At 70.5% G+C, this 112,851-nt stretch carries 102 protein-coding genes, 2 tRNA genes, 2 pseudogenes and 1 riboswitch (1 of these 107 only partly in view); of the genes and pseudogenes, 64 read left to right on the top strand and 42 right to left on the bottom strand.

Annotated features, from left to right (window positions below; translation table 11 throughout):
- The 8 genes from ACIBAF_RS17660 to ACIBAF_RS17625 form a co-directional block, all read right to left on the bottom strand.
- Positions 1–260: the 5' portion of an LPXTG cell wall anchor domain-containing protein gene (locus ACIBAF_RS17660; protein ID WP_399464130.1), read on the bottom strand. The gene continues 451 nt to the left of window position 1, outside the view; only the first 260 of its 711 coding nucleotides appear in the window; the start codon lies at positions 258–260; its stop codon lies off the left edge, out of view.
- A 135-nt stretch (positions 261–395) separates the two neighbouring features.
- The gene (locus ACIBAF_RS17655) at positions 396–818 is read right to left on the bottom strand and encodes a hypothetical protein (RefSeq protein WP_399464233.1); all 423 of its coding nucleotides are present in this window, start codon (positions 816–818) and stop codon (positions 396–398) included.
- A gap of 273 nt (positions 819–1,091) precedes the next feature.
- Positions 1,092–1,694, bottom strand: a complete 603-nt coding sequence (pth, locus tag ACIBAF_RS17650; protein ID WP_361705866.1) for an aminoacyl-tRNA hydrolase — start codon at positions 1,692–1,694, stop codon at positions 1,092–1,094.
- A 72-nt stretch (positions 1,695–1,766) separates the two neighbouring features.
- Complete coding sequence (locus tag ACIBAF_RS17645; RefSeq protein WP_399464129.1) at positions 1,767–2,360, bottom strand: 50S ribosomal protein L25/general stress protein Ctc; 594 nt, start codon at positions 2,358–2,360, stop codon at positions 1,767–1,769.
- Positions 2,361–2,605: 245 nt separating this feature from the next.
- Complete coding sequence (locus ACIBAF_RS17640) at positions 2,606–3,580, bottom strand: ribose-phosphate diphosphokinase (protein WP_399464128.1); 975 nt, start codon at positions 3,578–3,580, stop codon at positions 2,606–2,608.
- Positions 3,581–3,714: 134 nt separating this feature from the next.
- Positions 3,715–5,163 (bottom strand): bifunctional UDP-N-acetylglucosamine diphosphorylase/glucosamine-1-phosphate N-acetyltransferase GlmU, encoded by a 1,449-nt coding sequence (gene glmU / locus ACIBAF_RS17635; protein ID WP_399464127.1) that lies wholly within the window; start codon positions 5,161–5,163, stop codon positions 3,715–3,717.
- Positions 5,164–5,275: 112 nt separating this feature from the next.
- Positions 5,276–5,347, bottom strand: a tRNA-Gln gene (locus tag ACIBAF_RS17630).
- A 14-nt stretch (positions 5,348–5,361) separates the two neighbouring features.
- Complete coding sequence (locus ACIBAF_RS17625) at positions 5,362–6,222, bottom strand: hypothetical protein (RefSeq protein WP_399464126.1); 861 nt, start codon at positions 6,220–6,222, stop codon at positions 5,362–5,364.
- Positions 6,223–6,388: 166 nt separating this feature from the next.
- Between ACIBAF_RS17625 and ACIBAF_RS17620 the strand changes: the two genes are divergently transcribed.
- Positions 6,389–7,681, top strand: a complete 1,293-nt coding sequence (locus tag ACIBAF_RS17620) for a sensor histidine kinase (RefSeq protein WP_399464125.1) — start codon at positions 6,389–6,391, stop codon at positions 7,679–7,681.
- A gap of 80 nt (positions 7,682–7,761) precedes the next feature.
- Here ACIBAF_RS17620 and ACIBAF_RS17615 read toward each other — a convergent pair whose 3' ends face one another.
- Both ACIBAF_RS17615 and ACIBAF_RS17610 read right to left on the bottom strand, forming a co-directional pair.
- Positions 7,762–8,256 (bottom strand): SUKH-3 domain-containing protein, encoded by a 495-nt coding sequence (locus ACIBAF_RS17615; RefSeq protein WP_399464124.1) that lies wholly within the window; start codon positions 8,254–8,256, stop codon positions 7,762–7,764.
- Between the two features lie 157 nt (positions 8,257–8,413).
- Positions 8,414–9,016 carry a YwqJ-related putative deaminase gene (locus ACIBAF_RS17610; protein ID WP_399464123.1) on the bottom strand — a complete coding sequence of 201 codons (603 nt, stop codon included), beginning with the start codon at positions 9,014–9,016 and terminating at the stop codon, positions 8,414–8,416.
- Positions 9,017–9,315: 299 nt separating this feature from the next.
- Between ACIBAF_RS17610 and ACIBAF_RS17605 the strand changes: the two genes are divergently transcribed.
- The 4 genes from ACIBAF_RS17605 to ACIBAF_RS17590 all read left to right on the top strand — a co-directional run bounded on the left by ACIBAF_RS17605 (position 9,316) and on the right by ACIBAF_RS17590 (position 15,055).
- Entirely contained in the window at positions 9,316–10,368 is a 1,053-nt protein-coding gene (locus ACIBAF_RS17605) for an SMI1/KNR4 family protein (protein ID WP_399464232.1), read from the top strand.
- Between the two features lie 8 nt (positions 10,369–10,376).
- Positions 10,377–13,214, top strand: coding sequence for an SUKH-4 family immunity protein (locus tag ACIBAF_RS17600; protein WP_399464122.1), 2,838 nt, complete (start codon positions 10,377–10,379; stop codon positions 13,212–13,214).
- 115 nt (positions 13,215–13,329) lie between these two features.
- Positions 13,330–13,944 carry a dihydrofolate reductase family protein gene (locus tag ACIBAF_RS17595; RefSeq protein WP_399464121.1) on the top strand — a complete coding sequence of 205 codons (615 nt, stop codon included), beginning with the start codon at positions 13,330–13,332 and terminating at the stop codon, positions 13,942–13,944.
- 226 nt (positions 13,945–14,170) lie between these two features.
- On the top strand, positions 14,171–15,055 hold the full coding sequence (locus tag ACIBAF_RS17590) for a cellulose-binding protein (RefSeq protein WP_399464120.1): 885 nt from the start codon (positions 14,171–14,173) through the stop codon (positions 15,053–15,055).
- 43 nt (positions 15,056–15,098) lie between these two features.
- On the opposite strand, the gene ACIBAF_RS17585 is transcribed toward ACIBAF_RS17590, so the two are convergent.
- From ACIBAF_RS17585 to ACIBAF_RS17575, 3 genes are all read right to left on the bottom strand, one after another.
- Complete coding sequence (locus ACIBAF_RS17585; protein ID WP_399464119.1) at positions 15,099–16,724, bottom strand: cation acetate symporter; 1,626 nt, start codon at positions 16,722–16,724, stop codon at positions 15,099–15,101.
- Positions 16,721–17,125, bottom strand: coding sequence for a DUF485 domain-containing protein (locus ACIBAF_RS17580; RefSeq protein WP_399464118.1), 405 nt, complete (start codon positions 17,123–17,125; stop codon positions 16,721–16,723). Before ACIBAF_RS17580 ends, ACIBAF_RS17585 begins: the two co-directional genes overlap by 4 nt.
- Before the next feature lie 220 nt (positions 17,126–17,345).
- Positions 17,346–18,860, bottom strand: coding sequence for an MFS transporter (locus tag ACIBAF_RS17575; protein WP_399464117.1), 1,515 nt, complete (start codon positions 18,858–18,860; stop codon positions 17,346–17,348).
- 461 nt (positions 18,861–19,321) lie between these two features.
- On the opposite strand from ACIBAF_RS17575, the gene ACIBAF_RS17570 reads away from it, so the two are divergent.
- The 3 genes from ACIBAF_RS17570 to mfd all read left to right on the top strand — a co-directional run bounded on the left by ACIBAF_RS17570 (position 19,322) and on the right by mfd (position 26,614).
- Positions 19,322–20,110: an ABC transporter ATP-binding protein gene (locus ACIBAF_RS17570; RefSeq protein WP_079661784.1), complete on the top strand. Its 789-nt coding sequence runs from the start codon at positions 19,322–19,324 to the stop codon at positions 20,108–20,110.
- Positions 20,107–22,686 carry an ABC transporter permease gene (locus ACIBAF_RS17565; protein ID WP_399464116.1) on the top strand — a complete coding sequence of 860 codons (2,580 nt, stop codon included), beginning with the start codon at positions 20,107–20,109 and terminating at the stop codon, positions 22,684–22,686. The genes ACIBAF_RS17570 and ACIBAF_RS17565 overlap by 4 nt, the downstream gene beginning before the upstream one ends.
- Before the next feature lie 394 nt (positions 22,687–23,080).
- Entirely contained in the window at positions 23,081–26,614 is a 3,534-nt protein-coding gene (gene mfd / locus ACIBAF_RS17560) for a transcription-repair coupling factor (RefSeq protein WP_399464115.1), read from the top strand.
- Positions 26,615–26,653: 39 nt separating this feature from the next.
- On the opposite strand, the pseudogene ACIBAF_RS17555 reads toward mfd, so the two are convergent.
- Together ACIBAF_RS17555 and ACIBAF_RS17550 are read right to left on the bottom strand one after the other, a co-directional pair.
- Positions 26,654–26,860: pseudogene (locus ACIBAF_RS17555) on the bottom strand (MerR family transcriptional regulator); the annotation flags it as partial.
- A gap of 169 nt (positions 26,861–27,029) precedes the next feature.
- Positions 27,030–27,215, bottom strand: a complete 186-nt coding sequence (locus ACIBAF_RS17550; RefSeq protein ID WP_399464114.1) for an Rv0909 family putative TA system antitoxin — start codon at positions 27,213–27,215, stop codon at positions 27,030–27,032.
- Between the two features lie 185 nt (positions 27,216–27,400).
- Between ACIBAF_RS17550 and ACIBAF_RS17545 the strand changes: the two genes are divergently transcribed.
- Both ACIBAF_RS17545 and ACIBAF_RS17540 read left to right on the top strand, forming a co-directional pair.
- Positions 27,401–28,147 (top strand): HNH endonuclease family protein, encoded by a 747-nt coding sequence (locus ACIBAF_RS17545; RefSeq protein ID WP_399464112.1) that lies wholly within the window; start codon positions 27,401–27,403, stop codon positions 28,145–28,147.
- Positions 28,148–28,325: 178 nt separating this feature from the next.
- On the top strand, positions 28,326–29,069 hold the full coding sequence (locus tag ACIBAF_RS17540) for an N-acetyltransferase (protein WP_399464111.1): 744 nt from the start codon (positions 28,326–28,328) through the stop codon (positions 29,067–29,069).
- Between the two features lie 21 nt (positions 29,070–29,090).
- On the opposite strand, the gene ACIBAF_RS17535 is transcribed toward ACIBAF_RS17540, so the two are convergent.
- Complete coding sequence (locus ACIBAF_RS17535) at positions 29,091–29,525, bottom strand: hypothetical protein (protein ID WP_399464110.1); 435 nt, start codon at positions 29,523–29,525, stop codon at positions 29,091–29,093.
- Between the two features lie 272 nt (positions 29,526–29,797).
- Between ACIBAF_RS17535 and ACIBAF_RS17530 the strand changes: the two genes are divergently transcribed.
- From ACIBAF_RS17530 to ACIBAF_RS17415, 24 genes and pseudogenes are all read left to right on the top strand, one after another.
- Positions 29,798–30,628: a glycoside hydrolase domain-containing protein gene (locus ACIBAF_RS17530; protein ID WP_399464109.1), complete on the top strand. Its 831-nt coding sequence runs from the start codon at positions 29,798–29,800 to the stop codon at positions 30,626–30,628.
- A gap of 230 nt (positions 30,629–30,858) precedes the next feature.
- Positions 30,859–31,503: a SurA N-terminal domain-containing protein gene (locus ACIBAF_RS17525; protein ID WP_399464108.1), complete on the top strand. Its 645-nt coding sequence runs from the start codon at positions 30,859–30,861 to the stop codon at positions 31,501–31,503.
- A 294-nt stretch (positions 31,504–31,797) separates the two neighbouring features.
- Positions 31,798–32,994 carry a nucleoside triphosphate pyrophosphohydrolase gene (locus tag ACIBAF_RS17520; RefSeq protein ID WP_399464106.1) on the top strand — a complete coding sequence of 399 codons (1,197 nt, stop codon included), beginning with the start codon at positions 31,798–31,800 and terminating at the stop codon, positions 32,992–32,994.
- A 43-nt stretch (positions 32,995–33,037) separates the two neighbouring features.
- Positions 33,038–35,371, top strand: coding sequence for a tetratricopeptide repeat protein (locus tag ACIBAF_RS17515; protein WP_399464105.1), 2,334 nt, complete (start codon positions 33,038–33,040; stop codon positions 35,369–35,371).
- Positions 35,368–35,634 (top strand): annotated as a pseudogene (locus tag ACIBAF_RS17510) (cytochrome P450); the annotation flags it as partial. The gene ACIBAF_RS17515 and the pseudogene ACIBAF_RS17510, both read left to right, overlap by 4 nt.
- A gap of 16 nt (positions 35,635–35,650) precedes the next feature.
- On the top strand, positions 35,651–37,270 hold the full coding sequence (locus ACIBAF_RS17505) for a recombinase family protein (RefSeq protein ID WP_399464104.1): 1,620 nt from the start codon (positions 35,651–35,653) through the stop codon (positions 37,268–37,270).
- Between the two features lie 116 nt (positions 37,271–37,386).
- Positions 37,387–38,091, top strand: a complete 705-nt coding sequence (locus ACIBAF_RS17500; RefSeq protein WP_399464103.1) for a hypothetical protein — start codon at positions 37,387–37,389, stop codon at positions 38,089–38,091.
- Entirely contained in the window at positions 38,088–38,309 is a 222-nt protein-coding gene (locus ACIBAF_RS17495) for a hypothetical protein (RefSeq protein ID WP_399464102.1), read from the top strand. Before ACIBAF_RS17500 ends, ACIBAF_RS17495 begins: the two co-directional genes overlap by 4 nt.
- A 1,220-nt stretch (positions 38,310–39,529) precedes the next feature.
- A complete protein-coding gene (locus tag ACIBAF_RS17490; RefSeq protein WP_399464101.1) occupies positions 39,530–40,480 on the top strand; it encodes a hypothetical protein in 951 nt (316 codons plus the stop codon).
- An 11-nt stretch (positions 40,481–40,491) separates the two neighbouring features.
- Complete coding sequence (locus ACIBAF_RS17485) at positions 40,492–40,848, top strand: hypothetical protein (protein ID WP_399464100.1); 357 nt, start codon at positions 40,492–40,494, stop codon at positions 40,846–40,848.
- Between the two features lie 2,016 nt (positions 40,849–42,864).
- The gene (locus ACIBAF_RS17480) at positions 42,865–47,076 is read left to right on the top strand and encodes a peptidoglycan DD-metalloendopeptidase family protein (RefSeq protein WP_399464099.1); all 4,212 of its coding nucleotides are present in this window, start codon (positions 42,865–42,867) and stop codon (positions 47,074–47,076) included.
- Positions 47,077–47,189: 113 nt separating this feature from the next.
- On the top strand, positions 47,190–47,354 hold the full coding sequence (locus tag ACIBAF_RS17475) for a hypothetical protein (RefSeq protein WP_399464098.1): 165 nt from the start codon (positions 47,190–47,192) through the stop codon (positions 47,352–47,354).
- Between the two features lie 77 nt (positions 47,355–47,431).
- Complete coding sequence (locus ACIBAF_RS17470) at positions 47,432–47,674, top strand: hypothetical protein (protein ID WP_399464231.1); 243 nt, start codon at positions 47,432–47,434, stop codon at positions 47,672–47,674.
- Positions 47,646–48,170 (top strand): DUF6879 family protein, encoded by a 525-nt coding sequence (locus tag ACIBAF_RS17465; protein ID WP_399464097.1) that lies wholly within the window; start codon positions 47,646–47,648, stop codon positions 48,168–48,170. The genes ACIBAF_RS17470 and ACIBAF_RS17465 overlap by 29 nt, the downstream gene beginning before the upstream one ends.
- A gap of 13 nt (positions 48,171–48,183) precedes the next feature.
- Positions 48,184–49,038: a helix-turn-helix domain-containing protein gene (locus ACIBAF_RS17460; protein WP_399464096.1), complete on the top strand. Its 855-nt coding sequence runs from the start codon at positions 48,184–48,186 to the stop codon at positions 49,036–49,038.
- Between the two features lie 299 nt (positions 49,039–49,337).
- Complete coding sequence (locus ACIBAF_RS17455) at positions 49,338–49,529, top strand: hypothetical protein (RefSeq protein WP_399464095.1); 192 nt, start codon at positions 49,338–49,340, stop codon at positions 49,527–49,529.
- A 110-nt stretch (positions 49,530–49,639) separates the two neighbouring features.
- Positions 49,640–49,795 (top strand): hypothetical protein, encoded by a 156-nt coding sequence (locus ACIBAF_RS17450; protein ID WP_399464094.1) that lies wholly within the window; start codon positions 49,640–49,642, stop codon positions 49,793–49,795.
- Between the two features lie 358 nt (positions 49,796–50,153).
- Entirely contained in the window at positions 50,154–51,467 is a 1,314-nt protein-coding gene (locus ACIBAF_RS17445) for a cytochrome P450 (RefSeq protein WP_399464093.1), read from the top strand.
- 176 nt (positions 51,468–51,643) lie between these two features.
- Positions 51,644–52,696: a transglycosylase family protein gene (locus tag ACIBAF_RS17440; RefSeq protein ID WP_399464092.1), complete on the top strand. Its 1,053-nt coding sequence runs from the start codon at positions 51,644–51,646 to the stop codon at positions 52,694–52,696.
- A gap of 204 nt (positions 52,697–52,900) precedes the next feature.
- Positions 52,901–53,071, top strand: a riboswitch (cyclic di-AMP (ydaO/yuaA leader).
- A gap of 3 nt (positions 53,072–53,074) precedes the next feature.
- On the top strand, positions 53,075–53,776 hold the full coding sequence (locus ACIBAF_RS17435) for a transglycosylase family protein (RefSeq protein ID WP_399464091.1): 702 nt from the start codon (positions 53,075–53,077) through the stop codon (positions 53,774–53,776).
- 374 nt (positions 53,777–54,150) lie between these two features.
- The gene (eno, locus tag ACIBAF_RS17430; protein ID WP_399464090.1) at positions 54,151–55,446 is read left to right on the top strand and encodes a phosphopyruvate hydratase; all 1,296 of its coding nucleotides are present in this window, start codon (positions 54,151–54,153) and stop codon (positions 55,444–55,446) included.
- Between the two features lie 119 nt (positions 55,447–55,565).
- A complete protein-coding gene (locus ACIBAF_RS17425; RefSeq protein ID WP_399464089.1) occupies positions 55,566–56,042 on the top strand; it encodes a septum formation initiator family protein in 477 nt (158 codons plus the stop codon).
- 26 nt (positions 56,043–56,068) lie between these two features.
- Positions 56,069–56,614, top strand: a complete 546-nt coding sequence (locus ACIBAF_RS17420; RefSeq protein ID WP_399464088.1) for a DUF501 domain-containing protein — start codon at positions 56,069–56,071, stop codon at positions 56,612–56,614.
- On the top strand, positions 56,611–57,570 hold the full coding sequence (locus ACIBAF_RS17415; RefSeq protein ID WP_399464087.1) for an exopolyphosphatase: 960 nt from the start codon (positions 56,611–56,613) through the stop codon (positions 57,568–57,570). Before ACIBAF_RS17420 ends, ACIBAF_RS17415 begins: the two co-directional genes overlap by 4 nt.
- Before the next feature lie 15 nt (positions 57,571–57,585).
- Here ACIBAF_RS17415 and ACIBAF_RS17410 read toward each other — a convergent pair whose 3' ends face one another.
- Positions 57,586–58,248, bottom strand: coding sequence for a hypothetical protein (locus tag ACIBAF_RS17410; RefSeq protein ID WP_399464086.1), 663 nt, complete (start codon positions 58,246–58,248; stop codon positions 57,586–57,588).
- A gap of 532 nt (positions 58,249–58,780) precedes the next feature.
- Here ACIBAF_RS17410 and ACIBAF_RS17405 point away from each other — a divergent pair.
- Entirely contained in the window at positions 58,781–60,187 is a 1,407-nt protein-coding gene (locus ACIBAF_RS17405) for an NAD(P)/FAD-dependent oxidoreductase (protein WP_399464085.1), read from the top strand.
- A gap of 252 nt (positions 60,188–60,439) precedes the next feature.
- Entirely contained in the window at positions 60,440–61,741 is a 1,302-nt protein-coding gene (locus tag ACIBAF_RS17400) for a class I SAM-dependent methyltransferase (RefSeq protein WP_399464084.1), read from the top strand.
- Positions 61,742–61,816: 75 nt separating this feature from the next.
- On the opposite strand, the gene ACIBAF_RS17395 is transcribed toward ACIBAF_RS17400, so the two are convergent.
- On the bottom strand, positions 61,817–64,345 hold the full coding sequence (locus ACIBAF_RS17395; RefSeq protein ID WP_399464083.1) for an ABC transporter permease: 2,529 nt from the start codon (positions 64,343–64,345) through the stop codon (positions 61,817–61,819).
- Positions 64,346–64,399: 54 nt separating this feature from the next.
- Entirely contained in the window at positions 64,400–65,200 is an 801-nt protein-coding gene (locus tag ACIBAF_RS17390) for an ABC transporter ATP-binding protein (RefSeq protein WP_399464230.1), read from the bottom strand.
- 429 nt (positions 65,201–65,629) lie between these two features.
- Between ACIBAF_RS17390 and ACIBAF_RS17385 the strand changes: the two genes are divergently transcribed.
- From ACIBAF_RS17385 to ACIBAF_RS17375, 3 genes are all read left to right on the top strand, one after another.
- A tRNA-Leu gene (locus ACIBAF_RS17385) sits at positions 65,630–65,713 on the top strand.
- A 161-nt stretch (positions 65,714–65,874) separates the two neighbouring features.
- Entirely contained in the window at positions 65,875–67,068 is a 1,194-nt protein-coding gene (locus tag ACIBAF_RS17380; RefSeq protein ID WP_399464082.1) for a 4-hydroxybenzoate 3-monooxygenase, read from the top strand.
- A gap of 211 nt (positions 67,069–67,279) precedes the next feature.
- The gene (locus ACIBAF_RS17375; RefSeq protein ID WP_399464081.1) at positions 67,280–68,182 is read left to right on the top strand and encodes a Bax inhibitor-1/YccA family protein; all 903 of its coding nucleotides are present in this window, start codon (positions 67,280–67,282) and stop codon (positions 68,180–68,182) included.
- Positions 68,183–68,278: 96 nt separating this feature from the next.
- On the opposite strand, the gene ACIBAF_RS17370 is transcribed toward ACIBAF_RS17375, so the two are convergent.
- Complete coding sequence (locus ACIBAF_RS17370) at positions 68,279–68,506, bottom strand: DUF4287 domain-containing protein (RefSeq protein ID WP_069768564.1); 228 nt, start codon at positions 68,504–68,506, stop codon at positions 68,279–68,281.
- 104 nt (positions 68,507–68,610) lie between these two features.
- Between ACIBAF_RS17370 and ACIBAF_RS17365 the strand changes: the two genes are divergently transcribed.
- Entirely contained in the window at positions 68,611–68,922 is a 312-nt protein-coding gene (locus tag ACIBAF_RS17365) for a hypothetical protein (protein WP_399464080.1), read from the top strand.
- A gap of 54 nt (positions 68,923–68,976) precedes the next feature.
- Here the strand turns inward: ACIBAF_RS17365 and ACIBAF_RS17360 are convergent, their stop codons facing one another.
- The 3 genes from ACIBAF_RS17360 to ACIBAF_RS17350 form a co-directional block, all read right to left on the bottom strand.
- Positions 68,977–69,768 carry a hypothetical protein gene (locus ACIBAF_RS17360; protein WP_399464079.1) on the bottom strand — a complete coding sequence of 264 codons (792 nt, stop codon included), beginning with the start codon at positions 69,766–69,768 and terminating at the stop codon, positions 68,977–68,979.
- 270 nt (positions 69,769–70,038) lie between these two features.
- Positions 70,039–71,259 (bottom strand): acetyl-CoA C-acetyltransferase, encoded by a 1,221-nt coding sequence (locus tag ACIBAF_RS17355; RefSeq protein WP_399464078.1) that lies wholly within the window; start codon positions 71,257–71,259, stop codon positions 70,039–70,041.
- Positions 71,260–71,476: 217 nt separating this feature from the next.
- On the bottom strand, positions 71,477–72,505 hold the full coding sequence (locus tag ACIBAF_RS17350) for an SGNH/GDSL hydrolase family protein (RefSeq protein ID WP_399464077.1): 1,029 nt from the start codon (positions 72,503–72,505) through the stop codon (positions 71,477–71,479).
- Positions 72,506–72,666: 161 nt separating this feature from the next.
- Between ACIBAF_RS17350 and ACIBAF_RS17345 the strand changes: the two genes are divergently transcribed.
- Positions 72,667–74,055 carry a cystathionine beta-synthase gene (locus ACIBAF_RS17345; protein WP_079661810.1) on the top strand — a complete coding sequence of 463 codons (1,389 nt, stop codon included), beginning with the start codon at positions 72,667–72,669 and terminating at the stop codon, positions 74,053–74,055.
- Positions 74,056–74,527: 472 nt separating this feature from the next.
- On the opposite strand, the gene ACIBAF_RS17340 is transcribed toward ACIBAF_RS17345, so the two are convergent.
- Complete coding sequence (locus tag ACIBAF_RS17340) at positions 74,528–75,373, bottom strand: helix-turn-helix transcriptional regulator (RefSeq protein ID WP_399464076.1); 846 nt, start codon at positions 75,371–75,373, stop codon at positions 74,528–74,530.
- A 146-nt stretch (positions 75,374–75,519) separates the two neighbouring features.
- Between ACIBAF_RS17340 and ACIBAF_RS17335 the strand changes: the two genes are divergently transcribed.
- Positions 75,520–76,329 carry an SDR family oxidoreductase gene (locus ACIBAF_RS17335; RefSeq protein ID WP_399464075.1) on the top strand — a complete coding sequence of 270 codons (810 nt, stop codon included), beginning with the start codon at positions 75,520–75,522 and terminating at the stop codon, positions 76,327–76,329.
- Positions 76,330–76,345: 16 nt separating this feature from the next.
- On the opposite strand, the gene ACIBAF_RS17330 is transcribed toward ACIBAF_RS17335, so the two are convergent.
- From ACIBAF_RS17330 to ACIBAF_RS17310, 5 genes are all read right to left on the bottom strand, one after another.
- Positions 76,346–76,777 carry a hypothetical protein gene (locus ACIBAF_RS17330; RefSeq protein ID WP_399464229.1) on the bottom strand — a complete coding sequence of 144 codons (432 nt, stop codon included), beginning with the start codon at positions 76,775–76,777 and terminating at the stop codon, positions 76,346–76,348.
- Positions 76,778–76,887: 110 nt separating this feature from the next.
- The gene (locus ACIBAF_RS17325; RefSeq protein WP_399464074.1) at positions 76,888–77,820 is read right to left on the bottom strand and encodes an ABC transporter substrate-binding protein; all 933 of its coding nucleotides are present in this window, start codon (positions 77,818–77,820) and stop codon (positions 76,888–76,890) included.
- A 12-nt stretch (positions 77,821–77,832) separates the two neighbouring features.
- Positions 77,833–78,504 carry an ABC transporter permease gene (locus ACIBAF_RS17320; protein WP_399464073.1) on the bottom strand — a complete coding sequence of 224 codons (672 nt, stop codon included), beginning with the start codon at positions 78,502–78,504 and terminating at the stop codon, positions 77,833–77,835.
- Complete coding sequence (locus tag ACIBAF_RS17315) at positions 78,504–79,145, bottom strand: ABC transporter permease (RefSeq protein ID WP_399464072.1); 642 nt, start codon at positions 79,143–79,145, stop codon at positions 78,504–78,506. The genes ACIBAF_RS17320 and ACIBAF_RS17315 overlap by 1 nt, the downstream gene beginning before the upstream one ends.
- A complete protein-coding gene (locus tag ACIBAF_RS17310) occupies positions 79,142–80,209 on the bottom strand; it encodes an ABC transporter ATP-binding protein (RefSeq protein WP_399464071.1) in 1,068 nt (355 codons plus the stop codon). Before ACIBAF_RS17310 ends, ACIBAF_RS17315 begins: the two co-directional genes overlap by 4 nt.
- A 142-nt stretch (positions 80,210–80,351) precedes the next feature.
- On the opposite strand from ACIBAF_RS17310, the gene ACIBAF_RS17305 reads away from it, so the two are divergent.
- Positions 80,352–81,920: an aromatic amino acid ammonia-lyase gene (locus tag ACIBAF_RS17305; protein ID WP_399464070.1), complete on the top strand. Its 1,569-nt coding sequence runs from the start codon at positions 80,352–80,354 to the stop codon at positions 81,918–81,920.
- Here ACIBAF_RS17305 and ACIBAF_RS17300 read toward each other — a convergent pair.
- Positions 81,889–82,314, bottom strand: a complete 426-nt coding sequence (locus ACIBAF_RS17300) for a hypothetical protein (RefSeq protein ID WP_399464069.1) — start codon at positions 82,312–82,314, stop codon at positions 81,889–81,891. The genes ACIBAF_RS17305 and ACIBAF_RS17300 overlap by 32 nt on opposite strands.
- A gap of 70 nt (positions 82,315–82,384) precedes the next feature.
- Between ACIBAF_RS17300 and ACIBAF_RS17295 the strand changes: the two genes are divergently transcribed.
- Together ACIBAF_RS17295 and ACIBAF_RS17290 are read left to right on the top strand one after the other, a co-directional pair.
- On the top strand, positions 82,385–83,263 hold the full coding sequence (locus tag ACIBAF_RS17295; protein WP_399464068.1) for a MurR/RpiR family transcriptional regulator: 879 nt from the start codon (positions 82,385–82,387) through the stop codon (positions 83,261–83,263).
- A 137-nt stretch (positions 83,264–83,400) separates the two neighbouring features.
- Positions 83,401–83,985, top strand: a complete 585-nt coding sequence (locus tag ACIBAF_RS17290; RefSeq protein WP_399464067.1) for a hypothetical protein — start codon at positions 83,401–83,403, stop codon at positions 83,983–83,985.
- A 19-nt stretch (positions 83,986–84,004) separates the two neighbouring features.
- Here the strand turns inward: ACIBAF_RS17290 and ACIBAF_RS17285 are convergent, their stop codons facing one another.
- From ACIBAF_RS17285 to ACIBAF_RS17270, 4 genes are read right to left on the bottom strand one after another with little or no spacing between them, the layout of a single operon-like run.
- Complete coding sequence (locus tag ACIBAF_RS17285) at positions 84,005–84,379, bottom strand: hypothetical protein (RefSeq protein ID WP_079661820.1); 375 nt, start codon at positions 84,377–84,379, stop codon at positions 84,005–84,007.
- A 21-nt stretch (positions 84,380–84,400) separates the two neighbouring features.
- Positions 84,401–84,928, bottom strand: a complete 528-nt coding sequence (locus ACIBAF_RS17280; protein ID WP_399464066.1) for a roadblock/LC7 domain-containing protein — start codon at positions 84,926–84,928, stop codon at positions 84,401–84,403.
- 34 nt (positions 84,929–84,962) lie between these two features.
- Positions 84,963–86,114 (bottom strand): transcriptional regulator, encoded by a 1,152-nt coding sequence (locus tag ACIBAF_RS17275; protein WP_399464065.1) that lies wholly within the window; start codon positions 86,112–86,114, stop codon positions 84,963–84,965.
- Positions 86,111–86,563 carry a hypothetical protein gene (locus ACIBAF_RS17270; RefSeq protein WP_399464064.1) on the bottom strand — a complete coding sequence of 151 codons (453 nt, stop codon included), beginning with the start codon at positions 86,561–86,563 and terminating at the stop codon, positions 86,111–86,113. Before ACIBAF_RS17270 ends, ACIBAF_RS17275 begins: the two co-directional genes overlap by 4 nt.
- Before the next feature lie 357 nt (positions 86,564–86,920).
- Between ACIBAF_RS17270 and hutU the strand changes: the two genes are divergently transcribed.
- Genes hutU through hutI form a run of 4 tightly spaced genes read left to right on the top strand, consistent with a single transcriptional unit; the run spans position 86,921 to position 92,428 of the window.
- Positions 86,921–88,585 (top strand): urocanate hydratase, encoded by a 1,665-nt coding sequence (gene hutU / locus ACIBAF_RS17265; protein ID WP_399464063.1) that lies wholly within the window; start codon positions 86,921–86,923, stop codon positions 88,583–88,585.
- 29 nt (positions 88,586–88,614) lie between these two features.
- Positions 88,615–89,823 (top strand): allantoate amidohydrolase, encoded by a 1,209-nt coding sequence (locus ACIBAF_RS17260; protein ID WP_399464228.1) that lies wholly within the window; start codon positions 88,615–88,617, stop codon positions 89,821–89,823.
- Positions 89,820–91,193, top strand: a complete 1,374-nt coding sequence (locus ACIBAF_RS17255; protein ID WP_399464062.1) for a formimidoylglutamate deiminase — start codon at positions 89,820–89,822, stop codon at positions 91,191–91,193. Before ACIBAF_RS17260 ends, ACIBAF_RS17255 begins: the two co-directional genes overlap by 4 nt.
- A gap of 47 nt (positions 91,194–91,240) precedes the next feature.
- Positions 91,241–92,428: an imidazolonepropionase gene (gene hutI, locus ACIBAF_RS17250; protein WP_399464061.1), complete on the top strand. Its 1,188-nt coding sequence runs from the start codon at positions 91,241–91,243 to the stop codon at positions 92,426–92,428.
- On the opposite strand, the gene ACIBAF_RS17245 is transcribed toward hutI, so the two are convergent.
- The 3 genes from ACIBAF_RS17245 to ACIBAF_RS17235 form a co-directional block, all read right to left on the bottom strand.
- Complete coding sequence (locus ACIBAF_RS17245; RefSeq protein ID WP_399464060.1) at positions 92,368–93,357, bottom strand: DMT family transporter; 990 nt, start codon at positions 93,355–93,357, stop codon at positions 92,368–92,370. The two genes, hutI and ACIBAF_RS17245, sit on opposite strands and share 61 nt — an antisense overlap.
- A 102-nt stretch (positions 93,358–93,459) precedes the next feature.
- Positions 93,460–93,666 (bottom strand): DUF397 domain-containing protein, encoded by a 207-nt coding sequence (locus ACIBAF_RS17240; protein ID WP_399464059.1) that lies wholly within the window; start codon positions 93,664–93,666, stop codon positions 93,460–93,462.
- 9 nt (positions 93,667–93,675) lie between these two features.
- Positions 93,676–94,506: a helix-turn-helix transcriptional regulator gene (locus ACIBAF_RS17235; RefSeq protein WP_399464058.1), complete on the bottom strand. Its 831-nt coding sequence runs from the start codon at positions 94,504–94,506 to the stop codon at positions 93,676–93,678.
- 211 nt (positions 94,507–94,717) lie between these two features.
- Between ACIBAF_RS17235 and ACIBAF_RS17230 the strand changes: the two genes are divergently transcribed.
- Both ACIBAF_RS17230 and ACIBAF_RS17225 read left to right on the top strand, forming a co-directional pair.
- Positions 94,718–95,137 carry an ATP-binding protein gene (locus ACIBAF_RS17230; protein WP_399464057.1) on the top strand — a complete coding sequence of 140 codons (420 nt, stop codon included), beginning with the start codon at positions 94,718–94,720 and terminating at the stop codon, positions 95,135–95,137.
- Between the two features lie 41 nt (positions 95,138–95,178).
- Positions 95,179–95,430: a hypothetical protein gene (locus ACIBAF_RS17225; protein ID WP_399464056.1), complete on the top strand. Its 252-nt coding sequence runs from the start codon at positions 95,179–95,181 to the stop codon at positions 95,428–95,430.
- A gap of 44 nt (positions 95,431–95,474) precedes the next feature.
- Here the strand turns inward: ACIBAF_RS17225 and ACIBAF_RS17220 are convergent, their stop codons facing one another.
- On the bottom strand, positions 95,475–96,410 hold the full coding sequence (locus ACIBAF_RS17220) for an RNA polymerase sigma factor SigF (RefSeq protein WP_399464055.1): 936 nt from the start codon (positions 96,408–96,410) through the stop codon (positions 95,475–95,477).
- Positions 96,411–96,649: 239 nt separating this feature from the next.
- Between ACIBAF_RS17220 and ACIBAF_RS17215 the strand changes: the two genes are divergently transcribed.
- The 6 genes from ACIBAF_RS17215 (at position 96,650) to ACIBAF_RS17190 (ending at position 102,214) form a co-directional block, all read left to right on the top strand.
- On the top strand, positions 96,650–97,024 hold the full coding sequence (locus ACIBAF_RS17215; protein WP_399464054.1) for an STAS domain-containing protein: 375 nt from the start codon (positions 96,650–96,652) through the stop codon (positions 97,022–97,024).
- Between the two features lie 225 nt (positions 97,025–97,249).
- On the top strand, positions 97,250–97,858 hold the full coding sequence (locus ACIBAF_RS17210; protein ID WP_399464053.1) for an ATP-binding protein: 609 nt from the start codon (positions 97,250–97,252) through the stop codon (positions 97,856–97,858).
- Between the two features lie 273 nt (positions 97,859–98,131).
- Positions 98,132–98,818 (top strand): LPXTG cell wall anchor domain-containing protein, encoded by a 687-nt coding sequence (locus tag ACIBAF_RS17205; protein WP_399464052.1) that lies wholly within the window; start codon positions 98,132–98,134, stop codon positions 98,816–98,818.
- A 30-nt stretch (positions 98,819–98,848) separates the two neighbouring features.
- A complete protein-coding gene (locus tag ACIBAF_RS17200) occupies positions 98,849–99,697 on the top strand; it encodes a hypothetical protein (protein WP_399464051.1) in 849 nt (282 codons plus the stop codon).
- 37 nt (positions 99,698–99,734) lie between these two features.
- The gene (locus tag ACIBAF_RS17195; protein WP_399464050.1) at positions 99,735–100,868 is read left to right on the top strand and encodes a hypothetical protein; all 1,134 of its coding nucleotides are present in this window, start codon (positions 99,735–99,737) and stop codon (positions 100,866–100,868) included.
- A gap of 83 nt (positions 100,869–100,951) precedes the next feature.
- On the top strand, positions 100,952–102,214 hold the full coding sequence (locus ACIBAF_RS17190) for a hypothetical protein (RefSeq protein WP_399464227.1): 1,263 nt from the start codon (positions 100,952–100,954) through the stop codon (positions 102,212–102,214).
- A gap of 74 nt (positions 102,215–102,288) precedes the next feature.
- Here the strand turns inward: ACIBAF_RS17190 and ACIBAF_RS17185 are convergent, their stop codons facing one another.
- Positions 102,289–103,785 (bottom strand): oligopeptide:H+ symporter, encoded by a 1,497-nt coding sequence (locus ACIBAF_RS17185; protein ID WP_399464049.1) that lies wholly within the window; start codon positions 103,783–103,785, stop codon positions 102,289–102,291.
- Positions 103,786–104,309: 524 nt separating this feature from the next.
- On the opposite strand from ACIBAF_RS17185, the gene ACIBAF_RS17180 reads away from it, so the two are divergent.
- Together ACIBAF_RS17180 and ACIBAF_RS17175 are read left to right on the top strand one after the other, a co-directional pair.
- On the top strand, positions 104,310–104,987 hold the full coding sequence (locus ACIBAF_RS17180) for a response regulator transcription factor (protein WP_069768534.1): 678 nt from the start codon (positions 104,310–104,312) through the stop codon (positions 104,985–104,987).
- Between the two features lie 116 nt (positions 104,988–105,103).
- Positions 105,104–106,378 carry an ATP-binding protein gene (locus ACIBAF_RS17175; RefSeq protein WP_399464048.1) on the top strand — a complete coding sequence of 425 codons (1,275 nt, stop codon included), beginning with the start codon at positions 105,104–105,106 and terminating at the stop codon, positions 106,376–106,378.
- A gap of 38 nt (positions 106,379–106,416) precedes the next feature.
- Here ACIBAF_RS17175 and ACIBAF_RS17170 read toward each other — a convergent pair whose 3' ends face one another.
- Positions 106,417–106,944: a GtrA family protein gene (locus ACIBAF_RS17170; RefSeq protein ID WP_399464047.1), complete on the bottom strand. Its 528-nt coding sequence runs from the start codon at positions 106,942–106,944 to the stop codon at positions 106,417–106,419.
- Positions 106,945–107,142: 198 nt separating this feature from the next.
- Between ACIBAF_RS17170 and ACIBAF_RS17165 the strand changes: the two genes are divergently transcribed.
- From ACIBAF_RS17165 to ACIBAF_RS17150, 4 genes are all read left to right on the top strand, one after another.
- Complete coding sequence (locus tag ACIBAF_RS17165; RefSeq protein WP_399464046.1) at positions 107,143–108,282, top strand: 5-(carboxyamino)imidazole ribonucleotide synthase; 1,140 nt, start codon at positions 107,143–107,145, stop codon at positions 108,280–108,282.
- The gene (gene purE / locus ACIBAF_RS17160; RefSeq protein WP_319674983.1) at positions 108,279–108,800 is read left to right on the top strand and encodes a 5-(carboxyamino)imidazole ribonucleotide mutase; all 522 of its coding nucleotides are present in this window, start codon (positions 108,279–108,281) and stop codon (positions 108,798–108,800) included. Before ACIBAF_RS17165 ends, purE begins: the two co-directional genes overlap by 4 nt.
- Before the next feature lie 11 nt (positions 108,801–108,811).
- Positions 108,812–109,990: a dipeptidase gene (locus ACIBAF_RS17155; RefSeq protein WP_399464045.1), complete on the top strand. Its 1,179-nt coding sequence runs from the start codon at positions 108,812–108,814 to the stop codon at positions 109,988–109,990.
- 152 nt (positions 109,991–110,142) lie between these two features.
- Positions 110,143–111,288 carry a dipeptidase gene (locus tag ACIBAF_RS17150; RefSeq protein WP_399464044.1) on the top strand — a complete coding sequence of 382 codons (1,146 nt, stop codon included), beginning with the start codon at positions 110,143–110,145 and terminating at the stop codon, positions 111,286–111,288.
- A 30-nt stretch (positions 111,289–111,318) separates the two neighbouring features.
- On the opposite strand, the gene ACIBAF_RS17145 is transcribed toward ACIBAF_RS17150, so the two are convergent.
- A complete protein-coding gene (locus ACIBAF_RS17145) occupies positions 111,319–111,717 on the bottom strand; it encodes a VOC family protein (RefSeq protein ID WP_399464043.1) in 399 nt (132 codons plus the stop codon).
- A gap of 14 nt (positions 111,718–111,731) precedes the next feature.
- On the bottom strand, positions 111,732–112,091 hold the full coding sequence (locus ACIBAF_RS17140; protein WP_399464042.1) for a VOC family protein: 360 nt from the start codon (positions 112,089–112,091) through the stop codon (positions 111,732–111,734).
- Positions 112,092–112,204: 113 nt separating this feature from the next.
- Here ACIBAF_RS17140 and ACIBAF_RS17135 point away from each other — a divergent pair, with 113 nt between their 5' ends.
- Positions 112,205–112,711, top strand: coding sequence for a CGNR zinc finger domain-containing protein (locus ACIBAF_RS17135; RefSeq protein ID WP_399464041.1), 507 nt, complete (start codon positions 112,205–112,207; stop codon positions 112,709–112,711).
- Positions 112,712–112,851 lie beyond the last annotated feature (140 nt).

The following is a 112,851-nucleotide window of genomic DNA, read 5'->3' as shown; positions in this document are numbered from 1 at the left end:
GTCTCGCCCTTGGAGTCGGCGTCCGGCGCCCAGGCCTCGATGTGCCAGTCCACCTTCGCCAGACCGTCGAAGTGGAAGGCGTCCAGATAGAACGAGCAGACATGCGGCTCGTTCCGCTCGTCGAACTCGTTCGTCGTCGACTTGTGGATCTTCACATCGCCGTTGTCCCCCGGCGGGGCGGCATGGGCGGCGATGGGCGCGGCGAACACCGCGACAGCAGCGACGGCGGCCAGGGCGCCGACGCGGGAGGAGGTACGCATGAGGCAGTCCATCTTCGAGTGATGAAACGGAAGATGTGGAGGGGGCGGCTCAGCTTCCTGCCAACACTGACCCTCGGTCAATCACAAACGGGCAACAGGTGGTCGCCCTACAGCAAAACAGAACGCCGAACACGATCAAATCGTCATGAAAGCCGCCGTCAACAACGCCACCCCCGACCCCGCAAGCACCCACCCGGCCCGGGCCCGCCCCAGACCGCCGGCCACCACCACCGACGCCAGCAGCAGCGCCCCGCCCAACGGCACCCACGCGAACAAGATCCCCGCGGGCCCCGAACGCACCGCCTCATCACTGTCCGGCTTGAGCACCACCGTGTACGTCCGCCCCTTGCGTACGGCCACCGACTTCTCCAGCACCACGCGCGCGCGTGCCGTCGATCCCGCCGACAACGGCGTGTACGGCCCCACACACGTGTCCTCGCCGCACCGCGTCACCTCGACCGTGCCCTGCTCCCGGCCCTTCGTCAGCATCACGTGCTGAGCGGACCCCCAGGAACCCCACACCCCCGCGACCAGGATCAGCACCGCGACCGTGCCCATCGCCGCAAGCCGCCCGAACCGCCCGAACCGCGACGCGGCCACCGAAGCCGAGCTGGAACCGGAGTTCGAACCCGAACCCGAACCCGAACCCGAACCGGAGCCCGCGCCAGGGCCCGAGACGCTGCCTCGCACCGAGCCCCCGGCCGAGACGGACCCCTTGACCGAGTGCTTACGGGACGAACCCCGACGGCGGTGGGACGAGGCTGCTGTGGCAGGCATGGCCGGGATCATTGGCCATGCCCGAAGCAACCGTCAACCTCGGTGGGCGACAAGTCAGGAGTTGTACGTGCTTTGCGCCCGCTCCAACCCCTCCAGCACCAAAGCCTCCACCGCGTCCGCCGCCCGGTCCACGAAGTAGTCCAGCTCCTTGCGCTCCGCGGACGAGAAGTCCTTCAGCACGAAGTCCGCCACCTGCATCCGCCCCGGCGGCCGCCCGATCCCGAACCGCACCCGGTGGTACTCCGCGCCCATCGCCTTCGTCATCGACTTCAACCCGTTGTGCCCGTTGTCCCCGCCGCCCAGCTTCAGCCGCAGCACCCCGTAGTCGATGTCCAGCTCGTCATGCACCGCCACGATGTTCGCCACCGGCACCTTGTAGAAGTCCCGCAGCGCGTTCACCGGACCACCCGACAGGTTCATGAACGACATCGGCTTCGCCAGCACCACCCGCCGGCTCCCCGTCCCCGGCGGACCGATCCGGCCCTCGACGACCTGCGCCTGCGCCTTGCCCGCCCGCTTGAACCTCCCCCCGATCCGCTCGGCCAGCAGATCGGCCACCATGAACCCGACGTTGTGCCGGTTCATGGCGTACTCCGGACCAGGATTGCCGAGGCCCACGATCAACCAGGGGGCATTGGCGTCGGTCGTCACGTCCATGTCTCCTCGATACGCGCCAGCCGCCGTTCCCCGAAGAGAACGGCGGCTGACAGAACGACTGAAGCCCTAGGCTCAGGCCTCGGCGGACTCTTCGCCCTCGGACTCGCCCTCCGGGGCCTCCTCCGCCTGAGCCGCCAGGACCTGCAGGACGACCGTCTCGCCGTCGACGGCCAGCTTGGTGCCCTTCGGCAGGGTGATGTCCTTGGCGAGAACCGACGCGCCGGCCTCCAGACCCTCCACCGACACGGTGACGGCCTCGGGGATGTGCGTGGCCTCGGCCTCGACCGGAAGCGCGTTCAGGACGTGCTCCAGCAGGTTGCCACCCGCCGCCAGCTCACCCTCGGCGTGCACCGGGATCTCGACCGTGACCGTCTCGCCGCGCTTGACCAGCTGCAGGTCGACGTGCTCCAGGAAACCCTTGATCGGGTCACGCTGCACGGACTTCGGGATCGCCAGCTCGTTGGTCTTGCCGTCGATGTCCAGCGAGATCAGGACGTTCGGCGTACGCAGCGCGAGCAGCAGCTCGTGGCCCGGAAGCGTGAGGTGCAGCGGGTCGGAACCGTGACCGTAGAGAACACCGGGAACCTTGCTGTCACGGCGGATACGACGCGCCGCACCCTTGCCGAACTCGCTGCGGGTCTCGGCGGAGATCTTGACCTCGGACATGATCACTCCTCGTAGAACTAGAACGATGGGGGTCCCCCCGCCCGAGCGGAGTCGAGAGTGGGGAGGTCACCCGGCCAACGAACGGCCTGCTACGAAGAGCGCGTCGATAACGGACAGCCGCATCCCCGAACCCCGAACCTTCCGGAACGGAAACGGAGACGGCCTCCCTCGCCGAGCAACTGCAGCAGTGTACTCGGCCAGGGAGGCCACAGAAAAATCGATCAGCCTCAGCGGCCGACCGACCCCTACTGCTCGTCGAACAGACTCGTCACCGAACCGTCCTCGAACACCTCACGCACCGCACTCGCGATCGTCGGCGCGATCGACAACACCGTGATCTTGTCCAGCTCCAGCTCACCCGGAGTCGGCAGCGTGTTCGTGAAGATGAACTCACTCACCTTCGAGTTCTTCAGCCGATCCGCCGCCGGACCCGACAACACACCATGCGTCGCCGTCACGATGACGTCCTCCGCACCGTGCGCGAACAGCGCGTCGGCCGCCGCACAGATCGTGCCACCCGTGTCGATCATGTCGTCGACCAGGACACACACCCGACCCTTGACCTCACCCACCACCTCGTGGACGGTCACCTGGTTCGCCACGTCCTTGTCACGCCGCTTGTGCACGATCGCCAGCGGCGCGCCCAGCCGGTCGCACCAACGGTCCGCCACCCGCACACGACCCGCGTCCGGCGACACCACGGTCAGCTTCGCACGGTCCACCTTGCTGCCCACGTAGTCCGCGAGCAGGGGCAGCGCGAAGAGGTGGTCCACCGGGCCGTCGAAGAAACCCTGGATCTGGTCCGTGTGCAGATCCACCGTCAGGATCCGGTCCGCACCCGCCGTCTTCATCATGTCCGCGATCAGACGAGCCGAGATCGGCTCACGACCACGGTGCTTCTTGTCCTGACGCGCATAGCCGTAGAACGGCACGATCACCGTGATCGAACGCGCCGAAGCCCGCTTCAACGCATCGATCATGATCAACTGCTCCATGATCCACTTGTTGATCGGAGCCGTGTGGCTCTGGATCAGGAAACAGTCCGCACCACGCGCCGACTCCTGATAACGAACATAGATCTCACCATTGGCGAAATCGAAGGCCTTCGTCGGGACGACCCCGACACCCAGCTGGTGGGCGACCTCCTCGGCAAGCTCGGGGTGGGCGCGGCCGGAGAAGAACATCATCTTCTTCTCGCCGGTCGTCTTGATCCCGGTCACAGCACTGTCTCCTCAGAGGTGTCTCAGCTGGGTGTCGAGAGACCACGCCACTGGGCGCGACGCGGACGTCTCAGCTGGTGGGGTGCGGATGTGCACTTATCACGGTACGCCGTGTTCGACGCACCCGTTTCCGGTCAGCTCTCGCTTTCCTCCTGGCGAGAGGCCGCCTCCGCAGCCTTCGCCGCCGCGCTGCCCGGACGCTTACGAGCCACCCAACCCTCGATATTCCGCTGCTGACCACGGGCCACAGCCAGCGAACCGGGCGGCACATCCTTCGTGATCACGGACCCGGCGGCGGTGTACGCGCCGTCCCCGACCGTGACAGGCGCCACAAACATGTTGTCCGAACCCGTCTTACAGTGCGAGCCGACGGTGGTGTGATGCTTGCTCTCCCCGTCGTAGTTCACGAACACGCTCGCCGCACCGATGTTGCTGTACTCGCCGATCGTCGCGTCACCGACATAGGACAGATGCGGAATCTTCGTCCCCTCGCCGATGGAGGCGTTCTTCGTCTCCACGAACGTGCCGATCTTGCCCTTCGCCGCGAGACGGGTACCGGGACGCAGGTAGGCAAACGGCCCGACGCTCGCGTTCGGCCCGACGCGCGCACTGTCCGAAACGGTGTTGTCGACCCGGGCTCCCGCCCCGACGACCGTGTTCTTCAACCGGCTGTTGGGACCGACCTCCGCACCCTCGCCGATGTGCGTGGACCCGTGCAGCTGCGTACCCGGGTGGACGACGGCGTCCTGCTCGAACGTCACGGTCACATCGACCCAGGTCGTGGCCGGGTCGACCACGGTGACACCGGACAGCATGGCGGCGGTCAGCAGCCGGTCGTTCAGAATCCGACGGGCCTCGCTCAACTGCACCCGGTTGTTGATGCCGGCGATCTCACGGTGATCGGCGGCGACGGACGCACCGACGCGGTGACCGGCCTCGCGGAGTATCCCGAGGACATCGGTCAGATACTCCTCACCCTGACTGTTGTCCGTCCGCACCTTCTTCAACGCGTCGGCTAGGAGCGCCCCGTCGAACGCGAACACCCCGGAGTTGATCTCACGGATCGCCAGCACGGCCGCGGACGCGTCCTTGTGCTCGACGATCGCGGTGACGGCGCCCGAGGCGTCGTCCCGCACGATCCGCCCGTACCCGGTCGCGTCCGGCACCTCCGCCGTCAGCACGGTGACCGCGTTGCCGTCCGCGTGATGCGTCGCGGCGAGCTGCGCGAGGGTCGCGCCGGTCAGGAGCGGGGTGTCGCCGCAGACGACCACGACCGTCCCGTCCACGCTCCCACCGAGCTGCTCAAGACCCATCCGGACGGCGTGCCCGGTGCCGTTCTGCTCCTCCTGCACGGCGGTGCGCACGGCGGCGTCGACCTCGGCGAGGTGCGCGGTGACCTTCTCGCGGGCGTGCCCCACGACGACGACCAGGTTCTCGGGGTCCAGTTCGCGGGCGGCGGCCAGCACATGGCCCACGAGGCTGCGGCCGCAGATCTCGTGGAGAACCTTCGGTATGGCCGACTTCATACGGGTGCCCTCACCCGCTGCGAGTACGACGACGGCTGCCGGGCGAATGGCGCTCACGGAAGTTGCCCTTCGGCTGTGGAGTGAGGTGGGACATCCGAAGGATACCGGGGCGTTTCTGGGGGGACATGAGAGCGGGTCCTGACCTTGCTAGGTCAGGACCCGAACCAGGCTCCCCCGCCAGGACTCGAACCTGAAATACATCATCCAAAGTGACGTGTGTTGCCGATTACACCACGGGGGATTACTGAGGGCAGCCTACGCGGTTCGCCGCTTGGCCTCCACCACCATGCCAGACCACCACCCCTCGATGCGACGGTACAAATCGGCTCCCTTGAGGACTCTGATGACCAGGCAACCCCTATAGGAGTCGCCGACGTTCTTGCGGACCGTCTTGGGGTTGTGCTTCTTGAGGGTCGTCTTGTAGAAGGCCGAACGATCGGCCCCGGCGAGGTCTGCCCAGTACTGCTCGGCACCGGTGACATCGGCGGTCTCGTGAATCATCACTGTGAATCGAAGGCGCTCACGAGCTACGCCGAGCAGGTCCAGCCAGGCGAGGTAGAGCTCGATGACTCCGGGATCGCTGTTGACGAAGATGACGCTCTCGCGCCGGTCGTAGGGCTTGTCCTTAGAGCCTTCGGCCCAGTACAGAGCCACGCCTGCCATGAACAACTCGCGGTCGGTCATGACACCGATCTCGCGTGCCGCAGCCGCCTTCGTTTCCGTACGCTCGGCGTCGCGGATCGCACCCTCATGCTCCCAGCGCTTCCGTGCCGCCAGCTTTGCCTGCTCAGCCGCGTCACGCCGCTCCGGCTTCGGCAGATCCCGTACCCACAGCGAGATCGAGCTCTTCGAGCAGCCCAGTTCCACCTGGATCTGGTCGTACGTCCAGCCCTGGAGCCGCAGCTCCCGTGCCTTGTCCCGGAGGTCGTCCTTCGCGTTCGGGCGCTTCGTCCAGTCCGGAGGGGGCTCGCCCTCCAGAAGCCGGTTGAGGATGTCGTTGTTGTCGACGTGGAGGCGGTCGCGGATCTGTCGTCGGCTGAGTCCCTCGTGACGCAGCGCTACCGCCTGCTCCCGCAACCCCTCGAAGTCCGCGTACTTGCCAGCTGCATGTGTCATACGCATACCGTCCGGGCGGAATGGCTGATTCCGGGGTCGAACGGGCCTGGTTCAGCAGTTCGAGGGATACCGGTGGGTTTCGATGCCGTTCGGTCACGGCGTGTGGTGTAGGCCAGTCGGGGAAAGTCGCCGGAAAAGCCGGGGGGCTCGAACGTAGGCTGGGGGCATGACCACGACGGGGGATGAGGACACGGCGGCCCGGGGAGGGCCGTGGTGGTGGACCAGATGGCGTAGTGCGGCGTTCGACTGGAGCCTGGGGCTCGTGTCCGCCGTGGAGTGTGTGGCGGAGGGGGTGCCGTTCGCGCGGGACGCGGGGATCCCGGTGGCGGTGGGGGTCGTTTTCGGGTTGCTCGCCGGGTCGGTGTTGGTGGTGCGGCGGAAGTGGCCCATCGCTGTGGTGTTGGTGGCGATCGCGATCACGCCGGCCCAGATGGGTTTCCTGATGGGGATCGTGGGGCTGTACACGCTCGCCGCGTCCGAGCTGCCTCGGCGGATCATCGCCTCGTTGGCGGGGATGCAGTTGGTGGGCACGTTGATCGTGACGTTCGTGCAGGTGCGGCAGAGCATGGACCGGGGGTCTTTGACGCTGGGGGACTGGTTCGTTCCGTTCGCCGCCATCACGACGTCGCTGGGGCTCACCGCGCCGCCTCTGCTGCTGGGGCTGTACGTGGGTGCTCGGCGGCGGCTCATGGAGAGTCTGCGGGAGCGGGCGGACAGCCTGGAGCGGGAGTTGCAGTTGCTCGCGGAGCGGGCGGAGGAGCGGGCGGAGTGGGCGCGCGGCGAGGAGCGGACGCGGATCGCGCGGGAGATGCACGACGTGGTCGCGCATCGGGTGAGCCTGATGGTGGTGCATGCCGCGGCGTTGCAGGCTGTTGCGCGGAAGGATCCTGAGAAGGCGGTGCGGAATGCGGCCCTGGTGGGTGACATGGGGCGGCAGGCGTTGACGGAGTTGCGGGAGATGCTCGGGGTGTTGCGCAGCGGTGGCTCGGGGGAGCGGTCGGCGTCGGCGTCCGTGCCGTTGGTGGCGGTGGAGGTTGCCGGGGCTGTGGTGGAGGAGGGGGAGGGGCCTTGTCTGGAGGAGTTGGAGGAGTTGGTGGGGCAGTCGGCGGCTGCGGGGATGGTCGTGGAGCTGTCGGTGGAGGGGGAGGTGCGGTCGTATGCGCCGGAGGTGGAGCAGACGGCGTATCGGGTGGTGCAGGAGGCGTTGACGAACGTTCACAAGCATGCGGCGGGTGCGAAGACGCATGTGCGGTTGGCGCATCGGGTGGCGGAGATCGCGATGCAGGTGGAGAACGGTCCGCCGGCGGAGGCGGGGTCGGCGTCGGCGGCGCGGTTGCCGTCGGGGGGTAATGGGCTGGTGGGGATGAAGGAGCGGGTGGTGGCGTTGGGCGGGGTGTTTGTGTCGGGGCCGACGGAGGCGGGGGGTTTCCGGGTGTCGGCGGTGATTCCGGCCGGGTAGCCCGGGTCGGGGTGGTCCTGGCCGTGGTGGTCCTGGCCGTGGCGGTGTCGGCCGTGGTGGTGCCGGCGGGGGGTGTGGGGTCAGCCGGCGGTGAGGCGTACGGGTTCGATGCCGGCGGTGAGGGCTCCGAGGGCCTGGTCGATGTCGGGGCCGAGGTACCAGTCGCCGGTGTGGTCGAGGGCGTAGACGCGGCCTGCGGCGTCGATGGCGAGGAGGGAGTGGGCGTCGGTCTCGGTGCCGAGGGGGGCTACGTCGGTGTCGAGGGCGCGGCCGAGGTCGGCGAGGGTGCGGGCGAGGTGGAGGCCGTGGAGGGGGTCGAGGTGGACGGTGGTGGGGGCGACCTGGCGGCCGGGTCCGGTGGGGGCGATGGTGAGCCCGCCGAATTCGGCCCAGGCTTCTACGGCGGCGGGGAAGACCGCGTGGCGGTGGCCGGCGGGTGAGATGTGGTCGCGGAGGGTGTCGGCCCAGATCTCGGCTTGTTTGATGTCCCAGCGTCCGGGTTGCCAGCCGGCGGCGCGCAGGGCGGCGTCGACGGGGACGGGGAAGCGGGTGGTGGAGGTGCGGTCGGGGTGCATCTGCCCTTCGTTCGTCGTGCTGGTGGTGCGCGGCCCGGGGTGAGGCCGTGGAGCGGAGCGTGGGGGTGTTGGGGTACTTGGGGGCTGAGGGTTCTGGGGTGCAGGGGTGCAGGGGTGCAGGGGTGCAGGGGTGCTGGGCTGCCTTGTTCGGTCGGTTCTAGTCGTCGGTGGCGGGGTCGACGATGCGGACGCCGAAGTGGGCGCTGAGGGCGGTGCAGGCGCGGCAGGGGGTGGCGAAGCTGCCGTGGAGGGGGTCGCCGTCCTCGCGGATGCGGCGGGTGGTGAGTTTGGCTTGTTTGAGGGTCTTGCGGGCTTCGCCGTTGGTCATGGGTCTGCGGGCGGCGCGTCTGCTGCGGGCGGCGTCGGCGGCGGCGATGTGGCGGGAGATGAGGAGCGCTTCGGCGCAGCGGCCGGTGAAGCGGTCGCGTTGGGCGCTGGTGAGGGTGTCGAGGAAGTCCTGGACGAGGGGGTGCAGGGGTGGGGGCTGGTCGCCGCGGGCGGCGGTGCCGGTGAGGGTGGCGGCGCCGCGGACGGAGAGGGCGGCGGCGATGGTGGGGAGTATGCCGTCGCGGCGGTGGCGCAGGGCGGGGGCGTGGGGGGCTTCGGTGGCGGACCAGCCGATGCGGGGGTCGCCGCCGGGGCCGGGGTGCGGTCCGGTGTGGCCTGGGTGGCCGGTGTGCGGGTCGCCGGTGTTGCCGTGGTGCAGGTTGTCGGTCCTGCCGGTGTGCGGCCCCGTCTGTGTCGTGTTCATGATCGTCATCCCCTCCCGTGCATCCCCCGGACGTCACAGAGTGCCAAATGGCGTGGCGGGTGCGGAAGCTGGGGCGGTGCGACACGCCCGGGTTTGGGCTGGCTGTCACGGCGGGGTGACGGCTGGTCACGGAAGCGGAGGCCCGGTGACCGCTGTCGTCGTACCGCATAGGCTGTCGGCACCGCGATGCGCGCGGTTGACGCGCGTTGGAGATTGTTGGAGACAGTCGATACGGGGTGTGGTGGTTCGGGACCGGAAGCGGAACCGGCCGCTGCGGTCCGTACAGAGTGCCGCAGGGGGCAACCGCCATGACGACAGGTCGGCTCGGGCAGCAAGCCGCGCCGCCGAACGCGGCCTATGCCGGGCAGGTCGTGCATTTCCCGGATCCGGTCCGGGCGGCACGGCACCCGAGGGGCGTGCGGGTGGACGAGCGGGGCTACCCGGATTTCTCGCCGTACGCGCGGGCGGTCGCGGAGATCGCGGATCCGCCGGAGGGTTTCGGCGTGGACGAGCTGCGGTTGACGGACTATGTGTCGGCGAACGCGGCGCTGGCGGCGTCGGGGCACGAGCTGTGGGACACGGTGTCGGCGGTGGCGACGCCGCATGGCTGGACGTGGCATCACGTGGTGGGTTCGCGGCGGCTGGAGCTGGTTCCGGTCGAGGTGAAGGCCTTGCTGCGGCATCACGGTGGCGTGTCGACGGCGGCGGTGGACCAGTCGAAGCGGGGGACGCGGCCGTTGCAGGAGACGCGCCCGGCGCATTTCGGACTGCCGAAGTCGGGTGTGGCGGTGACGGAGCAGCAGGTGCAGGGGGTCGAGGAGGACCTGGGGTATCGGCTGCCGGGGGCGTACCGGTCGTTCGTGAAGGCGGCGGGCGGTTGTGCGCCGGTGGGCGCGGCGTTGGACGCGGAGCTGGGGTTGCTGGTGGACCAGCCGTTCTTCACGGTGCGGGACGAGGCGGCCGTCAACGACCTGGTGTATGTGAACAAGTGTCTGCGTGATCATCTGACGAAGGACTATCTGGGCGTCGGTTTCGTGCAGGGCGGCCTGCTGGCCGTGAAGGTGCGGGGCGAGCGGGCCGGTTCGGTGTGGTTCTGCGCGTACGACGATGTACGGGACGTGGATCCGGGGTGGTCGCCGGCGGAGCGGATGGAGCGGTTGTTGCTGCCGTGCGGTGAGGACTTCGACGTCTTCCTGTCGCGTTTGGCCGGTAATCCGCCGGAGTTGGAGACGGTGGCGAATCTGATGGTGGACGGCGGTTTCGCGCGGGCGGTGCCGGCGGCCGCGGCGTCTTCCGGGGCTTCTGCGGCTTCTGCGGCTTCTGCGGCTTCTGCGGCTTCTGCGTCTTCGGTGGGGGAGTGAGCTGAGCGATGGTGACGTTCGCGCAGGCGCAGGAGCGCGCCGAAGAGTGGATCAACGGGGATGTGCCGGCGTACCAGCACCGTGAGGTGCGGGTGCGGGAGTTCGAACTCGGGTTCGTGGTGTGGGCCGAGGACCGTGCGGAGGGCCCGCGTTCGGACGGGGGTGCGCAGCGGCTGGTGATCGCCCGGGACAGCGGGGAGGCCACGTTGTGGCCCGCGGTCGCGGTGGGTGAGGTGATCCGCCGGTACGAGGAGGAGTACGGCCGCTCGCCGGAGCCCGCCGACGCGGTGCCGGCGCCTGCGGCGCGGGTGGACCTGAATCAGACGTCGTTCTTGTTGTCGCCGCCGGAGTGGTTGCAGGAGGCGGCGGACAAGCTGGGGATCGCGGACCAGCGGCAGGCCGGTTCCGGGGCTGCTTCGGGTGCTGCTTCGGGTGCCGGTTCCCAAGGTGGGTCTGCGGGTGCGGCCGGTGGTGTGCCTGGCGGTGTGCCTGGCGGTGTGCCTGGTGCTGTGCCCGCAGGCGGTGATCCCTCGCTTCGTCAGACGCAGGCGGGTACGCCGGCTCCTGCGCCGACGGCGCCCGCCGCTCCCGCCGGGGCGACGCCGTGGGCGGGGACGGACACCAACGGCGACGCCGGTGACGACCGTTCCGTACCGCTGCCCGCGACCGTGTTCGCGCCGCCGTTGAGCGGTTCCGACGAGGAGCCGGCGCCGCCGACGGCCGCGCCGGACGCCAAGACGGCCCTGATGTCGGGCGGCAGCCAGCTGCCGCCCACGGCGGTCGCACCGGCGCTCGACGACCCGGCCGCGCCCGGCTCGCAGGGTGCACAGGGGTCGCGTGGGCTACACGGTGCACAGGGGTCGCAGGGGACACAGGGTGCGCCGCCGTCGCAGCCTCCGTCGCCTGGTGCGTCGTCATACGGCTATCCGCAGGGCGCCGGCGCCCCGGCGCCTCAGGGCGGTCCGGCTGCGCCTGCTCGGCCGCTCGCGCCGAACGCCGGTGACATCGCCGACGCCGCGACCAGCAAGGCGGCGCCGCCTCCGCGTCGTAACCGTGGGACAGGAGCGGCGCCGCCGCCTCCTCCGGGTGCGCCGGGAACGCCGGGCGCGCGGCCGGGCAACACGCCGCCGCCTCCCCCGTCCGGGCCGGGTGCGCCCGGCGCCCCGGCGGGCGGGTACGTGCCCACGCAGCTGGTGTCGGCCCTGGGCCCCGAGGGCCCGGCGGGACCGGCCGGACCGGCAGGGCCGGCGGGGCCTGGTGCAGGGGGTGCGGGGAACGCGCCGCAGCCTCCCGGCGCGCCGAACCCGCCCGCCGCCGGGCCGAATCCGCCCGGCGGTACGCCGCCCGGCGGCGTTCACCACGCCGCGACGATGCTTGCCGATCCCGGTCGGATGGGCCCGCCCGGGGCGCAGGGCGCGCCCCAGCCGCCTGGCCCTCCGGGTGCTCCCGGCGCTCCTGGTGTTCCGGGCGCCCCGGGTATGCCGGGTGCCCCGGGCGCGCCGGCTGCTCCGGGCGTCCCCGGTGCGCAGCAGGTCCCGGGTGCCCCTGGCGCCCCTGGTGCTCCGGGCACGCCGGGTGTGCCCGGCATGGCTCCCGGCGCTCACGGCTCCGCGGGGGGCGCGCAGGGTGCCGTTCACCACGCGCAGACCATGCTGGCCGGTCCCCCGCAGGGCGGCCCCGGCGCACCGGGCGGCCCTGGTGCCCCCGGCGCTCCTGGCGCACCCGGATTCCCGGGCGCCCCCGGCATGGCTCCCGGCGCTCAGCCCCCCATGCCTCCGCCGGGCGTGATGCCTCCGCCGGGTGGGCCCGTGCCAGGTGGTGGGCCGTTGCCGGGGCAGGCGCCTGGCTACGGGTATCCGCAGCAGCAGGGATTGCCCACGGTCGGTCCCGGTTATCAGGCCGTGCTGCGTTATCGCGCGCACGACGGGTCGGAGCAGCAGCTGATCCGGCGTTCGGCGCCGGGGACGCCGCACCCGGAGTGGCAGATCTTCCACGAGCTGCGGGCGATGAACGTGCCGCCGGACCAGGTGCTGGAGCTGCACACGGAGTTGGAGTCGTGCGAGCTGCCGGGTGCGTACTGTGCGCGGATGATCCGGGAGCAGTGGCCGCAGGCGCGGATCACGAGCATCGCGCCGTACGGCACGGATCATGCGAGCCGGCAGCAGGGGATGCAGCAACTGCTGGTGCACCAGGGCGAGTTGCATCAGGTGGCGGACGGGCCTGCCCGCCCGGCGCCCGTTCGTGCGCCGTTGCCCGCGGTTGCGCCGGCGCCGCCGGTTCCGCCGGAGGCGATCGGGCAGGAGCTGGCGGCGGTGTTCGGGCCGTCGGTGTTCCGGTTCGAGCAGGCCGCGGTGTCCCGGCAGGGCGTGCCGCCGGTCGTGGCGCACACGCTGGTGGTGGCGGGTCTGCCGGGCGACATGGGGCCGTTCTTCTGGGCGCAGGCCCAGCCGGGCCGGCCGGTGCCGACGCTGGCGGAGCTGGCGGCGGAGCGGGGGGTGCAGCCGGCCTCGGACGCGGGCTCGTACCTCGTCATGGGCAGCGACTTCGGCAAGGCGATCTGTGTGCAGTACGGGACGGCGAACATCGTCGCGGTGCCGGTGGAGGCGGGGCCGGGCGGTGTGCCCGTGCCGCCGCAGTTCGTGAACACCGGGCTGCCGGAGTTCGCGCGCTGCCTGGCGCTGCTGGGGCGGATGTGGCGGCTGCGGTTCGGTCTGAACCAGGAGCAGGCGGGCCGCTGGACCGTCGACTTCCAGGCCCAGCTGGCCTCGCTGGACCCGGCGGCGCTCGGTTCGCCGGAAAGCTGGTGGTCGGTGCTGCTGGAGCAGATGTGGGACGGCCTGCTGTAAGGCGCGCGCTCCGCTGACAGATATGAGGAAGGGCGTCTACGAGGAAGGGCGCCCAACCGGGGGCCCGGTCGAACGTGAGCGATGACTTCGGGCGGTGGATGGGGTCTGCCTTGGTATGACTCGCATCATCGCTGACATCTCGGTTTCCCTCGACGGCTTCGTCACCGGGCCCGACCCCGGGCCGGACAACGGTCTGGGCGCCGGTGGCGAGGCCCTGCACACCTGGGCGTTCTCCGACGACCCCGACGACCGCCGGTATCTGCGCGAGGGGACCGCCCGCTCGGGCGCCGTCGTCCTCGGCCGTCGGCTCTTCGACGTGGTCGACGGGCCGCACGGCTGGGACGACACGACCGGCTACGGCGCCGGCGAGGTCGGCAAGCCCGCGTTCGTCGTCGTGACGAGCTCGCCGCCCAAGGCGGTGCGGCTGACCGGTCTCGACTGGACGTTCGTCACCACCGGTCTGGCCGACGCCGTCGCCGCCGCGCGTGAGCGTGCCGAGGCGGCGTCGTCGGCCGTCGGCAAGGACCTGGACGTCGTCCTCATGGGCGGCGGCGCGACGATCCGCTCGGCGTTCGACGCCGGTCTGGTCGACGCGCTGACGCTGCACCTCGCGCCCGTGGTGCTGGGCGCCGGGACGCCACTGTTCACGGGCGGGGTGCCGCGCACGCTGGTGCAGCGGAGCGTGACCGCGACCTCGACCGCGACGCATCTGACCTACGACGTCCTCTGACGCCCCAGTCACCGTCCGTGTGCACGACCGCTTCTGTTTCACGACCCCTTTGCGGTCGCCCCCTTTGCGGTCGCCCCACTTTGCGGTCGCCCCCTTTGTGTTCACTGCTGACCGTGACATGTGCGCGGAGTGTCGCGTTATGAACACTTACGCCCGATACATCAAGATATGCGCGACATCATCGTCTTCATCACGTCGTGTCCGTCGGGTGGCGAGGGGTTCCAGGATGAGCAGCGCATCGGGGTCGGCGCCGGGGTTCGTGACCGTTCGCGGGCGCGGTTACCGGCCCGAACAGGTCGAGGCGTTCACCGTCGCGCTCTGCGCCGACCGGGACGCCGCGTGGGAGCGGGCCGCCCGGCTCACGGTGCTCGCCCGGGAGATGGAGGAGGAGGCCGAGTGGTTGCGCGAGGTCGTGACCCGGCTCGCGCCGCAGACGTACGACTCCCTCGGGGAGCGCGCACAGCGCATTCTCCAGCTCGCGCTGGAGGAGGCCGCGGACGTTCGCGACAACGCGCGGCGTGAAGCAGCCGAGAAGGTAGCGGACGCCGAGGCGCGCGCCCTCGATGTGCGCCGGGCGGCGCAGGAGGAGGCGGACGCGCTCCGCGCGGAGGCCGAGGACCGCGCCCGGCAGCGGCTGCTAGCGGCGCGCGCCGAGGCCGACGAGGTCCGGATCGGCGCCCGGCGTGAGGTGAAGGAGTGCCGCGGCGAGGCGCTGGGCGCGCTGCGCGAGGTGCGGCAGCGCACCGCCGGCATGCTCGCCGAGCAGGACAAGGAGCACGCGGAGACGTGGACGGCGGCGGAGCGCGAGGCGGCCGAGCGGGCCGCGGCCCTCGACGCGCAGCACGCCCGGGCGGTGACCGGCGCCGAGGCGGTGCTGTCCGATGCGAAGCAGGCGTTCGCCGAGGCCGAGGAGTCGGTCCGGCGGCTTCAGGAGGAGGCACACGCGCGTGCCGCCGAGATCCTCGCCGAGGCGCGTGCCCAGGAGGAACGCACCGCGCGGGACACCGAGCGGGTGCTGCGCGAGCACAGCGAGCGCTGGGACGACGTCCAGGCCCACATGGACCACGTCCGCAACAGCCTCACCGCCCTCACCGGGCGCGCGGTGGACTAGGGCGTGTCCCCCGGCGCGGCTCAAGCGGGTCGTCTGGCGCTGTTCAGTCGCCTCTCCGTACCGCGCCCGCCAGGATCCAGCCCTCCACCGCCTCGTACTGGCGGCGCTGTTCCTCCGCCTTGCGGCGGCCCGAGGCGACCGTTCCCAGCCAGCCGAGGGCGAAGCCGAGGGGGATGGTGACGAGGCCCGTGGTGGTGAACGGGAACCAGTTGAAGTCGGCCTCGGGGAAGGCGGAGACGGGGGAGCCGGAGACCAGGTTGGTGCCCGGCATCAGCAGCAGGACGGACAGGGTGCCGCCGATGAGGGTGCACAGGAGTCCTGCCCGGGTGTAGCGGCGCCAGAAGAGGCTGTAGACGAGGGCGGGGGCCAGGGCCGAGGCGCCGAGGCAGAAGGAGAGGGTGACCAGGGGCTGGAGGCTGCGATGCTGGACCTGGACGGCGAGCAGGATCGTCGGGACGCCGACGGCCAGCGCGGACAGCCGGGCCAGGAGCATCTCGCGGCGCGGGGACATCTCCGGGTCGCGTGCGGCGAAGACGTCGTGGGCGAGGGAGTTGGCGCAGGCGAGGATCATGCCGGCGACCGAGGCGAGCACCGTGAGGAAGATCGCCGTCGTGACCGTCGTGAAGAGCAGCGTCTCGGCGGTGGACACGTCGGGGCCGAAGGCGGCCCGGGAGCCCAGCAGGTAGGCGGTGTTGCCCCGCGGGTCGGCCTGGGCGATCACCGCGCGGCCGACGAGCGCCGTCGCGCCGAACCCGACGACGGTCATGACGAGCACGAAGAGGGCGACGCCCGACACCGCCCAGGACATCGACCGGCGTACCTGGCGGGCGCTGGAGGCGGTGTACATGCGCATGGTGATGTGCGGCAGGCAGGCGCCGCCCAGCACGACCGACAGCTGGGAGACGATCATGTCGACGCGGGGGAAGGGGCCGTCGGCGAACTCCAGTCCCGAGCGCAGGAACGCGTCGCCGACCCCGCTGCCCTTGGCGGCCGCGTCGAAGAGGGCGCCCGGGTTTCCGTCGAAGCGGTACAGGACGATGACGGCGATCACGGCGCCGGAGCCGAGCAGGGTCACGATCTTCAGCATCTGGATGAGGGCGGTGCCCTTCATGCCGCCGATCGCCGCGTAGCCGATCATCAGCACGCCCATGCAGACGACGCAGCCCGTCTTCACGGCGGCGCCGTCGAACCCGAGGATGAAGGCGAGGAGCTGGCCGGTGCCGGCGAGCTGCACGAGCATCATCGGCAGCAACGCGGCGAGGGTCACGCCACAGGCCGTCATGCGCACCGCGCGGCCCGGCATGCGGCGGGCCAGTGCGTCGCCCATGGTGAACCGGCCCGCGTTGCGCAGGGGTTCGGCCAGCAGGAACATCAGCAGCATCAGGGAGAGGACGGTGCTGAGGGCGAGGACGACGCCGTCGTAGCCGCACAGGGCGATCACGCCGCCGGTGCCGAGGACGGTGGCCGCCGAGATGTAGTCGCCGGCGACGGCCAGGCCGTTGCGCAGCGGGGAGAGGGAGCCGTAGCCGGTGTAGAACTCGTCGAGGTCGTCGCTGTCGGGGCCGGTCAGCACGCACAGCAGCAGCGTGACGGTGGCGACGGCGGTGAACGCGACGAGGGACATGGTCTGTGCGTCGTCGCTGAACGCGGTGAGGGAGGCGGCCGTCATCGTGTCGCCCCTCGCCGTGCGTCGATCTCCGACTCTTTGCGGATGCGGTCCGCGAGCGGGTCGACGTGGCGTCGGGCCGTGCGTTCGTAGAGGGCGATCGCCAGCCAGGTGACGGGGAGTTGAATCAGGGCGAGGAGCAGCCCCGTGGGCAGGCCGGCCGTGACGGCGGCCGTCATCAGGGACGGCGCGAACGCGGACAGGACCAGGAACAGGACGAAGTACCCGAGCGCGGTGAGGGTGGCCACGCGCCGCTGGCGGCGGTAGGCGCCGCGCAGGATCCGCAGGTCGCCGGGGCGGCCCAGCGGGGTGCGGTGGGCGGGCCGGCGCCGGGGCGGGGCCGGTGGCGGGGGCGGCGGCTGCCAGGGGTAGGTCAGGTCGGGGCGTGACGGGTTGTGGGACATCCCGCTCCTTGCATGGCTCGGGTCCGTGGCGGCGGACCGCAGGGAGGTGGGGGGCGCGAGTCACGCACGTTACTCGGGAGTACATCGGCCGAGAAGCGTTTTCGCCAAACTGGTCGGTCGGTATGCGCTTACTGGGCGAATCCATCACCGACCTGCGCTGTTACCCGCGTTAACCCCTGCCCTTGCAGCTCGTTGCAGCGCGTTGCGGCTCCCTGCGGCCTCACCGCCCGTCCTGCTCCCCCAGTACCGGAAAGCGGCGCGGCGCCACACACAGCAGCACCAGGAAGGCGAGTGCGGCGGCGCACGACGCGCCGAAGTAGACGGCGTGCACGGCGCTCGCGACGGCGTGCCGGACGACCTCGGGCGCCGCACCGGCGTCCAGCGCGCGGGTGACGGAGTCCAGATCGCCCGCGCCGCCCAGCCGCGAGGCCAGCACGCCGTTGGCGACCGCGCCGAACACCGACGCGCCGATCGTCTGGCCGGTCTGCCGGCAGAACAGCACGGACGCGGTCGTCGTCCCGCGCTGCGACCAGCCCACCGTCGACTGCACGCCGACGATGAGCGGCAGTTGGAAGAGACCGAGCGCCGCGCCGAGCAGCAGCATCAGCAGGGTCGGCTGCCAGGCCGCGCCGGGGTAGGGCAGGAACGGGAACGCGAGCAGGATCAGCGTCGCCGTGCCGATGCCGAGCAGCGCGGTGTCGCGGAAGCCGATGCGTCGGTAGACGTGCTGGCTGAGGGCGGCCGACAACGGCCAGCTCAGCGTCCAGACGGACAGGACGAACCCGGCCGTCACCGGTCCGAGGCCCAGGACCGACTGCGCGTACGTCGGCAGGAAGACCGTGGGGGCCACCATCAGCAGGCCCAGCGCGCCCAGCGCGAGGTTGACCGCCGCGATCGTCCGACGGCGCCACACCCAGCCGGGGATGATCGGCTCCGCGGCCCGGCGTTCGATGACGACGACGAGTCCGGCGAGCGCGAGTCCGACGGCGAACAGGGCGAGCGACGGCCCCGACAGCCACGGCCAGGCCACCCCGCCCTGCACCAGCGCGGTCAGCAGCACCCCGCCGCACGCGAACACCGTGAGCGCGCCCGCCCAGTCGACACGCGCGCGTGCGTCACGCGTGGCCGACGTGCGTTCCGGCTCGTGCAGATGACGGACGATCAGCCACAACGCCACCGCCCCGATGGGCAGGTTGACCAGGAAGATCCAGCGCCAGTCGGCGTAGGCCGCGAGGACGCCGCCGATGCCGGGACCCGCGACCGCCGAGACCGCCCACACCGTGGACAGCTTCGACTGGATCTTCGGCCGCTCCTCCAACGGGTACAGGTCGGCGGCGAGCGTCTGCACCGTGCCCTGCAACGCCCCGCCGCCCAGGCCCTGCACGATGCGGAACGCGATCAGCGCCCCCATGTTCCAGGCGAGCGCGCACAGCAGCGAGCCCAGCAGGAACAGCGCCGCCCCGACGACCAGGACCGGCTTGCGGCCGAAGGTGTCGGAGAGCTTGCCGTAGACCGGCAGGGTGACCGTCACGGCGAGCAGATAGCCGGAGAACAGCCAGGAGAAGACGGAGAACCCACCGAGATCGCCGACGATCTGCGGGACGGCGGTGGAGACGACGGTGGAGTCCAGGGCGGCCAGTGCCATGGAGAGCATGAGCGCGGCGACGACCGCGCCCCGCCGGTGTGGTGCGGTCCGCCGCGCGGCCTCGCGCAGCGCGGGTTGTGTGTCCCCCACCGGATGCCCTCCCCTTGCCGTCCGCGTCCCCGCGTTGCCGCGTCCCGTGCCCCTTGCATCTAACTGCCGGAAGACAGCTTCCCACTTGGCCTCTGCCAGGGGGAGTCCTCGCCTTCGCCTTGGCCCCTGACTGGGTTGGAGGGTGGAGACGACCCCGAGAGGTACTCCACCCGGCGGTGGACTGCCCCTAGGGGTAGCTCCGCCCTACGGCTCGGGGAGGGTTCGTGCTGTCGGAGGAGGAGATGGGTCTGTCCCGTCCTTAACCTGGCTTTATGCCGCTGGGGGGCGGCTACCGCACCGGCGGGAGGTGGGGTTAACCCCCCTGGAAGAGGGGCCCGAGCACCAGCGCGCCGGACCCCTCCCCGCCGACAGACTCTTCGACGTACCGCTTCTCGCACTGCTCGCCACTCGACCACCGCGGTGGAGCACTGCCCACCGACTTCCGACTTAGGAGACATACCGTGACTTCGGCTGTGACCATTCCCAGGCACGGGGGCACTGGAGGGCGTACGGCCGTTGCCGCGCGGGCGCGGCAGGTCGTCAAGGCGTACGGGTCCGGTGAGACCCGCGTCGTCGCCCTCGACCACGTCGACGTGGACATCGCCCGCGGTCAGTTCACCGCGATCATGGGCCCCTCGGGGTCCGGCAAGTCCACCCTGATGCACTGCCTCGCCGGTCTCGACACCGTGTCGTCCGGCCAGATCTACCTGGACGAGACCGAGATCACCGGGCTGAAGGACAAGAAGCTCACGAAGCTGCGCCGGGACCGGATCGGGTTCATCTTCCAGGCGTTCAACCTGCTGCCCACGCTGAACGCGCTCGAGAACATCACGCTGCCCATGGACATAGCCGGCCGCAAGCCGGACAAGGCGTGGCTCAGCCAGGTCGTGGAGACCGTCGGGCTCGCCGACCGCCTCAGGCACCGTCCCACGCAGCTCTCCGGCGGCCAGCAGCAGCGCGTCGCCGTGGCGCGTGCCCTGGCGGCCCGCCCAGAGATCATTTTCGGCGACGAGCCGACCGGAAACCTCGACTCGCGCGCGGGCGCCGAGGTCCTCGGCTTCCTGCGCCGCTCGGTGGACGAGCTGGGCCAGACGATCGTCATGGTCACCCACGACCCGGTGGCGGCCTCGTACGCGGACCGGGTGCTGTACCTCGCCGACGGGCGGATCGTCGACGAGATGTTCAAGCCGACCGCGGAGACCGTCCTGGACCGCATGAAGGACTTCGACGCGCGGGGGCGTACGTCATGACCGTCCTGAAGACCTCGATGCGCAACTTCTTCGCGCACAAGGGGCGCATGGCCCTGTCGGCCGTGGCGGTCCTGCTGTCGGTGGCGTTCGTCTGCGGGACGCTGGTGTTCACCGACACGATGAACACGACGTTCGACAAGCTCTTCGCCGCCACCTCCTCCGATGTGACGGTGAGCGCGAAGGGCGCCTCGGACACCGGTGAGACGACCTCCGACAACGGCAAGCCGCCGGTCATGCCGGCCTCGGTGCTCGGCGGGGTCCGCAAGGCGCAGGGGGTGAAGTCGGCGGAGGGGACGGTCTTCTCGACCTCCGTCACGGTCGTCGACGCCGACAAGGACAGCCTGTCGCCCTCCAGCGGCGCCCCGACGATCGTCGGCAGCTGGAACGGCAACGACGCCCGCACCATGAAGATCACCGAGGGTGCGGCGCCGAAGAACTCCGGCCAGATCATGCTGGACGAGGACACCGCCGACAAGCACCACCTGAAGCTCGGCGACGAGATCGGCGTGATCAGCGCGGTCGGCACGCACACCGCGAAGATCTCCGGCATCGCCGCCTTCCAGGTCACCAACCCCGGCGCGGCGATCTTCTACCTGGACACCGCGACCGCTCAGAAGGAGCTGGTCGGCGAGTCGAACGTCTACACGAACGTCAACGTCACGGCCGCGGCCGGGGTGAGCGACGCGCAGCTGAAGAAGAACGTGGCGGCCGCGATCGGCGGCGGCTACAAGGTGCAGACCGCCAAGGAGACCGCGGACGCCAACCGCGCGGACGTGGGCGACTTCCTGAACGTGATGAAGTACGCGATGCTCGGCTTCGCCGGGATCGCCTTCCTCGTCGGCATCTTCCTGATCATCAACACCTTCTCGATGCTGGTCGCGCAGCGCACCCGCGAGATCGGCCTGATGCGGGCGATCGGCTCCAGCCGCAAGCAGGTCAACCGGTCGGTGCTCGTCGAGGCCCTGCTCCTGGGCGTCGTCGGCTCGATCCTCGGCGTCGGCGCGGGCATCGGCATCGCGGTCGGCCTGATGAAGCTCATGGGCATGACCGGCATGAACCTGTCCACGGACGATCTGACGGTCGCCTGGACGACCCCGGTGATCGGCATGGTCCTGGGCGTGGTCGTCACGGTGCTGGCGGCCTACCTCCCGGCCCGCCGCGCCGGCAAGGTCTCCCCGATGGCCGCGCTGCGCGACGCAGGCGCCCCGGCCGACGCCAAGGCCGGTGTCGTACGGGCCGTCCTCGGCCTGCTCCTCACCGGCGGCGGTGTCCTCGGCCTCTACCTCGCCTCCGCCGCCGACAAGGCCGCTGAGGGCTCGCTCTGGCTGGGCCTGGGCGTGGTGCTGAGCCTGCTCGGCTTCATCGTGATCGGCCCGCTGCTGGCCGGCGGCGTGGTCCGGGTCCTGGGCGCGGTCCTGCTGCGGGCGTTCGGCCCGGTCGGACGGATGGCCGAGCGCAACGCGCTGCGCAACCCGCGCCGTACGGGCGCCACGGGCGCGGCCCTGATGATCGGCCTCGCGCTGGTCGCCTGCCTGTCGGTGGTCGGCTCCTCCATGGTCGCCTCGGCCACCCAGGAGCTCGACAAGAGCGTCGGCACGGACTTCATCATCCAGAGTGACAGCGGGCAGCGGATGACCCCGCAGGCGGTGCAGGCCGTCAAGTCCACGCCGGGCCTGGCGCGGGTCACCGAGTACAAGACCACCGAGGCGGACTACACCACCCCCGACGGCAAGACGCTCAAGGACACGGACATCACCGCGGCCGACCCGACGTACGCCTCCGACCTGCGCAAGACGACCGTCGCCGGCAACCTGAAGGACGCCTACCTGCCGGACTCGATGTCCGTGCACGACAAGTTCGCCAAGGCCCACGGCATCCGCGTCGGCTCGAAGATCGACGTCGCCTTCAAGGACGGCGCGACCGCCCACCTGACGGTCCGCGCGATCACCAGCAGCGACGACGTGGTCGACCAGGGCGCCAAGTACACCTCCATCGCCACGCTCGCGAAGTACGTCCCGGCCGACAAGATGCCGCTGGACCAGCTGGTCTTCGCCACCGCCAAGGACGGTCAGCAGGACGCCGCCTACACCTCCCTGAAGACGGCGCTGCACGACTACCCGCAGTACACGGTCCGCGACCAGACCGACTACAAGCAGCAGCTGAAGGACCAGATCGGCCAGTTGCTGAACCTGATCTACGGCCTGCTCGCCCTCGCGATCATCGTCGCGGTCCTCGGTGTGGTGAACACCCTGGCCCTGTCGGTGGTGGAGCGCACCAGGGAGATCGGCCTGATGCGGGCGATCGGCCTCTCCCGCCGCCAGCTGCGGCGCATGATCCGCATGGAGTCGGTCGTCATCGCCCTCTTCGGCGCCCTTCTGGGCCTCGGCCTGGGCATGGGCTGGGGCGCCACCGCCCAGCAGCTCCTCGCCCTGCAGGGCCTGGACGTCCTCGACATCCCGTGGCCGACGATCATCGGCGTGTTCATCGGCTCCGCGTTCGTGGGCCTGTTCGCCGCCCTGATCCCGGCCTTCCGCGCGGGCCGCATGAACGTCCTGAACGCGATCGCGACCGACTGACCGCACAGCCGCCCCAGGCGGGCACGGCCCGGCACTGAGATGGACGGGGGTCCTCTCAGTGCCGGGCTCGCGTGTTGTGTGTCTTTCAGCCCGTTGGGGGTGCCCCCTCTGGGGGAGCTTGAGGAAGAGGCTGCCCTTATGGGCCGAAAGCGGGGGTCTGGGGGCGGCAGCCCCCAGGGACGGGAAGGGAAGGGGCGGCGGGGGCGAAAAACCGCGGGCCAAAGCCCCACCGCCCCCGAGGTTGTCCACAGCCCCCGGCGAACGATCCCACCCCGTCGTACTCTGGACACCCCCGGCCCGTGACACGCGTCGGGCCCTTCGCGTTGCCCACCCCGGACCGACTACGCCCGCAAACCCCCGGACGTACCCCGGCCCCTCGGACGGAAAGCCCTCCATGAGCCTGCACGGTCTGCTCGACGCCGTCGTCAAGGACACCGCCCTCGCGGAAGCCATCCCCGCGGCCGCAGACGGCAACCGCATGCACGTCGACCTGGTCGGCCCCCCGGCGGCCCGCCCCTTCGCCATCGCCGCCCTCGCCCGCGAGAGCACCCGCACGGTCCTCGCGGTGACGGCCACCGGCCGCGAGGCCGAGGACCTGGCCGCCGCCCTGCGCTCGCTGCTCCCGCCCGACGGCGTCGTCGAGTACCCCTCCTGGGAGACGCTTCCGCACGAGCGCCTCAGCCCCCGCAGCGACACCGTCGGTCGCCGCCTCGCCGTCCTGCGCCGGCTGGCCCACCCGCGGCCCGACGACCCGGAGACCGGCCCGGTCTCGGTCGTCGTCGCGCCGGTCCGCTCCGTGCTCCAGCCCCAGGTCAAGGGCCTCGGCGACCTGGAGCCGGTGGCCCTGCGCACCGGCCAGAGCGCCGACCTGAACGAGATCGTCGAAGCGCTCGCCGCGGCCGCCTACGCGCGCGTGGAGCTCGTCGAGAAGCGCGGCGAGTTCGCCGTACGAGGCGGCATCCTCGACGTGTTCCCGCCCACCGAGGAACACCCCCTGCGCGTGGAGTTCTGGGGCGACGACGTCGAGGAGATCCGCTACTTCAAGGTCGCCGACCAGCGTTCCCTGGAGGTCGCCGAGCACGGCCTGTGGGCCCCGCCCTGCCGTGAACTCCTGTTGACGCAGGACGTGCGCACGCGCGCGCGTGCCCTCGCCGAACAGCACCCGGAACTCGGCGAACTGCTGAACAAGATCGCCGAAGGCATCGCGGTCGAGGGCATGGAGTCCCTCGCGCCGGTCCTGGTCGACGACATGGAACTGCTGCTCGACGTCCTCCCCAAGGGTGCGATGGCCGTCGTCTGCGACCCGGAGCGGGTACGCACGCGTGCAGCCGACCTCGTGGCGACGTCCCAGGAGTTCCTGCAGGCGTCCTGGGCGGCCACCGCGGGCGGCGGCGAGGCGCCCATCGACGTCGGCGCGGCCTCCCTGTGGTCCATCGCGGACGTCCGCGACCACGCGCGCGAGCTGGACATGATGTGGTGGTCGGTGTCGCCGTTCGCCGCCGACCTGGAGCTGGAGGCCGACACCCTCCAACTCGGCATGCACGCCCCCGAGACCTACCGCGGCGACACCGCGAAGGCCCTCGCGGACACCAAGGGCTGGCTCGCCGACGGCTGGCGCGTCGTCTTCGTCACCGAGGCGCACGGCCCCGCCGCCCGCACCGTCGAGGTGCTCGGCGGCGAGGGCGTCGCGGCCCGCCTGGACACCGACCTGACCGACCTCAGCCCCTCCCTCGTGCACGTCTCCTGCGGCTCGATCGACTACGGCTTCGTCGACCCGGCGCTGCGCCTCGCGGTCCTCACCGAGACGGACCTGTCCGGCCAGAAGGCGGCCGGCAAGGACGGCGCGCGCATGCCCGCGCGCCGCAGGAAGACCATCGACCCGCTCACCCTTGAGGCGGGCGACTACATCGTCCACGAGCAGCACGGCGTGGGCCGCTACATCGAGATGGTGCAGCGCACCGTCCAGGGCGCCACCCGCGAGTACCTGGTCGTCGAGTACGCCCCCGCCAAGCGCGGCCAGCCCGGCGACCGCCTCTACATCCCCACCGACCAGCTGGAGCAGATCACCAAGTACGTCGGCGGCGAGGCCCCCACCCTGCACCGCCTCGGCGGCGCGGACTGGACGAAGACCAAGGCGCGCGCCAAGAAGGCCGTCAAGGAGATCGCCGCCGACCTGATCAAGCTGTACAGCGCGCGGATGGCGGCCCCCGGTCACGCCTTCGGCACGGACACCCCCTGGCAGCGCGAACTGGAGGACGCCTTCCCCTACGCGGAGACGCCCGACCAGCTGACCACCATCGCCGAGGTCAAGGACGACATGGAGAAGACGGTCCCGATGGACCGCCTGATCTGCGGCGACGTCGGCTACGGCAAGACGGAGATCGCGGTGCGCGCCGCCTTCAAGGCCGTCCAGGACGGCAAGCAGGTCGCCGTCCTCGTGCCGACGACGCTCCTCGTGCAGCAGCACTTCGGCACGTTCAGCGAGCGGTACGCGCAGTTCCCGGTGAACGTGCGCGCCCTGTCCCGTTTCCAGACCGACACGGAGGCGAAGGGCACCCTGGAGGGCCTGCGCGAGGGCGGCGTGGACGTCGTCATCGGCACCCACCGGCTGTTCTCGTCGGAGACGAAGTTCAAGGACCTCGGCCTGGTCATCGTCGACGAGGAGCAGCGCTTCGGCGTCGAGCACAAGGAGCAGCTGAAGAAGCTCCGCGCGAACGTCGACGTCCTGACGATGTCCGCGACGCCCATCCCGCGCACCCTGGAGATGGCCGTCACCGGTATCCGCGAGATGTCGACGATCACCACGCCCCCGGAGGAGCGCCACCCGGTCCTCACCTTCGTCGGCCCCTACGAGCAGAAGCAGATCGGCGCCGCCATCCGCCGCGAACTGCTGCGCGAGGGCCAGGTCTTCTACATCCACAACCGGGTCGAGTCCATCGACCGCGCGGCGGCGCGACTGCGCGAGATCGTCCCCGAGGCGCGCATCGCCACCGCCCACGGCCAGATGTCGGAGACGGCGCTGGAGCAGGTCGTCGTCGACTTCTGGGAGAAGAAGTTCGACGTGCTGGTCTCGACGACGATCGTCGAGTCCGGCATCGACATCTCCAACGCCAACACCCTGATCGTGGAGCGCGGCGACACCTTCGGCCTGTCCCAGCTGCACCAGTTGCGCGGCCGCGTCGGCCGTGGCCGCGAACGCGGTTACGCGTACTTCCTGTACCCGCCGGAGAAGCCCCTGACGGAAACGGCCCACGAGCGGCTCGCGACGATCGCCCAGCACACGGAGATGGGCGCGGGCATGTACGTGGCGATGAAGGACCTGGAGATCCGGGGCGCCGGAAACCTCCTCGGCGGCGAACAGTCCGGCCATATCGCCGGCGTCGGCTTCGACCTGTACGTCCGCATGGTCGGCGAGGCCGTCGCGGACTACCGGCGTCAACTGGAGACCGGCGCGATCGAGGAGGAGCCGCCGCTCGAGGTCAAGATCGAACTGCCCGTCGACGCGCACGTCCCGCACGACTACGCCCCCGGCGAGCGGCTGCGCCTGCAGGCCTACCGGGCCATCGCCTCCGCCAACTCGGAGGACGACGTCAAGGCCGTACGCGAGGAACTCGTCGACCGGTACGGCAAGTTGCCCGAGCCGGTGGAGAACCTGCTGCTGGTGGCGGGGCTTCGGATGCTGGCACGCGCGTGTGGCGTCGGCGAGATCGTCCTCCAGGGCAACAACATCCGCTTCGCGCCGGTGGAGTTGCGCGAGTCGCAGGAGCTGCGCCTCAAGCGGCTGTACCCCGGGTCCGTCATCAAGCCGGCCGCGCACCAGGTCCTCGTCCCCCGCCCGAAGACCGCGAAGGTCGGCGGCAAGCCGCTGGTCGGCCGGGACCTGCTGGGCTGGGTGGGGGAGTTCCTGGCGACGGTGCTGGGCTCGTAGCCCGTCGTCCATGGCCGCCGGCGCTGTCCGGCGGCGTCGTCAGGCCACCGGCCGGATCCGTTCCGGTCCGCCGGTGGCCTCGGCCAGGGCCGCGGCGAGCCGGTCGCGGACGGCGACCTGGGCCGCGATCCGCTCCTCCAGGACCGCGAGGCGCCGCAGCGCGACCTGAAGGGTCCGGCCGGTCGGCGGCGACGCCGTCACGTCCCCCTCCAGACACGGCAGGAAGCCGCGGACGTCGTCCACGGTCCCCTTCCGGAGCACCTCCTCGGGTGCAGGTGGGTGAAGTCGGCGGCTCAGCCTCGGTGAGTCTCCAGGCGGGATGTCGCCGAGTCCGCGGATACGACCCAGGGCCCGTCCGGCGGATCTGGCCGACGGATCTGGCCGCGGGATCTGTCCGGCGGATCTGGCAGGGGAGCTACGGCTTGTCGGGTCGGTCCTCGTCCCTGCTGAGCCGCTCCTGCAGTTTCTGCTGCGCGGCGTCGACCTGCGACTCGTACTGGTTGCCCGTCTTCTCGTTGATCTTCTGTTCCGCGACGTCGGACATGTCCCTGGCCTTGCCCTGTGCCGCCTTGTTGCTCTTGAACCTGTCGAAGATGCCCATCCAGAGCTCCTTCCGAGGTGACTCACACCGACGATATTCCCGAGATGCGAGGTATGCCCACTGGGGCCGGTTGTGGTCTGGACCTCCCGACTGCCCCCGCGCGCCCCCTCGCTACGGTGTGCGAGGCTCCGTCAGGGGAATCCGCCCTGTGCGGGGTGGCAGCGGGCAGGCAGAGGGAGGGGCGCGTGAGGCGTCTGAGGGGCGGGGCGGCGGCTGCCGTCGTGCTGATATGCGCGGTGACGGCGGCGGGGTGCACGGAGCAGACCACCGGATCCGGCGCCGGTTCCACCGGTGCGGGGCCGACGGCCGGCGGCGGGGCGGCGAACGGCGGGGCGGCCCTCGCGGCGGCCGAGTCGCTGACCGTGAAGGGGCGAGCCCCCAAGACCGGCTACGAGCGGGACAGGTTCGGCGCCGCCTGGGCGGACACGGACTCCAACTCCTGCGACACCCGGGACGACATACTCAAACGCGACCTGGACGAGGTGAAGTTCACCGGCGGCGCCTGCAAGGTGTCCTACGGCGTGCTGGAGTCGGACCCGTACTCCGGGAAGGACGTGACCTACCGGAGGGGAAGCAGCAAGGTCGACATCGATCACGTCGTCGCCCTGTCCGACGCCTGGCAGAAGGGCGCCAAGTACTGGGACGCGAGCAAGCGGATAGCGCTCGCCAACGACCCGCTCAACCTCCTGGCCGTCGACGCGAGCACGAACCGCTCCAAGGGGGACGGCGACACGGCGACGTGGCTGCCGCCCAACAAGGCCTACCGGTGCACGTATGTCGCGGCGCAGGTCGCCGTGAAGAAGAAGTACGAACTGTGGGTCTCCGCGGCGGAGAAGTCCGCGATGGAAGAGGTCCTGAAGACCTGCCCCGACCAGAAACTCCCCACCGGGGGCAACCCGACGAAGGCGCCGGAACGATTCCACGCGGGGTGAGCACTCCGGCTGCCGAACCGGCCCCGACGGCTCGCCCGCTGCGGACGGCCCGCTTGCTGCGGACGGCCCGCTTGCTGCGGACGGCCCCGCCTGCCGCGAACGGCGCGCCCGCTCCGGGGTCGTCTCAACCCCGAAAACCCCGTTTCCGCATGGGTGTTGCCTCGCCTACCGTGATCGCATGGACCTCAAGGTAGCCAGTCTTGCCGAGCGCCCCGACATGCTGGGCCCGGTCCAGGGCATGCCCGACACCTGGCCGGAGTTCACCACCCAGGACCCGGTGGGCAACGCGCACTACGGCCGGATCCCCGTGGAGTTCCCCGAGTACGCGCTGTTCGCGCAGGACGAGCGGGGCGAGGTCGTCGCCCACGCCTACAGCGTGCCGTTCGCCCTGCACGCCGACGGCCGCGGCGAGCTGCCCGCCCGGGGCTGGGACCAGGTGCTCGTCTGGGCCTTCGCTGACCAGCGGCGCGGAGTGCGACCGGACACGGTGAGCGCGATCTCGATCGTGATCGCCCCGCACGCCCAGGGTCACGGCCTGTCCGGGCGGATGCTCGCCGCAATGCGGGACAACGCCCGGTCGGCAGGCTTCACCGAGGTCGTCGCCCCGGTCCGGCCGAGCGCCAAGCACCTCGAACCGCACACCCCGATCGAGGAGTACGCGCACCGGGTGCGGGAGGACGGGCTGCCGTACGACCCGTGGCTGCGGGTGCACGCCCGGGCCGGCGCGACCATCGAGCGGATCGCGCCGGCGTCGATGACGGTGTCGGCCTCGCTGCCGGAGTGGCGCCGCTGGACCGGCCTGCCCTTCGACTCCCAGGGCGAGATCGAGGTCCCCGGCGCCCTGGTACCGGTGCGCTGCGAGCCGGAACGGGACTACGCCGTCTACGTCGAGCCCAACGTGTGGATGCGGCACAGCCTGTGAGACCGGGTCGGGCGCCTGTGACTACTGCCCGTAGGGATACCCCTGCTGATACGGATTCGGCTGACCCGCGCCATACGGCTGACCCGCCCCGTACGCAGGGCCCGACGCCGACGCCGACGCCGCAGCGGGGGTCTTCGCGTCGAACACCGCGAACAGCAGCAGCACCGACGCCGTCACCAGGGCCACCATGATGGCGACGCCCAGCAAGGCGTCCCCGTCGTCGCTGTCCGAGACCACCGCCCAGGTCACGATCACGCACTCGTACAGGGAGAACGCGCCGAAGGCCGTCCAGTCGGAGGCGAGTCCGCGGCGGACGGCCACATACAGGAAGGGCACCCAGGCCAGAAAGCCGAGTGAGCCCCACACCAGGACCGTCCAGGCGATTCGCTGGAACCAGCCGCCCTCCAGCCGCCTCTCCGCACCGGCCGCCGTCGGCGCCGTCGTCGGTATCGTCATGTCGCCCCCCAAGTCACCAGGGGGCAAGGGTAGGACACGGGCGGCCCGCGCCAGAGCAGTCGCTTCTTTACTGTGACATGAGCGAATCTTGTGGCTATAAGGGACCTGCGTTTTCCGACCGCAGGGACGCCGCAGGTTACGGTGCGATCCGTTTCCGGGTGCCGGACGTCGAGTCGACGCCGTATCGTCGCACCGACTCGGGGGACTTCAGCGAGACACAGCCGTACACGGCGACAGCGCCGTGCGCACAACAGACGAACGATGGGGTGGGGATGGCCGAGCACCGGCAGTCCAGGAAGCGCAGATACATCACGTGGGGCGTGGCCGGCGCGGCCGTCCTCGCGGGGGCCGGGATAGCGGCGCAGACCTCGATGGCGGCCACGACCTGGCCCGCCCAGAAGACCTACACCGGCCGCGCCTTCGACACCTGCACCGCGCCCTCCCTGGCTGCGATGAAGGCCTGGAAGACCGACGGCTACTACGGCGGCGCCGCCGTCTACGTCGGCGGCAAGAACCGCGGCTGCGCGCAGCCCAACCTCACCGCGTCCTGGGTGAAGTCGGTCAACGCGGTCGGCTGGAAGCTCATCCCGCTCTACGTCGGCGCCCAGCCGCCCTGCCAGACCGGCTCCAGCCCGGAGAAGATCACCGCCGCCACGGCGACCTCCCTCGGCGCGACCGACGCCGCGGACGCCGTCGCCAAGGCCTCTGCGCTCGGCATGAAGGCCGGCAGCCCGATCTACCTCGACATGGAGGCGTACGACATCACCAACAAGGCGTGCAACGACGCCGTGCTGGCGTATGTGCGCTCCTTCACCAAGACGCTGCGCGCCAAGATCTACCGGGCCGGCTACTACGGCTTCACCAGCTCCAGCGCCAAGGCGATCGCCACCGCGACGAACAAGACGGACCTGCCGGGCAACCTCTGGTACGCGCTGTGGGACAAGAAGGACACCACGACCACCGACTGGCCGTGGGGCGCCACCCAGTACACGAACCACAGCCGCGGCCACCAGTTCATGGTCAACAGCAAGGAGACCCGCGGCGGCTACACGATCACCGTGGACCGCGACACGTGGGACGCCCCGGTCGCCATCGTCGGCTGAACCGGAGCGGGATCGTCGCCGGGATCGGGACGAGATCGTCGTCGGGATCGGGGCGCGGGCGTCGGCTGAACCCGAGCGGGGGAGGGGCCCGCGCGACGTCCGGGCGCGCCGGTGCCCGAAGTCCTGGTGAATCGTTGGTCGAATGGGTTGGCCCCAGCCGTCCCACTGCCTACCATCGATCACCGCAAGACTTTGTGCACCGTCGCACAATCTCCGACCGGGAGGTTCCCTTGCACCGCCGTCGTCGCACCGCGCTCCTCCTGTCCGCCGCGATCGCGGCGGCCCCTCTCCTCACCGCCTGCGGGAGCGACGCGCATCCCGGCGCTGCGGCCGTCGTAGGCGGCCAGCGGATCTCCGTCGCGCAGCTGGAGAGCCGGGTGAACGAGGTGCGCACGGCCCAGCGCGCCGCGGTCAAGGACGACGCGCAGTACGCGCAGGCCATCGCCCAGACCGGCACCCTCACCCGCGACACCCTGCACGGCATGGTCCTCGACCAGGTGCTGCACCGGGCAGCCGAGGACGCGGGCGTCACCGTCAGCCGCCGCGAGGTCCAGCAGATGCGGGCCGGCCTGGAACAGCAGGCGGGCGGCGCGCAAGGCCTGGAGACGGCGTGGCTCCAGCAGTACGGCATTCCCCCGCAGCGCCTAGACGAGAACCTCCGCCTCCAGCTGGAGGCCCAGAAGCTCGCCACCGAGCTGGGCACGAACACCAGCCAGGCCCCGTTCTGGGACGCCCTGTCCAAGGCGTCCAAGGCCCTGGGCGTCGACCTCAACCCGCGCTACGGCAGCTGGGACGCGCAGAAGGTGGCCCGCGTCGACGCGAAGACGCCCTGGGTGCGGGAAATCACGACGGCCGGCACACAGCAGACGACGTGACGACCCGGTCCTGTCGGACGCCAACCGACAGGACCGTCGGACGCCGCTCGGGCAGGACCGTCGGACGCCGCTCGGGCAGGACCGTCGGACGCCGCCCGACAGGCTCTGATCCGCGCCCGAGCGACAGGCTCTGATCCGCGCCCGAGCGACAGGCTCTGATCCGCGCCCGACCCACAGGCTCTGGGGACGCCGACAGGCGCTGGGCGCGAAGCCCGCGCAGGGCCGGTATGACTTATCCACCGGGCCTGTGGACAACTCGTGGGGCCGTCGGCGGGCGTGGGTTACGTTCGAGGTGTGAACGCATCCAGCCCGTCCAGCCCGTCCAGCCCGTCCAGCCCGTCCAGCGAGCCCGCCGTCGGTCCCGCCGCCGTCGCCAGCGGCCGCATCGTCCTGCTCACCACCAGCCACCGCGTCGCCCCCGGTCTGCTGTCCTGGCCCGCCTGGCAGGTCCTGCGCGCGGCGGACCGGGTGCTGTGCGCGGACGGCGCGCATCCGCAGCTGCCCTATCTGCGGGACGCGGGCATAACGGTCGGGGAGGCCTCCCCGACCGCCGAGGACATCGTCACCGCCTGCGCCGGCGGCCGCACGGTCGTGGTCGTGGCCACCGGCGAGGGCGAGCCGGACCTCACCGACGGCCTGGCCCGCCTGGCGGGCTCCGGGCGTGTGTCGATGCCCGAGCTGGAGCTCCTCCCCGCCTCCTACGACCTTCCCGGCGCCCGGCTCCTCGACCTCGTCCAGGTCATGGACCGCATCCGCGCCGAGTGCCCGTGGTCCTCCCAGCAGACCCACAAGGGCCTGGCGAAGTACGCGGTGGAGGAGTCGTACGAGCTGGTCGAGGCGATCGAGGACGGCGACTACGACGAACTCCGCGAGGAACTGGGCGACGTCCTGCTCCAGGTCGTCTTCCACGCCCGTATCGCCGAGGAGGACGAGGAGTCCCCGTTCTCCGTCGACGACGTCGCGGGCACGATCGTCGCCAAGCTCATCCACCGCCACCCCCATGTCTTCGGCGACGCCACGGCCACGACCCCGGAGGAGGTGAAGGAGCACTGGCTGCGCACGAAGGCGGCCGAGAAGCGGCGGGAGTCGGTGACGGACGGCGTCCCCCTCCACCAGCCGGGCCTGGCCCTCGCCGCGAAGCTGGCCTCCCGGGCCCGGACGGCGGGACTTGACGTGCCGCTGCCGACGGCCGAGAGCGCGGGCGCCGCGAGCACGGAGACCGAGGGCAGAAGCGCCGAGGGCAGAAGCACTGAGCGCACAGGCGCCGAGGGCGGAGGCGCTGAGCGCACAGGCGCCGAAGGCAGAACCGCTGAGCGCACAGGCGCCGAAGGCGGAAGCGCAAAGCGCATAGGCGCCGAAGGCATCGGCTACGAGTTGCTGGCCCTCGCCGCCCGGGCGGAAGCGGAGGGTGTGGACCCCGAAGCGGCCCTGCGGGCGGCGGCGCGGGCCTATAGGGACGCGATCCGGGCGACCGAGGGGGTGGTGGGTTAGTACGGTGGTCTCCTGAGCGGGCTGCGGGGCGCGGGGGGCTTGAATGGGCAGGGAAGACGAGTTGGACGAGTTGGCTTCCAAGGCCGCGGAGGTGCTGGAGGCGGGGCTGCGGTCGGAGCAGCGGGAGAGGGTGCGCCGGGCGTTCCGGCGGTGGCTCGCGAACCACACCTCCACCACCCTGAACCGGATCCTCGACCCTCTCCCGCCCGACAAGTCCCGGCACTTCAAGGTGGGTTACTTCCGCGGCTACTTCCGTGAGGCGCTCTCCGGCACGGGCGGCCAGGCAGCGGCGGCCGACCTGAGGGAGCTGTTGGCCGACCTTCCTGAGCCCCAGCCGCCGACCGAACCCGAGTCCGGGCCCGCGGCCGAGACCGTTCCCGGGTTCCCGCCGGGCGACACCGTCGGCTTCTACGGCGGGGACTACCGCGGCCCCGTCGTGGGCGTCCTGAACCAGACCACCACCTACGCCTCGCCGCCCGGCGTCTTCATCGTGCCGGACCCCGCCAACTGGCCCGCGGTGGAGGACGCCGACCCGGTGACGCTCGGTGTCCGGCCCACCGGGCGGCACTTCGGGGACCCCGGTCTGCCGCCGTACGTCCCCCGTGATCTCGACGAGCGGCTGCGCGGCTGGAGCGCGCAGGACCGGCTGCTGGTGATCACGGGCGGACCGCTCACGGGCAAGTCGAGGACGGCCTGGGCCGCCGTGGCCGGCGACCTGGACCGGCGGGCCCGGGTGTACGCGCCCGACCACGGCGCGGACCTGCGCGGGCTGCCCGCGCTGCTGCGCGGTCGGCAGGGCGCCTACGTGCTGTGGCTGGACGAGTTGAAGTACCACCTCGGCGAACACGGCCTGACCCTGGGCGTGCTGGCCGAGCTGAGGGCGCTGGGCGTCCCGGTGGTGGGCACGATGAGCGACGACGCGTACGAAACGCGCCGCTTCGCGCCCGGCCCGGCGTCCCAGGTGCTCAGTCTGGCCCGGTCGGAGCGGGTGAGCTCCACGTGGACCCCCCAGGAGCTGGGCCGGCTCTCCGCCAAGTTCGACGCCCGGCTCGACGAGGCCGAGCAGTGGCGGGGCACGACCGGAGTCACGCAGTACCTGGCCATCGGTGCGGAACTCTGGGAACAGTGGCACCGCTCCGGCCTCTCCAACAGCCGTAACCCGTACGGGAATCTGCTGATCCGGGCCGCGACGGACCTGGCCCGCTGCGGAGTCACCGGGGACATCCCCCGGCAGCTGCTGCACGAGGCCTGCCAGTGCTATGCGGCGCGGCAGCCGGCGGCGCGGCTGGAGCGGCAGTCGTTCCAGGCGGCGCTGGACTGGGCCCGGGAACTGCGCCACGACGTCACCGGGTTGCTGGTGCCCGGAGAGCCGCGCCGGGTGGGCGACAGCGACGAGACCTGGCGGCCGTACGGCTCGCTCGTCGTCGACGCCGAGCGGGCCTCGTCGGGGACGGTCGTCCCGACCGCCGTCTGGCGCTGCGCGCTGGCCGGCACGGGGTACGACGCCGAGGTGCACCGCACCGTACGGACGACCGCGCACGCCGTCTTCGCGGTGCGCGCGGAGGACGGCGACGCCGAGGCCATGCACATGCTCGGCCTGCTCGCCGAGGACAACGAGGACGAGGCCACGGCGCTGGAGTGGTTCCGCAAGGCCGTGGACGCGGGCAAGAAGGAGCTGTCCGGGCGGCTCGGCGAGCTGCTGCTGGCGAGGGGAGAAGCGGAACAGGCGCTGCCGTATCTGCGGGCGGCGGCGGAGGGGAAGCCGGGCGGCCAGGAGATGAGGCTGGTCGGCGAGGCCCACCTGGCCCTGGCCGAGCAGGCGCTGCGCGAGGCCGTGAGCGGGGGTGACATGGCGGCGGCACACCGGCTGGGCGACCTGCTGCTGGGGCGGGGCGAGCTGAGCCAGGCGTCGTCCTACTACATGGAGGCCGAGGCGCAGGGGTACGCCCCGGTCGCCCGCAGCGCGGCCGTCTACTTCCTGTTGCGCCACGAGACCGAGATCGCCGAGGTGCTGCTCACCCGTGCCGCCGCAGAGGGCGACAAGGAGGCCGCTCGTCTGCTGAACGACGCGCAGGAGCCGAGCGGGAGCCTGACGGACGCCGCGGAGTACTTCGCGTCCGGTCACCCGCTGGACGCCGCCCATGTCGGTGCCGTGACGGAGAAGGCGGGGCTTCCGGAGCAGGCCCGCGGTCACTACGAGCAGGGGTACGCCGACGGCGACCCCTATGCCGCGTACCGGCTCGCCGCTCTCCTCGTAAAGCTGGGCAGACCAACCCAGGCCGCGCTCTGGTACCGCAAAGCCGCCGACATGGGGCATCCGGGTGCGAGGAAGGCGCTCGAAGAGCGCGTCGAGGACCCCGCTACCGTCGAGGAGTGACCAACCAGCCCCGCCCTCCGACCGGCACCCCGACCGGCGTCCCGACCGACGCTCCGTCGGCTCCCACCCTCTTCACCTGGGAGTTCGCCACCGACCCCTATCCCGCCTACGCCTGGCTGCGCGAGCACGCGCCCGTGCACCGCACCCGGCTGCCCAGCGGTGTCGAGGCCTGGCTGGTCACCCGTTACGCCGACGCGAAACAGGCCCTCGCCGACCAGCGGCTGTCCAAGAACCCCGCGCATCACGACGAGCCCGCCCACGCCAATTCTCCTGACTAACATGTCATGCGTGATGAACCGACCAGCGGGGCCGCCCCGCGTAGTTGGTGCCCTGCGACTCAGCAGGTACACCGACGCAAGCACGTCGCCTGAGGTACAGACCGACACAGTCACTCACGCGGGATTGTCGATTGGAGGGCGCTTCGTTGGGTGGGCTCGTGACACCGACGTCTCGGCCCTGAAAACCACGCCGTGGGAACGGGCGGAGCTGCGTTACTGGCTCGACCGTCCCGACGAGTGGGACGTCATGATCTGGCAGCGCATGGACCGTGCGGTACGCAGCATGGCCGACATGGCAGATCTGGGCCGCTATGCGAAGAAGCACGGGAAGCGTCTCGTCTTCGCGTCAGGTCCCGGTGGCGGGATGCTGGAGCTTGACTTCACCTCCATCATGAGCGAATTCATGATGATGTTCCTGGCCTTCGCCGCACAGTTGGAAGGGCAAACCATCCTGGAGCGCAACCAGGGTGCTGCGGCGTACTTGCAACAGATTGGGCGTTGGGCGGGCGGAGGCGTTCCGTACGGGTTTCGTCCCGACCGGAAGGTCTTCCCTGACGGCAATGAGGGATGGTGGCTCGTTGCCGACGACGGCGAAGGCGGGACCGCAGCGATCCGTCGGGAAATGGCTGCTATGGCGATTGAGGGCGCTAGCTTCGCGGGTATTCAGGAGCACCTTCGGGCGACGAACGCGATTACTCCCAAGAACCACCGTGCCCGGTACGCGCGTCCTCAGCGGGATTTCGACCCGGACGATAAGTGGCACGTCTCCACGGTGGCGAAGATGCTTCAATCGCCCGTCATGCGTGGCCACACGGTCAAGTCGGACGGTACGCCCGTTCTGACAGCTACTGGTGACCCGGTACTCCAGGGCGAGGCGCTCATCAGTGACGTCGACTGGTTCGACCTCCAAGAGGCTTTGAAGAGCAGACAAACGAAGGCAAGTGGCGTACCCAAGCGGAAGGACGCGCATCCTTTGCTCGGGGTTATCGTCTGTGGCACCTGCGGGAGGAACATGGTCCTTCACGTCTACGTCGAGCGCTCCGGCAAGGATGCAGGGAAACGGATCGATCAATTCACCTGTGCCAACACGCATCATCCCGTAGGCACTGACGGTAAGAAGCTTCCGGGGCTGACGGTGAAGGCGTCACCTGTGATCAAGTACGTCGAAGGTGAGTTCCTCCGTACTGTCGGCCGGCTCCGTCTGACCAAGACCGTCATCCGTGGGGGAGTAGACAACCGCGCCGCCATTGCCGAGTTGGAGGCGTCGATCGCCACACTCGGGCGGAATCTCGCGACCGTCCAGGGAGCGGCTGCTGAGATCCTGGTGGGTCAACTGAACGGGATGTCGGAGCGGCTTGCCGCTCTCCAGCAGACGCCCTACGAACCCCCACGGCAAGAGGTTGTGGAACTCCCGGGTACTTGGGCGGACGAGTGGGCGAAGGACGACGACAACCAGCGACGTCGGGGGATGCTGCTCCAGGCCGGCGTCAAGGTCACCGTCGGGAAAGTGACGCGATGGCGACAGCCTCCCGAAGATCGGCTGACCTTCGAACTGGGCGAGTTCGGCGACCCGGTTGTGACGGCCCTGGAGGCCGTCGCACTCGAAGAAGCGTCGGACTGACGCAGAGCACGTAACCCACAGCACACGCCGCGCAGCCGTGCGGCGCTCACGGCACAGCCCCGGTATCGACTTGGCGGAAGACCCGGGGCTGTGTCCTCAACAGAGGAACTCTCATCATGACACAGGTCATCATCACCGTCCCCGGTAGCGAAATCCTCCCCGGCGACCTCCTCGCCGCGAAGGACTGGCGCACGGTCGAGGAGATCGGCCTCCGTACCGGCGACACGACGTCGCTCTACATCCTCGACGGCGGGATCTACATCGTGGGAGACGGCCGGGAGTACGTCGTTCGCCGTGAGATGCCCGCCCCGGAGCGCGTCCTCGTCGTCGGACCGACCGACATCCCTGCGGACGTCGAACGCCTCCGCGACGTCGCCCGTGACGTCGCCTACGAGCTTGGCCGTCCGGCCACGTACGCCACGCACACCGACTACGACGTCACCGCCTTCGCGGCCGTCTACAGCGTGCGCCCCCTGACGTCGCTCCGCACCGCTCCCGCCCTCGTCCTCGTCGCAGAGGCCATGCTCGCCGGCGTCGAGGTGCACGAGCCGCTGAAGGCGGACGAGGTGACCACGTGCGGGTGCGGACTCGTCAGCCGACACACCCGCCCCCACGTCGACGAGCGCGGCATCGTGTGGTGCGCGGAGTGCCTGAGCGACGATGCCTGTGCGCACTGCGGGGAGGCGTTCGACATGGAGGACGCGGAGTTTGTCCAGCGCGACGACACGTGGTTCCCGATCCACGCCGGATGCCTCGCCCCGGGACACCGCCCGACGTCGAGCCGACTCATGAACGTCGCCTCCCTGGCGGTGTCCGCGTGAGCAGCGAAGCGCGCGACCTCCGGGAGCTCTTGGAAGCCGTCTGCGAGGCACTGACGGTACCTGGTGACGACGTCGACGACCGCCGGCTTGCCGACCGAGCCATCTGGGCGCGGACCGTCGTCCGAGGCGCGCTCGACGAGAATCCGGCCGACGTCGGATGGAACGTCGGCTACCTGAGGAAGAAGCTCGACGAGGAAGCCGCAGGAGCGCGGCTCTGACGGTCACACTCTGCAACCGCCCCCGTCGCCCGAAGAGATTCGGGGCGGGGGCTGCTGCATGTCCGAGCGGGGCAGTTTGACACTCGCCGACGTCGGCGAGCGGAGCGGAGGCGGAGATATGTGGGCTATGCACGGACATATTGACTCCGGAGCGTCACCAGTTTCAGCCTCCTCGTCACCCTCCGCTCATCCGCAGGTCATTTTCGCGGTCAAAGTGTCGAACTAACCCCCTACTCCCAATCTCTTACTACGCGCATTGGAAAAGTTTGAAAGTAGTGCCCTAGTTTGCATTTTCGTCCAGGTTCCGTCCGACACCCTGAAATCGCCGAGGGGGGGAGTCCAGTCGACGGGTGGCCGACGGTGGGAGGCGCGGAGGAGGAGCGAGAGGCGCTGTGCGCCCCGCTGCCGCGCGTTCAGGCCATCCGGTGACCCTTTCCCGGTCCGCCGTCGTTCTAGGCCCGCACGCAGCCGCTCAGAGCCTTCGTGCACGTAGGGTGTGCATTCCTGGCAGTGGCCTGCGGTTCATCACGCACAGTAACTCTCGTTGGCGTCGAAGTCGCCGGGGACTCTCAATCGTAAAGTCTGGGCAAAATTATTATACGGATCCGGAGAATGCGCAGGTCGGAGCGTCACGTATCCGACACAACGTAGGTAGGAGGGGAATTCGCGAGCTGTGGGCCGTGGCCCCTCCGTAAGACTGCGCCGCTCCCCACCTCTCGTAGCGGCGCATGGTCCGGCGACGTCGAGCCGACCGTGTTGAGTGGCGGGTCCTCTCCTCCTTCGGCCGCTCCACGTTCAATCGCTCCGTCGCCGGACCTCAAAACCCTCATGACGCGTGGCCCACGGGCCGCGCTTTCTTTTTGCCCGAATCAGGGAGAACTGACTAACAGCGGAGCCAGGATGCGAAGCAACGACATATCGACGCCGGCAGCGATGCCGTGCCGATCCTGCGGGCGGGCGCTGCCCCGAAACGTGACCCACTTCCACGCTGACCCATCGTGTGCGGACGGACTACGGCGCGTCTGCCGCTCCTGCGTGAACGCAGAGAAGCGGCGCCGGTACTGCGCCGACCCGCAGCCGCAGCGCGACCGCGTGAACCAACGACGAGCTGCCCGGACGGAGTTGCTGAAGAGCGCTCCACAGTGGCGGCCGACGTCCAGCCATCAGGCGACTGACCAACTCGGGTCAGTCGCCTTTTCTGTAGCCCACGAGAGGTGACCATGACCAACCCCGAACTTGCCGCAGCACTCGGCCACGTCCCGGAGATCGAGCGCACGGAGAAACTCCTTGCCGACGCGAAGAAGCGACTGCGTGACCACCCCGCCGGCGTGGACCCGGACGCGGCCCGTAACGACGTCATCGACGGCGCTGTCCTCGCCTTCCAGACCGACGGCACGTGGCGCGCGAACATCGGGCGGGACGCCGCAAAGGCCCACGCAGAAGCGTCCGCGTGGCAGGCAGAGCGGATGGCCCGGTCGCGCGCGGTCGACTCGACGGCGCGCCTGGCGTACGACACCCGACAGGACTACTCCGCGGATGCACTGGCGTACCTGGGGACGCGCCTGGAGGAAGTTCTCAGCGACGCCAGGACGGCCGCGGAGACCCTCGGCGACGTCCGGTCGGCGGACGACGCCATCAAGGCCGGAGGCGACGTCGTAGCGGCGTGGGGACGCCTTCAGGGGCTCGTCGTAGACCTCGTGAACATCCGCGCGGGTCAGTGGGAGCTCCTCCTCCCGCGACTGCGCCCGGGGGACGCGGTCGGCGGGTTCGACGAGGAGCGGCGCAAGGTACGCGCCTGGCGCAGCGACGGGTACGGCGAGACGCGGGGCCGGCTCGACGACGTCCCAGCGTTCGCCCTCGACGCCATGCGCAGGCAGCAGTACACGGAGGCGTATCTCCTCTGGCTCGCAAGGGTCGGTACGGCGTACGTCCCGACGTCCGTAGAGAACCTGGAGGCGGACGTCATGGCCGCTACGGAGCCCGTGATGCACGACGATCACGGCCCCCTCGTCGACTACAGCCCGTATGTGACTCCGTTGCCCGCGCCCGTGCCTTCGCAGGTCTACGCGCACTCGTCCGCGGCGCACCTGGACCACTCGCAGCCCGCGCCCGCCCGGCCGAAGGCCAACGCCACCGTGGCCGACCCCGCGCCGGCCACCTACATCTACTGAGAGGAACGACCATGACCGAACAGACTCCAGAACAGCCGCACCCCGCGGTACTCGAACTTGCCCGCGTCCGCGCGGGTCTCGCGGCGGGGCTCACCGTCGAGCAGTCCGCGCGACTCCAGGGCACCACTGAAGAGGAGCTGACGGCCGACGCCACCGCCTTCGCAACGGAACTGGGCGTCACCAGCACTCCCGCCCCGCGCTCCGGCGGCAACCAGGGGCCCGACGTCGCCACCACTGGTGGAGTCGCGGCCGGCGCTGCTGCGTACCGAGCGAAGCACGGGCTCGACGACGGACGACGCCCTGAAGGACGTCCCGCGCCGGCCAACGGCAGCAACCCGTTTCAGGAGCGGGGCTACTCCATGGGTTGATTCCTTCCGCCGCTTCGCCACGCGCGGATGATTGCCGCGCGTTGTGCTGGCGTGGTGCCGCGAGTCAGGAGCAGGACCGTCACGGCCTGTACGACTTCGCGGAGACAGAGGACAACGACCACGGAGGCCGCAGAGGTGCTGAGCACGTCAGAAGCAGCGGGAATCACTCGACTGCCCTTTCAGGGCTAAAACCGTCTCTCCCCACGGCTCCCGAGTAGCACAGACCCTGTGGACAGACGGTCAACGTCTGTGGTTGCGGCTCGCTGCCTGCGAGCGTCCACGTGGGTCCCCGCGTGGTCGGGCAAGGGCGGAAGTCCCGCCAGTAATCCGCTGACGTATCAGCGGTGTTCACAGAATACCGCAGCACTCAATGGAGGAACCATGGTTTCCCCAGGTCCACGAAGAGACCCCACGCGGCCCTACAGCCGCGCCAACAGGGAGGGCGGGAGGCAGCCCCGTGCCAGCCTCGTCGTCCTCCCGCTGTCAGGCTGCGACCTGCCCGTGCCCGACATGCCGTCAGGGCGCGCGTGGAACGAGGCAGAGCGCGCTATGTGGGCGGAACTGTGGGCCAGTCCGCAGGCCACGCAGTGGCACGACGCGTATGTGCCACTCGTCTCGATGTACGTGCAGATCGTCTGTCAGTCGCTCCGCGGGAACGCAACCGCAGGACTCGCGCAGGAAGCACGGCACTACGCGGAGCAACTCGGCCTGAGTCCTGCGGGCATGCGCTCGATGGGTTGGCAGGTGGAGTCTGTCGACGTGGGCACAGGCGAGCTTCGTGCGCTGCCCGGCGGCGCAGCGTGAGCGCACGCACTGACGCCATGCTCGCCCGACGAGCAGCAGCGCAGACGCCCGACGCGGGCGGGCTGTCGTGCCCACGGGAGTTGCTTACGCCTTGCCTCGTCTGGGATTGGCTGGACGAGGACGAGGCGATCGACGTCGGGCGCAGCGGGATGAGCTCGCCGCTCGTCATCCGTGCGTGGCGACGCTGGTTGGAGGCGCGACGCGAGTACGCCGCGCGCGTCGGACTGAGCGAGACAGCAGCGTGCGGCCCGACGGGTCGGCCGACGCTACACCGCCTCTGACCTGCGAAAACCCCAGGGGGGTGATCCTTTCCGGGGATCTTGGAGGATCGTACAGGTGCTGGGCGGCGCGGTCTGACAACCGGTTAGAGGTCGACCTGAGAGCCCGCAGAGCGGCCCCGAGACGCCCCCTGGAGGGCGCTTGGAGGCCCTCCCGCGTCGCGGACGAGAGGGATCCCGCTCCAAATGGGAGCACGCGTTAGGCGAATGACGCCCATTGGAAGTGTGACAAACCGCAGGTCAGAGCGCGTATAGCCGTTACACGCCCCGGAGGAGAACCCCGGGGCGTTTCTCATTACCTGAGGACGAGACATGCCTTACGAAACCATGCCCGAATGTCGCCGGCCGTCGTGCCGATTCCTCCGGGCGCCCCGTCGGCGACCTGACGGAGCCGCAACCCTCCCGAAGCACTGTTCCGCGGAATGCAGCGCTTTCATGCTGCGCGCCAAGCGCGCTCTCCGGCACAGAGACAGCACGGAGGCGGCTGAACTCGTGCGCCTGTCTGACGTCCTGGACGCCCGTAAGAACAAGTACGAGCGGGTGCCGGAGGTGTTCACGAACGACAGGGCCAAGGCGGAGTAATTCGACGCCTCCCGCAACACCACAAACCATTCAAGCCTCTGACGGACGCGTCAGAGGCTTTCTTCGTTCTTAGGAATTCCTATGTCAACGCACGAACCAACGCGTTGCCTCCGGCCAAACTGCCGTTTCTCGCCGTTGCCGGCGCTGACGGACGAGGGAGGTCTGAAGGTATTCGCCTACTGCTCGGTGTCCTGCAAGGAGCTGACGGAAGCATGCCTCGTAATCGCCCGTTCCGATCCGTCAACGGAGGTCGAACGGCGGGCTCATCAGCTTGCCCTGATAGGCGAGCTCCTCGACCTCCGCACCCGCGCGTCGGAATACGACGAGTGGACGGGAATTTGCGGGGTGCGCGATGCCGGCTGATCTCGATATCGTCGGCTCCGCCGCAGTCGACGTAGTACCGATCGCCCCGCTCTTCCATACGAAGCTGAAGGGCATTGTCCTTCCAGCGGCGGACAGAGTCGGGGAAGAGGCTGGTAGGCGCATCGGCGACGCGATGTCTCGGCACATCGTCGTAGCCATCCCCGACGCCATAACGAACGGCGGGCGAACCGCACGCGCCGCCGCAACTCGCCAGGGCGACGACAACGCGGGTTCCTTCGCACGCGCCTTTAAGTCGCGTTTGGAGGTCGCGTTCAGGTCGTTGCCGCGACCGGACGTACGTTTGTCGACGACGGGGTTCGACGCAGATCTAGCTCGCGTTCGAGCGCGTATGGAGGCATTGAGCAACAAGCGCGTTGGCGTCGACATCGACGCGGCAACGGCCGTTGCCGAGCTGAACGCCATTGACGCCAAGCTCGCGGAATTGGGGTCACGGAGCCCCGACATTCAAGTCCGCGCGGATATCGCCACGGCGCGCGCGGAGATTGCCGCCATGCAGCGCTCCGTGAATGAGCTCGATAGAGACGATGTACGCGTAACCGTTCACGCGAACACCGCGCAGGCGCAGGCCGCTCTGTTCCAGCTCGCCGTCTCCCTTGGTGCCGTAGCGGCTCTTCCCGTCGTCCCAGTAGCCGCAGCCGGAATCGGTGCCCTTGCCTCCGCATTCGTCGCCGCTGGAGCGGGAGTCGGGGCTTTCGCGCTCGCGGCTATCCCGGCGATCAAGGGCGTTACCGGGGTAATGCAGCTCCAGAGCGCAGCAGCGGACGAAGCTGCACGCGCGACGGGCAATTCCGCGGCAGCGAACGTAAAGGCCGCACAGAGCGCACTCCAGATGACGAGCGCTCAGGCAGCACTCCGCACGGCCCAGCGTCAGAGCGCGCAGGCCGTAGCCGACGCAGAGCGGTCCCTCAGCGACGCCAAGCGCTCCGCACGGGATGCGGAACTCGACCTTACGCAGGCGCGCAAGGACGCGACGCAGCAACTCAAGGATCTCAATGACGAGCTACTCGACGGCATGCTCGACGAGCGTGAGGCGACCCTCCGCGTAAAGGAGGCGAAGGAGGCGCTCAACAAGGTCATATCCGACCCGACGTCGACTGATCTTGAGCGCGAGCGTGCGCGGCTCTCCTACGACGAAGCGGTCCGCAACGCGGACAAGCAGAAGGCCAAGAACAAGGAACTCAAGCAGACCGTCACCGACGCCAACAAGGCCGGCGTAGAGGGCAGCAAGGCCGTCAAGGACGCCACCCAGCGCGTAGCTGATGCTCAGCGCAAGGTGCAGGACCGCGCGAAGGCCGTGGCTACCGCACAGGTGCAGGGAGCGGAGGCTGTAGCCGCCGCTGAGCGTGGAATTCAGTCCGCGCGGCTCTCGTCCGTCAACACGACGGCGCGGGCCGTGACGAAGACCGACGAATACCGCCAGGCACTCGCGAAGCTCTCTCCCGAACAGCGCGACCTCTACGACGCCATAGCCGGCCCGAAGGGTCTGAAGTCGGCATTCAAGGACTGGGCTGCGGCGCTCGCCCCCGACGTACTGCCGCTCTTCGTTCGCGGCGTCAACGGCGCGAAGACCGCGCTCCCTGGCCTTTCGCCGCTAGTCCGCGAGACGGCCGACGGTATCTCGGACCTCCAGGACGCTGCGGGGAAGGAGCTCCGGTCCCCGTTCTGGCGGGGGTTCAAGAAAGATATCGAAGGCAGCGCAAAGCCCGCGGTAGTCGGTCTGGGGAAAGCTTTCGGGAATGTGTTCAAGGGCATGGCCGGCGTTGTCGACGCTTTCTTGCCACACATGGACTCAATAGCCGATCGTCTGGTCAAGAAGACGGGACGATTCGCCGACTGGGGAGCAAACCTTAAGGGCTCTCCGGAGTTCGAGAAGTTCCTTCAGTACGTGGCGGAACACGGCCCGATCGTCGGCAAGACGTTCGGTGATCTCGCGGGTGCGGTCCTTGGCGTCGCGAAGGCGCTGGAGCCGTTCTCGACGGTGATTCTTGAGCTCGTGGGCTATGTGGCGCAGGCGATCGGATACGTCGCAGAGCACGCGCCATGGGCAATTCAGCTCCTCTACGGGCTGTGGATTGCCACACGGCTGTGGAATCTGGCCATGGCAAGCAACCCCATAGGACTCGTCGTCCTGGCTCTGGTCGGCCTGGCTCTAGCCGTGAAATATGCGTGGGGTCACTTCGAGTGGTTCCGCAACGTCGTAACGACCACATGGAACGTAATCCTCCTCGTCGGGAAGTACGCCGTTGCGATCCTGACGACGGCCGTACTCGTCCCGATCCTGTTTGCGGTTCGGCTCGTCGGCCTTATCGTCATGTGGCTCTGGACGGACAGCTTCAGGCCGACGTTCGAGAACATCGCGCGCGTAGCAAACTGGCTATGGCTCAAGATCCTTCAGCCGGTATTCCGGTTCATCTGGGACGGCGTGAAGGTGCTGGGAGGCGGATTCGTTTGGCTCTACGACCATGCGGTAAAGCCTGCCTTCGGGTGGATCGCAGACCGAGCGAATTGGCTGAACGACAAGATCCTGAATCCGGTCTTCGGCAAGATGAAGTCTGCCGTCGCTCTCGTCGGCGACGCATTCGAGCTCGCAAGAGACACCATCTCTGCGGCCTGGAGCACCGTCGGCGACATCGCCAAAAAGCCCGTGAACTTCATCATCGAATGGGTTTACACGAAGGGCATAAAGGCCGTCTGGGATAAGGTGGCAGGATTCGTTGGCCTAGGGAAACTCCCGGCAGCACCTAAGCTTCTCGAAGCTGGTGGAACAGTCGGAAGCGGCTGGGGTCCAGCAGTCCCGATGAAGGTGAACCGGCCGACGGCGATCGTCGGCGAGGGAAATCCGCGCTACCCAGAGTACGTAATTCCGACCGACCCGAAGTACCGAGGCAGAGCTAAGGCACTGCACCAGGCGGCAGGTACGCAGCTTCTTGAATCTGGTGGCGTCCTCGGTAATGTCTGGGACTGGACGAAGGACACAGTCGGCGACGTCGTGGGAACTGCCGTCGACTGGGCGAAGACCGGCGCTGATCTCCTGACGAACCCCTCGAAGGTCTGGACGAAGCTCGTCTCGCCGATCCTGAACAAGGTGACGGCGGGCGTGGGTTCGTCGCCCATGGGCAAGGCAATCGGTCAGTTCCCGGTCAAGATGGTCGGCGGCCTGAAGGACATGCTCGTCAATGCCGCCTCTTCCCTCCTCGGGAGCGGCGGAGGCGGAAACGGCCAGTGGGCGAAGCCCGTGAGCGTCGGCTACGGCACGCGCTTCGGTGTCGCCGGCTCAATGTGGTCGTCCGGCCATCACACAGGCCTGGACTTCCCGGCGCCCGTCGGGACTCCGGTCCGAGCCGTGGACGCAGGCACTGTCGTTGGCGTCGGTCATGGCGGGCCGTACGGCAACAACATCGAGCTCAGCCACGGTGGCGGACTGACGTCCCTGTACGCCCACCTGTCGAAGATTCTCGTCGGTCTGAACACCAAGGTCGGGCGCGGTGAGCACATCGGCGACGTGGGCGCGACAGGGAACGTCACGGGTCCTCACCTCCACCTGGAGGCGAGGCTCAACGGTCGCGCGGTCGACCCCATGCCGTACCTGACGGGTGGCGGGGGCGGATTCACCTCGAAGGCCACCGGAGCAGCACAGCAGTACGCGAAGAGCATCCTGTCCAACTACGGATGGGACGCCGCCCAGTTCGGCCCGCTTCAGAAGCTGTGGAACGGCGAGAGCGGATGGCGTTGGGATGCCCGGAACAACAGCTCTGGCGCGTACGGCATCCCTCAGGCGCTCCCCGCCTCGAAGATGGCTGCTGCCGGACCAGACTGGCTGACGAACTACCAAACGCAGATCAGATGGGGTCTCGGCTACATCAAGAATCGCCGCGACTACGGCTCGCCCGCAGCCGCCTATCAGAAGTGGCTGTCGCGTTCGCCGCACTGGTACGACGACGGCGGATATCTCCCGCCTGGACTCTCCCTCGTCGCCAACGGGACGGGGAGCCCAGAGCCTGTGTTCACCGGGTCCCAGTGGAACGACATCCGGGCATCCAAGAGCAGCGGACCGACGACCGTCCACGCCGACGTCCGCGTGTTCGTCGGCGACCGGGAGATCACGGACATCGTCCGAACCGAGATCAACACCTACGACGCCGAAGTGGCGACTGACCTCAACAACGGACGCAGAATCTGACGCACGCTGCACGCACACACCCGGGCCGACGTCGACAGGGCGTCGGCCCTTTTCCATGCCCCGGGGTGCCGCCATGGCTCCCGGGACTCCCTGACACCACGCGGAGGAACCCTATGGACTACACGAAGCCGATCAAGACTCAGTGCACAGCCGGCTGTCTGCACTGCGGAGCGCCGCTCACGCAGACAGAGGGCGCGGGCCGCGTGCGCCGCTACTGCGACGGCGAGCATGGCAAGGCCTACCGGCGTCGCATGCGTGCGCTGGGATTCCCCGTGTGAGGCGCTCTTGACGCTCCTGCCCCGTGGGCGTGATGGTCGTAGAACATTGCGCAATCCACGTGACGACGGAGGACACCATGCCCCTACGCTCGTTCGGCAAGGACCCGGAGACCAACGGCGACCACTGCCCGACAGTGTGGCTCGACGAGGAAAAGCAAGAGCTCGTGTTCCAAGGGTGGAAGGCAGACGACGTGCTCCGGGCAGAATGCCTGAAGACGGGGTCTATCCCCGACACGGAGGCAGTCGTTCGGCTGCCCGCCCGCATGGCGCAGCAGATCAGGGAGGCGCTCGATGCCGCAGACGGTTCCGCCGTTCGCTGAGTTGCTCGCCGGCTGCCAGCGCTCCGCGGTCCATCTGGAGACGCGCGACGCCTACGGAGTCGTCGAGGAGGACGAGGACTTCGCAGCGTGGCGTGCGGGACGTCGGTACGACCTCAACGACCGGGCGTCATGGTGGAATCCGTTTCACGACACGGTGCGGGATGCCGTGGCGCGTGGCGTGGTCATGCGACGTGCCCGTGTCGTCTCGGAGCCAGTCAGCGAGTACATCCGCTACGAGCACTCGTGCACGCCGCAGAACCTTGCAGCCGGCGAAGACGTCCGATGGCTACCGCGACGCCTGGCGTCGGATTTGCTCCTCCCGGGCAACGATCTGTGGATCTTCGACGACCGACTCATCCGCTTCAGCTTGTTCGGCGGCGACGGGCGGTTCGTGGAGGACATCATGGACGACTCGACCGACGTCGTGAAGCGTCACGTGGAGGCGTTCGAAGCCGTGTGGGAGCGAGCGCTTCCACACGCGGACTACTGGATCTGAGCACCGCACATCCATGCAGCCATCTCCCTATCCCTCGTCCAGCCTTGACGCCGCCCGCCGTGCGGTCGCGGAGCAACTCCGCGAGATCCGACGGGATGCCGGGCTGACTGGTAGGGAGGTGGCTGCACGCGCAGGGTGGCAACCGTCGAAAGTGTCGCGCTTGCAGAGCGCTACGACACCCCCGTCCGACGAGGACATCCGCGCATGGTGCCTGGCCTGCGGCGCGCAGGACCGGATCCCTGATCTCCTGGCGGCGAACCGTACGGCCGACTCGATGTACACCGAATGGCGACGGGTGCAGCGCTCCGGGCTCCGGCGTCTACAGGAGTCACGCGTCCCGCTTTACGAGCGCACGCGGACGTTCCGTGTCTACAGCTCCACCGTCATCCCAGGGTTTCTCCAGACGTACGAGTACGCGGCTGCGCTACTCGGCGACATTGCGCGCGTGCACGGCACGCCTGACGACGTTGCGGACGCTGCTGCCGCGCGCGTCGAGCGGTCCCACGTCATCCGGGAGGGTGACCACCGTTTCGCGGTCGTCCTGGAGGAGAGCGTCCTCCGCCACGTCGTAGGCGATGCAGCTACGACGGCTGGGCAACTGGGATATCTGCTCTCCGTCATGGCGCTTCCAGCCGTGTCCGTCGGCATCATCCCCGCCGGCCGAGCACGCGGCATGTGGACGCTGGAGACATTCACTGTCTTCGACGAAGGGCGCGTGCACGTTGAGTTGCTAACGGCAGCAGTGACGGTGACGGCACCCGGAGAGATCGCGCAGTACGCCCATGCCTTCGACGAAATGACGGCTCTTGCTGTCTACGGCACCGAAGCACGCGCCCGCATCTCGTCGGCCATTGCCTCGCTCGGATGAAGAAGCGTAGAACCTCATAGAACTTCGTGGAACCATGCTCCCCCTCCCGCATAGCTTCGAGTCGTTGCCCAAGACGTCTCAGGAGGTGCAGGGATGGCGTTACAGAAGGGCTCAAAACTTCCCGACCCGTTGGTGTTCTCTCGTCCCGCACCGATCCCCGGGTGCGCGACGTGCTCCGCGTTCGAGCGGCAATGGGTGCGGGCTACGACGCCGGGAAGCGAGAGCTACGACCCGTCGGGATCGTCGGACATCGTCGTGAAGATGCGCCGGCACAAGGAATCGGCGCATGGGGGGTCCCAGTGACGCACACACCGCCCGTCGGCACGGTCATGAAGGACACCGCGCGGGACAAGTTCGGGGAGTTCCGGGAGCGCTTGGGCGGACGGGTCTACCTACGTCCCGTCGGGGGAGGGCGCGAATGGGCCGCGTCCCCCGACGTCGTGCGCCAGGCGACGTACGCCGAGACGAAGCGCGTGAGGGGGAGCAGGTGAGCCGGAATCCTTTCCCGGAAGTCCGATCGTCGGAGGAGCTCGACGACGTATGGACCGCGCGCTACGTGGAGTGCTCCGGGTGTGTCGACATGGTGCCCATAGTGGACGGTATGGACCCTGTCGAGTGGGCCAGTAAGCACCTGGTTCTGCGGCCGTGGCACACCACGTTCCGAACGCACGCGATCACGAACTTCAGCGTGCCGAGCACCGAGAACGCCAGCATGCCGATCGTCGATCAGGAGCCCGAGGGGCCGCCCGCACCCTAGACCCGCGGTCGGCGCCCGTGCGTCGGCTGTGGGGGCGCGGCGGGGGTGGTCCGGGTTGAGGTTGATGTGAGGTCGGCCGACTCCCCGCACCCTCGTCCGCGTCCAGATCCCTCCCCGTACGTCGACGGGGAGGTTGTCCGCCCAGGAAGCTGCATCCCGTCCCCCAACGGGGTGCGGAGGCGGACATTGAAGCCCCGCTCATTCCGGGTTCCACCCTCGGAGCGAGCGGGGCTTCTGCGTTTTCGCAGGTCAGACACAGCAGCACCCCCGGAAGTGGGTCCGGGGGTGCTGTCGCAGCGTGGCGTACTGCGCCCCTATATATAGGGATGCCGGTCGGGCTGCTACGTAGGCTCGTCACATGCACCACGACGAGCCCCGCGTACCCGAACTCTTCTCATGGGAGTTCGCCTCCAACCCCTACCCCACCTACGCGCAGATGCGGGACGCAGAGCCTGTGCGGTGGACGAGGCTCCCGAGTGGCGTGGACGCCTGGCTTGTCACCCGCTACGACCTTGCACGTCAGGCGTTGGCAGACGGCCGGCTGTCGAAGAACCCCGACCATCACATGACATGCAAGTCAGGAGAACTTGCGCACGCCAAGGGCAAGACCGGCATCCCCGGTGAGCGCAAGGCCGAGCTGATGACGCATCTGCTCAACATCGACCCGCCGGACCACACCCGGCTGCGCCGGCTCGTCAGCAAGGCGTTCACCCCGCGTCGGGTCGCCGAGTTCGCGCCCCGCGTCCAGGAGCTGACGGACCGTCTCATCGACCGGTTCGCCGCCGAGGGCGAGGCCGACCTCATCCACGACTTCGCCTTCCCCCTCCCCATCTACGCCATCTGCGACCTCCTGGGCGTCCCCCGCGAGGACCAGGACGACTTCCGCGACTGGGCGGGGATGATGATCCGGCACGGCGGCGGTCCTCGCGGCGGGGTCGCGCGGTCGGTGAAGAAGATGCGCGGCTACCTGCTGGAGCTGATCCACCGCAAGCGCGCCGGGCTCCCCGCCGAGCCGGCCCCCGGCGAGGACCTCATCTCGGGCCTGATCCGCGCCTCCGACCACGGCGAGCACCTCACCGAGAACGAGGCCGCGGCCATGGCCTTCATCCTTCTCTTCGCCGGTTTCGAGACCACCGTCAACCTGATCGGCAACGGGCTCCACGCGCTGCTGTCCCACCCGGAGCAGCGGGTGCGGTTGCAGGCGTCCCTCGCGGCCGGGCAGCGGGACCTGCTGGAGACCGGTGTGGAGGAACTCCTGCGCTTCGACGGACCCGTCGAACTCGCCACCTGGCGGTTCGCGACCGAGCCGCTCAGCATCGGCGGGCAGGACATCGCGCCCGGCGACCCCGTCCTCGTCGTCCTGGCGGCCGCCGACCGCGACCCGGCCCGCTTCACGGACCCCGACACGCTCGACCTCTCCCGCCGTGACAACCAGCACCTCGGCTACGGCCACGGCATCCACTACTGTCTGGGCGCCCCGCTGGCCCGGCTGGAGGGCCAGACCGCGCTGGCCACGCTGCTGACCCGGCTGCCCGACCTTCGACTGGCCGTGGATCCGGCCGACTTGAGGTGGCGCGGCGGGCTCATCATGCGGGGCCTGCGGACCCTGCCGGTGCAGTTCACTCCTGCGCACTCCGAGCGCACTTCTGACCACTCGTCAGCCGGAGTGTGACCATTCGGAGAAGCGAAGGTGACCGTCCCTCACCTCTGTGATCTTCACGTGATCTGCGCGGCATTAACTTGTGACAAGTGATCGTCTGCCGATACGTTCATGCGTCAGCGCGACGCGTCAGTCTCACCCGTCTCACCCGCCGCGCCGGTACTGCTGTCCAGAGAAAGGCCCCTCGCATGCTCTCCGGGAACGGTCGACACCGTCGCCCCCGCCAGGCCCCGGCGCTCCTCGTCGCGGCCGGAGTGACGGGCTCCGCCATCGCCATCCCGCTGCTCGCCGCCTCGGGCGCGAGCGCCGCCGACGGCACGGTGTGGGACAAGGTGGCGCAGTGCGAGACCGGCGGCTCGTGGAGCGCCGTCGACAAGGGCGAAGGCGAGTACGGCGGCCTGAGCCTCACCCAGAAGCAGTGGGAGACGTACGGCGGGCTCGACTACGCGACGCGCCCCGACCTGGCCAGCCGCAACCAGCAGATCGCCGTGGCGCAGAAACTGCTCGCGGCCGAGAACATCGGCGCCTGGGGCACCTGCGGGCTGACCTCCGGGCTCACCCAGGCGAACGGCGCGCAGAGCGTGGACACCGGCCTGGCGGACGACTCGTCCGACTCATCTGCTTCCTCCGGATTGTCCGACCTGTCCAGGGGGTTGTCGGGATCCTCCGGGTCGTCCGGCTCCTCGGGCTCCTCGGGCTCCTCGAACTCTTCGGGCAGCGGCGACGGTTCGGGCAAATCCTCCGGGTCGTCCGACTCGTCCGGTGATTCATCGAGTTCGCCCTCTGCGTCACCTTCGTCCCCTTCGCCCTCCTCGCCTTCCCCTTCCGCGGACGCAGGCAAGTCCGAAGGCTCCGGCGGCCAGGGCGACGCGCAGGCGACCGGCGGCTCGCCCACAGGAACCCCGAAAGCGGACGACCCGGACAAGTCGGTCCAGGATGCGGGCTCTTGGAGCCTCGTCGACACCGGCTCCCTCGGCTCGGGCCGGCATCGCGGCGCCACCGCAGACGAGAACACGACCAAGAGCGCCGACGACGCCGTCGGCGGCGCCACGACCGCCTCCGCCGGCCGGCATGCCGCGGCCACCTACGTCGTCCAGGAGGGCGACTCGCTCGCCTCCATCGCCGACTCCCTTGGCCTCGACGGCGGATGGCGCGCCCTCTACGCCGAGAACAAGGACCTCATCGGCGCCGACCCGAGCGACATCGCCCCCGGTCAGACCCTTGACACAGGGGTTGAATAGGGCGCAAAACCCAAGAAAAACAGCGGGAGTTCACGTCACATTTCGCGCCGAATGTCCGGTTTGGTGAAAGTGTGGGATGAGTCTCAGAAGCCCTGATCGTCTTTGAAATTCCGCGGATCGCGTGTCTACGGTCGTCCCGCTCGGCAACCCGAGCCCCGGCCGTCGCAACGCCGAATCCTGCCAGTGGCAGCCCGGGAACAGTCGTCGCGTCAAGCGCCGTAGGCAGGAGCGGGGGACCCAAGGTAAGCGCCGCACCGGGCAGTTGACCGGAGCGGCTTGGGGTGAAGTCGCGCATCGCGAAAGCGAGAGCGCGGCCGGGCAACTCAACCGGCCCGAACCCGACAGCTCACCTCGCAGGCGTCGGTGAGGGGATCCACCATGCTGTTTTCCGGTAAGGGCAAGCACCGCCGTCCGTCCAAGGCCACCCGCGTCGCCGCGCTGGCCGGCGTCACCGGTGTCGCCATCGCCGCCCCGCTGATGGCGGCCGGCAACGCCTCCGCCGCCACCGCCTCCGAGTGGGACGCGGTCGCCCAGTGCGAGTCCGGCGGCAACTGGTCCATCAACACCGGTAACGGCTACTACGGCGGCCTGCAGTTCTCCGCCTCCACCTGGGCCGCGTACGGCGGCACGCAGTACGCCGCGCAGGCCAACCAGGCCTCCAAGTCGCAGCAGATAGCCGTCGCCGAGAAGGTCCTCGCCTCCCAGGGCAAGGGCGCCTGGCCGGTCTGCGGCACGGGCCTGTCCGGCGCCGCCTACAACGGCAGCAGCTCCTCCGGCTCGTCGAGCAGCTCCAGCAGCTCCAGCAGCTCGGACAGCAGCGCCAGCACCCGCTCGACCGAGAAGCAGAGCACCTCCCGCTCCACCGACCGCCCGGCCGCCTCCAAGACGGTCACCACGCCGACCGGCAAGAAGGTCAAGAAGGGCGACGGCGAGTACAAGGTCGTCAAGGGCGACACCCTCAGCTCCATCGCCGAGAAGCACAAGGTCAAGGGCGGCTGGCAGAAGCTGTTCCAGCTGAACAAGGACATCGTCGAGGACGCCGACCTCATCTACCCGGGTCAGCAGCTGCACCTGAAGTGAGCCCCGGCTCCCCAGGGCAGGCTCAGAGAAGCCACAGCGCCCTCACACCCGAGGTCGGCACACTGAAGACCTCGTGAGGGTCACCCCCGTCCCCACGGGCTCCCCGCTCCGGTGCGTGTTCCCCCGTACGCACCGGGGCGGGGTTTCTCTATGCCCACTCTCCCCGCTCGCTCGCCCCCTCGCTCTCCCCGCTCGCTCTTCTTGCGCGCTCTCTTTGCCTGTTTGTCACCCGCTCTTTGTTCCGAGCGGGAACAATGTGTACCGTCAGTTCGTCCACAGGGCGGTCGGTCGGCTGCCGACGCCCCTCGGGCGGTTAGGCTCTAGTCGCAAGGCCCACGGGCCCCGCACTCTCAGCGTCACATCCCAAGAAGGAGATGCTCGTGCCGTCCATCGACGTCGTCGTAGCCCGGGAAATCCTCGACTCGCGAGGGAACCCCACCGTCGAGGTCGAGGTCGGCCTCGACGACGGCAGCACGGGTCGTGCCGCCGTCCCGTCCGGCGCCTCCACCGGCGCCTTCGAGGCCATCGAGCTGCGCGACGGTGACCCGAACCGCTACCACGGCAAGGGTGTCGAGAAGGCCGTCCTCGCCGTCATCGAGCAGATCGGTCCGGAGCTCGTCGGCTACGACGCCACCGAGCAGCGCCTGATCGACCAGGCCATGTTCGACCTGGACGCCACCGACAACAAGGGCTCGCTCGGCGCCAACGCCATCCTCGGCGTCTCCCTCGCCGTCGCCCACGCCGCCTCCGAGGCCAGCGACCTCCCGCTCTTCCGCTACCTGGGCGGCCCGAACGCGCACCTGCTGCCCGTTCCGATGATGAACATCCTGAACGGCGGCTCGCACGCCGACTCCAACGTGGACATCCAGGAGTTCATGATCGCCCCGATCGGCGCGGAGTCCTTCTCCGAGGCCCTGCGCTGGGGCACCGAGGTCTACCACACCCTCAAGAAGGTGCTGAAGGCCAAGGGCCTGTCCACCGGCCTCGGCGACGAGGGCGGCTTCGCCCCGAACCTCGGCTCCAACCGCGAGGCCCTCGACCTCATCCTCGAGGCCGTCAAGGAAGCCGGTTACGCGCCGGGCGAGCAGATCGCGCTCGCGCTCGACGTCGCCGCGTCCGAGTTCTACAAGGACGGCAAGTACCAGTTCGAGGGCAAGGAGCGCTCCGCCGCCGAGATGACGGAGTACTACGAGGAGCTCGTGGCGGCCTACCCGCTCGTCTCCATCGAGGACCCGCTGTTCGAGGACGACTGGGCCGGCTGGAAGGTCATCACCGACAAGCTCGGCGACAAGGTCCAGCTCGTCGGCGACGACCTGTTCGTCACCAACCCCGAGCGTCTCGCCCGCGGCATCGAGGAGGGCACCGCCAACGCCCTGCTCGTCAAGGTGAACCAGATCGGCTCGCTCACCGAGACGCTGGACGCGGTCGAGCTGGCCCAGCGCAGCGGCTTCAAGTGCATGATGTCGCACCGCTCCGGCGAGACCGAGGACGTCACCATCGCCGACCTCGCCGTCGCCACCAACTGCGGCCAGATCAAGACCGGCGCCCCGGCCCGCTCCGAGCGCGTCGCCAAGTACAACCAGCTGCTGCGCATCGAGGAGATCCTCGACGACGCCGCGGTGTACGCGGGCCGCTCGGCCTTCCCCCGGTTTCGCTCTGCGAACCAGTAGGCACAGCAAGGGCTGACCCTTACGGGGTTAAGCCTTAGCCAGTCGTACGTACGTCCCCGTACTCGGTCCCGTACCGTGTGCGGGGACGTACGCACGTGGGAGACGGGAGGCGGGGGAACATGGCCGTGAAGGACCGGGACCGGTTCTCCACCGCGACGAGGATCAAGCTGCTCGGGGAGCAGACCGCGGCCCGGGTCTACCGCTCCCAGACCAAACGCCAGGCCCGCCGCTCCCGCCTCACCGGCCGCGCCGCGCTGCTCGCCCTCGTCCTGTGCACGCTGATCGTCGCCCTGGCCTACCCCATGCGCCAGTACGTCTCCCAGCGCGCCGAGATCGCCGACCTGGAGCGGGAGAAGCAGCAGGCCAGCGAACGCGTCGAGCAGCTGCGCGACCTCAAGGCGCGCTGGCAGGACGACTCCTACGCCGAGCAGCAGATCCGGCAGCGGCTGCACTATGTGCTGCCGGGGGAGACCGGCTACGTCGTGATCGACCCGGACGCGGCCAAGCAGTCCCGCGCCGACCTCGGGGCGACCGACCGCCCCTGGTACACGAACGTCTGGGACGGCGTTGACAAGTCGGACGCCTCCCACCGCTGAACTGACAGAGAGACAATCCCGGAAGCATGGAAACGCCCCCGCCGACCACCCCGCGCACCGAGCCCACCGACGCGGACGTCGAGGCCTTCAAGCAGCAGCTCGGACGCCCGCCGCGCGGCCTGCGCGCGATCGCGCACCGCTGCCCGTGCGGTCAGCCGGACGTCGTCGAGACGGCCCCCCGCCTGCCCGACGGCACGCCCTTCCCGACGCTGTACTACCTGACGTGCCCGAAGGCCAACTCGGCGATCGGCACGCTTGAGGCGAACGGCGTGATGAAGGAGATGACGGAGCGGCTGCAGGCCGACCCGGAACTGGCCGCCTCCTACCGTGCCGCGCACGAGGACTACATCCGGCGCCGGGACGAGATCGAGGAGCTGAAGAACTTCCCCAGCGCGGGCGGCATGCCGGACCGGGTGAAGTGCCTGCACGTCCTCGTGGCGCACTCCCTGGCGGCCGGCCCTGGCGTGAACCCGCTCGGCGACGAGGCCCTGGCGATGCTCCCGGAGTGGTGGCGCAAGGGCGCCTGTGTGGTGCCGGTGCAGCAGGACGACGTGCAGGCGGCCGACCGGTGACCCGGGTCGCCGCCGTCGACTGCGGCACGAACTCGATCCGCCTTCTCGTCGCCGACGCCGACCCGGTCACGGGTGAACTGGTCGAGCTGGACCGCCGGATGACGATCGTCCGCCTCGGCCAGGGCGTCGACCGCACCGGCCGGCTCGCCCCCGAGGCCCTGGAGCGGACCTTCGCGGCCTGCCGGGAGTACGCGGCCGCCATCAAGGAGCTGGGCGCGCAGCGGGTGCGCTTCGTCGCCACCTCCGCCTCCCGGGACGCCGAGAACCGCGACGAGTTCGTGCGCGGCGTGCTGGACATCCTGGGCGTCGAGCCCGAGGTCGTCACCGGCGACCAGGAGGCCGAGTTCTCCTTCACCGGCGCGACGAAGGAGCTGGCAGGCCGCGACGACCTCGCCAAGCCCTACCTGGTGGTGGACATCGGCGGCGGTTCGACCGAGTTCGTCGTGGGCGAGGAGCACGTACAGGCCGCCCGCTCGGTCGACGTCGGCTGTGTGCGGATGACGGAGCGGCACCTGGTCGTGGACGGCGAGGTCGCCGACCCGCCGACGTTTGAGCAGGTCGCGGCGATGCGCGCCGACATCGAGGCGGCCCTCGACCTCGCCGAGGAGACGGTCCCGCTGCGCGCGGCGCACACCCTGGTCGGCCTGGCCGGCTCGGTGACGACGGTCTCGGCGATCGCCCAGAACCTTCCCGAGTACGACTCGACGGCCATCCACCACTCCCGCGTCTCGCGCGAGAAGGTCCGCGAGATCACCGAGTGGCTGCTGCGCTCCACGCACGCCGAGCGCGCGGCGGTCGGCGCCATGCACCCGGGCCGGGTCGACGTGATCGCGGCGGGCGCCCTCGTCCTCCTGTCGATCATGGAGCGGATCGGCGCCGAGGAGGTCGTGGTGAGCGAGCACGACATCCTCGACGGCATCGCGTTCAAGGTGGCGGAGGACGCCGAGCAGGCGTGAGGGCGGCGGGGGCGGTCAGCCCGCGTTCCAGATCACCGCGTCGAACGTGGCGCGGGAGCCCTTCGCGGGGAGCGAGGTCAGCGTGAGGCGGGCGACGTTCCCCTCGCTGGTGCGCACGCACACCACCATGCCCTTGGCGAGCGGATAGGAGGCGACTCCCTCCGCGTCGACGGTGCTCGCGCAGTCCTGGTAGCCGGGCAGGGCGGCGCCGTCTCCCGACCACAGCGAGAGCACCGCGTCGCCGAGAGCCGTGAGGTCGTAGTGGTCGCGCCAGCCGCCGACCTCCAGGTCGCCCGCCTGGTAGTAACTGGTCGTGGGCTGTCCCTCGTCCAGTTCCTTGCTCGGGTCGCCGAACGCGACCGTGCCGTGCCAGCGTTCACTGCCCGCCGCCGAGGGCTCGGCGGGCGGCGAGGTCTCCGCAGGCGACGGCGAAGGGGACGGCGAGGGCGACGGCGGCTTGGTCGCGGGGGCCTGCACGACCGGGGCCGTCGCCGGTGCGGTGGGTGCGGCGCCTCCGCCTGCGGCGCCGGTGTCGTCCCCGGAAGAGCGCAGAAGCGGCACCGCGACGCCCACCAGAGCCGCGAGCAGCACTCCCGCGGCGCCGATCCACGCCGCCTGGTTGCCCCGCCCGAACCAGCCCTTGTCGCGCGTTCTCGCGTCGGATCGATCCTCGGCCACGGTACTCAGCCCCCCAACTGCCGTACCACTGCACAGGTTTCGTATAGCTGTTCTCGCCGGGCGGGCGGTGGGTGAAACCCTGGGCGTGCGGCCCGCCGGGGACACTCTGCTGAGCAGCGCGAATGACGCATGAGCGGCCCGAAAGGCCTTCGCGAGGCCCCGAAACGGTTCTCCGCGACAGCCCGTCGGAAAACTTCGTGAAGTTCTTCACAAGGAATTCGGCCCTGTCGGAGGACGAAGTGAGTCCGGTTGACCCTTCCGAGGGCTTGACACCTGTGTGAACATGTTCAAAAGAGGCAGGCGCGGACGTTTCGTGGCCGGCCCCGAGGATGCTTCAACGGCCGCCTCACGGAGGCCCTCCAGACCCGGAGAGGCAGCTCACGCGGCATTGACAACGGCACCCCCTGGGCACAGGTTCCCGTTCGGCGCCATGACGTGGATCACGCGAGCCGCGGAGGATAGCACACACCCTTCACAAGCTTGTGAAGGGGCGCACGAGCGACCCCCCTGGAGCGGGTGGATACTCGATGGCATGAGCACCACGGAGCGTCCCAGGATCCTCGTAGTAGGCGGTGGGTACGTAGGCCTGTACGCAGCTCGGCGCATTCTCAAGAAGATGCGCTACGGCGAGGCGACCGTCACGGTCGTCGACCCCCGGTCGTACATGACCTACCAGCCCTTCCTCCCCGAAACCGCCGCCGGCAACATCTCCCCGCGTCACGTCGTCGTCCCGCTGCGACGCGTGCTGCCCAAGGCGGAGGTTCTCACCGGCCGGGTCACCACCATCGACCAGGACCGCAAGGTCGCCACGATCGCCCCGCTGGTCGGCGAGGCGTACGAGCTGCCCTTCGACTACCTGGTGATCGCGCTCGGCGCGGTCTCCCGCACCTTCCCGATCCCCGGCCTCGCCGAGCAGGGCATCGGCATGAAGGGCGTCGAGGAGGCCATCGGCCTGCGCAACCACGTCCTCGAGCAGCTGGACAAGGCCGACTCCACCACCGACGAGGAGATCCGCCGCAAGGCGCTCACCTTCGTCTTCATCGGCGGCGGGTTCGCCGGCGCGGAGACCATCGGTGAGGTCGAGGACCTGGCCCGCGACGCGGCCAAGTACTACAAGACCGTGTCCCGCGAGGACATGCGGTTCATCCTCGTCGACGCCGCGGACAAGATCCTGCCCGAGGTCGGCCCGAAGCTCGGCCAGTACGGCAAGGAGCACCTGGAGAGCCGGGGCGTGGAGATCTACCTCTCCACCTCGATGGACTCCTGCGTCGACGGCCACGTCGTCCTGAAGAACGGCCTCGAGGTCGACTCCAACACGATCGTGTGGACCGCCGGCGTCAAGCCCAACCCGGTCCTGGCCCGCTACGGCCTCCCGCTGGGCCCCCGCGGTCACGTCGACACCGCCCCCAGCCTCCAGGTCCAGGGCACCGACTACATCTGGGCCGCCGGCGACAACGCCCAGGTCCCCGATGTCGCCGCCCGCAAGGCCGGCGTCGAGAACGCCTGGTGCCCGCCGAACGCGCAGCACGCGCTGCGTCAGGCGAAGGTCCTCGGCGACAACGTGATCTCCGGTATGCGGGGCTTCCCGCAGAAGGACTACGAGCACTCCAACAAGGGTGCGGTGGCGGGCCTCGGCCTCCACAAGGGCGTCGCCATGATCGTCATGGGCAAGATGAAGATCAAGGTCAAGGGCCGCCTCGCCTGGTACATGCACCGTGGCTACCACGGCATGGCGATGCCGACGTGGAACCGCAAGATCCGCGTCTTCGCCGACTGGACCCTCGGCATGTTCCTCAAGCGCGAGGTCGTCGCCCTCGGCGCCCTGGAGTCCCCGCGCGAGGAGTTCTACGAGGCCGCGAAGCCGGCCCCGGTCGCCGCCGCCAAGCCGGCCGCCGAGAAGAGCGAGAAGGCCGAGAGCGAGAAGGCCAAGGCCTCCTGACCTCGGTCACCCGGCCTGCGGTCCCCTGACCGCCGGTCACCGACACCCCCGAAGGGGCCGTCCGCCATCCGTGGTGCGGGCGGCCCCTTCGGCGTGTCCGCCGTCATGTCGCCGTCAGGCCGCCGCCGCCGTGCCGCCGGGCGGGCGTCGAGTTTGCGCAGCTGTAACGCGCATGGGGGACTGCGCTGCGGCTTCGCTGGTGTTTACGTGGTGTCAGGACATTCCGGGATCACCGTCACGGAGGTGTGCATCATGGCTGACGCCGCGCCGCGGCTCCATGCGCTCGTCGAACAGTTGCTGGGGGCCCCGCTCCCGGTACGCGTCCGCGCCTGGGACGGTTCGCAGGCTGGCCCGCCCGACGCGCCCGTTCTGGTCGTACGCAACCGCAGGGCCCTGCGTCGTCTCCTGTTCAAACCGGGCGAACTGGGCCTCGCCCGCGCCTGGGTGGCCGGCGACCTGGAGATCGAGGGGGACCTGTACGTCGCTCTCGACCTGCTCTCCGGCCTCGTCTGGGAACGCGGCGAGGACGCCCGTACCCTCGCCCAGGCCCTGCGCGACCCCCGGTTCCGCGCGGCCGTGCGGGGGCTGGTGCAGCTCGCCGGGCTCCCGTTGCCGCCCGCCCCGCCCCGCGAGGAGGTCCGCAGAGTCCGTCATCTCCACACCCGCCGCACCGACAGACGCGCCATCAGCCACCACTACGACGTCGGCAACGACTTCTACGAACTCGTCCTCGGCCCGTCCATGGTCTACTCCTGCGCCTACTGGGAGTCCGGCGACGAGAGCCCCGAGAGCACCCTGGAGACCGCGCAGCGCGACAAGCTCGAACTCGTCTGCCGCAAGCTCGACCTGGGGCCCCAGAAGCGGCTGCTGGACGTCGGCTGCGGCTGGGGTTCCCTCGCCGTCCACGCGGCCCGCGAGCACGGCGCGAACATCGTCGGGATCACGCTGTCCCAGGAGCAGGCGGCGTACGCCCGCAAGCGCGTCGCCGACGCCGGGCTCACCGACAAGGTCGAGATCCGCGTCCAGGACTACCGGGACGTCACCGACGGCCCCTTCGACGCGATCTCCTCCATCGGAATGGCGGAACACGTCGGTTCCGCGAAGTACCTGGAGTACGCACAGGTCCTGTTCGCGCTGGTCGGACCGGGCGGCCGGCTGCTCAACCACCAGATCGCCCGCCGCCCGCAACGCGACGAGTCGACGTACGACGTGGACTCGTTCATCGACGCCTACGTCTTCCCGGACGGCGAACTCGCCCCCGTCGGCACCACGGTCACCCAGCTCGAACGCGCCGGCTTCGAGGTCCGCGACGTCGAGTCGATCCGTGAGCACTACGCCCTCACCCTGCGCCGCTGGGTCGCCCGCCTGGAGGCCGGCTGGGAGCAGGCCGTCCACCTCACCGGTCCCGGCCGCGCCCGCGTCTGGCGGCTCTACATGGCCGCCTCCGCCGTCGCCTTCGAACGCAACCGCATCGGCGTCAACCAGGTCCTGGCCGTCCGCACCCCCGAGTCGGGCGCCTCCGGCATGCCCCTGCGCGCCCGCACCTGGAACTGACGACCGGACAGCAGGGCCCGGCGCCGTACGTACGGTGCCGGGCCCGACCGATCTCTCTGCTCCCCCTTGCCTGCGCTACTCCGACTTGATCGCGGCCAGCATGTTCAGCCGGGACGCCCGCCGGGCCGGCCACAGCGCCGCCAGGATGCCGACCCCGGCCGCCAGCACCAGGAAGAGGACCATCCGGCCCCACGGCAGGACGAGCTCGTACGTCGCCATCTTCGTGCCGATCAGCTCACCGGCCGCCCAGCCGAAGAACACGCCGAGGCCGAGGCCGAGCACCCCGCCGAAGAGCGAGATGACGAGGGACTCCAGGCGGACCATCCGCTTGACCGAGCGCCGGTCCAGGCCGATGGCGCGCAGCATGCCGATCTCCTGGGAGCGCTCGAAGACCGACATGGCGAGGGTGTTGATGACGCCGAGGACGGCGACGATCACGGCCATCGCGAGCAGCCCGTAGAGCATGTTCAGCATCAGCGTGAACATCTTCGCGACCTCGTTGGACAGGTCCTTCTTGCTCTGCACCTTGATGGCCGGGTTGGCGCCGAGGGCCGTCTCCAGCTTGTCCTTCGTGCCGTCCGAGGCGCCGTCGGAGGTCTTGACCAGGACCCGCCGGTCGGCCGGGTCCTCCAGGTGCGGGGTGAGGGCGGAGTTGTCGAGGAGGATGCCGTCGATGAGCTCGTTGCCCTCGAAGACCGCGGCGACCGTCAGCTGCTGCTTTTTGCCGTCCTCGTAGTTCATCGTGAACGACGAACCGGCCTTCCAGCCGTGGGACTTGGCGACGTCCTCGTCGACGGCGACCTGCGAGCCGCCCACCTCGAACGCGCCGTCGTCGACCTTGAGGTCGGTCAGCTTGCCGATGGTGGAGCCGGTGACGCCGGTGAGGTCCTCGGTCGTGCCGTCGATCCTGCCGTACCCGGCCCGCATCGGGCTGGTGGCCGTCACCCCGTCGGTGGCCTTCAGCTTCTGGTCGATGTCGGCGGAGAGCTCGTTGCCGTTGGCCATCGACACGACGTAGTCGGCGCGGATGGCGGAGGACGCCATCTTGTCGATGGCCTGCTGCAGGCTGCCCGCCATCACCGTCATGCCGGTGATCAGGGTCAGGCCGATCATCAGAGCGGAGGCCGTGGCCGCGGTCCGGCGCGGGTTGCGCACCGAGTTCTGCCGGGCCAGCTTGCCGGACACCCCGAAGATCCGCAGGACGGGGGCGGCGGCCGCGATCAGCGGACGCGACAGCAGCGGGGTCAGGATGAAGACGCCGATGATGAGCAGGCCCGCGCCCAGTCCCATGGGGGCCTGGCCGTCGCTGCCGTCCATCGTGGTCGCGGCCAGGATCACGGCGACGCCCGCCGCCGAGAACAGGGCGCCGAGGGTGTTGCGCAGGACGAGCGACTTGGTGGTGGCGGTGGCGTGCACGCTGCTCATGGCCGCCACCGGCGGGATCTTCGCGGCCCGGCGGCCGGGCAGCCACGCGGCCAGCATGGTGATGACGACGCCCACGACGAGGGCGGCGGCGATCGTGCCGGGCGAGACGACGAGCGGCCCGTCGGGGACGGTCGCCCCCAGCGTCCCCAGCAACGAACGCAGTCCGGCCCCGATGCCGATGCCGGCGACCAGGCCGGTCACCCCGGCGACCGTGCCGACGACGAACGCCTCGATCAGCACCGACCGCGTCACCTGGCGGCGCGAGGCCCCGACGGCCCGCAGCAGCGCGAGCTCCTTGGTGCGCTGGGCGACCAGCATGGTGAAGGTGTTGGCGATGATGAAGGTGCCGACGAAGAGCGCGATTCCGGCGAAGACCAGCAGGCCCTGCTTCAGCCCGCTCATCGACGCGGAGATCATCTCGGCCTGGTCGTCGGCGAGCTGCTTGCCGGTGGTGGTCTCCACCTTGCCCTTCGGCAGGGCCGTGTCGAGGGCCGTCTTCAGCGCGCTCTGCGAGGTCCCGGCGGCGGCCTTCACGTCGATCTCGTCGTAGGTGCCGGGCTTGCCGAACAGCTGCTGGGCGGTCGCCGTGTCGAACAGGGCGAGGCTGCCGCCGGCGGTGACGTTGCCGTCGTCGGTGGTGAAGACGCCGGTGATCTTCGGGGTGAGGACGGGGCCGTCGACGGAGATCCGCACCGTGTCGCCGACCTTGTACCCGGCCCGCTCGGCGGTCTTCGAGTCGATGAGCACCTCGCCCCTGCCGCTCGGCGTGCGCCCCTCGGCGAGCGGGTACCGGGCGTCCTTGTCCCCCCAGTAGTTGCCGCCCTGCGACTGGAAGCCGCCGCCGATGAGCTTGCCGTCCTTGTCGGCGATGGCGGTGAAGCCGTTGACGACCCCGACGGCGGACGCGGCGCCCGGGACCTTCGCGCTGCGCTCCAGCAGGGCCTGGGTCAGCTCGGGCGTCTTGCCGATGCGGTCGTCGACGTCCGGCTGGGCCAGGGCGGTGACGGCGACGTCGACCTGGTCGAAGCCCTTGGCGGAGCTGTTCTGCAGGGCGTTGGAGAGGGTGTTGGTGAAGACCAGGGTTCCCGACACGAAGGCCACGCCGAGCATCACGGCGAGCACGGTCATCAGGAGCCGGGCCTTGTGCGCGAGCACGTTGCGCAAGGCGGTACGGAACATGGGTGTTGTCTTCTCAGTCCTGCTCGTCGACGAGCGGTCGGTCCCGGTGGGGGATCAGCTGGTGCGGCCCTTGGCGTCGAACTCGGGGGTCCGGGGGTTTCCCCCGGAAAGACCCAGCATGCGGTCCAGCACGGAGTCCGCCGTCGGCCCGTACACCTCGTCGACGATGCGCCCGTCCGCGAGGAAGATCACCCGGTCCGCGTAGGCCGCCGCCACCGGGTCGTGGGTCACCATCACCACCGTCTGGCCCAGCTCCCGCACGGAGTTGCGCAGGAAGCCCAGCACCTCGGCGCCCGAGCGCGAGTCGAGGTTGCCGGTCGGCTCGTCGCCGAAGACGATGTCCGGCCGGGACGCCAGGGCGCGGGCGACGGCGACCCGCTGCTGCTGACCGCCGGAGAGCTGTGAGGGACGGTGGCCGAGTCGGTCGGCGAGACCCACCATCCGGATGACCGTTTCCAGCCACTCCTTGTCCGGCTTGCGGCCCGCGATGTCCATCGGGAGGGTGATGTTCTCGATCGCCGTCAGCGTCGGCAGCAGGTTGAACGCCTGGAAGATGAACCCGATCTTGTCCCGGCGCAGTTTCGTGAGCTGCTTGTCCTTCAGCGAGCCGAGCTCGGTGTCGCCGATGCGCACAGAGCCGGAGGAGAAGGCGTCGAGGCCCGCCACGCAGTGCATCAGGGTGGACTTGCCGGAGCCCGAGGGCCCCATGATCGCGGTGAACTCGGCCTGCCGGAAGTCGACCGAGACCCGGTCCAGGGCGACGACCTGTGTCTCGCCCTGTCCGTAGATCTTCGACAGGTCCGTGGCACGCGCGGCCACTGCGGTGGTGCGCTCGGCGAGGGGGCTGGTGGTCACGGGCGTGAACTCCTGTCGGGACGACGGCATGGCGGGACGGTGTGTCTTGGGGACGTGAACCATCGTCCCGGCGGTCGGCCGTCGTGTAGTCAGCCGCTGTTCTGGTTCCGAAGGCAGACTCGAGTCGGACCAGCGACCGCCGTGTCATACCTGGGGATGACCCGCGCCCCCTACGCGCCCTTGAGGCCGCCCAGTCGTTGAGCACGTGTCAAGAACCGGTGGAGCACCCTTGTTCTGGCGGTGAAATTCCGTCATTCCGCATACGCAAGCGGTTGCCGCGCGCGAGGCTACTGGCAAGTGCGGATGGCCAGTTCCATGTGCTGATGCACCCTCAGACGTCAATAAAATAAGACAACATCGGGTCTGCCCGTCCGCTGTTCGGGGGACGGATCCCGATAGGGTCGGAAGCTCAAGCGGAGCCCTCGGCCTGCCCAGATGGTGGAATGCAGACACGGCGAGCTTAAACCTCGCTGCCCCTTCGCGGGCGTGCCGGTTCAAGTCCGGCTCTGGGCACTTCCGACGCCTCGTCGATCGCTGCATCCTCCCTTGAGGTATTGACCGCCTCGACCGTTGACACCCGTGGTGCGGGGGCGCAGACTCACATCGAAAGTCAGTGAAGAAAACTTCACTATGCGAACAGCGATCAGCGAACAGCACTCCGAAGGGAACGCCCGATGCGCACGACCGTCGGCATCGTCGGCGCCGGCCCCGCCGGCCTCCTCCTCGCCCGTCTGCTCCACAACGCCGGCATCGACTCCGTCGTGCTGGAGAGCCGCGACCGGGCCTACGTCGAGCACCGGCAGCGCGCCGGGATCCTGGAGCAGGGCACGGTGGACGTGCTGCGCGCGGCCGGCGCCGGGGAGCGCATGGACCGGGTGGGGCTGCGCCACGACGGCATAGAGCTGCGGTTCGCACGGCAGCGCCATCGCGTCGACTTCCCCGCCCTCACCGGGGGCCGCTCGGTGATGGTCTACGCCCAGACCGAGGTCTGCAAGGACCTCATCGCCCTCCAGTTGGCGGAGGGCGGCCCGCTGCTGTTCGAGACGGAGGCCCTGGCCGTCGAAGGCGCCGACACCGACTGCCCGCGCATCCGCTTCCGCCGCGGCGGCGCCGAGGGCTCCGAAGGCGTCGAGGAAATCCTGGAGTGTGAGTACGTCGTCGGCTGCGACGGCTTCTGGGGCGTCTCACGGAAGGCGATCCCGGCCGAGCTGACCCGTGTGTTCGAACGGACGTACCCCTTCGGCTGGCTCGGCATCCTCGCCGATGTGCCGCCCTCCCACGACGAGCTGGTCTACGCCCGCCACGACCGCGGCTTCGCGCTCCTGTCCATGCGCTCGCCGTCCGTCTCCCGCCTCTACCTCCAGGTGCCCGAGGGCACGGACGCCGAGACCTGGGGCGACGACGAGATCTGGGACGAGCTGGAGCGCCGTTTCGAGACGGACGACGACTGGAAGCTGGAGCGCGGCCCGATCACCCAGAAGTCGGTCACCCCGATGCGCTCCTACGTCCACGAGCCCATGCGGCACGGCCGGCTCTTCCTCGCCGGGGACGCGGCCCACATCGTGCCGCCGACCGGCGCGAAGGGGTTGAACCTCGCCGTCGGGGACGTCGTCACGTTCGCGCGGGCGCTGACCCACCAGCGGGAGACGGGCTCCTCCGACCTCCTCGACGGCTACTCCGAGACCTGCCTGCGGCGTGTCTGGCAGGCCGAGCGGTTCTCCTACGACATGACGACCCTGCTGCACCCCGCCCCCGACGCCACCCCCTTCGAGGCGCGCCTCCAGCTCGCCCGCCTGGAGCGGATCGCCTCCTCCCGCGCCGCCGAGACCGACCTGGCCGAGGCGTACACCGGGTTCCCGTTCGGGTGATCGGACGTGACGTGTCGGCCGGTCTCCGACTGGTTCCGGACAGGTAGCAGGTTGGTCATGAATGAGGGCCTCCCGTGCCGGGAATCACGCTGCCGCGTAGCGTGTTGCGCAGCACAAGAGGGAAAGATCCTCCTCAAGCACTAGGGTCAATCCTTTGCCTACCTATTACCCTTGAGCCCAAGGCGACGCACTGTGGCCATGGAGGAGTGAAATGCAGAGCAGAAACCCGGTCTTCTCGCGACGGGGGTTCAGCCGCGACAACGGCTACGCGGGCTTCAACGCACAGGCCGGGGGACCCGCTGGCGGCACGCAGGCCAACCCGTACGCGCAGGGCGATCCGTACGCCCAGCAGGCGGGCAACCCCTACGCGCAGAACCCTTACGCCCAGCAGGGCCTGCAGCAGGGCGCACCGCCGCAGGCCCCGGCCGCCACCGGCCGGATGACCATGGACGACGTCGTCGCGCGCACCGCGACCACGCTCGGCACCGTGGTCGTCACCGCGGTGCTGGCCTGGCTGCTGCTGCCCGTCGACGAGGCCAACCTCGGCAAGTCGTACGGCATCGGCATCGCCGCCGCCCTGGTCGCGATGGTGCTGGCCTTCGTCCAGTCGTTCAAGCGCCGCCCGGCGCCCGCGCTGATCCTGTCGTACGCCGCCTTCGAGGGCGTCTTCCTCGGTGTGATCTCCAGCGCGGTGTCCACGTACATCGCGGACGGCGTGGTCGCCCAGGCGGTGCTGGGCACGATGGCGGTCTTCGCCGGTGTGCTCGTGGCGTACAAGGCGGGCTGGATCCGCGTCAACCGCCGCTTCTACGGCTTCGTGATGGCCGCCGCGCTCGGTTTCGTCCTGCTGATGGTCGTGAACCTGCTGTTCTCGGTGTTCGGCGGCGGTGACGGCCTCGGCTTCCGCAGCGGCGCCCTGGGCGTCGTGTTCGGCGTCATCGGCATCATCCTCGGCGCCTGCTTCCTCGCCCTGGACTTCAAGCAGGTCGAGGACGGCGTCGCGTACGGCGCCCCGCGCGAGGAGGCCTGGCTCGCCGCCTTCGGCCTCACCATGACGCTGGTGTGGATCTACATGGAGTTCCTGCGGCTCCTGTCGATCCTGAACAGCGACTGACCCGCCGAGCGGCAGCGCGAGACAGCACGAAGGGCCCCGGGATTTCCGATCCCGGGGCCCTTCGCCATGGCCGTGGTGTGACGTGACGTGTGCGCGCTAGAGCAGTTTGCGCGCGGCCCTCCTCAGGTCGTACTCGTGGATGATCGCCTTGGCGTGGCCGTACGCGAGGTTGTGCTCGGCGCGCAGCCAGCTGACCTTCTCCTCGAAGCGGAGAGCGGGGCCTTCGTCGACGGTGCGCAGCCAGTCGGAGACTTCACGACCGGTGCAGTGGGGGATGCGGGCCAGTATGTTGCGGTGGGTCTCCTCGGAGAGGACATGGGACATCGGCGCCTCCGGTTGCAAAGGGGATGTAAGCCGGTCCTTCAGGTCACGGTGCCTGAGTGTTCGCCTGTTGGCAACAGTCCCGGTCGGACGCGTAGTCTCGCGGCGTGGTGGATACGACGTCCCTGACCCGTGCGGTGGATCACTTCGCCGATCGTCTGCGTGCCGCTCCGCAGAGCCGGCTGCAGAGAAGCGCTGCCGCGCAGGCGCTGGGACTGGCCCGGGAGTTGGCCGCCTGGGCGCAGCGCATCGAGGACCCCGGGGTGGAGCCCCGGGAGATGCCCGACGCCGGGATGTTCGCGGCCGCCGATCAAATCACCGTGGCCGTGCACGATTTGGCCCTCGTCCTCTCGGACGAGGGCCAGGTGGTCGAGGCCGTGCGGTTGGTGCAGGAGGCGCAGAAGCGGGCCGGGGTGTGAGCGCGGTGCGGGGGGCGCGCGGGTGCGGGTCTTCGCGCTGCCGGAGCGGAGCCTCTAGAGGCTCGCTATGACCCGGTCCGCCAGGATGTAGACGTTCTCCTCGCCGCACGCGAAGGTCAGGGTGTAGGCGCCCGAGATGCCCGAGCCGCCCAGCAGGAACGGGCTTTCGCCGGCCGTGAGGGCCGTGGCGAGACGTTCCGCCGTCTCGCGGTGGCCCGGGGTCATGCACAGGGTCGTGCCGTCGGCGAAGACGTAGACGTCGAGGGTGCCGAGCGGGCCCGGGCGGACGTCGGTCAGCTCGATGCGGGACGCGGCCAGTTCCTCGAGGGTGGCGACGGTGCGTTCGTGGTCGTTGACCATCGGTGACTGCACCGGCACGAAGTCCGGGTGGGACGGGTGGCGGCGGCGGGCCGCGGCCAGTTCGGGGGAGTCCCCGGCGAACTCGTCGGCGTCCGGAGCCGGCTCGGTCACCGGCTCCAGGGGCTCCAGGCCCACGAAGTCGCTCTGTCGGGGCAGGAACAGCTCGCTGTCCGGCAGGCCCAGCAGGGAGGGGGCGTCGGAGGCGTCACGCGCCTCCTGGGCGGCCCAGAAGGCACGCGCCTCGGCCAGCTCCCGCTCCCGCTCCTCCGCGAGCGCCTCGGCCACCGCGGCGCGTATCTCAGCCGTGTCGGCGGTCGTGCGGGCGGCCGGAACCCGGCCGCGCAGCTCCGCGGCGTGGTTCTCGGCGAGCTGGGTGTGCAGGGCGGCGACCTGTCGGCGCAGCTGCAAGAGGGTGCGCAGGACGGCGACGCCCACGGCGCCCGTGGCGGCCGTGGTGACCAACAAGGCGATCGGCATGGCGCTCACTGACGTACTCCCGGTTCAAAGTCGACCCCCGACTTCCTACATCAGCTTGAAGGGTGGACTATCCAGCTGTCAGTGCGTAACGTCACGAAACGGACAGGACTTTGGGCCTGAGGTTTGGTGCTGAACCGCGCTGAGCTGCGTAAATCCCTCCGGGAGGGAGATAGGTCACATCCTGGGGGAGATTGGATCACAAAACGGCCCGGAGTCCAGGTGCATTCCGGACTCCGGGCCGTCAACTCACCGTCGGTGCCCTCACGGTCACCGAGAGGTTCAGCTGAGGCGCTCGATGACCATCGCCATGCCCTGGCCGCCGCCGACGCACATCGTCTCCAGGCCGAACTGCTTGTCGTGGAACTGGAGCGAGTTGATGAGCGTGCCGGTGATGCGGGCGCCCGTCATGCCGAAGGGGTGGCCGACGGCGATGGCGCCGCCGTTGACGTTCAGCTTGTCGAGGTCGATGCCGAGGTCGCGGTAGGAGGGGATCACCTGCGCGGCGAACGCCTCGTTGATCTCGACCAGGTCGATGTCGTCGATGGTGAGGCCGGCGCGACGCAGCGCCTGGTTGCTCGCGTCCACCGGGCCGAGGCCCATGATCTCGGGGGAGAGGCCGGAGACGCCGGTCGACACGATGCGGGCGAGCGGGGTCAGGCCGAGCTCGCGGGCCTTGGTGTCGCTCATGATGACGACCGCGGCGGCGCCGTCGTTCAGCGGGCAGCAGTTGCCGGCGGTGACCAGCCCGTCCGGGCGGAACACCGGCTTCAGGCCCTGGACGCCCTCCAGGGTGACCCCGGCGCGCGGACCGTCGTCCTTGGAGACGACCGTGCCGTCGGGAAGGGTGACGGGGGTGATCTCGCGCTCCCAGAAGCCGTTCTTGATGGCTTCCTCGGCGAGGTTCTGGGAGCGGACGCCGAACTCGTCCATGTCCTGGCGGGTCACGCCCTTGGAGCGGGCCAGGTTCTCGGCGGTCTGCCCCATCGCGATGTAGGCGTCCGGGACGAGGCCGTCCTCGCGCGGGTCGTGCCAGGAGGTGCCCTCCTGCTCGGCGACCGCTGCCGTGCGGGCCTCGGCCTCGGCGAAGAACGGGTTGCGCGTGTCCGGGAGGCTGTCGGAGTTGCCCTTGGTGAACCGGGACACCATCTCGACGCCCGCCGAGATGAAGACGTCGCCCTCGCCGGCCTTGATGGCGTGCAGCGCCATGCGGCTGGTCTGGAGCGAGGAGGAGCAGTAGCGGGTGACCGTGCAGCCGGGGAGGTGGTCCATCCCCATCTGGACGGCCACGATGCGGCCCAGGTTGTTGCCCTGCTCGCCGCCGGGCAGACCGCAGCCGAGCATCAGGTCGTCGATGTCCCTCGGGTCGAGCTCGGGGACCTTGGCGAGGGCCGCCTGGATGATCGTGGCGGTGAGGTCGTCCGGGCGCAGGTCCTTCAGGGAGCCCTTGAAAGCGCGGCCGATGGGCGAGCGGGCGGTCGAGACGATGACGGCTTCGGGCATCACGGCTCCATTGGCGAAAGGGTTCCGTACGGACACGGCTGCTTGGGAAGTTACCGGGCCGTATGGCTTGGGTCACGTGGGTTGCGGTGTGACCCTGACCGCACTTTCTAAGCGCTTGCTTGGGTCTCGGGCGGTGGGGCGGCAGATGTGCGGGTGGGGCGGCGCCCCGGCCCGGGGGCTGTGCCCCAGACCCCCATCGGCCTGAAGGGCCTCGTCCTCACACGCCGGACGGACTGATCTGCTCCGCCTCCGAGACCTTCCTGCGCCTGCGCCGCTTCAGCAGGGCCCACGGGCCCCGTGGCCCCGTCGGCATCGCCGCGGTGACTTCCGTGCCCGCCTCCGACGCCGCTTCCGCCGCTGCTCGGGCCACCGGCAGGAAACCCTCGCGGCGGGAGACGTCCGGGCGCTCCTCCTCCGCCGGCCACAGGCCGAGGGCCGCGCAGACCGTGGGCAGCACCGCCATCGCCGCCGTGGCGTACCCCTCCGCCGACGGGTGGTAGTGATCGGGACCGAACAGCTCGCGCGGGTTCGCCTCGAACTCGGGGCCCAGCAGGTCGCCCAGCGACACCGTGCGCCCGCCCTGCTCGACCGTGCCGATCGTCTGGGCCGCCGCCAGCTGGCGGGACGCCCGGCGGGCCAGCCAGCGCAGGGGCTGCTGGACCGGCTCGATCGTGCCCAGGTCGGGGCAGGTGCCGACGACGACCTCCGCGCCGGCCGTGCGCAGCCGCCGTACCGCGGCGGACAGGTGACGGACCGAGCGGGTGGGCGGCATGCGGTGGGTGACGTCGTTCGCGCCGATCATGATCACGCAGATGTCGGGCACCCGATCGGAGTTCCCGAGGACCAGCGCCACCTGCCGGTCCAGATCGTCGGACTGGGCGCCCGGGAGCGCCACGTTGCGCAGTTCCACGGGGCGTTCCGCGACCGCTGCCAGACCGGAGGCCAGCAGGGCGCCCGGGGTCTGTCCGGAGCGGTTCACGCCCTGGCCCGCCGCCGTGGAGTCGCCCAGCAGCGTCAGCAGCAGGGGTTCCTTGCCGGGGCCGGGGGCGTCGTAGGCGTGGCCGTAGCGGCCGTCCGCCTGCGGGACGTGCGGATGCGCCCCGTTGTTGACCTGGCGGCGCGCCAGATGCACCTCCGCCAGTACCAGTCCGACCGCCGCCGCCCCGGCCAGCCCGATGCCGCCGCCGCCGTAGGCCGCGCCGGCCGCGATGCGCCGGGCCACTCTCGCCCTCGACATGCTCGTCATGCCTCGACGCCACCTCCTCGTGTCCGTACACCCACTCCTTGCCCCGTACGGACCGTCGCCCAATCTCCACCAGGAGTGAACCTGCCGCCCCGGCCGCGACCTGGCCCGTAGGCTGGCTTCACCACTACGACCACAGTTTTTGCAAGCAACCGGAGACAACGGTGCGATTCCACGACTCGATGATCAGCCTCGTCGGCAACACCCCGCTGGTGAAGCTCAACAGCGTGACCAAGGGCATCCAGGCCACCGTCCTGGCCAAGGTGGAGTACTTCAACCCGGGCGGTTCCGTGAAGGACCGCATCGCCCTGCGCATGATCGAGGCCGCCGAGCAGAGCGGGGAGCTCAAGCCGGGCGGCACGATCGTCGAGCCCACCAGCGGGAACACCGGGGTCGGGCTGGCCATCGTGGCGCAGCAGAAGGGGTACAAGTGCATCTTCGTGTGCCCCGACAAGGTGTCCACGGACAAGATCAACGTGCTGCGGGCATACGGCGCCGAGGTCGTCGTCTGTCCGACCGCCGTGGACCCGGAGCACCCGGACTCGTACTACAACGTCTCCGACCGGCTGGTGCGTGAGACGCCGGGCGCGTGGAAGCCCGACCAGTACTCCAACGCGAACAACCCCCTCTCCCACTACCACTCCACCGGCCCCGAGCTGTGGGAGCAGACGGAGGGCAGGATCACCCACTTCGTGGCGGGCGTCGGCACCGGCGGCACCATCTCCGGCACCGGCCGCTACCTGAAGGACGCCAGTGAGGGCCGGGTGCAGGTCGTCGGCGCCGACCCCGAGGGCTCTGTGTACTCCGGCGGGTCCGGGCGGCCGTACCTCGTCGAGGGCGTCGGCGAGGACTTCTGGCCGACCGCCTACGACCGGACCGTCGCCGACGAGATCGTCGCGGTGTCCGACAAGGACTCCTTCCAGATGACCCGCCGGCTCGCCAAGGAGGAGGGGCTGCTGGTCGGCGGCTCCTGCGGGATGGCCGTGGTCGCCGCGCTGCGGGTCGCCGAGCGGCTCGGCCCGGACGACGTCGTGGTGGTCCTGCTCCCCGACAGCGGTCGCGGCTACCTCTCCAAGATCTTCAACGACGAGTGGATGGCGGACTACGGCTTCCTGGAGGACGAGGGTCCCAGCGCCCGCGTCGCCGACGTCCTCAACGACAAGGCGCACGGCTCCATCCCGTCCCTCGTCCACATGCACCCGGACGAGACCGTCGGCCAGGCCATCGAGGTGCTGCGCGAGTACGGCGTCTCGCAGATGCCGATCGTGAAGCCGGGCGCCGGTCACCCCGACGTCATGGCGGCGGAGGTCGTGGGCTCGGTCGTCGAGCGCGAGCTGCTCGACGCGCTGTTCACCCAGCGGGCCTCCCTGTCCGACCCCCTGGAGAAGCACATGTCGGCCCCGCTGCCGCAGGTCGGCTCCGGGGAGCCGGTCGGCGACCTGATGTCGGTGCTCGGCAGCGCCGACGCGGCGATCGTCCTCGTCGAGGGCAAGCCCACCGGGGTCGTCAGCCGCCAGGACCTGCTCGCCTTCCTGGCCAAGGGCGGGAAGTAACTTCCGGGGGCCGGGAGCCGGAACCTCCGGGAAACCTCCGGTGAACGGCCCCTTCGGGCGGGGAACTTCCGTTTGTCTACCGAAACAGTGGACTTCGCGGAAGTGGTACGAGCGCGTCACGTCCGCGCAGCACTCGCTTAACACGCGTCCTGCATATTTGTGGATGTCGGCAGGCGGGAGCGGCTCCCCGCCCCGCCGACACCAAAACGGCGTCACGGACCTCCGGAGCGGCTCCCGGACCTCCACCGACGCCACGGACGCGCAGCCCGGCCTGACCCGGCCCGCGTCCCTCGCGGGGACCGCCGTCGTCCCGCCCCCCGGTATCGGGGGTGCGGCGGTCCCCGCGAAAGCTTTCTCCGGCGCCTTTCGCCGCGCGCACGAATGAGAAGATCCGCGGCACGCACCGCGGTTGGACTGCGCCGACTCTGCGGACTTCCCCGACCGCGCCGACTTCCCCGACTGTGCCGACGTCTCAGGTGCGTTTCGTGGCTTCGGGGGCGGGTGACGTCGTCCAGCTGCCCAGCAGTGCCAGGCGTTCCGCGGTGTCCGAGCCCGGCTGGGGGGTGTAGACCAGGAGGGACTGGTTCGGGTCCTCTGTGATGGTCAGGGTTTCGTAGGGGAAGGTCAGCGGGCCCGCTACCGGGTGCTGGATGCGTTTCACGCCGTAGGCGCACTCCCGGACCGGGTGGTCGGCCCACATGCGGCGGAAGTCCTCGCTCTTCAGGGAGAGTTCGCCGACGAGCGAGGTCAGTCGGCGGTCGTCCTGGTGGTGGCCCGCCTGCATGCGCAGATGCGCGACGCACTGGACGGCCACCGCGGACCACTCCGGGTAGAAGTCGCGGGAGGCGGGGTCGAGGAAGACGTGCCGCGGGATGTTGCGGCCGTCCGGCGAGGTCCGGCTGTAGCCGAAGACGGCGTCGGCGAGAGCGTTCCACGCCAGCACGTCCATCCGGACGTCCAGGACGAACGCCGGGGTGCGCTCCATGCTGTCGAGCAGCAGCTGCACGCCCGCGCGCACGCGGGGCGCGGCGCTGCGCTCGGACGGCTTGCGGGGACGCGCGACGGCGTGCAGGTAGGCGCACTCCGTGTCGTCCAGGCGCAGGACGCGGGCCACGGCGTCCAGGACCGTGTCGCTGACGCTCGGGCCGCGGCCCTGTTCCAGGCGGATGTAGTAGTCGACGCTCACGCCGGCGAGCTGGGCCACCTCCTCGCGCCGCAGGCCGGGGACGCGGCGGCGGCCGTGCGAGGGCAGTCCGACCTCCTCCGGCTGGATGCGAGCACGACGTGAGCGCAGAAAGTCTCCAAGGTCCCCGTCCATGGGTTCGATCGTAGAGGAGGGCCTCGATCCCAACCTGGTACTGGCAGACCCAGGAAAAGCTCATCCCTGGGTAGGGCCGTGGCCGGCGGTGAGAGTGGTGTGCGTCGCCGGGGAGACGCCCCGGCTCACCCTCCCAGGAGCAACAGATGTCGTACGAGAACCAGAACGGCAACCAGAACGGCAACCAGAACGGCAACCAGTACGCGAGCCTTGCCGGTCGTACCGCCGTCGTCACCGGCGCCGCCAGTGGGATCGGGGAGGCGGTGGCCGTGCTGCTCGCCGCCTCGGGGGGCCGGGTCGCGCTGCTGGCCCGGCGCGGGGACCGGCTGGAGGCGGTCGTCGAGAAGATCCGCGCCGACGGCGGCGAGGCCCTCGCGGTCGTCGCCGACGTCACCGACGACGCGTCGGTGGCCGCGGCCGTAGGCCGGATCCGGGAGGCCTACGGGACCGTCGACCTGGTCGTCAACAACGCCGGCGTGATGCTGCCGAACCCGGTCGAGGCCGGCCGGATGGACGAGTGGCAGCGGATGCTCGACACCAACGTCACCGGGGTGCTGCGGGTGATCCGCGCCTTCACCGGCGACCTGGTGGGCGCCGCCGCCGAGGGCCGCAGCGCCGACCTGGTGAACGTGTCGTCCATCGGCGCGCACATCACCTTCCCCAACTACGCGGTGTACGGCGCGACGAAGGCCGCCGTCACCTATCTCTCGCAGTCCCTGCGCACCGAGTTCGGGCCCCGGGACGTGCGGGTCACCAACGTCGAGCCGGGGCTGACCGAGACCGAGCTGGCGACGCACCTCGACAACGACGAGCTGGCCGGGCAGCTGGACGGCATGCTCGACGCGATCGGCGCGCTGTCCTCGGCGGAGATCGCCGACGTCGTCGCCTATGCGACCAGCCGCCCCCGGCACGTCAACCTGCGGCAGATCATGGTGCTGCCGACCCGGCAGGCGTGAGCCCTCGCCCGACGGCTCAGTCCTTCCAGTCGTCGCCCTTGCCGGCGGAACGGCGCCGCCGGCCGGAGAGCAGCTCGGGGTTGGTGCGGGCGGCCTGGAGGAAGTTCACGCCGACGATGCCGACCCAGGTGGCGAGCACGCCCGGGAAGTTCGCGAAGGCGCCGCCGATCGCCGACAGCGGGATCGCCAGGATCAGAGAGACGATGGCGAACCCGAAGCGCTCGCCCCAGGAGTCGGTGGGCTTCGGCGCCCGGGAGCCCCGCGCGGCCACCATCTGCTGCTCGGCCATCTGCCTGCGCACCCGGCGCTCCACCGCACTGTCGATGCGCTGGTCGACCTTCTCCAGGAACGAGTCCACCAGCGCGGACTCGTACTCCTCGCCCAGCTCCCTGCGTGTCTGCAAGGTGGCGTCGAGTTCCTTCTTCAGGTCCGTGTCCCGCGCGTCCATGGCCGTCTCCCATCCCGTCATGGACACCAAGATTAGGGAGCCGGGACGCCTGCCGCACTGGGGATAGCCCCCCACTGCGGGGTCGGGTCCGCAGGCGGGTCACGTCCGGCTCACTTCGCCAGACCGTGCTGCTTCGCATACGTGTTCGCCACGTCCTCCGGGTCCTTCTTGTCCTTGTCCACCTGGCGGTTGAGCTCGGTGAGCTGCTCGGTGGTGAGGACGTTGCCGAGCCGCGCGAGGGCCTTGCGGACGGTGTCGTCGGCCTTGCGGTCGGCGATCAGCGGCACGATGTGCTGGCTCGGGATCAGGTTCTCGGGGTCGGCCAGCACCACCCAGTCGTTGGCCTCGATGTCGGTGTCGGTGGTGAAGAGGTTCGCCACGTCCACGTCGCCCTTCTTCAGGGCGCCCTTGACCAGCGGACCGTCGGAGTCCAGCGACTTGAACTCCTTGAACTCGACGCCGTACACGTCCTTCAGCCCGACCGCGCCCACCTGACGCTTCTTGACCTCGGGGGCCGCGCCGATGACCAGCTTGCCGTTCTGCTTCTTCAGGTCGGCGAGGGAGGTCAGGCCGTACTTCTTCGCCGTCTCGCGGGTGACGACGAACGCGTCGGAGTCCTCGGCCGTGCCGTACGGCAGCACCTGCAGGCCGCTGGGCAGGGCGAGGGTGAGGGCGTTCTGCATCGCGCCCTCCTCGGCGGCCGTGGCCTTCGGGTCGAGGTAGTTGAGCAGGGCGCCCTGGTACTCGGGGAGCAGGTCGATGTCGCCGCCCCTGAGCGCGGGGATCACGATCTCGCGGGTGCCGAGGTTGGGGCGGACCTTCACCTTCACCCCGGCCTGTTCCAGGACGGCCGCGTAGAGGTAGCCCAGCACCTGGTTCTCGGTGAAGTTGGCGGTGCCGATGGTGACCCCGTCCTTGCTGGAGCCGCCGCCACCGGAGGCGGCGCCGCCGTTGTCGAGGGAGGTGATGCCGCTGGCGCAGGCGGTCAGGGCGGGGACGGTCGCGGCCGCGAACAGGCCGCCGAGGATCGTGCGTCGGTTCATTTCGCTGTTTCCCTAGGCGGTCTGGGCGGGGCGGTGACGGAAGAGGAGGCGCTGCAGGCCGGAGAGCGCCAAGTCCAGGGCGATGGCGACGGCGGCGACCAGGACCGCGCCGCCGAGCACCTGGACGAGGTCGCGCTGGGCGAGGCCGTCGAAGACGTAGCGGCCGAGGCCGCCGAAGGAGACGTACGCGGCGATCGTGGCCGTGGCCACGACCTGGATGAGCGCGAGGCGCAGGCCGGTCATGATCAGGGGGAGGGCGAGCGGCAGCTCCACCTGGAGCAGGACCTGGTGGCCGCGCATGCCCTGGCCGCGCGCCGCGTCCTTCACGTCCGGGTCGACGGCCGTCATGCCCGCGTAGGTGTTGGTGACGATCGACGGGACCGCGAGGGCGACCAGCGCGACGTAGACCGGCAGCATCGACAGGCCGCCGGCCAGGAAGACCAGCACGACCAGGCCGACGGTCGGCAGAGCGCGGCCGAAGGAGGCCAGGTTGATCGCGAGGAACGCGCCCTTGCCGGTGTGGCCGATCAGCAGACCGAGGGGGAGCCCGATCACGGCCGCGATGAGGGTCGCCAGCAGCGAGTACTGGAGGTGCTCGGCGAGGCGGTGGGCGATGCCGTCCGAGCCGGACCACTGGGCGCCGCTGGTCAGCCAGCTGCCGAGGTTCTTGAACAGTTCGTACATCAGGCTCGCCGCCTCTTCCACGGGGTGAGGAGGTACTGGACGCCGACCAGCGCCGCGTCCGCGACGACCGCGAGGAGAATCGTCAGGACCACGCCGGCGATCACCGGGGTCGGGAAGTTGCGCTGGAAGCCGTCGGTGAAGAGCTGGCCGAGGCCGCCGTCTCCGATGTAGGTGGCGACGGAGACCAGGGAGATCGACATGACCGTCGCGATGCGGACGCCCGCCATGATCACGGGGAGCGCGAGCGGGAACTCGACGGTGAGCAGCGTGCGCAGCGGGCGCGCGCCCATCGCCTTGGCCGCCTCCTTGGTCTTCGCGGGCACCGAGTCGAGGCCCTCGACCGTGTTCCGCAGCAGCACGACCAGGGTGTAGACGGTCAGGCCGATCACGGTCGTGGTGCGGGTCAGGCCGCTGACCGGCAGCAGCAGCACGAAGATCGCGATCGAGGGGATCGTGAAGAGCACGTTCGACAGGCCGAGCAGGAAGCCGCGCAGGGGGCGGACGCGGTGGGCGAGCACCGCGAGCGGGAGGCTGATCAGCAGGCCGAGGAAGACGGCGGTCAGGGCGGCCTGGAGGTGGGAGATCGTGAGGGTGGTCAGGTCGTCGGTGTGGCTGGATATCCAGGACCAGTCGATGGTCATGCGACCACCTGCGTGTCCGTGTGGGCTGTGTCCGTGTGGGCGCGGGCCGCGGTGTGCGCCCGGCCCGCGTGGGTGTGGATGTCGTCGCGGGAGGTGACGCCGGTGAGGACGCCGTCGGCGTCGACGCGGGCGACCAGTCCGGCGGGGGAGGCGACCGACTCGTCGAGCGCCGCGAGGAGGGAGTCGGCGTCCTTCAGGGGGCGGACGGGCACCTCGGCCTCCTTGGACGTCCAGTGCAGCGGCCTGCGGGCCTCGTCGAGGGCGAGGGCCCAGGCGCCGCCCTCGGGCGCCGGGCCCTGGGGGACGTCCGCGAGGGTCGTCAGCGAGAGCAGCTTCAGACCGCGCTCGGCGCCGAGGAAGTCGGCCACGAAGTCGTCGGCGGGGCGGGCGAGGAGTTCGGCGGGCGCGGCGCACTGGACCAGGTGGCCGCCGGTGCGGAACACGGCGATCTGGTCGCCGAGCCGGACGGCCTCGTCGATGTCGTGCGTGACGAAGACGATGGTCTTGCTCAACTCCTTCTGGAGTCTGAGCAGTTCGTCCTGGAGCTGGGTGCGCACCACCGGGTCGACCGCGCCGAAGGGCTCGTCCATCAGGAGCACCGGCGGGTCGGCGGCGAGCGCGCGGGCCACACCCACACGCTGCTGCTGGCCGCCGGAGAGCTGGTGCGGGTAGCGCTTGCCGGCGTCGGCGGCCAGACCGACGGTCTCCAGCAGCTCGGCGGCGCGGGCGCGCGCCTTGCGGCGGCCGTGGCCGAGCAGCAGCGGCACGGTGGCGATGTTGTCCAGCACCGTGCGGTGCGGGAAGAGGCCCGACTGCTGGATGACGTACCCGATGGAGCGGCGCAGTTCGGCCGCGTCCTGGCGGGTGACGTCCTTGCCGCCGACCTCGATGGTTCCGGAGGTCGGGTCGACCATCCGGTTGATCATTCGCAGGGTGGTCGTCTTGCCGCAACCGGAGGAACCGACCAGCACGGTCACGCCGCCCTCCGGCATGTGGAGGGAGAGATCGTGGACTGCTGTCGTGCCGTTGGGGAAGCGCTTGTGGACCGCGTCGAACTGGATCATGAGATGTCCCTTGCCCGGCTGTATAACGTCATGCAGAGTTCTCCGTAGGTGAATAACTTGTCAACGGTTCGGTGTTAATCCGAGGTAACGGATGACCGGCAGGCAAGATCAGGTGTCCGGATCGAGGGGAGTTTGTGGCCTTATGTCATCTCGGATCGTGGACGCCGCTCATGGGTCCGGCGATGGGTCCGGCCGTGGGTTCGGCCATGGGTTCGGCCATGGGTTCGGCCATGGACCCGGTTCCGGTCTCGTCGTCCTCGACGGGATCGCCCTCGGCGTCGCGGACGTCGCGCGCCTCGCCGACGGGACCGCGCGGCCCGTCCCCGGCACCGAAGCGACCAAGCGGATGACCGAGTCCTGGGACGCCGCCCGCCAGATCGCCGCCACCGGCCGCGTCTACGGCCGCTCCACCGGCGTCGGCGCCAACCGGAACGAGGACGTGCCCACCGAGGCCGCCGCGGAACACGGACTGCGCCTGCTGCGCAGCCACGCCGGCGCCATCGGCGAGGAACTGCCCGCCCGGCAGGTCCGGGCCATGCTCGCGGTCCGCGCCAACCAGCTGCTCGCCGGCGGCGCGGGCCTGCGGCCCAGCGTCGTCACGGCGCTGTGCGAAGCACTGGAGAGCGGGGCCCACCCGGTCGTCAACGAGTTCGGCTCGGTGGGCACCGGGGACCTGGCGGCGCTCGCCCAGCTCGGACTGGCGCTGGTCGGGGAGCACCCCTGGCGCGGCGACGGCGCCCCCGAGCCGCAGCAGCTCGACAACAACGACGCCCTCGCACTCATCAGCAGCAACGCCCTCACCCTCGGCCAGTCCGCGCTCGCCCTGCACGAACTGCGCGGACTCCTGGAGGCCACCGCGGTCGTCGCCGCGCTCTCCCTGCTCGCCGTGGACGGCTCGCACGAGGCGTACGCCGCCCCCGTGCACGCCGCCCGACCGCACCGCGGCTCCGCCGAAGTCGCCCGCCGCATGCGGGAGTTGATCGGCGCCGAGGACCGGCCCACCCCACCGCTGGGCCGCATCCAGGACCCGTACGGCTTCCGCTGCCTGCCCCAGATCCACGGCCCCGCGCACGACGCAGCCGACGCCCTGGAGGAGGTGATCGCCATCGAGATCAACGCGGCCGCCGAGAACCCGCTCATCTCCCCCGAGGACCTGGCCGCCTACCACCACGGCGGCTTCTACCAGGCCCAACTCGCCCTCGCCCTGGACCACTTCAGGCTGGCGCTGACCCAGGTGGCGAGGCTGTCCACATCCCGCCTCTCGACCCTCAACGAACCCGCCTACACCCGGCTGCGCCCCTTCCTCGCCGACCCCGAGCCCGCCTCCTCCGGCGTGATGATCCTCGAGTACGCCGCCGCGGCCGCCCTCGGTGACCTGCGGGCCTTCTCCGCGCCCGCGTCGCTCGGCCACGCTGTACTCTCCCGAGGCGTCGAGGAACAGGCCAGCTTCGCCTCGCTCGCCGCCCGGCAGACACTGCGCGCCTGTGCCGCGTACCGTCTCGTCGTCGGCTGCGAACTCGTCGCCGCCGTACGGGCGCTGCGTCAGCGCGAACTGCGGCCCGAGCCGGGGCTTTTGGCCGGGCGGGCGCTGGAACTGGCCGAGGCGGTGCTCGACGCGGAACAGGCCGACCGGCCGCTCACGGACGACGTGAGCGCGGCGGCCCTGCTGCTGGACCGGTTCACGGACATCTGGAGGGGGAGCGAGGCATGAGCGCCGACACGGGGACGGGGCCGGGGACCGGGATGGAGACGGGGAGGGGGGCCGGGATGGAGACGGGGAACGGGATGGAGTCGGGGATGGGGAGGGGGGCCGGGATGGAGTCGGGGAACGGGATGGAGTCGGGGATGGGGAGGGGGGCCGGGATGGAGTCGGGGAACGGGATGGAGTCGGGGGCGGGGGCCGGGACGGGGCCGGGGAACGGGATGGAGTCGGGGGCGGGGGCCGGGACGGGGCCGGGGAACGGGATGGAGACGGGGAACGGGATGGAGACGGGGACGGGGGCCGGGACGGGGCCGGGGAACGGGATGGAGACGGGGAACGGGATGGAGTCGGGGACGGGGGCGGGGGCCGGGACGGGGCCGGGGAACGGGATGGAGACGGGCAACGGGACGGCGACGGGGGCGGGGGCCGGTGTGGGTGAGCCTGGTGCGGAGGCAGCGGGTGCGGGGTCGGGCGTGGAGTCGGTTGCGGAGTCGGGCGTGGAGTCGGTCGCGGGTGTGCCGGACAGTCCCGCCGGCCGGCTGCAGGCCCTCTTCGAGGGGCATCGGCTGACGCCGACCCAACGGCGCATCGCGCACAGCATGGTGCGCCGCGCCGCCGACGTGCCGTTCCTGTCCAGCGTGGAGCTGGCCGAACTCGCCGGGGTCAGCCAGCCGTCCGTGACCCGCTTCGCGGTCGCCCTCGGCTTCGACGGCTACCCCGCCCTGCGCAAGCACCTGCGCGAGGTCGCCCCCGCCGAACAGCCGGCCGGCTCGGCCTCGTACAACGAGTACCAGCAGGCCGTCGAGGCCGAGATCGAGAACTTGAAGCACCTCGCCGACCTGCTCGCCGACCCCCGGCCCGTGCAGCGGGCGGGCCGGCTGCTGGCGGCCTCGCGACCGCTCCCCGTGCTCGGCCTGCGCGCCGCCGCCTCCCAGGCGTACGGCTTCGCCTACTTCGCCGCCAAGGTCCACCCGGACGTACGGCTGCTGAACGAGGGCGGCACCATGATCCACGACCGGATCGACGCCGCCGTCCGCGCGGGCGCCTCGGCCCTCCTCTGCTTCGCGCTGCCCCGGCACCCGCGCGAGGTCGTCGACACCCTCGCCTATGCCAGGGAGGCCGGGCTGAGCGTGGTGACGGTCGCCGACTCCGCGTTCGCGCCGGTCGCCAAGGTCTCCGACCTGCTGCTGCCGGCCGCCGTCGGCACCGGGCTCGCCTTCGACACGGCATGCGCGCCGATGCTGCTCGGGCGGGTGCTGCTGGAGGCGATGTGCGACGACCTGCCCGACGCGCAGGCCCGGCTGGAGGAGTTCGACGCGCGGGCGGCGACCCGGGGGCTGTTCGTGGAGTAGACCCGCCCGCCGGTGCTCCGGTGCTCCGGTGCTCTTCGGTCGTGACCCTCTTCTGGGGCGCACTCTCAGACTCGTCTCACGTTCGCTCACTAGTCTGAACGGTCACGAGACTGTGCCGGAGTGACGAGGAGACGGACGTGGCACGCGGAGGGCAGGGGCTGGCTCGGGTGGCCGTCGTCGTACGGGCCGGGGCTGCGCCGTTGTGGTGGTGCGGGGTTTTCGCGGCGGGGGTCGGGGTCCTGGCGCCCGGCCTCACGGGACGGCGGATCGGGGTCCTGGCCGGGGCCGCGCTGTTCATCGTGGCCGTCGCCGCGGTGACGTGGACCGGCCGACGGCGCTACCGGGAACTCGGCCGCGGGGCCGCCCGGGCCGGCAAGCACGACGTGCTCCAGGACCGGGCGGTGACCGTCCGCACCTGGCGGCGCGGCCACCGCTGGTGGCTGCTGCTCGCCCTCGCGGCCGCGCTGGGCAGCTCCTTCGCGGCGCCCGCGGCCGGCGGCATGCTGCTCGCCGGCTGCGGGACCGGGCTGCGGCTGAAGGCCGCCTGGCTCGGGCGGCGCGAACGGGACGAGGACGCGCTGCTGTGGGTGCGCGTCGACTGGCTCGACCGGCGCGGCGGACGCCCCTGCGGCAAGACCGTCAAGGCGTACCGCAGCACCGGCATCGCGGCCGGCGACGCGGCCCCGGGCGGAGCCCGCCGCCGCACCGCGGCACTGGTGTGACCTTTCAGGACGTCAGGTCCTAGACCTCCAGGTCCTCCTCGATCCTCTTGAGCTGGTGGCGGGCCATCGCCAGGTTGGCCCGCTTGGCGTCCAGGACGAGGTAGAGGAAGAGCCCGTTGCCGCCGCGGCCGCTGATCAGGCGCAGCAGGTGGTACTGGTCGGACAGGGTGATCAGGATGTCCTCGATCTGGGCCTTGAGCCCGAGGTGTTCCATGGTGCGCATCTTGGCGCGCACCACGTCGGTGTTGCCGGCGGCGGCGACGTTCAGGTCGAAGGTCTTGCTGCCGCCCAGCGTGCCCAGCGCCATGCCGCTGGTGTAGTCGACGAGCGCGACGCCGGTCGCGCCCTCGATGGAGGCGAGCGCCTCTTTGAGGCAGGTCTCGGTATTGGCCATGACTGTGCTCCTAGGGTCCTGTCAACTTTCCGTGGTGGTGCGCGCGTTGGCGGTGGCCGTGCCGCGCGCCGATCTGGTCCGTACGGTCGGGGGCTTGGCGGGCGTCCGGACGGGCGCCTTCGCGGGTGTCTTCGCCGGCGGCCCGGAGGGTGCGGCCCGCGCCTCGCGCGCCTGCGCCTCCCGCGCGTCGACGAGCTCCCCGATCCGGGCGCCGGCCCGGCGGCCCTCCAGGTGCAGCCGGCCGACGTTGACGCGGTCCTGCGCGAACAGGGTCAGTACGGCGCTCTCGCCGGCCGCGTACGTGGCGACGTAGCCGTACATCCCGCGCACGAGCAGCTCGCGGAAGTCGCCCTGGCCGGTCGTGTCCGCCATCCGCACCGCGACGCCGAGGGCGGCGGCGGTCAGCGCGGCCACCACCTCCGGCTCCACGCCGGGCGTGTCGTGGGCGAGGACGAGACCGTCCACGCCGGCCGCGAGCGCACCGGTCAGCTGCGGCATCCGGGCCCGCAGTCGTCGCAGTTCGTCGAGTATCTCGGGCTCGGACGCCATCAGCTCGCTCCTCTCGGCGCGCGTTCGCTGGCGTTCAAAGGGCCTCCAGCGCATCCCTGAGCCTCTTCAGCAGGGTGATGTCGGGGTCGTTGACGCGGGGCAGGGTGATGCCCGGCGGGGGGTCGGGGTCGTGGTCCGGGGCGGGATCGGGACCGGGGACGGGGAGGGGGTAGGGGGCGGAGACGGGGTAGGGAGCGGCGGGGGGCACGGGATGGGGACGAGGGTGCGTCTGGGGGTGCGTCTCGGGATGGGCGGGGGGAAACCCGTGGGGAAGGCCGTACGGAAGGTCGTGGGGGAGACCGTGGGGAGGGTCGTGAGGGAGACCGTGGGGAGGGTCGTACGGAAGGTCATGGGGGTGGGTTTGGAGAGGGGCTTGGAGGGTGGCCTGGAGAGGGGCTTGGAGGGTGGCCTGGGTGAGGGGTGCGGTCGGCGTGTGGTGGGGGCGTGGAGGCGGGAAGAGGGCGGTGAGCAGGCCCGCCGCCGCCAGGCGGCGGACGTCCACCAGGGTGTGGAAGGCCTGCCGCCCCAGCTCGCGGGCTATGTCCGACGCGGTGCGCACGCCGTCCACCAGGGCCAGCACCCCGCTCTGCCGGACGGTCGGCGCCGGTGCCGCGACGCTCTCGGCCCGCCGCAGCGGCGCCCCGTCGGTCAGCGGGTCCGGCCACAGCCGGTGCAGCAGCTCACGGCGGCGCAGCGTCTCGCGTTCGACCGCGTCGACCGGGACCGGTCTCAGGGCGCCGAGCCAGTGCCCCGCTCCGTACCGGAACCGGCCTGGGGCGCTGCTGGGGGCGAGCGCGAAGAACGCCGCGTCGAACACCGCCTCCAGGTGACACAGCTCCAGCGCCCCGCGCGGGACCCGGCCGGCGTCGAGCAGCAGACGGGCCGCGCCGTGTTCCTCGTCGGCCCGGTCCACCGCGTCCTGCCAGACGGCCGGGGCGAGGGTGCCGTGGGCCAGGAGGAGCACGTCGAGGCCGGGGGCGAGGGGGCTCTCGGCGTGCACCACGCGGCCCTCGGCGAGATAGAGCGAGCCACGCTCGCGCTCCAGGACGCCGGTCGCCCGCTCGGCCGCCAGCCGGGTCAGCATCGGCGACAGTCCGCCGCCGCGCTCCCGCCCCGCCGACTTCTCCCGCACCGGCAGCCGGGGCGGCGGGGTGGTGCCCGGCGGGGACGTTCTCACCGCGGTCATCCCAGCACCAGCCGTCCGGCCATCTCGCCCAGCCGGATCCGGGCCAGCGCGAGATTGCCGTCCGGGCGGCCCAGCCAGACGTGCAGGAACACACTGCTGTCGAAGGACGTCGGCACGAAGCGGAGCACGTGATAGCTGTCCCGGTTGCTGATGATCAGGTCCTCGACCGGTGGATCCGCGGCCCCGGCCCCGGCCCCGGACCCCGTCTCCGCTCCGGTCCCGGACTCGGTCCCGCCGCCATGGGCGGCATGGCCGTCGGGCGTGAAGGCGCGCTGCTCCGTGGTGAGACGGGCGACCTCCGCGGCCTCGGCGGCCGCCGCCTCGTGGTCGCCGCCGGGGAACTCCCCGACCGCTCCCAGGGCCAGCCCGCTCGTCCAGTCGACCAGCGCGGCGCCCCGGGCGCCGGGCAGCCGCATGGCCTCCAGTAGACACTCGTCGATTCCGGGCACCGTTGGCTCCCCTCCTGCCTGCGGTTCGGCTGAGTGAGGAAGAAGCTACGCAACGTGTGCGCGAGGAGTGAGTCTTCTGGCATTTTCCAGCGGTACATGCTTCCGGGTTACTAGGGTGGGTCGGCTGACCCCGCATCGGGCCGCGTTCTGGGCTGTGTCGACGCCCATGTCTCCCTTCAACACCGCGCCCTCGGCGTGCGCAAACGGCGCACGCGCCCGTCCGGGGTGGTGAGCGCGGTGACACGCGCCCTCTCCTCTCGACCGCTCCCCCTATTGACTAGTCCTATTCATCGAGTCAGGATGTGAATAACAACAGCAACAGTCCGCCGGGATCACCCATCCGCAAGGAGGCCGACCATGTCAGGACCCCGCCCCGTACGAGCACCGCGCGGTACGGAACTGAGCGCCCTGGGATGGCAGCAGGAGGCCGCCCTGCGCATGCTGCAGAACAACCTCGACCCCGAGGTCGCCGAACACCCCGACAAGCTCGTCGTCTACGGCGGCACCGGCAAGGCGGCCCGTGACTGGCGTTCGTTCGACGCGATGGTCCGCACGCTGCGGACCCTGAAGCAGGACGAGACGATGCTCGTCCAGTCCGGCCGTCCGGTCGGCGTCATGCAGACCCACGAGTGGGCCCCGCGCGTCCTCATCGCCAACTCCAACCTCGTCGGCGACTGGGCCAACTGGGAGGAGTTCCGCAGGCTGGAACAGCTGGGCCTGACGATGTACGGCCAGATGACCGCCGGTTCATGGATCTACATCGGCACCCAGGGCATCCTCCAGGGCACCTACGAGACCTTCGCCGCCGTCGCCGCGAAGAAGTTCGGCGGCACGCTCGCGGGCACCGTCACCCTCACCGCCGGCCTCGGCGGCATGGGCGGCGCCCAGCCGCTCGCCGTGACGATGAACGACGGCGTCGCGATCTGCATCGACGTCGACCCGCGTGCCATCGAACGCCGCATCGAACACCGCTACCTCGACGTGCGGGCCGACAACCTGGAGCACGCCCTCCAGCTCGCCGTCGAGGCCCGCGACGCCCGCCGCCCGCTCTCCATCGGCCTCCTCGGCAACGCGGCGGAACTGCTGCCGCGCATGCTCGCCGAGGGCGCCCCCATCGACATCGTCACCGACCAGACGTCGGCCCACGACCCGCTGTCGTACCTGCCGGTGGGCGTGGACTTCGACGACATGGCGTCGTACGCGGCGAAGGACCCGGCCGGTTTCACGACCCGGGCCCGTGAGTCGATGGCCCGGCACGTCGAGGCGATGGTCGGCTTCATGGACGCCGGCGCCGAGGTCTTCGACTACGGCAACTCCATCCGCGGCGAGGCCCAACTCGCCGGATACGACCGCGCGTTCGCCTTCCCCGGCTTCGTGCCCGCCTACATCCGCCCGCTGTTCTGCGAGGGCAAGGGCCCCTTCCGCTGGGCCGCGCTGTCCGGCGAGGCCTCCGACATCCACAAGACGGACAAGGCGATCCTCGACCTCTTCCCCGAGAACGAGTCGCTGCACCGCTGGATCAAGATGGCCGGGGAGCGGGTCCACTTCCAGGGCCTTCCGGCGCGCATCTGCTGGCTCGGCTACGGCGAGCGCGACAAGGCCGGCGAGCGTTTCAACGACATGGTGGCGTCCGGTGAGCTCGCCGCCCCCCTCGCCATCGGCCGCGACCACCTCGACTCCGGCTCCGTCGCCTCCCCGTACCGCGAGACCGAGGCCATGCTCGACGGCTCCGACGCCATCGCCGACTGGCCGCTCCTGAACGCCATGGTGAACGTCGCCTCGGGCGCCTCCTGGGTCTCCATCCACCACGGCGGCGGCGTCGGCATGGGCCGCTCCATCCACGCCGGCCAGGTGTCCGTGGCGGACGGCACGAAGCTCGCCGGCGAGAAGCTGCGCCGGGTGCTCACCAACGACCCCGGCATGGGCGTCATCCGGCACGTCGACGCCGGCTACGACATCGCCGAGACCGCCGCCGACGAGCGGGGCGTGCGCGTCCCCATGCGCGAAGGTGACGACGCGTGACCCATCGCGACGGCGGCTCATTCCATGAGATGTGGCGTGAGCTGCTCCCCGTCGGGCGGCATCCCGACTCTCAGGGCTACCGGCGGTTCGCCTGGACGTCCGCCGACGCCGAGTGCCGGGCCTGGTTCAAGGAGCAGGCCGAGGGGCGGGGGCTTGCGTACGAGGTGGACCGGAACGGGAACCAGTGGGCCTGGCTCGGGGATCCGCGCGCCGCGGACGCCGTCGTCACCGGATCGCATCTCGACTCCGTGCCGGACGGCGGCGCCTTCGACGGCCCCCTCGGCGTCGTGTCCGCCTTCGCCGCGCTCGATGAACTGCGCGCGCGGGGCGTCACGTTCACCAGGCCCCTCGCCCTCGTCAACTTCGGCGACGAGGAGGGCGCCCGCTTCGGGCTCGCCTGCGTCGGCTCCCGGCTCGCCGCCGGGCAGCTCACCGTCGAGCAGGCGCACCGGCTCACCGACGGCGACGGCGTCACCTTCCCGCGGGCCATGGAGGCCGCCGGGTACGACCCCGACGCCATCGGCCCGGACCCGGAGCGGCTCGCCCGCATCGGCGCCTTCGTCGAGCTGCACGTCGAGCAGGGCCGCGCCCTCGACCTGAGCGGGGACCAGGTGGGCATCGCCAGCGCCATCTGGCCGCACGGGCGCTGGCGGTTCGACTTCCGGGGCGAGGCCAACCACGCCGGCACCACCCGCCTCGTGGACCGCCGCGACCCGATGCTGTCGTACGCGGAGACCGTCCTCGCCGCCCGCCGCGAGGCCCGGCTCGCGGGCGCCGTCGCCACCTTCGGCAAGATCTCCGTCGAGCCCAACGGAGTCAATGCCATCCCCTCCCTGGTGCGCGGCTGGCTCGACTCCCGCGCCGCCGACCAGGCCACCCTCGACACGGTGGTCACGGGCATCGAGCAGGCCGCCCGTGAGCACGCCGCCGCCCAGGGCGTCGATCTCGACATCGTCCGTGAGTCGTTCACGCCCGTCGTCGAGTTCGACCACGCCCTGCGCGACGAACTCGCCCGCATCCTCGGCAAGGACAAGGACACCGACCTCACGGTGCCCGTCCTCGGCACCGGCGCCGGACACGACGCCGGGATCCTCTCCGGGACCCTCCCGACCGCCATGCTGTTCGTGCGCAACCCCACGGGCGTCTCGCACTCCCCGGCCGAGTTCGCCGCCGAGGACGACTGCGTGGCCGGGGTGCACGCCCTCGCCGACGTACTGGAAGGACTGGCCTGCCGGTGACCCCCACGCAGCGGACACGGACGTACTGGCTTCAGCACGCCTGGCTCGACACGAACGTCGAGCCCGGCGTCGCCCTCACGGTGTCGGCGAGCGGCTCCGGCGCGGGGACGGGCGGCCGCATCACCGAGGTCCGCACGGGCGTCGACTCCCCGCCGCCCGGCGCCGAGATCCTGCGCGGGCTGACCCTCCCGGGCCTGGCGAACGCCCACAGCCACGCCTTCCACCGCGCCCTGCGCGGCACCGTCCAGGTCGGCTCCGGCACCTTCTGGACCTGGCGCGAGGTCATGTACTCGGTCGCCGACCGGCTGACCCCGGAGACCTACCACCAGCTGGCCCGCGCCGTGTACGCCGAGATGGCGCTGGCCGGCATCACCGCCGTCGGCGAGTTCCACTACCTGCACCACGCCCCCGGCGGCGCCCCGTACGCCGACCCCAACGCCATGGGCGAGGCCCTGATCGAGGCCGCCGCCGAAGCCGGCATCCGCATCACCCTCCTCGACACCGCCTACCTTTCCTCCGGCTTCGGACAGCCGCCCAACGCCCACCAGCTCCGCTTCTCCGACGGCGACGCGGACGCCTGGGCCGAACGCTGTTCACTTCTCAAGGAACGGGATCACGCGAGGATCGGGGCGGCCGTCCACTCCGTACGGGCCGTGCCCGCCGACCAGTTGGCAACCGTGGCGCGCTGGGCCGAGGAGCGCCGGGCGCCGCTGCATGTGCACCTGTCCGAGCAGACCGCCGAGAACGACGCCTGCCGCGCCGCCCACGGCCGCACGCCCACGCAGCTCCTCGCCGACCACGGTGTCCTCGGCCCGCGCACCACCGGCGTCCACAACACCCACCTCACCGACGAGGACATCGCCCTCCTCGGCCGCACCGGCACCGGCACCTGCATGTGCCCGACGACCGAACGCGACCTCGCCGACGGCATCGGCCCGGCCGTCGCCCTCCAGGCCGCGGGCTCGCCCCTCTCCCTCGGCTCCGACAGCCACGCCGTCATCGACCTGCTCGAAGAGGCGCGCGCGATGGAGCTGAACGAGCGGCTGCGCACCCGCACCCGCGGTCACTGGACGGCGGCCGCCCTGCTGCGCGCCGCCTCCGCCGACGGCCACGCAGCCCTCGGCAACCCGGACGCGGGCACCCTGGAGGTCGGCTCGGCCGCCGACTTCACGACGATCGCCCTCGACTCGGTCAGGACGGCCGGCCCGGTACCCCGGCTCGGCGCCGAGACGGCCGTATTCGCGGCGACCGCGGCGGACGTACGGCATACGGTCGTCGCCGGACGTCACGTCGTACGCGACGGGGCGCACACGCTCGTACCGGACGTGCCGCAGGCCCTCGCGCGGGCCGTGGCAGCCCTGCGCGGGTAGCGACCACAGGACCCCGCCCCCACGAGGACACGACCGAGGACACGACGATGAGCAGCAGCACCGGCACGACCACCGTCATCACCAACATCGCCACGCTGGTCACCAACGACCCCTCCCTCGGAGACGGCTCCCCTCTCGGACTGATCCAGGACGCGGCCGTCGTCATCGACGGCGACCGCGTCGCGTGGACCGGTGAATCAAGCAAAGCACCCGCCACTGACAATCGGGTCGACGCGGGCCGCCGGGCGGTGCTCCCGGGCTTCGTCGACTCCCACTCCCACCTGGTCTTCGCGGGCGACCGCACGCAGGAGTTCAACGCCCGGATGTCGGGCCGCGGTTACACGGCGGGCGGCATCCGCACGACGGTCGCGGCGACGCGAGCGGCGAGCGACGAGGAACTCGAAGCGACCCTCGTCCGTTTCCTCGCCGAGGCACTCCGCCAGGGCACCACCACGTTCGAGACGAAGTCCGGCTACGGCCTGACCGTCGCCGACGAGGCCCGCGCCCTGCGCCTCGCGGCGAAGCACACCGACGAGGTGACGTACCTCGGCGCGCACATCGTCTCGCCCGACTACGCCGACGACCCGGCCGCGTACGTCGCCCTGGTCACCGGCGAGATGCTCGACGCCTGCGCCCCGCACGCCCGCTGGATCGACGTGTTCTGCGAGAGGGGCGCGTTCGACGGCGACCAGGCCCGCGCGATCCTCACCGCCGGCAAGGCGAAGGGCCTGCACCCCCGCATCCACGCCAACCAGCTCTCCTACGGCCCCGGCGTGCAGTTGGCGGTCGAGCTGGACGCGGCCAGCGCCGACCACTGCACCCACCTCACCGACGCGGACGTGGACGCGCTGGCGAACGGGAACACGGTCGCCACGCTCCTGCCCGGCGCGGAGTTCTCCACGCGAGCGGAGTGGCCGAACGCCCGCCGCCTGCTGGACGCGGGCGTCACCGTCGCCCTCTCCACGGACTGCAACCCGGGCTCGTCCTTCACCTCGTCCGTGCCGTTCTGCATCGCGCTCGCCGTCCGGGACATGCGGATGACGCCGGACGAGGCGGTGTGGTCGGCGACGGCGGGCGGCGCGGCGGCCCTGCGCCGCACGGACGTGGGCCGCGTGACCCCCGGCGCGTACGCCGACCTGACCCTCCTGGACGCTCCGAGCCACGTCCACCTGGCCTACCGCCCGGGCGTGCCGCTGGTGTCGGGGGTGTGGCGGCGCGGCCGACGGGTCGTCTGAGCAGGGCTCGTCCCCGCCTCCCGCCCCCGGTCCGCCACCGTCCGCCCCCACCCGGTGCCGACGAGCACGAGCACCGCGCCCACGTAGCCGAGCCAGCCGGGCCGGTCCCCGGCGAGCGCGATGCCGACGGCCGCCGCCCACACCGGCTCGGTGCCCAACAGCAGACTGACCCGGGACGGCGACGTACGGCGGACCGCCCACATCTGCACGAAGAACGCGAACAGCGTGCAGAACGCGGAGAGGTAGACAAGGCCGAGCCAGTCCCCGGCGTCGAAGTCCGCGGCGGCGGCCCACGGCGACGCACCCGTCCCCGGCGCCACCGACAGCACCGCGAACACGGCCACCGCACCGCCCAGTTGGACGGTCGTCAGCGACAACGCGTCGGCCCCGCGCACCGACTCCATGCGGGCCATGGCCAGCACGTGCACGGTCCGGGCGACGGCGGCCCCCAGCATCAGCAGATCGCCGCCGGAGGGGGCTGTGAACCCGGCCCCCTGTGTCAGCAGCGCCACACCGAGCACCGACAGCCCCGCCGCCGCCATGAACGCGCCCGGCAGCCGCACGCCCCGCACCCGGCTCTCCGCGAGCGGCGTGAACACCATGGTCAGACTGATGATCAGCCCGGCGTTGGTCGCGGAGGTGTGCACGACCCCGTACGTCTCCAGCAGAAAGATCCCGGCGAGGATCACCCCCAGGCCCCCGGCCCCGCGCACCTGCGTGCCGCTCAACGCCCGCAGCCGCCGCCACCCCGCCACGACCAGCACCGGCAACACCACGGCGAACCGCAGCACCAGCACGGCCAGCACGGTGCCGGAGGTCGTGACCCCCTTCGCCGCGAGATAACTGGACCCCCACACGACGGCGACCAGCAGAACGGGAACATCGGCGAGCCGGGACGGGACGGCGGTCGCAGCGGGGGAGTGGGCCACGGGGCTCCTCACGAACGGACGACGTGACTGGCCCAGCGGCTCTGCTGGTCAGAGGGCTGGAACAGAGTAGTCACCGGGAGGATTCCGGCCAGCGGGTTTCCATCATGAGGACAGCGGACGGCCGAGGGAGCCGACGCGTATGGCGTGCAGGAGGTGGGTGAGGGGGGTGTGGGTGGTGGTGAGGACGGTGGTGGGGTCGTCGGATTCGCGGAGGTGGAGGGTGGTGGGGGTGGAGGCGAGTTCTACGCAGTCATTGCCATCGCCCTCGCCGGAGTACGACGACTTCCGCCAGTTGTGGGGGGAGGTCATGGGGATGCCTCACAGCTCCTTCGTCAGTTGGTGGATGAAGTCACGCGACCGTTCGGGATCGAGTGCCACACCCTCCACTTTATGGAAGCGTGTTCGATAGGCATTGAGCTGAGCCTCGGAATCGATGAAGACCGAGCCGTGGGGCGCGTCACGGACCACAGTGTCCAGCTTGGGCACGGGGCCGTCCACATACGTCATGGTGCTTGAGGCCCTGGAGAAACCGTCCAGGTCGAAGGGAACGACCCGCAGGGTGATGTGCTCCGCCTCCGAAAGCTCAGTCAGCCGGGCGAGTTGAGCCTGCGAGGCTGCGCGGTCGCTGACCCTGATGCGTAGCGCCGCCTCATGGATCACCACTGTGTACGGGAAGGCGAATACTTGGCGGGCCATTCGGTGCTGGACGCGCAACTCAAGCTCTTCTGAAGTGAGTTCGGGAACTCTGGACGAGAAGACTGCGCGAGCGTAGTTCTCCGTTTGCAATAGGCCGGGAACGAACAAGACGGCCACCTCGCGCCGGAACGTGGCGTGGTGATCCAGTTCCGACAGGTCCAGGAACGAGGTCGGCAGCGAGCCCCGGTACTCCTCCCACCACCCCTGTGTGCGATCGGTCGCCATGCTGACCAGGGCGTCGATGAACTCCTCATTCGTGCAGGCGTAGTGGGATGCGAGGCGGCGAAGTCGCTTCTCGCTCACGCCCGCGAGCCCTGACTCGATGTGGGTGATCTGTGCGGGGCTCACGCCGAGCAGTGCCGCTGCCTGGCGGGCAGTGAGGCCTGCCGCCTCACGAAGTCTGCGCAGTTCAGTCGCCAGCCGCAGTTGACGTGCCGTTGGTTCGCGCCTCAAAGCTCTTGACCGCTCCTAGGTTCAACGCGCCCGCGGACGCGACTCGTTCGGCGTCAGATTACGCGATCCGCTTGCCGCGTCTCTATATTTAGATCTACCGTCAGTGACGCAACCTTCACGCTGCGGAAGCGCACCGTTCCGTCCTGCCATGGCGGCTACGGCAATGCCACCGCGCCCTCATCCACCCAACCCCCCCACCCGGAGCTGCCCCATGCCCGAAAGCGCCCCCACCTCCGACTCCTGGGAGTACTCCCTCTACATCCCCACCGACCCCCGCGCCGTCACCGTCTGTCGCCGCACCCTCCGCCTGATCCTCACCCTGCACGGACTCGGCCACCTCGTCGACACGGCGGAGCTGCTCGCCTCGGAGTTGATGTCCAACGTCGTCCTGCACACCAAAGGCCCCGCCTGTCTACGCGTCCGTTTCCGGGGTGGCGTCCTGCAGATCGGAGCCTGGGACGCGGACCCCGAACCCCCCGAGCCGCCAAGCAGGTTGGAGGAACTCGGCGAGGCCGAGAGCGGCCGGGGCATGGCCCTCGTGCGGGCCTGTTCCGATCTCTGGCACTGGCAGCCGCTGTCCCGGTTCGGGCATCGAGGCAAGTTGGTGTGGTGCGAACTGCACGCGGCGTAGCTCGCTGATCACGTCAGGCAGAGAGGGACATGATGACGGCGATGCGGTACTTCTGGCGGCACCCGTTCGCCGAGGAAGGCCGGGAGGAAGGCCGGGAAGAGGGCCGGGAAGAGGGCCGGGCTCAGGAGCGGGCCGACGTGGTTCTGCGGACGCTCAAGTGGCGTGAGGTCGATGTTCCCGACGCGGTTCGCGAGCGGGTGCTCGCCTCCGGTGACCTGGAGGAACTGGGGACCTGGCTCGATCGGGCCTACCAGGTCACCGACGCCTGGGGTTTGTTCGGCGAAGGGTTCTGACGCCGGTGCCGGGGGCCCCGGGGGCCGGAGCCCCCGGGAAGGCCTCATTCCTCCAGGGTCAGGCCCTTGCGCAGGCGCACCAACGTGCGGGACAGCAGGCGGGACACGTGCATCTGGGAGATGCCGAGTTCCTCGCCTATCTCCGACTGGGTCAGGCCGGCGACGAAGCGGAGCGACAGGATCTGCCGGTCGCGGGGCGGGAGTTCGGCGATCAGCGGCTTCAACGACTCGACGTACTCGATGCCTTCGAGTCCGTGGTCCTCGTAGCCGATGCGGTCGGCGAGCGCGCCTTCCGCGTCGTCCTCCTCCGGCTGAGCGTCGAGCGACGAGGCCGTGTACGCGTTCGACGCGGCCATGCCCTCGACGACCTCCTCCCGCGAGAGGTCGAGGCGCTCGGCCAGCTCCGCGACGGTGGGCGCGCGGTCGAGCTTCTGGGCCAGTTCGTCGCCCGCCTTGGCCAGGTCGAGCCGGAGCTCCTGGAGTCGGCGCGGGACGCGCACCGACCACGACGTGTCGCGGAAGAAGCGCTTGATCTCGCCGATGATGGTTGGCATCGCGAAGGTCGGGAACTCGACGCCGCGCGAGAGCTCGAAGCGGTCGATCGCCTTGATCAGGCCGATGGTGCCGACCTGGATGATGTCCTCCATCGGCTCACTGCGCGAGCGGAACCGGGAGGCGGCGAACTTGACCAGCGCGAGGTTCAGTTCGACGAGGGTGTTGCGCACGTACGAGTATTCGTGCGTGCCCTCTTCGAGGGACTCGAGCCGCGCGAACAGGGTCTTGGACAGGGCCCGTGCGTCGACGGGGCCGACCTCGTCGTACGGGGGGATCTCCGGAAGTCCGGCGAGGGCGTCGGTGGGGTCGACGTCCAGCGCCGTGGTCTGGGCGATGGGTTCCAGATGTTCTTGTTCCGGAGGGGGTGTCGACGTCGCTCCGCGGGTATGCGGTGCGTCGAGCCGGGGTGACATGATGTCCTCCATCGTTCTCGGCGTATGGCTGCCGAAGCCAGTGAGCGCACTACGGTGTGCGGCGCCTCCAAAGCCGGCCGTGTCGGTTACGTGTTCCTACTAGCCCTACCCGCTTTACTCGACCAACCGCAAGTGGCTTTTGTGCGGTTATGTCCGTTTGTGGGTGATTGTTCGGGTGTTGAGGTGCGGGTCGAAGGCGTAGGGTTCGAGGGCGTCAGCAAGCAGTTCACGACCCCAGGAGAAGAGACGGCATGGACCGCGGGACGGTCGGCAGCGCACAGTCTGGCCGGCTTCTGGTCGAGGTGCGGGATGAGGGCTCCAGCGCCGTCGTGACCCCGGCAGGTGAGTTGGATCACCACACCGCCGATCTGTTGCGTGAGCCACTCGAAGACTGCCTCGCCCGGGGGCACAACCGGCTGGTGGTGGACTGCACCCGCCTGGAGTTCTGCGACTCCACCGGACTGAACGTGCTGCTCGGAGCACGTCTGAAGGCGGAGGCGGCCGGTGGCGGAGTCCATCTCGCGGGGATGCTGCCCGTGGTGGCGCGGGTCTTCGAGATCACCGGCGCGGACGCGGTGTTCACCGTGCACGCCACCGTCGAGGCGGCTCTGGCCGACGACGGCTGAACTTCGCCGCCCGCCGGGGAAAGGGTGCGAACGGGTGGGAACGGGGGGTGTTCCGCCGGTTCCCCCGGGCAGGAGACACCCTGGACCTGAACATGTCGGCGGCAAGGTCGACGAGAACGCCGTCGGTCTACGTACTACCCACGTACGCCCACGTACAGAGTTTGTAGAGATCCGACTCTTGAATTGTGAACCGGTTAATCGGGGAATCGGTGAGGTGAAGCGCTGATGAGCACCACCCGGCCTTACTCGCCGGGCGACCGCGGGCCGGAGCCCAGCGGCGCTTCCGGGTCGTCCGAAGGGGGCACGGCAGCAGAGGCGTCGGGGTCGCCCAGAGCGTCCGGGCCCTCCGGGTCCTCCGGGTCCTCCGGTGCGTCGGGTGCGTCCGGTGCGTCCGGTGCGTCGGGGGCGTCCGGGGTGTCGGGCGGCCGTCACGTGCGCCGGCTGAGCTTCGACGGCGCCAGCGGGGTCGTCCCGCTCGCCCGCGACTTCGCCCGCCAGGCGCTGTACGCGTGGGGCTGGCTGCCGGCCGCCACCGCCGACCAGCGGGCCGCCGCGGAGGACGTGCTGCTCGTCGTCTCCGAGCTGGTCACCAACGCGTGTCTGCACGCCGAGGGGCCGGACCGGATGGTCCTCGGCTGCGACAACAAGGTGATCCGCGTCGAGGTCTCCGACCGCGGCACGGGCCAGCCGGCCCCGCGCACCCCGCACCGCGCTGGCCGCCCCGGCGGACACGGCATGTTCATCGTCCAGCGCCTCTGCCTGGACTGGGGCGTCGTACGCGCCCCGGGCATCGCGGGCAAGACGGTCTGGGCGGAACTGGGCGCCCCGGCGTAACTCGGCGTGCTCCACCGTCAGTTCAATCCGTTGTGTTCATCTGGCTTCGGCGTGGGGCAGCGTCAGCACCCCGACGGGACCGTCGCCGTCCCCGAAGTGCTGCGTCGCCGGGGTGTTTCCGACGTTCTCGGAACCCCCTGAACCCGTGCGCCGGATCCCCACAACTCCGGCGCGCACCTTCTCTTCCCTCCTCATCGCCCCGGGCGTACCTTGACGGCTCAATCTGATGCCTCGTCAGTAAGGGCGGGGCGGTGGGAGTGAGGGGACGGGACCGTGTCGAACCGGAAGCGAACCGCCGCGCTCGCGACGGCCGCGGCCCTGGCCGGCTCGGCGGTGTGGATGGCCGCCCCGGTGGCCGTGGCCGAGGTCGTGAACGTCAACTACGGCTGCAAGACGCCCATCGGCGACAAGAGCGCCGTCTCGCCGATCGACATCAAGGGCGTCAAGAGCGGCGCCGGCTACAAGATCACCATGTCCTGGCAGAAGGGCGTGTCCTCCAGCCCCGTCGAACTCGGCGCCGGCTCGATGAAGCCGAGCGCCACGATCAAGCTGGGCGGCGCCGACCAGGGCACCCTGAACGTCAGCGGCCCCGCCAACGCGGCCGCGATCCCCGAGAACACCCCCATCAAGATCAGTGACCTGAGCGGCACGTACACCCCGAAGGAGACCGGCAAGGTCACCTTCACGCCCGGCGTGCTCACCATCAAGGCGCTCGGCACGATCACCACCTGCACGCCCAGCGGCAGCCCCGGACCGTCCCTCACCCTCGACGTGACGGCGGCGGGCGGCGGCGCCAAGAGCGACGGCGGATCCGACGACTCCGGCGGCGACCTACCGCAGACCGGCCCCGAGGACTCCGCGATCGCCCTCGGCACCCTCGGCGGCACGGTGCTGCTCGCGGGCGCGGCGGGCGTCCTGTGGCTGACCCGGCGAGGCCAGACGGCACGCGTCCGCCGCTGACCGCCCCTCGTACGAGTGCTGGAGCCGCCGATGCCGTACGCCCCCGCCCGAGCCCTGCTCCTGACCCTCCCGCTGCTGCTCGCCGCCGCGCCTGCCGTCACGCCTGCCCTCACGCCGGCCGCCACGCCGCACGGCTGGTCGGTCGCGCCCACCGGCGGCGGGCGGCCGTCCTTCTACGCGGAGGGCGCGCCCGGGGCGGTGCTCCAGGACACGGTCTCCGTGACCAACCGGGGCGCCGAGCCGCTCACCGTACGGCTGCGCGCCACCGGCGCGGGGACCGGCGCCGGGGCTGGTCTTGGGGTCGTCTTCGCCGACGCGGCCCCCACCGTCCCCGCCCGCACCCGCGCCGAGGTGCCGTTCACGGTGACGATTCCGGTCGATGCGGAGCCCGGCGACCGGGTCGGCGAGATCGTCGTACGGGACGCGGTCGGCCGCGAGGCCACCGTCCGGCTGCTGATCCGGGTCGGCGGACCCGAACTGGCCGCGCTGACTGTCGAACACGTGGCCGTGCGCGGCGACCGCATCACGTACGAGCTGGTCAACCGGGGTACCACGGCCCTCGTCCCGAGGCTCGCCGTCCACGCGGACGGGGTCCTCGGCGCCGTCCTGGACCGTCCCGCGCGCACCCTGCCCGTCCAGCTGGCGCCGGGCCGCCGTCTCGCTCTCGACGAGCCGTGGCCCGACCGGCCGGCCCTGGACGCCGTCACCGTCCGCCTGACGGTCACCGCGCCCGGCGCGGGGCAGGCCACCGGGCGGGCGTCGGCGCGGTTCGTGCCCCCGGGCACGGCGGCCGGCGCGCTGTCGGTCGCGGCGGCCGGTGCGACCGGTGCGGCCGTCGTGGTCGTACGACGACGCAAGCCGATCCGGAGGGAGCGCTGACGTGAGAGATGGGGGAGACGGGGGAGATGGGGGAGGCGTGAGAGGCGAGCTTCGGATCACGGCGCTGGTGGCGGCCCTGCTCCTGCTTCTGCTGCCGCTGCTTCCGCTGTCCCTGGCCGGCCCGGCCTCGGCGGCCGACGGGCCGACCGTCACCCTCTCCAAGGCCCAGGCGGGAACCGGCGGTTCGATCACCGTCAGCGGCAGTGGCTGGCGTGCGCGCACGCTGCTGATGCTGCTGGTCTGCGGGCAGGCGACACCCGCCCGGGGCGTGGTCGGCGGCACCAACTCCTGCGCCAACGCCGACGGCCGCGCCGTCACCACCGGCGCCGACGGCCGCTTCAGCCGGGCCCTGCCGGTGGCCGAGCCGCCGGCGCCCTGCCCGTGCGTGGTGCACGTGGCCACCGCGACCGGCGAGAAGGCGCAGGCCGACGCCGTGTTCCAGGTGGCCGGCCACCCGGTCCGGCCGCTGCCCGCAGCGGCCTCCGGCGGACGCCTCTCCGTGCTCACCGACACCCGGCTCGACGGCTCCGGCGGTCTGCTGACCTGGTTCGGGGCGCCGCCCGCCCGCACGCTGGTCTTCACCGTCGGCAACGTCGGCGCCGCACCCGTCGAGAACCCCGTGTTCCAGGTCGGCGCCGCCCACGGGGTGTTCGCCCCGCAGTGGGACGAACGGCAGTGGCGCGGCACGATCGACCCCGGTGGGAAGGCCCGCGTCGAACTGCCCGTCGAACTCGCCGCCGGCGCCCACGGCGACTACACGGTCTCCCTGAAGTACGGCGGGAAGGTCCTCGCCGAGCAGCCGTGGGGCGTGGGCCGGCCCTGGGGCGTGACCCTGTTCTGGATCCTGCTCTGCGTGGTGGTGCCGGCGGCGCTGTTCCGCATCGGGATGGCGGTGGTGGACCGGGTACGACCGCGGCACGCGGCCCGCCGCCCCGCCCGCACCCGACGGCCGTGGCCCACCCCGTGGCGCCGGACCGGGACGGCGGCCCCTGCCCCGGCCTCGGAGCCGGCGCCGCCCTCCTCGACCGCGACCCTGCCGTGGTTCACCCCGGACACCGGTCCGGACCCGGCGGGCCGGCTCTCCGCACCGCACGAAAACCGACGCACGAGTCCTACGACTCCTACGGGTCCCACGACTCCCACGACTCCCGGAGGGAAGGCAACGAGTTGAGCGAGAGAGCCGTACCACCACCAGAGCATGCGCCTGATCGCGCGCCCGCGCGGAAGCGGGCGGCGGCGGCCGGCGTCGCCGTCATGCTCACCGGGGCGGCCGTCCTGCTGGGCGTGACCGCCGGGCAGGCGCAGGCCGCCGAGGTGTCCTACGCCACCAAGTGCGTGCCGCCCTCGGGCATCGGCCTGCCCGACGTCAACGGCACCACCAAGGTCGACATCACCGCGCCGGCCACGGCGAAGGTCGGCGACACCGTCGACATCGTCTGGAAGTTCACGCAGGCCGCGTCGAAGAACCCCGACATCATCGACCTGCCCGCGAACTCGGTCCAGCCGTCCGGCACCCTCAAGGCGGCCGGCGCGCAGACCGCGGACATCGCGATGCAGGGGCCCCGCGAGAACCCGGCGATCCCCAAGGGCGGCGCGATGACGCTGTCCGACATGAAGGGCACGCTGAAGCTGACGGCGGCGGGGCAGGTGACGCTGACGCCGGACGCGTACGTCGTCAACGCGCTGGGGACGAACACCGACTGTGCGCCGACGGAGGCGGTCCAGCCCGCGGTGACCATCACGGTGACGGCGGGGCAGGGGAGTTCGGGCTCGTCCTCGCCGAGTACGTCCCCCTCGCAGAGCCAGAGCCAGAGCCAGAGCCCGAGCGGGTCGCCGTCGTCGAGCGCGTCCACCTCGCCCAGCGCCTCCCCGTCGTCCCCGACCGGCGGTGACGACGGCCGGACCGACTTCACCGGCAAGGTCGTCGACATCCCCTACACCTGCGCCTCGCCCATCGGGCAGCAGAAGGCGACCTCGCCGATCCAGATCAACGCCAAGAAGAACAGCGGGAGTTACGACCTCACCGTGCAGTTCAAGAAGTCGGTGATGAACAGCCCGATCACCATCCCGGCCGGCAAGGTGAAGCCGACCATGCAGATCGTGCTCGGCGGCGCGGACTCGGGTTCGGTGAAGGTGGAGGGGCCGCTGAACTCTGCGCCGATTCCGCAGAACTCCCCGATCGAGATCCCGGACCTCAAGGGCGTCTACAAGCCCGGCGCGACCGGTGAGTCCACGCTCTCCCCGGGCGTCCTGCTGGTCGAGGCCATGGGCACCAAGACCACGTGCACCCCGGACCGCACGGCCGTCTCGCTGACCCTGAACACCGAGGAGCAGGCGAGCGGCGCGTCCGGCGGCAGCGGGTCGTCCTCGGGCGGCAGTACGTCGACCAGCGGCGGCCTCGCGGAAACGGGCTCCGGCGACCACGGCGCCCTGAAGGCGCTGGGCCTGGTGGCGGGTACGGCGATCCTGCTGGGCGGCGCGGTCTTCACGTTCATGCCCGGACGGAGGACGCGCTGAGCGACCTGGGTCATAACGAGGAGGGCCGCCGCACCCACGTGGATGCGGCGGCCCTCCCTCGCTCGGGCCGGACGTCAGTGCACGTCGCCCATGAGCTCCTTGACCTTCTTGCGGTACATCCACACCGCCGCACCGGCGATGACGGCGAGCACGGCCTCCAGGGCCACGATGCCCGTCTTGTTGAGGTCGACGCCGGCGATGGACAGCAGGCCGGTCGTGGCGTCACCGGCGGTGACGGCCAGGAACCAGACGCCCATCATCTGCGAGGCGTACTTCGCGGGAGCCATCTTCGTGGTGACCGACAGGCCGACCGGGGAGACGGTCAGCTCGCCGACGGTCTGGACGAAGTAGATCGCCGCCAGCCACAGCGCGGCCGCCTTGTGACCGCCCTCGGCGATCGACAGCGGGGCCAGGAAGAGGAAGAAGGACGCGCCGATCAGCGTCAGACCCATCGCGAACTTCGTCGCGGTGCTCGGCTCCTTGCCGCGGCGGGCCAGCGCCAGCCAGGCCCAGGCGAAGAGCGGGGCCAGCGCCATGATCATGACCGGGTTGACCGACTGGTACCAGGAGACCGGGAAGTCCCAGCCGAAGACGCTGTTGTCCGCGGAGGAATCGGCGAACAGGGACACCGTCGAGCCGCCCTGGTCGTAGATCATCCAGAACACGGCCGCGGCCACGAAGAACCAGATGTACGCGGTCAGCTTGGACTGCTCGGCGCGGTCCAGTTCCTTGTCCCGCTTCATCCGGGCGATGACGACGACCGGGATGATCAGGCCGGCGACGGTGATCGGGACCAGCAGCCAGTTCAGCGTGTAGACGCCGGAGACGCCGACGACGGCGTAGAAGACGATCGCGACGGCCGCCCAGAACGCGGCCTTGCGCAGCGTGGCCGCCTTCTCCTGCGCGGACAGCGGCGTCGGGACGACGTCCGAGCGGGCACTCAGGTGGCGGCTGCCCAGCAGGAACTGGGCGAGGCCCAGCGCCATGCCGAGCGCGGCGAGCGCGAAGCCCAGGTGCCAGTTGACGTTCTCGCCGATGGTGCCGATGACCAGCGGCGCGGCGAACGCGCCCGCGTTGATGCCGATGTAGAAGAGCGTGAAGCCACCGTCGCGGCGCGGGTCGTCGGGGCCGTCGTAGAGGTGGCCGACCATGGTGGAGATGTTGGCCTTGAGCAGGCCGGAGCCGACGGCGACCAGACCGAGGCCCGCGTAGAAGGTGCCGGCGTTCGGCAGCGCGAGGGTGAGGTGGCCGAGCATGATGATCGCGCCGGCGACCGCGACCGTCTTGCGGGGGCCGAGGACGCGGTCCGCGAACCAGCCGCCGGGCAGGGCGAGCAGGTACACGAGCGACAGGTAGACCGAGTAGATCGCCGTCGCGGTCGCCGCGCTGAGGTGCAGGCCGCCGGGGGCGACCAGGTACAGCGGGAGCAGGGCCCTCATGCCGTAGTAGGAGAACCGTTCCCACATCTCGGTCATGAAGAGGGTGGCCAGTCCGCGGGGGTGGCCGAAGAAGGTCTTCCCGGAGCCGGGGGTGCCCGGGCGGACCGAGTCCTTCGTCAGGCTGGACGCCATGTCGTTCCTTGCTGCTCGGGACGCGCTGCACAGCGGCGGTGCGCGCCCGGTGGGGGGGCGGCCGGCACCGGCGGACGCGTCGTCCACCCCTACGCCCGGGGGGATTGCGCTCCGGGTCTCGGAACGCGGACGGCGACCACCGGGATCCACGCCCCCTTGAGTCGGGGGCCCGGCCACAGGTCGTTCCTTTCAAGGCCGGCGCGAACCGGCCCGCACACAAAAGGGACCCTCAGCGTCAAACTGGCCGCCAAAGGTCCTTGTGTACTACAGGCGTTCTTTCACCATACGACAGCGCAACGCCGGATATGGAAGGACTTGAGACACGGATCACAGGTGATCAAGGAACCTGGAGCCGTGATTCGAAGGTATGTACCAGGATGCCATCCCTCGACCGTAGGTACGTACCAAGATCGCCGAGGGAACGGTCACCGCCCCGCACACCGTCTGTCCGGCATGTCCGTAGGTAAGAAACAGTGCGGGCGATCACACTTCGAGGGCCGCCCCGCGCGGACTACCATCAGCTCATGACCCGTGTACTGCTCGCCGAGGACGACGCGTCCATCTCGGAGCCGCTGGCCCGCGCCCTGCGCCGGGAAGGGTACGAGGTCGAGGTGCGTGAGGACGGCCCCACCGCACTCGACGCCGGAATGCAGGGCGGTGTCGACCTGGTCGTGCTGGACCTCGGCCTGCCCGGCATGGACGGCCTGGAGGTGGCCCGCCGGCTGCGCTCCGAGGGCCACGCCATCCCGATCCTCATCCTCACCGCGCGCGCCGACGAGGTGGACACCGTCGTCGGTCTGGACGCGGGCGCCGACGACTACGTCACCAAGCCCTTCCGGCTCGCCGAACTCCTCGCCCGCGTCCGGGCCCTGCTGCGGCGCGGCGCCTCCGAACCGCAGCAGCCGCCCGCCACCCACGGCGTGCGCATCGACGTCGAGTCGCACCGCGCGTGGATGGGCGACGAGGAACTCCAGCTGACGGCCAAGGAGTTCGACCTCCTGCGGGTCCTCGTCCGCGACGCGGGCCGGGTCGTCACCCGCGACCAGCTGATGCGCGAGGTCTGGGACACCACCTGGTGGTCGTCGACCAAGACGCTGGACATGCACATCTCCTGGCTGCGCAAGAAACTCGGCGACGACGCGGCGAATCCCCGCTACATCGCCACGGTGCGCGGGGTGGGCTTCCGCTTCGAAAAGAGCTGAGCGCTGCCGCGGGTCGCGTTGTCGGGTGCGGGCCGGTGGGACTTCTCGCGCAGTTCCCCGCGCCCCTGGGTGGGTTGCCCATACCCATCTCGTAACGTCACCGCCCGGAGGGCCTTGTGCGTCGCCGTCTCATTCAGTCCACGCTTGCCGTCGTGCTCGTCGTCATCGCCGTCTTCGGGGTGTCCCTCGTCCTCGTCGAGACCCGCACGATCAGCAACAGCGCCCAGGAGCGGGTGGACTCCGAGGCGCTGCGGCTGGCCAGCATCGTGGACAGCCGGCTGGTCGGCTCGGAGAACATCACCGCCGAGATACTGCGCGACCAGGTCACACAGGACCGTTACGCCGAGATCCGGATCCCCGGCCGGCCGGTCATCCAGGTCGGGGCCAAGCCCGAGGGCGACGTCATCAGGTCGACGGCCGACGGCGAGGAGGGCGAGACCGTCGTGGTCCAGGAGCCCCGCTCCACGGTGACCCGCGAGGTCGGCCGGACCCTGCTGATCATCGGCCTGGTGGCGCTGCTCGCGGTGATCGCGGCGGTGCTGCTGGCCATCCGCCAGGCCAACCGCCTCGCCTCCCCCCTGACCGACCTCGCCGAGACCGCGGAACGCCTGGGCTCGGGCGACCCGCGCCCCCGCCACAAGCGGTACGGCGTCCCGGAGCTGGACCGGGTCGCCGACGTCCTCGACTCCTCCGCGGAACGCATCGCCCGCATGCTCACCGCCGAACGCCGGCTCGCGGCGGACGCCTCCCACCAGCTGCGCACCCCCCTCACCGCCCTCTCCATGCGTCTGGAGGAGATCACCCTCACCGACGACCCGGACACCGTGAAGGAGGAGGCGACGATCGCGTTGACGCAGGTGGAGCGACTGACGGACGTCGTGGAGCGCCTCCTGACCAACGCCCGGGACCCGCGCACCGGCTCGGCGGTCACCTTCGACCTCGACGAGGTCATCCAGCAGCAGCTCGCCGAGTGGCGCCCCGCCTACCGCGGGGTGGGCCGGGCCATCGTCAGCTCCGGCAAGCGCCATCTGCGGGCGGTGGGCACGCCCGGCGCGGTCGCCCAGGTGCTGGCCGCGCTGATCGAGAACTCCCTCATGCACGGCGGCGGCACGGTGGCCCTGCGCACCCGCGTCACCGGCAACCAGTCCGTGGTCGAGGTGACGGACGAGGGACCTGGCGTCCCCGCCGACCTGGGCGCCCGCATCTTCGAGCGGGCCATCAGCGGCCGCAACTCCACGGGCATCGGCCTGGCCGTGGCCCGCGACCTCGCGGAGGCCGACGGCGGCCGCCTGGAGATGCTCCAGGCCCAGCCCCCGGTCTTCGGCCTGTTCCTGTCCCGCACGGCCCCGCAGAAACGCACTGCGGACGACGAGGAACCGACGGTCAGGTAGGGGCCTCAGGCCTCGGACAGGGGTTTTCAGGCCGTCGCTCAACGCATCCGCTGCGCAGCCGTGGGCTGCGGCTCCGGCGGCCTGGGCCTGGTCTGCTCCGCCACCGCGAGGAACGACTCCGCGCTGGCCACCGCCTCCTTCGCGGGCAGCGCACGGAACACCCACGTCCGGTAGGACCAGAACCGGAACAGCGTCGCGATCCCGATCCCGACGAACTTGAACACGTTGCTCTGCAGCGGACTGTCCCACCCGAATCCGTACGTCGCCGCGAACAGCAACCCGTTCTCGATCACCAGCCCCACCATGCTGAACAGCAGGAACAGCGTCAGTTCCTTCGTACGCCCGCTCTTGTCGCGGTCACGGTAGGTGAAGTAGCGGAACCCGACGTAGTTGAAGACGATCGACACGACGGTGGCTATGACGCTCGCCCGCACCACCTGCAGATCGGTGAGATGCCGGACGAGGTTGAACACACCGAGGTTGACCAGCAGCCCCGCACCGCCCACCGCTCCGAACTTCGCGAGCTCATGGACGAGCCTCTTCAGCCCCGAGGAACCATGCGGCATGGTCGGACAGGCCCCCGTTCGGGTTCGGTTTCGTCAACCCAGCCATGCTAACCACCACTCTTGTCGGTTTCCTGTGGTACGGCTCACCAGCCGGTGACCAGGGGAGAAGAAGCCGGGAAACAGCGGGTATGAGGCCGGAAAGGCACGGGTAAGAGGCGCGGGATCCGGCCGCGGCGGCGTGGCCGATACCCTGGGGTGGTGACGTTCCCGGTAGTCGGCATGGTCGGCGGGGGTCAGCTCGCTCGTATGACACACGAGGCGGGCATCCCGCTCGGCATCAGATTCAAGCTCCTCAGTGACACCCCACAGGATTCCGCGGCGCAGGTCGTGAGCGAGGTCGTCGTCGGCGACTACCGCGATCTGGACACGCTGCGTGCGTTCGCGCGCGGGTGCGATGTGATCACTTTCGATCACGAACACGTTCCCACCGAGCACCTCAGGGCGCTGGAGGCGGACGGCATTCCCGTCCGCCCGGGCCCCGACGCGCTGGTGCACGCCCAGGACAAGGGGGTGATGCGCGCCAAGCTCGACGCGATCGGTGTCCCGTGCCCGAGGCACCGGATCGTGACCGACCCGGCCGACGTCGCCGCGTTCGCCGCCGAGGGCGAAGGCTTCCCGGTGGTCCTGAAGACCGTCCGGGGCGGCTACGACGGCAAGGGCGTGTGGGTCGTCGACTCCGCCGAGGAGGCCGCGGACCCCTTCCGCGCCGGCGTGCCCGTCCTCGCCGAGGAGAAGGTCGACTACGTCCGCGAGCTCGCCGCCAACGTCGTCCGCTCCCCGCACGGCCAGGCCGTCGCCTACCCGGTCGTCGAGTCCCGGCAGGTGAACGGCGTCTGCGACACCGTGATCTCGCCCGCCCCCGGCCTCGATGGGACCCTCGGCCTGCGCGCCGAGGAGCTGGCCCTGCGCATCGCCAAGGAGCTGGACGTCGTCGGCCACCTCGCGGTCGAACTGTTCGAGACCCGCGACGGCCGCATCCTCGTCAACGAGCTCGCGATGCGCCCCCACAACTCGGGCCACTGGACCCAGGACGGCGCGATCACCTCGCAGTTCGCCAACCACGTCCGCGCCGTCCTCGACCTCCCCCTCGGCGACCCGCGCCCCCGCGCGAAGTGGACGGTCATGGTCAACGTCCTCGGCGGCGACTACCCCGACATGTACTCCGCGTACCTGCACTGCATGGCCCGCGACCCCCAGCTGAAGATCCACATGTACGGCAAGGACGTGAAGCCCGGCCGCAAGGTCGGTCACGTCAACACCTACGGCGACGACCTGGACGACGTCCTCGAACGCGCACGTCACGCAGCCGGTTACCTGAGAGGCACGATCACCGAATGAGCCCTGTCGTAGGCATTGTCATGGGGTCGGACTCCGACTGGCCCGTCATGGAGGCCGCCGCCCAGGCCCTCGACGAGTTCGAGATCGACTACGAGGTCGACGTCGTCTCCGCGCACCGCATGCCGCGCGAGATGGTCGCCTACGGCGAGCAGGCGGCCGAGCGCGGACTCAAGGTGATCATCGCGGGCGCCGGCGGCGCGGCCCACCTGCCCGGCATGCTCGCCTCGGTCACCCCGCTGCCCGTCATCGGCGTCCCCGTGCCCCTGAAGTACCTGGACGGCATGGACAGTCTGCTGTCGATCGTGCAGATGCCGGCCGGCGTCCCGGTCGCCACGGTCTCCGTCGGCGGCGCCCGCAACGCCGGTCTGCTCGCCGCCCGCATCCTCGCCACCCAGGACGAGGAGCTGCTCACCCGCATGCGGGAGTTCCAGCAGGAGCTGGGCGACCAGGCCACCGAGAAGGGCAAGCGCCTGCGCGCCAAGGTCGAGGGCTCCAACGGCTTCGGCTTCGGAAAGTGACCCGGACACCGATGACCTCACTGGACGAGGCCCGCGAGCTCCTGCGCGAGTTCCCCGTCGTCGACGGCCACAACGACCTGCCCTGGGCGCTGCGCGAACAGGTCCGCTACGACCTCGACGCCCGCGACATCGCCACGCCCCAGCACGCCCACCTGCACACCGACATCCCCCGGCTGCGCGCGGGCGGGGTCGGCGCGCAGTACTGGTCGGTGTACGTGCGCGCGGACCTGCCCGACGCGGTCCCGGCGACGCTGGAGCAGATCGACTGCGTGCGGCAGCTCATCGCCCGCCACCCGGCCGACCTGCGGGCCGCGCTCACCGCCGCCGACATGGAGGCGGCGCGCGCCGAGGGCCGTATCGCCTCGCTGATGGGCGCGGAGGGCGGCCACTCCATCGCCAACTCGCTCGGCGCGCTGCGCGGCCTGTACGCGCTGGGCGTGCGCTACATGACGCTCACCCACAACGACAACGTGGACTGGGCGGACTCCGCGACCGACGAGCCCCGCGTCGGCGGCCTGTCGGCCTTCGGCCGTGCGGTCGTGCGGGAGATGAACCGCGAGGGCATGCTGGTCGACCTCTCGCACGTGGCGGCGACGACGATGCGCGACGCGCTGGACGCCTCGACCGCCCCGGTGATCTTCTCCCACTCCTCCGCCCGGGCCGTCTGCGACCACCCCCGCAACGTCCCGGACGACGTCCTGGAACGCCTGCCGGCCAACGGCGGCATGGCGATGGTGACGTTCGTGCCGAAGTTCGTCCTCCAGGCGGCGGTCGACTGGACGGCCGCGGCCGACGACAACATGCGCGCCCACGGCTTCCACCACCTCGCGACCACCCCCGAGGCGATGAAGGTCCACCGGGCCTTCGAGGAGACGAACCCGCGCCCGATCGCCACCGTCGCCACGGTCGCCGACCACCTCGACCACATGCGCGAGGTCGCCGGCATCGACTGCCTCGGCATCGGCGGCGACTACGACGGCACGGCCTTCACCCCCGACGGCCTGGACGACGTCTCCGGCTACCCGAACCTGCTCGCGGAACTCCTCGACCGCGGCTGGTCGAAGCCGGACCTCGCCAAGCTGACCTGGCAGAACGCGGTGCGGGTGCTGGGCGCGGCGGAGGACGTCGCCCGCGACCTTCAGGCGACGCGCGCACCGTCCAACGCGACGATCGGCTCACTGGACGGCTGACCCCACGCGCAGGTCGACCCGTACGCAAGGGCGGGGCAGTCGGTGCAGCCGGCGGCCCCGCCCGGCCGTACCCCGAACGCCCCGCCCACCAGGAAGCGCACCCCCGGCCGTGGGACCGTGACCGTACTGCTGATCGACGTACGGAGACCGTCATGGCCGACCTCCAGGACGAACTGCACTCCCTCCCCGAGGCCGGCGACCACGAGGCACATGACGAGGCCCCTGACGAGGCGCGTCACGCGAGACGGGAGGGCTCTCGCGCCCCCGGCCCCCAGACCCCGGCCGAAGCCGACGACGACCTGGACCGCGCCCGCGCCGTCCTCGCCGCGCATCCCGTCGCCGACGGCTACAGCGGACTGCCCTGGGCCCTGCGCCACCTGTCCTGGTACGACCTCCAGCTCGGCGAGACCGCCGTCGACACGGACGTGCCCCGACTGCGCGAGGGCCATGTCGGCGCGCTGCTGTGGTCGCTGCACCTGCCCGAGGGCCTCGCCGCCGACCGGGCCGTCGGCGCCACCCTGGAGCAGCTCGACCTCGTCCGGTCGGTGATCGCCGCCCACCCCGAGGGGCTGCGGCTCGCGCTCAGCGCCGGGCAGGTCATCGACGCCCGCAACTGCGGCCGCGTCGCCGTCGTCCTGGGCCCGGCCACGGCCGCCGCGCTCGACGACTCCCTCGGCATCCTGCGGGCACTGCACTTCCTCGGGCTGCGCGTCCTCACCCTCACCGGCGCCTCCTGGGCGAGCGGGGCGGGGCTGACCCGGTTCGGCGAGGAGGTCGTGCGCGAGATGAACCGGCTCGGCGTGCTCGCCGACCTCTCCGGCGCCTCCGACACCACGGTCCGCCGCGCCGTCGCCCTCTCCAAGACGCCGGTCCTGTGCACCCGCTCCGCTGCCCGCGCCCTGCGCCCCCACCCCGACAACCTTCCCGACGACCTGCTCGCCGAGCTGGGCGCGGCCAAGGGCCTGTGCCTGGTGCCGCTGACCGCCGAGCAGACCGGCCCGAGCGTCCGGGACGTCGCCGACCATCTCGACCACGTCCGTGCGCTCGCCGGCCCGGACAGCGTCGGCCTGTCCGGAACCTTCGACTCCGGAACCGCCCACCCGCAGGGCCTCGCCGACGCCTCCGGCTACCCGCACCTCATCGCCGAACTCCTCCGCCGCGGCTGGCCGGAGACCGACGTCGCCCTGCTGACCTGGGGAAACATACAGCGCGTCCTGCGCAGCGCCGACTTCGCGGCCCGCGCGGCACAGGAACGCCGGGAGCCGTCGACGGCACGCATCGCCCACCTGGACGGCTGAACCGGCCCAGGGCCTGAGGGCCTCAGGTTCTCAGGGGTGATCGATCCGGCAGAGGCAGAACGGATGCCCCGCCGGATCGGCGTACACCTGGAACTCCTTCTTCTCCCGGTCCTCCAGATCCAGCGGCCGCGCGCCCAGCGCCAGCACCCGCTCATGGGCCGCGTCCATCTCCGCCCAGGTGGCGCCGCCGTCGAAGTCGAGGTGGAACTGCTGGGGGTTGCGGTCGGCGCGCGGCCACTCGGGCGGGGTGTACCCCGCCACCTGCTGGAACGCGATCCGGGGACCGCCGGGGACCGGCAGGACGATCCAGTCCTCCTCCCCCTCCTCGGCCTCGGGCGTACCGCCTGCGACCGCCGCGTAGAACGCGGCGAGCGCGCGCGGGTCGGGACAGTCGATCACGACGCTACGGAAACGGGCCACGGGCGGCACGGTGCCTCCAGGTGTCAGCAGGCGCAGAGACAGAACGGGTGCCCGGCCGGATCCGCGTAAACCCGGAAGGTCCGCGACCGGTCCTCGGCGTCCAGCGGCTTCGCGCCGAGCGCCAGCACGCCCTTCTCCGCCGTGTCCAGGTCGTCGACCGTCAGGTCCAGGTGGAACTGCTGCGACGCGTCGGGCGCGGGCCACTTCGGCGGCACGAACCCGGGGGCGGCCTGGAAGGCAAGTGTCTGCCCGCCGGGCAGCTTCAGGTCCACCCAGTCCTCCTCGTCCACGACGCTGCCGCCCAGCACCTCGGCGTAGAACCCGGCCAGCGCACGCGGGTCGGGACAGTCCAGGACGACGGAACCCAGCTTGGCGAGAGCCATGACTTCCTCCTTGAAGTTGCCTGCACGCGGTTACCTGTACGGCGGTTACCTGTATAGACGGGTAACCGGTAACGGTTACTGCATGCTCCCGCATCGGGGGTAACGTCGCAAGCATGAGTGACAGATCGGCCGCGCCCGGCGACCTGGCCCTGGTCGAGTCCCTGGTGAACACGCTGGACATCGAGTCGGGCGCCGACTCGCTGGACACGCCGGAGGGCCGGGCGCGGTTCGGGCTCGCCGAGGGCGAGGTGGAGCGGGCCCGCGAGCTGCGGGAGTCCCTGCGCGCGGCCCTCCTGGCCCACGCCGGCCACGCACCGCACCGCGAGGTGACCCCGCTGGGCGAGCTGCTGGCGGCGGCCCCCCTGCTGGTGACGGTGGACGCGCACGACGGCTCGGCCCGCCTCGCCCCCGCGGAGGCCGAGAGGCCCCCGCTGCTCTCCCGTACGGCCGCAGCCGTGGCGCAGGCGCTGATCGCGGGCACCTGGACCAGGCTGAAGGCCTGCGAGGCCGCGGACTGCCACTGGGCGTACTACGACCGCAGCCCGGCCGGCCGGGGCCGCTGGTGCTCGATGCAGGTGTGCGGGGCGCGCGCCAAGATGCGCCGCTACCGCGCGAAGTAGTCCCGCCGACGAGCCGGGCGAACTCGATGCGTTGCCGGCCGGACAGGGGGGTGCCTCTATGTCTTCCGTCAAGGCGCCCCTGACGGGTTTGGTGTGGTTCGGGGTTGCTGGGGTTATGCGGCGAGCTCGACGTCCGTCGG

Source organism: Streptomyces sp. NPDC051677 (assembly GCF_044453465.1).
In the GTDB taxonomy this organism is placed as follows: domain Bacteria; phylum Actinomycetota; class Actinomycetes; order Streptomycetales; family Streptomycetaceae; genus Streptomyces.
This window is presented reverse-complemented; position numbering and strand designations above follow the sequence as displayed.

Coding starts and splice junctions, on each gene's coding strand:
- ACIBAF_RS17500 (WP_399464103.1), top strand. CDS start 37,387: ATGACACAGGTCATCATCACCGTCCCCGGTAGCGAAATCCTCCCCGGC.
- ACIBAF_RS17185 (WP_399464049.1), bottom strand. CDS start 103,785: ATGGCGTCCAGCCTGACGAAGGACTCGGTCCGCCCGGGCACCCCCGGC.
- ACIBAF_RS17225 (WP_399464056.1), top strand. CDS start 95,179: ATGCGGTACTTCTGGCGGCACCCGTTCGCCGAGGAAGGCCGGGAGGAA.
- ACIBAF_RS17280 (WP_399464066.1), bottom strand. CDS start 84,928: ATGGCGTCCGAGCCCGAGATACTCGACGAACTGCGACGACTGCGGGCC.
- ACIBAF_RS17445 (WP_399464093.1), top strand. CDS start 50,154: ATGCACCACGACGAGCCCCGCGTACCCGAACTCTTCTCATGGGAGTTC.
- ACIBAF_RS17310 (WP_399464071.1), bottom strand. CDS start 80,209: ATGATCCAGTTCGACGCGGTCCACAAGCGCTTCCCCAACGGCACGACA.
- ACIBAF_RS17170 (WP_399464047.1), bottom strand. CDS start 106,944: ATGCCGCATGGTTCCTCGGGGCTGAAGAGGCTCGTCCATGAGCTCGCG.
- ACIBAF_RS17585 (WP_399464119.1), bottom strand. CDS start 16,724: ATGACGGCCGCCTCCCTCACCGCGTTCAGCGACGACGCACAGACCATG.
- ACIBAF_RS17475 (WP_399464098.1), top strand. CDS start 47,190: ATGGACTACACGAAGCCGATCAAGACTCAGTGCACAGCCGGCTGTCTG.
- ACIBAF_RS17220 (WP_399464055.1), bottom strand. CDS start 96,410: ATGGAGGACATCATGTCACCCCGGCTCGACGCACCGCATACCCGCGGA.
- ACIBAF_RS17200 (WP_399464051.1), top strand. CDS start 98,849: ATGCCGTACGCCCCCGCCCGAGCCCTGCTCCTGACCCTCCCGCTGCTG.
- ACIBAF_RS17135 (WP_399464041.1), top strand. CDS start 112,205: ATGAGTGACAGATCGGCCGCGCCCGGCGACCTGGCCCTGGTCGAGTCC.
- ACIBAF_RS17460 (WP_399464096.1), top strand. CDS start 48,184: ATGCAGCCATCTCCCTATCCCTCGTCCAGCCTTGACGCCGCCCGCCGT.
- ACIBAF_RS17325 (WP_399464074.1), bottom strand. CDS start 77,820: ATGAACCGACGCACGATCCTCGGCGGCCTGTTCGCGGCCGCGACCGTC.
- ACIBAF_RS17305 (WP_399464070.1), top strand. CDS start 80,352: ATGTCATCTCGGATCGTGGACGCCGCTCATGGGTCCGGCGATGGGTCC.
- ACIBAF_RS17605 (WP_399464232.1), top strand. CDS start 9,316: ATGACGACAGGTCGGCTCGGGCAGCAAGCCGCGCCGCCGAACGCGGCC.
- ACIBAF_RS17320 (WP_399464073.1), bottom strand. CDS start 78,504: ATGTACGAACTGTTCAAGAACCTCGGCAGCTGGCTGACCAGCGGCGCC.
- ACIBAF_RS17275 (WP_399464065.1), bottom strand. CDS start 86,114: ATGACCGCGGTGAGAACGTCCCCGCCGGGCACCACCCCGCCGCCCCGG.
- ACIBAF_RS17515 (WP_399464105.1), top strand. CDS start 33,038: ATGGGCAGGGAAGACGAGTTGGACGAGTTGGCTTCCAAGGCCGCGGAG.
- ACIBAF_RS17150 (WP_399464044.1), top strand. CDS start 110,143: ATGGCCGACCTCCAGGACGAACTGCACTCCCTCCCCGAGGCCGGCGAC.
- ACIBAF_RS17375 (WP_399464081.1), top strand. CDS start 67,280: ATGCAGAGCAGAAACCCGGTCTTCTCGCGACGGGGGTTCAGCCGCGAC.
- eno (WP_399464090.1), top strand. CDS start 54,151: ATGCTCGTGCCGTCCATCGACGTCGTCGTAGCCCGGGAAATCCTCGAC.
- ACIBAF_RS17465 (WP_399464097.1), top strand. CDS start 47,646: ATGCCGCAGACGGTTCCGCCGTTCGCTGAGTTGCTCGCCGGCTGCCAG.
- ACIBAF_RS17600 (WP_399464122.1), top strand. CDS start 10,377: ATGGTGACGTTCGCGCAGGCGCAGGAGCGCGCCGAAGAGTGGATCAAC.
- ACIBAF_RS17470 (WP_399464231.1), top strand. CDS start 47,432: ATGCCCCTACGCTCGTTCGGCAAGGACCCGGAGACCAACGGCGACCAC.
- ACIBAF_RS17610 (WP_399464123.1), bottom strand. CDS start 9,016: ATGACGATCATGAACACGACACAGACGGGGCCGCACACCGGCAGGACC.
- mfd (WP_399464115.1), top strand. CDS start 23,081: ATGAGCCTGCACGGTCTGCTCGACGCCGTCGTCAAGGACACCGCCCTC.
- purE (WP_319674983.1), top strand. CDS start 108,279: ATGAGCCCTGTCGTAGGCATTGTCATGGGGTCGGACTCCGACTGGCCC.
- ACIBAF_RS17535 (WP_399464110.1), bottom strand. CDS start 29,525: ATGACGATACCGACGACGGCGCCGACGGCGGCCGGTGCGGAGAGGCGG.
- ACIBAF_RS17140 (WP_399464042.1), bottom strand. CDS start 112,091: ATGGCTCTCGCCAAGCTGGGTTCCGTCGTCCTGGACTGTCCCGACCCG.
- ACIBAF_RS17580 (WP_399464118.1), bottom strand. CDS start 17,125: ATGTCCCACAACCCGTCACGCCCCGACCTGACCTACCCCTGGCAGCCG.
- ACIBAF_RS17395 (WP_399464083.1), bottom strand. CDS start 64,345: ATGTTCCGTACCGCCTTGCGCAACGTGCTCGCGCACAAGGCCCGGCTC.
- ACIBAF_RS17615 (WP_399464124.1), bottom strand. CDS start 8,256: ATGCACCCCGACCGCACCTCCACCACCCGCTTCCCCGTCCCCGTCGAC.
- ACIBAF_RS17315 (WP_399464072.1), bottom strand. CDS start 79,145: ATGACCATCGACTGGTCCTGGATATCCAGCCACACCGACGACCTGACC.
- ACIBAF_RS17435 (WP_399464091.1), top strand. CDS start 53,075: ATGCTGTTTTCCGGTAAGGGCAAGCACCGCCGTCCGTCCAAGGCCACC.
- ACIBAF_RS17350 (WP_399464077.1), bottom strand. CDS start 72,505: ATGACGAGCATGTCGAGGGCGAGAGTGGCCCGGCGCATCGCGGCCGGC.
- ACIBAF_RS17355 (WP_399464078.1), bottom strand. CDS start 71,259: ATGCCCGAAGCCGTCATCGTCTCGACCGCCCGCTCGCCCATCGGCCGC.
- ACIBAF_RS17405 (WP_399464085.1), top strand. CDS start 58,781: ATGAGCACCACGGAGCGTCCCAGGATCCTCGTAGTAGGCGGTGGGTAC.
- ACIBAF_RS17550 (WP_399464114.1), bottom strand. CDS start 27,215: ATGGGCATCTTCGACAGGTTCAAGAGCAACAAGGCGGCACAGGGCAAG.
- ACIBAF_RS17595 (WP_399464121.1), top strand. CDS start 13,330: ATGACTCGCATCATCGCTGACATCTCGGTTTCCCTCGACGGCTTCGTC.
- ACIBAF_RS17425 (WP_399464089.1), top strand. CDS start 55,566: ATGGCCGTGAAGGACCGGGACCGGTTCTCCACCGCGACGAGGATCAAG.
- ACIBAF_RS17420 (WP_399464088.1), top strand. CDS start 56,069: ATGGAAACGCCCCCGCCGACCACCCCGCGCACCGAGCCCACCGACGCG.
- ACIBAF_RS17240 (WP_399464059.1), bottom strand. CDS start 93,666: ATGACCTCCCCCCACAACTGGCGGAAGTCGTCGTACTCCGGCGAGGGC.
- ACIBAF_RS17285 (WP_079661820.1), bottom strand. CDS start 84,379: ATGGCCAATACCGAGACCTGCCTCAAAGAGGCGCTCGCCTCCATCGAG.
- ACIBAF_RS17530 (WP_399464109.1), top strand. CDS start 29,798: ATGGCCGAGCACCGGCAGTCCAGGAAGCGCAGATACATCACGTGGGGC.
- ACIBAF_RS17440 (WP_399464092.1), top strand. CDS start 51,644: ATGCTCTCCGGGAACGGTCGACACCGTCGCCCCCGCCAGGCCCCGGCG.
- ACIBAF_RS17400 (WP_399464084.1), top strand. CDS start 60,440: ATGGCTGACGCCGCGCCGCGGCTCCATGCGCTCGTCGAACAGTTGCTG.
- ACIBAF_RS17645 (WP_399464129.1), bottom strand. CDS start 2,360: ATGTCCGAGGTCAAGATCTCCGCCGAGACCCGCAGCGAGTTCGGCAAG.
- ACIBAF_RS17620 (WP_399464125.1), top strand. CDS start 6,389: ATGACCACGACGGGGGATGAGGACACGGCGGCCCGGGGAGGGCCGTGG.
- ACIBAF_RS17340 (WP_399464076.1), bottom strand. CDS start 75,373: ATGGACGGGGACCTTGGAGACTTTCTGCGCTCACGTCGTGCTCGCATC.
- ACIBAF_RS17380 (WP_399464082.1), top strand. CDS start 65,875: ATGCGCACGACCGTCGGCATCGTCGGCGCCGGCCCCGCCGGCCTCCTC.
- ACIBAF_RS17180 (WP_069768534.1), top strand. CDS start 104,310: ATGACCCGTGTACTGCTCGCCGAGGACGACGCGTCCATCTCGGAGCCG.
- ACIBAF_RS17505 (WP_399464104.1), top strand. CDS start 35,651: ATGTCATGCGTGATGAACCGACCAGCGGGGCCGCCCCGCGTAGTTGGT.
- ACIBAF_RS17485 (WP_399464100.1), top strand. CDS start 40,492: ATGACCGAACAGACTCCAGAACAGCCGCACCCCGCGGTACTCGAACTT.
- ACIBAF_RS17655 (WP_399464233.1), bottom strand. CDS start 818: ATGGGCACGGTCGCGGTGCTGATCCTGGTCGCGGGGGTGTGGGGTTCC.
- ACIBAF_RS17565 (WP_399464116.1), top strand. CDS start 20,107: ATGACCGTCCTGAAGACCTCGATGCGCAACTTCTTCGCGCACAAGGGG.
- ACIBAF_RS17370 (WP_069768564.1), bottom strand. CDS start 68,506: ATGTCCCATGTCCTCTCCGAGGAGACCCACCGCAACATACTGGCCCGC.
- ACIBAF_RS17190 (WP_399464227.1), top strand. CDS start 100,952: ATGCTCACCGGGGCGGCCGTCCTGCTGGGCGTGACCGCCGGGCAGGCG.
- hutI (WP_399464061.1), top strand. CDS start 91,241: ATGAGCAGCAGCACCGGCACGACCACCGTCATCACCAACATCGCCACG.
- ACIBAF_RS17230 (WP_399464057.1), top strand. CDS start 94,718: ATGCCCGAAAGCGCCCCCACCTCCGACTCCTGGGAGTACTCCCTCTAC.
- ACIBAF_RS17260 (WP_399464228.1), top strand. CDS start 88,615: ATGTGGCGTGAGCTGCTCCCCGTCGGGCGGCATCCCGACTCTCAGGGC.
- ACIBAF_RS17330 (WP_399464229.1), bottom strand. CDS start 76,777: ATGGACGCGCGGGACACGGACCTGAAGAAGGAACTCGACGCCACCTTG.
- ACIBAF_RS17335 (WP_399464075.1), top strand. CDS start 75,520: ATGTCGTACGAGAACCAGAACGGCAACCAGAACGGCAACCAGAACGGC.
- hutU (WP_399464063.1), top strand. CDS start 86,921: ATGTCAGGACCCCGCCCCGTACGAGCACCGCGCGGTACGGAACTGAGC.
- ACIBAF_RS17450 (WP_399464094.1), top strand. CDS start 49,640: ATGGACCCTGTCGAGTGGGCCAGTAAGCACCTGGTTCTGCGGCCGTGG.
- ACIBAF_RS17480 (WP_399464099.1), top strand. CDS start 42,865: ATGCCGGCTGATCTCGATATCGTCGGCTCCGCCGCAGTCGACGTAGTA.
- ACIBAF_RS17490 (WP_399464101.1), top strand. CDS start 39,530: ATGACCAACCCCGAACTTGCCGCAGCACTCGGCCACGTCCCGGAGATC.
- ACIBAF_RS17155 (WP_399464045.1), top strand. CDS start 108,812: ATGACCTCACTGGACGAGGCCCGCGAGCTCCTGCGCGAGTTCCCCGTC.
- pth (WP_361705866.1), bottom strand. CDS start 1,694: ATGGACGTGACGACCGACGCCAATGCCCCCTGGTTGATCGTGGGCCTC.
- ACIBAF_RS17215 (WP_399464054.1), top strand. CDS start 96,650: ATGGACCGCGGGACGGTCGGCAGCGCACAGTCTGGCCGGCTTCTGGTC.
- ACIBAF_RS17210 (WP_399464053.1), top strand. CDS start 97,250: ATGAGCACCACCCGGCCTTACTCGCCGGGCGACCGCGGGCCGGAGCCC.
- ACIBAF_RS17625 (WP_399464126.1), bottom strand. CDS start 6,222: ATGACACATGCAGCTGGCAAGTACGCGGACTTCGAGGGGTTGCGGGAG.
- ACIBAF_RS17540 (WP_399464111.1), top strand. CDS start 28,326: ATGGACCTCAAGGTAGCCAGTCTTGCCGAGCGCCCCGACATGCTGGGC.
- ACIBAF_RS17590 (WP_399464120.1), top strand. CDS start 14,171: ATGAGCAGCGCATCGGGGTCGGCGCCGGGGTTCGTGACCGTTCGCGGG.